75 protein-coding genes and 1 tRNA gene (1 of these 76 only partly in view) are annotated in these 85,405 nt (G+C 64.8%); 29 read left to right on the top strand and 47 right to left on the bottom strand.

The features are described from left to right. Positions 1-302 precede the first annotated feature (302 nt). The 4 genes from C41B8_RS01630 to C41B8_RS01615 form a co-directional block, all read right to left on the bottom strand. Positions 303-1,355 (bottom strand): AbrB family transcriptional regulator, encoded by a 1,053-nt coding sequence (locus C41B8_RS01630; protein WP_051882678.1) that lies wholly within the window; start codon positions 1,353-1,355, stop codon positions 303-305. Positions 1,356-1,358: 3 nt separating this feature from the next. After that, a complete protein-coding gene (locus C41B8_RS01625; protein ID WP_037333026.1) occupies positions 1,359-2,672 on the bottom strand; it encodes a TRAP transporter large permease in 1,314 nt (437 codons plus the stop codon). A 67-nt stretch (positions 2,673-2,739) separates the two neighbouring features. Next, positions 2,740-3,300, bottom strand: coding sequence for a TRAP transporter small permease (locus tag C41B8_RS01620; RefSeq protein WP_037333024.1), 561 nt, complete (start codon positions 3,298-3,300; stop codon positions 2,740-2,742). Positions 3,301-3,315: 15 nt separating this feature from the next. Next, a complete protein-coding gene (locus tag C41B8_RS01615) occupies positions 3,316-4,332 on the bottom strand; it encodes a TRAP transporter substrate-binding protein (protein ID WP_198024994.1) in 1,017 nt (338 codons plus the stop codon). Between the two features lie 475 nt (positions 4,333-4,807). On the opposite strand from C41B8_RS01615, the gene C41B8_RS01610 reads away from it, so the two are divergent. The 3 genes from C41B8_RS01610 to C41B8_RS01600 are packed head-to-tail and all read left to right on the top strand — an operon-like array spanning position 4,808 to position 8,017. Beyond that, the gene (locus C41B8_RS01610; RefSeq protein ID WP_037333020.1) at positions 4,808-5,485 is read left to right on the top strand and encodes a response regulator; all 678 of its coding nucleotides are present in this window, start codon (positions 4,808-4,810) and stop codon (positions 5,483-5,485) included. 7 nt (positions 5,486-5,492) lie between these two features. After that, entirely contained in the window at positions 5,493-6,899 is a 1,407-nt protein-coding gene (locus C41B8_RS01605; protein WP_037333018.1) for a sensor histidine kinase, read from the top strand. 53 nt (positions 6,900-6,952) lie between these two features. Then, a complete protein-coding gene (locus tag C41B8_RS01600; protein WP_037333016.1) occupies positions 6,953-8,017 on the top strand; it encodes an ABC transporter substrate-binding protein in 1,065 nt (354 codons plus the stop codon). 264 nt (positions 8,018-8,281) lie between these two features. Here the strand turns inward: C41B8_RS01600 and C41B8_RS01595 are convergent, their stop codons facing one another. From C41B8_RS01595 to C41B8_RS01570, 6 genes are all read right to left on the bottom strand, one after another. Then, the gene (locus C41B8_RS01595; protein WP_051882677.1) at positions 8,282-8,947 is read right to left on the bottom strand and encodes a GntR family transcriptional regulator; all 666 of its coding nucleotides are present in this window, start codon (positions 8,945-8,947) and stop codon (positions 8,282-8,284) included. Positions 8,948-9,009: 62 nt separating this feature from the next. Beyond that, positions 9,010-10,137: a tricarballylate utilization 4Fe-4S protein TcuB gene (gene tcuB / locus C41B8_RS01590; protein ID WP_198024993.1), complete on the bottom strand. Its 1,128-nt coding sequence runs from the start codon at positions 10,135-10,137 to the stop codon at positions 9,010-9,012. Next, complete coding sequence (gene tcuA, locus C41B8_RS01585; RefSeq protein ID WP_037333014.1) at positions 10,130-11,521, bottom strand: FAD-dependent tricarballylate dehydrogenase TcuA; 1,392 nt, start codon at positions 11,519-11,521, stop codon at positions 10,130-10,132. Before tcuA ends, tcuB begins: the two co-directional genes overlap by 8 nt. Positions 11,522-11,650: 129 nt before the next feature. Next, a complete protein-coding gene (locus tag C41B8_RS01580; protein ID WP_037333012.1) occupies positions 11,651-12,715 on the bottom strand; it encodes an NAD(P)H-dependent flavin oxidoreductase in 1,065 nt (354 codons plus the stop codon). A 116-nt stretch (positions 12,716-12,831) separates the two neighbouring features. Beyond that, positions 12,832-13,626: an undecaprenyl-diphosphate phosphatase gene (locus C41B8_RS01575; RefSeq protein ID WP_037333011.1), complete on the bottom strand. Its 795-nt coding sequence runs from the start codon at positions 13,624-13,626 to the stop codon at positions 12,832-12,834. 66 nt (positions 13,627-13,692) lie between these two features. Then, positions 13,693-14,478: a GNAT family N-acetyltransferase gene (locus tag C41B8_RS01570; RefSeq protein ID WP_051882675.1), complete on the bottom strand. Its 786-nt coding sequence runs from the start codon at positions 14,476-14,478 to the stop codon at positions 13,693-13,695. A gap of 154 nt (positions 14,479-14,632) precedes the next feature. Between C41B8_RS01570 and C41B8_RS19220 the strand changes: the two genes are divergently transcribed. Beyond that, positions 14,633-15,262 carry a class I SAM-dependent methyltransferase gene (locus C41B8_RS19220; RefSeq protein WP_156962369.1) on the top strand — a complete coding sequence of 210 codons (630 nt, stop codon included), beginning with the start codon at positions 14,633-14,635 and terminating at the stop codon, positions 15,260-15,262. Between the two features lie 24 nt (positions 15,263-15,286). Continuing rightward, positions 15,287-17,026 carry a glucans biosynthesis glucosyltransferase MdoH gene (mdoH, locus tag C41B8_RS01560; RefSeq protein WP_037333009.1) on the top strand — a complete coding sequence of 580 codons (1,740 nt, stop codon included), beginning with the start codon at positions 15,287-15,289 and terminating at the stop codon, positions 17,024-17,026. 51 nt (positions 17,027-17,077) lie between these two features. Here mdoH and C41B8_RS01555 read toward each other — a convergent pair whose 3' ends face one another. The 4 genes from C41B8_RS01555 to C41B8_RS01540 all read right to left on the bottom strand — a co-directional run bounded on the left by C41B8_RS01555 (position 17,078) and on the right by C41B8_RS01540 (position 22,032). Further along, positions 17,078-17,479 carry an ectoine synthase gene (locus C41B8_RS01555; RefSeq protein WP_051882671.1) on the bottom strand — a complete coding sequence of 134 codons (402 nt, stop codon included), beginning with the start codon at positions 17,477-17,479 and terminating at the stop codon, positions 17,078-17,080. 62 nt (positions 17,480-17,541) lie between these two features. Then, entirely contained in the window at positions 17,542-18,789 is a 1,248-nt protein-coding gene (locus C41B8_RS01550) for a phosphatidylserine decarboxylase (RefSeq protein WP_198024992.1), read from the bottom strand. After that, entirely contained in the window at positions 18,786-20,219 is a 1,434-nt protein-coding gene (locus C41B8_RS01545; RefSeq protein ID WP_037333007.1) for an amidase, read from the bottom strand. Before C41B8_RS01545 ends, C41B8_RS01550 begins: the two co-directional genes overlap by 4 nt. Positions 20,220-20,253: 34 nt before the next feature. Next, the gene (locus C41B8_RS01540; protein ID WP_037333005.1) at positions 20,254-22,032 is read right to left on the bottom strand and encodes a thiamine pyrophosphate-requiring protein; all 1,779 of its coding nucleotides are present in this window, start codon (positions 22,030-22,032) and stop codon (positions 20,254-20,256) included. 198 nt (positions 22,033-22,230) lie between these two features. Between C41B8_RS01540 and C41B8_RS01535 the strand changes: the two genes are divergently transcribed. After that, the gene (locus C41B8_RS01535; protein ID WP_084188372.1) at positions 22,231-22,878 is read left to right on the top strand and encodes a response regulator transcription factor; all 648 of its coding nucleotides are present in this window, start codon (positions 22,231-22,233) and stop codon (positions 22,876-22,878) included. A 94-nt stretch (positions 22,879-22,972) separates the two neighbouring features. Here C41B8_RS01535 and C41B8_RS01530 read toward each other — a convergent pair whose 3' ends face one another. Further along, positions 22,973-24,121, bottom strand: coding sequence for an ATP-binding protein (locus C41B8_RS01530; RefSeq protein WP_037333004.1), 1,149 nt, complete (start codon positions 24,119-24,121; stop codon positions 22,973-22,975). A 257-nt stretch (positions 24,122-24,378) separates the two neighbouring features. On the opposite strand from C41B8_RS01530, the gene katE reads away from it, so the two are divergent. Next, complete coding sequence (gene katE, locus C41B8_RS01525) at positions 24,379-26,523, top strand: catalase HPII (RefSeq protein ID WP_037333002.1); 2,145 nt, start codon at positions 24,379-24,381, stop codon at positions 26,521-26,523. A gap of 45 nt (positions 26,524-26,568) precedes the next feature. Here the strand turns inward: katE and C41B8_RS01520 are convergent, their stop codons facing one another. Further along, positions 26,569-27,600, bottom strand: coding sequence for a potassium channel family protein (locus C41B8_RS01520; protein WP_051882667.1), 1,032 nt, complete (start codon positions 27,598-27,600; stop codon positions 26,569-26,571). 203 nt (positions 27,601-27,803) lie between these two features. Between C41B8_RS01520 and C41B8_RS01515 the strand changes: the two genes are divergently transcribed. Then, positions 27,804-28,052, top strand: coding sequence for a DUF7218 family protein (locus C41B8_RS01515; protein ID WP_037333000.1), 249 nt, complete (start codon positions 27,804-27,806; stop codon positions 28,050-28,052). On the opposite strand, the gene C41B8_RS01510 is transcribed toward C41B8_RS01515, so the two are convergent. The 7 genes from C41B8_RS01510 to C41B8_RS01480 form a co-directional block, all read right to left on the bottom strand. Further along, positions 28,053-29,138 (bottom strand): AI-2E family transporter, encoded by a 1,086-nt coding sequence (locus C41B8_RS01510; RefSeq protein ID WP_232225964.1) that lies wholly within the window; start codon positions 29,136-29,138, stop codon positions 28,053-28,055. Positions 29,139-29,308: 170 nt separating this feature from the next. Then, the gene (locus C41B8_RS01505) at positions 29,309-29,860 is read right to left on the bottom strand and encodes a DUF421 domain-containing protein (protein ID WP_037332998.1); all 552 of its coding nucleotides are present in this window, start codon (positions 29,858-29,860) and stop codon (positions 29,309-29,311) included. Next, on the bottom strand, positions 29,857-30,498 hold the full coding sequence (locus C41B8_RS01500; RefSeq protein ID WP_051882702.1) for a class I SAM-dependent methyltransferase: 642 nt from the start codon (positions 30,496-30,498) through the stop codon (positions 29,857-29,859). Before C41B8_RS01500 ends, C41B8_RS01505 begins: the two co-directional genes overlap by 4 nt. After that, positions 30,498-31,157: a PIG-L deacetylase family protein gene (locus C41B8_RS01495; protein WP_037332996.1), complete on the bottom strand. Its 660-nt coding sequence runs from the start codon at positions 31,155-31,157 to the stop codon at positions 30,498-30,500. Before C41B8_RS01495 ends, C41B8_RS01500 begins: the two co-directional genes overlap by 1 nt. Next, positions 31,154-32,191: a hypothetical protein gene (locus C41B8_RS01490; RefSeq protein ID WP_051882660.1), complete on the bottom strand. Its 1,038-nt coding sequence runs from the start codon at positions 32,189-32,191 to the stop codon at positions 31,154-31,156. Before C41B8_RS01490 ends, C41B8_RS01495 begins: the two co-directional genes overlap by 4 nt. Then, positions 32,184-33,242 (bottom strand): glycosyltransferase family 2 protein, encoded by a 1,059-nt coding sequence (locus C41B8_RS01485; RefSeq protein WP_156962367.1) that lies wholly within the window; start codon positions 33,240-33,242, stop codon positions 32,184-32,186. Before C41B8_RS01485 ends, C41B8_RS01490 begins: the two co-directional genes overlap by 8 nt. A gap of 147 nt (positions 33,243-33,389) precedes the next feature. After that, positions 33,390-34,454, bottom strand: a complete 1,065-nt coding sequence (locus C41B8_RS01480) for a glycosyltransferase family 4 protein (RefSeq protein WP_037332992.1) — start codon at positions 34,452-34,454, stop codon at positions 33,390-33,392. A gap of 24 nt (positions 34,455-34,478) precedes the next feature. Between C41B8_RS01480 and C41B8_RS01475 the strand changes: the two genes are divergently transcribed. Continuing rightward, entirely contained in the window at positions 34,479-36,542 is a 2,064-nt protein-coding gene (locus C41B8_RS01475; protein WP_037332989.1) for an HAD-IIB family hydrolase, read from the top strand. After that, positions 36,539-37,414, top strand: coding sequence for a glycosyltransferase family 2 protein (locus C41B8_RS01470; RefSeq protein ID WP_084188365.1), 876 nt, complete (start codon positions 36,539-36,541; stop codon positions 37,412-37,414). The genes C41B8_RS01475 and C41B8_RS01470 overlap by 4 nt, the downstream gene beginning before the upstream one ends. On the opposite strand, the gene C41B8_RS01465 is transcribed toward C41B8_RS01470, so the two are convergent. From C41B8_RS01465 to C41B8_RS01455, 3 genes are read right to left on the bottom strand one after another with little or no spacing between them, the layout of a single operon-like run. Continuing rightward, the gene (locus C41B8_RS01465) at positions 37,411-38,589 is read right to left on the bottom strand and encodes a glycosyltransferase (protein ID WP_084188364.1); all 1,179 of its coding nucleotides are present in this window, start codon (positions 38,587-38,589) and stop codon (positions 37,411-37,413) included. The two genes, C41B8_RS01470 and C41B8_RS01465, sit on opposite strands and share 4 nt — an antisense overlap. A gap of 55 nt (positions 38,590-38,644) precedes the next feature. Further along, complete coding sequence (locus tag C41B8_RS01460; RefSeq protein WP_037332987.1) at positions 38,645-38,854, bottom strand: hypothetical protein; 210 nt, start codon at positions 38,852-38,854, stop codon at positions 38,645-38,647. 38 nt (positions 38,855-38,892) lie between these two features. Further along, a complete protein-coding gene (locus C41B8_RS01455) occupies positions 38,893-40,059 on the bottom strand; it encodes a zinc-dependent alcohol dehydrogenase (protein ID WP_037332985.1) in 1,167 nt (388 codons plus the stop codon). 253 nt (positions 40,060-40,312) lie between these two features. Between C41B8_RS01455 and C41B8_RS01450 the strand changes: the two genes are divergently transcribed. Both C41B8_RS01450 and C41B8_RS01445 read left to right on the top strand, forming a co-directional pair. Then, positions 40,313-41,584 (top strand): NAD(P)/FAD-dependent oxidoreductase, encoded by a 1,272-nt coding sequence (locus tag C41B8_RS01450; RefSeq protein ID WP_037332983.1) that lies wholly within the window; start codon positions 40,313-40,315, stop codon positions 41,582-41,584. 67 nt (positions 41,585-41,651) lie between these two features. Further along, positions 41,652-42,035, top strand: a complete 384-nt coding sequence (locus C41B8_RS01445) for a response regulator (protein WP_051882656.1) — start codon at positions 41,652-41,654, stop codon at positions 42,033-42,035. A 108-nt stretch (positions 42,036-42,143) separates the two neighbouring features. Here the strand turns inward: C41B8_RS01445 and C41B8_RS01440 are convergent, their stop codons facing one another. After that, positions 42,144-42,530 (bottom strand): DUF2267 domain-containing protein, encoded by a 387-nt coding sequence (locus tag C41B8_RS01440; protein WP_037332981.1) that lies wholly within the window; start codon positions 42,528-42,530, stop codon positions 42,144-42,146. Between the two features lie 225 nt (positions 42,531-42,755). On the opposite strand from C41B8_RS01440, the gene C41B8_RS01435 reads away from it, so the two are divergent. Next, the gene (locus tag C41B8_RS01435) at positions 42,756-43,583 is read left to right on the top strand and encodes an OBAP family protein (protein ID WP_051882655.1); all 828 of its coding nucleotides are present in this window, start codon (positions 42,756-42,758) and stop codon (positions 43,581-43,583) included. Between the two features lie 47 nt (positions 43,584-43,630). Continuing rightward, a complete protein-coding gene (locus C41B8_RS01430; RefSeq protein WP_037332979.1) occupies positions 43,631-44,485 on the top strand; it encodes an SDR family oxidoreductase in 855 nt (284 codons plus the stop codon). Positions 44,486-44,540: 55 nt separating this feature from the next. Here C41B8_RS01430 and C41B8_RS01425 read toward each other — a convergent pair whose 3' ends face one another. Continuing rightward, the gene (locus C41B8_RS01425; RefSeq protein ID WP_037332977.1) at positions 44,541-45,035 is read right to left on the bottom strand and encodes a YciE/YciF ferroxidase family protein; all 495 of its coding nucleotides are present in this window, start codon (positions 45,033-45,035) and stop codon (positions 44,541-44,543) included. Between the two features lie 252 nt (positions 45,036-45,287). Here C41B8_RS01425 and C41B8_RS01420 point away from each other — a divergent pair, with 252 nt between their 5' ends. The 4 genes from C41B8_RS01420 to glcF all read left to right on the top strand — a co-directional run bounded on the left by C41B8_RS01420 (position 45,288) and on the right by glcF (position 50,183). After that, entirely contained in the window at positions 45,288-45,959 is a 672-nt protein-coding gene (locus C41B8_RS01420; RefSeq protein ID WP_037332975.1) for a hypothetical protein, read from the top strand. Positions 45,960-46,396: 437 nt separating this feature from the next. Further along, a complete protein-coding gene (locus tag C41B8_RS01415; RefSeq protein WP_415752815.1) occupies positions 46,397-47,836 on the top strand; it encodes an FAD-linked oxidase C-terminal domain-containing protein in 1,440 nt (479 codons plus the stop codon). Between the two features lie 2 nt (positions 47,837-47,838). Continuing rightward, the gene (glcE, locus tag C41B8_RS01410) at positions 47,839-48,927 is read left to right on the top strand and encodes a glycolate oxidase subunit GlcE (RefSeq protein ID WP_037332973.1); all 1,089 of its coding nucleotides are present in this window, start codon (positions 47,839-47,841) and stop codon (positions 48,925-48,927) included. Between the two features lie 2 nt (positions 48,928-48,929). Beyond that, the gene (glcF, locus tag C41B8_RS01405) at positions 48,930-50,183 is read left to right on the top strand and encodes a glycolate oxidase subunit GlcF (protein WP_037332972.1); all 1,254 of its coding nucleotides are present in this window, start codon (positions 48,930-48,932) and stop codon (positions 50,181-50,183) included. 467 nt (positions 50,184-50,650) lie between these two features. Here the strand turns inward: glcF and C41B8_RS01400 are convergent, their stop codons facing one another. Continuing rightward, a complete protein-coding gene (locus C41B8_RS01400; protein ID WP_051882653.1) occupies positions 50,651-51,589 on the bottom strand; it encodes a LysR family transcriptional regulator in 939 nt (312 codons plus the stop codon). A gap of 111 nt (positions 51,590-51,700) precedes the next feature. Here C41B8_RS01400 and aptA point away from each other — a divergent pair, with 111 nt between their 5' ends. The 3 genes from aptA to C41B8_RS01385 all read left to right on the top strand — a co-directional run bounded on the left by aptA (position 51,701) and on the right by C41B8_RS01385 (position 55,788). Further along, on the top strand, positions 51,701-53,023 hold the full coding sequence (gene aptA, locus C41B8_RS01395) for an omega-aminotransferase AptA (protein WP_037332970.1): 1,323 nt from the start codon (positions 51,701-51,703) through the stop codon (positions 53,021-53,023). A gap of 130 nt (positions 53,024-53,153) precedes the next feature. Continuing rightward, on the top strand, positions 53,154-54,272 hold the full coding sequence (ald, locus tag C41B8_RS01390; RefSeq protein WP_037332968.1) for an alanine dehydrogenase: 1,119 nt from the start codon (positions 53,154-53,156) through the stop codon (positions 54,270-54,272). Positions 54,273-54,294: 22 nt separating this feature from the next. Beyond that, positions 54,295-55,788, top strand: coding sequence for a CoA-acylating methylmalonate-semialdehyde dehydrogenase (locus C41B8_RS01385; protein ID WP_037332966.1), 1,494 nt, complete (start codon positions 54,295-54,297; stop codon positions 55,786-55,788). 65 nt (positions 55,789-55,853) lie between these two features. On the opposite strand, the gene putA is transcribed toward C41B8_RS01385, so the two are convergent. Further along, a complete protein-coding gene (putA, locus tag C41B8_RS01380) occupies positions 55,854-59,114 on the bottom strand; it encodes a bifunctional proline dehydrogenase/L-glutamate gamma-semialdehyde dehydrogenase PutA (protein WP_051882651.1) in 3,261 nt (1,086 codons plus the stop codon). 236 nt (positions 59,115-59,350) lie between these two features. Here putA and C41B8_RS01375 point away from each other — a divergent pair, with 236 nt between their 5' ends. Beyond that, positions 59,351-60,175, top strand: coding sequence for a helix-turn-helix transcriptional regulator (locus C41B8_RS01375; protein ID WP_198024989.1), 825 nt, complete (start codon positions 59,351-59,353; stop codon positions 60,173-60,175). Here C41B8_RS01375 and C41B8_RS01370 read toward each other — a convergent pair. Beyond that, the gene (locus tag C41B8_RS01370) at positions 60,156-61,016 is read right to left on the bottom strand and encodes a MurR/RpiR family transcriptional regulator (RefSeq protein ID WP_037332962.1); all 861 of its coding nucleotides are present in this window, start codon (positions 61,014-61,016) and stop codon (positions 60,156-60,158) included. The genes C41B8_RS01375 and C41B8_RS01370 overlap by 20 nt on opposite strands. A 219-nt stretch (positions 61,017-61,235) precedes the next feature. Between C41B8_RS01370 and C41B8_RS01365 the strand changes: the two genes are divergently transcribed. Continuing rightward, positions 61,236-62,348: a DmpA family aminopeptidase gene (locus tag C41B8_RS01365; RefSeq protein ID WP_037332960.1), complete on the top strand. Its 1,113-nt coding sequence runs from the start codon at positions 61,236-61,238 to the stop codon at positions 62,346-62,348. Between the two features lie 59 nt (positions 62,349-62,407). Then, positions 62,408-63,865 (top strand): APC family permease, encoded by a 1,458-nt coding sequence (locus C41B8_RS01360; protein WP_037332959.1) that lies wholly within the window; start codon positions 62,408-62,410, stop codon positions 63,863-63,865. A gap of 119 nt (positions 63,866-63,984) precedes the next feature. Here C41B8_RS01360 and C41B8_RS20325 read toward each other — a convergent pair whose 3' ends face one another. Continuing rightward, on the bottom strand, positions 63,985-64,182 hold the full coding sequence (locus C41B8_RS20325; protein WP_156962365.1) for a hypothetical protein: 198 nt from the start codon (positions 64,180-64,182) through the stop codon (positions 63,985-63,987). A gap of 246 nt (positions 64,183-64,428) precedes the next feature. On the opposite strand from C41B8_RS20325, the gene C41B8_RS01350 reads away from it, so the two are divergent. Further along, positions 64,429-65,334, top strand: a complete 906-nt coding sequence (locus C41B8_RS01350) for an NAD(P)-dependent oxidoreductase (RefSeq protein ID WP_037332955.1) — start codon at positions 64,429-64,431, stop codon at positions 65,332-65,334. A gap of 288 nt (positions 65,335-65,622) precedes the next feature. Here C41B8_RS01350 and C41B8_RS01345 read toward each other — a convergent pair. The 5 genes from C41B8_RS01345 to rpsU form a co-directional block, all read right to left on the bottom strand. Beyond that, positions 65,623-65,698: transfer RNA gene (locus tag C41B8_RS01345), tRNA-Ile, on the bottom strand. An 83-nt stretch (positions 65,699-65,781) separates the two neighbouring features. Then, entirely contained in the window at positions 65,782-67,668 is a 1,887-nt protein-coding gene (gene rpoD / locus C41B8_RS01340; RefSeq protein WP_084188361.1) for an RNA polymerase sigma factor RpoD, read from the bottom strand. A gap of 48 nt (positions 67,669-67,716) precedes the next feature. Beyond that, on the bottom strand, positions 67,717-69,495 hold the full coding sequence (gene dnaG, locus C41B8_RS01335; protein WP_037332951.1) for a DNA primase: 1,779 nt from the start codon (positions 69,493-69,495) through the stop codon (positions 67,717-67,719). An 86-nt stretch (positions 69,496-69,581) separates the two neighbouring features. Beyond that, positions 69,582-70,025 carry a GatB/YqeY domain-containing protein gene (locus tag C41B8_RS01330; RefSeq protein WP_037332949.1) on the bottom strand — a complete coding sequence of 148 codons (444 nt, stop codon included), beginning with the start codon at positions 70,023-70,025 and terminating at the stop codon, positions 69,582-69,584. 399 nt (positions 70,026-70,424) lie between these two features. Further along, entirely contained in the window at positions 70,425-70,640 is a 216-nt protein-coding gene (gene rpsU, locus C41B8_RS01325; RefSeq protein ID WP_037332947.1) for a 30S ribosomal protein S21, read from the bottom strand. An 80-nt stretch (positions 70,641-70,720) separates the two neighbouring features. Between rpsU and tsaD the strand changes: the two genes are divergently transcribed. From tsaD to folK, 3 genes are read left to right on the top strand one after another with little or no spacing between them, the layout of a single operon-like run. Further along, positions 70,721-71,803 (top strand): tRNA (adenosine(37)-N6)-threonylcarbamoyltransferase complex transferase subunit TsaD, encoded by a 1,083-nt coding sequence (gene tsaD, locus C41B8_RS01320; RefSeq protein WP_051882650.1) that lies wholly within the window; start codon positions 70,721-70,723, stop codon positions 71,801-71,803. 45 nt (positions 71,804-71,848) lie between these two features. Then, positions 71,849-72,205, top strand: coding sequence for a dihydroneopterin aldolase (gene folB / locus C41B8_RS01315; protein WP_037332945.1), 357 nt, complete (start codon positions 71,849-71,851; stop codon positions 72,203-72,205). Then, positions 72,202-72,687 (top strand): 2-amino-4-hydroxy-6-hydroxymethyldihydropteridine diphosphokinase, encoded by a 486-nt coding sequence (folK, locus tag C41B8_RS01310; RefSeq protein WP_037332943.1) that lies wholly within the window; start codon positions 72,202-72,204, stop codon positions 72,685-72,687. The genes folB and folK overlap by 4 nt, the downstream gene beginning before the upstream one ends. On the opposite strand, the gene C41B8_RS01305 is transcribed toward folK, so the two are convergent. From C41B8_RS01305 to C41B8_RS01260, 10 genes are all read right to left on the bottom strand, one after another. Beyond that, positions 72,681-73,415, bottom strand: coding sequence for an SDR family oxidoreductase (locus C41B8_RS01305; RefSeq protein ID WP_037332941.1), 735 nt, complete (start codon positions 73,413-73,415; stop codon positions 72,681-72,683). The two genes, folK and C41B8_RS01305, sit on opposite strands and share 7 nt — an antisense overlap. Positions 73,416-73,448: 33 nt before the next feature. Beyond that, positions 73,449-74,663, bottom strand: coding sequence for a multifunctional CCA addition/repair protein (locus C41B8_RS01300; RefSeq protein WP_037332939.1), 1,215 nt, complete (start codon positions 74,661-74,663; stop codon positions 73,449-73,451). 10 nt (positions 74,664-74,673) lie between these two features. Beyond that, positions 74,674-76,602, bottom strand: coding sequence for a transglycosylase SLT domain-containing protein (locus tag C41B8_RS01295; protein WP_156962364.1), 1,929 nt, complete (start codon positions 76,600-76,602; stop codon positions 74,674-74,676). Positions 76,603-76,680: 78 nt separating this feature from the next. Beyond that, positions 76,681-77,640 carry a hydrogen peroxide-inducible genes activator gene (locus C41B8_RS01290; RefSeq protein ID WP_037333167.1) on the bottom strand — a complete coding sequence of 320 codons (960 nt, stop codon included), beginning with the start codon at positions 77,638-77,640 and terminating at the stop codon, positions 76,681-76,683. Between the two features lie 25 nt (positions 77,641-77,665). Then, positions 77,666-78,577: an oxygen-dependent coproporphyrinogen oxidase gene (gene hemF / locus C41B8_RS01285; RefSeq protein WP_037333165.1), complete on the bottom strand. Its 912-nt coding sequence runs from the start codon at positions 78,575-78,577 to the stop codon at positions 77,666-77,668. A gap of 19 nt (positions 78,578-78,596) precedes the next feature. After that, positions 78,597-79,166 (bottom strand): L-threonylcarbamoyladenylate synthase, encoded by a 570-nt coding sequence (locus C41B8_RS01280; protein ID WP_037332936.1) that lies wholly within the window; start codon positions 79,164-79,166, stop codon positions 78,597-78,599. A 392-nt stretch (positions 79,167-79,558) separates the two neighbouring features. Next, complete coding sequence (locus C41B8_RS01275; RefSeq protein ID WP_037332935.1) at positions 79,559-82,099, bottom strand: DNA topoisomerase I; 2,541 nt, start codon at positions 82,097-82,099, stop codon at positions 79,559-79,561. A gap of 348 nt (positions 82,100-82,447) precedes the next feature. Further along, complete coding sequence (locus C41B8_RS01270; RefSeq protein WP_037332933.1) at positions 82,448-82,921, bottom strand: Smg family protein; 474 nt, start codon at positions 82,919-82,921, stop codon at positions 82,448-82,450. Between the two features lie 48 nt (positions 82,922-82,969). Continuing rightward, positions 82,970-84,085 (bottom strand): DNA-processing protein DprA, encoded by a 1,116-nt coding sequence (dprA, locus tag C41B8_RS01265; protein ID WP_037332931.1) that lies wholly within the window; start codon positions 84,083-84,085, stop codon positions 82,970-82,972. Next, a complete protein-coding gene (locus C41B8_RS01260; protein WP_156962363.1) occupies positions 84,082-85,245 on the bottom strand; it encodes a LysM peptidoglycan-binding domain-containing protein in 1,164 nt (387 codons plus the stop codon). The genes dprA and C41B8_RS01260 overlap by 4 nt, the downstream gene beginning before the upstream one ends. A gap of 83 nt (positions 85,246-85,328) precedes the next feature. Between C41B8_RS01260 and def the strand changes: the two genes are divergently transcribed. After that, a protein-coding gene (def, locus tag C41B8_RS01255; RefSeq protein ID WP_037332929.1) for a peptide deformylase crosses the window boundary here: on the top strand, positions 85,329-85,405 show its 5' portion. Its footprint extends 439 nt past the window's final position; the window shows 77 of its 516 coding nt (coding positions 1-77); the start codon lies at positions 85,329-85,331; the stop codon falls past the right edge of the window.

Genomic DNA, 85,405 nt, shown 5'->3' with positions numbered 1-85,405 from the left:
CTTAAGCCATGCGGTCACCGCCGCCTTTCACGCTTATCTGCGAAGAACCTTTTTTTATGCGCGGCGGGGAAATCCGTCCGCCAATGAACGCCAAAGGCGCAAATGAAGATGACTGCTTCTGGGGGAGTCGGCATCGCCTCCGGGTATCGGGCGACCCAACTTAGGCGGTCACAGCTCGACGCGGTAATTAAAAAAGTAGTCCGCCAAGGAACGCAAGGAAACACAAACAAGAGGCAACCAGGCCGGCGTCTCTGACCCTTTAGTAATTTGCGCTTTTTGCGTCTATTTATGGCCTGACTTGATTAGGCGCGCCGTCGCCGCGCCGAGAACACGGCCGGGCCGGCGATCAGGATGATCAGCACGCGCAGCATGTTGTGCACGGTCACGAAGGCGGGCTCGATACCGAGCGCCAGCGCGATCAACGAGATGCCGGACATGCCGCCCGGCGAAAAGGCCAGAAACAGGGCTTCCAGATCGAGCCCGGTCAAGGCGCGCAGGCCGAAGGCGAAGCCGGCCGAGACCAGCAGCATCACCAGGGTCGCGCTTACCGACAGGGCCAGCCCGCGGCGGACTTCGGCCAGGCTGGCACCGGCGAACTGGGCGCCGATGGAACTGCCGAGCACGACTTCCGCCACAAGAATCGGCGCGCTGGGTACGTGTACGTTGGTCAGCCCGGTAATCTGTACCAGGCCCATGGCGAGCAGCGGCCCGATCATGATGGCGCCGGGCAGGCGTAGCACCTTCGATGCCGCGGCGCCCACCAGGCCGACCGCCACCAGCACGCCCCAGTGGCGCAGCGAGACATCGGCGAGCGTGACATAGCGGTGGGCGGAGCCCGCGCCATGGCCGACTAACAGATGGAAGCCGAGTACCAGGGCAAAAACCACCAGCACGATACGCACGGCGTGCATCAACGCGATTACGCGCTCGGCGCCGCCGTATTCGCCGCCAATGACAGTCATCGCCATGAAGCCGCCGGGTGCGGCGGAGAAATAAGCGGTGGGCGCGTCGTAGCCGCCCACGCGCCGGAAGTACAGATACTGCGCCGTGGTCACCACGCCGACATAGACCACCACGGCGGCCAGCGAGACCGGCCAGCGGACGAGATGGGTGAGAATGGCCGGCTGCAGCGTGGCGCCGATCATCAGCCCGAGCACGACCAGCACGACGTTGCGCAGCCATTTCGGGATGGTGGCGGTCACGCCGCTCATCACGGCGATAGCGGTGCCGGTGATCGCGCCCAGCAGCCATGGCATGGGCAGATGGGCGAGGGCGAACACGCCACCGCCGGCCGTGGCCGAGGCCAGGGCCGCGGCGTGCGCGCGCAGCCCGGCGAGTCGTCTGGTTTGGCTCACGCTCTAATGCGTCAGCGAGGGCAGCCAGAGCGCGATCTGGGGGAAGATGATCACCAGCGCCAGGCCGACCAGCCCCATCAGGGCGTACGGCAGCGAACCGCGCAGCACGTCGGTGATCGTGTAGTCATCGGACAGCGATTGCACCACGAACAGGTTCATGCCGACCGGCGGTGTCACGGCGCCGATTTCCATGTTGATGACCAGAATCACGCCGAACCAGATCAGGTCGATGTTCAGCGCCTGCAGTGCCGGCAACAGAATCGGCACCGTCACCAGGATCGCCGCCGAGGCATCCATGAACATGCCGAGCACGAGATACAGCACGTTGATCGCGATCAGGAACTGCCACTGGGCGAGCTGCAGGCTGTCCAGCCAGCTCGCCACGTCCTGCGGCACGCGCAGCAGCGACAGCGTATTGCCGAACACCGAGGCCCCGGCGATCAGCATGAGAATCATCGCGCTGGTTTTTACACTGTCGAGCGTGGCCAGCCCGAGCAGCCGGGCGCCCAGCGTGCGCTTGACCCCAAAGGTCAGGACCAGCGCATAGGCGACGCCGATCGCGGCGGCTTCGGTCGGCGTGGCCAGCCCGGCATAGATACTGCCGAGCACCACGACGATCATGGCGAGGCTGCCCAGCATGCCGAGAGTGAGCGGCGGGATTTCGTCGCCGGTCTCGGCGCCGCGCGCCGCCGGCGCCGTCGGACTGGCGGCCGGGGCGAACGAGCCGCCGGCGGTGCGCGCAACGGTGTAGACCGCAAACAACAGCGCCAGCATCAGGCCCGGCAGAATGCCGGCCAGGAACAGCTTGCCTACCGAGGCGCCGGTGACCAGCGAGTAGAGAATCAGAGAAATACTCGGCGGGATCAGGATGCCGAGGCTACCGGCCACGGCAACGGCGCCCGCGGCCATGCGTTTGTCGTAGCCGCGCTTGATCATCTCGGGAATGCTGATCGAGCCGATGGTGGCGGCGGTGGCGGTGGACGAGCCGGAAATAGCAGCGAAGATCGCGCTCGCCAGAATGGCGGCGATCACCAGCCCGCCGGGCAGACGTCGGGTCATGCGCTGGGCGAAATCGAACAGATCCCGCCCGGCCTCGCCCTTGAGCATGATCTGGCCCATGAAGATATACAGCGGGATCGCGATGATCACGAACGAGTTCACGTCCGAGTACGAGATCTGGGCCAGGGCGTTCATGCCCGGATCGATGCCGATCGTGAGCATGTAGCCGAGCACGCCGCTGATCAGCAGGGCGATCGCGATCGGCACGCCCAGGATCAGCAAGGCGAACAAGGCCACGAGCATCAGGATGAAATGCATAGTCGGCTACCGGAAAAACGCGGAAGTGAAAAAAAGAGAGGTTGGCTGTGCGGGACGAACCCGCCGATCAATCGGCGGGTTCGGTACTCGCGGGCGCGCTGCCGGCGAGCAGTGCCAACAGCTTGTGGATCTCGGCCGCCAGCCAAGCCGCGCCGCCGACCGGCAGGGCGAGCTTGGCCACCCAGACTGGCCACTGGGCGATATCCAGGGTCTTCTCGTTGAACATCCAGCTGCTATGGAATTGCGTCCATCCGGAATAAACGAACACCGCGAGAAAACCGGCCACGAGCACGAAGCGCAGAAGTGCCAGCACGATCGCGCCGCGGCCGAACAGATGCTCGAGCGAAATGCCCGAGGTGACGTGCGAGCCGCGATAGCCCGTATAGGCCGCGCCGACAAAGGCGAGCCAGATCAGGGCGAAATTATCCAGGTCATAGGTCCAGGAATTGTCGATCGACATCGAACGCAGAGTAATACCGAGCAGCACCGAGGCTGTCAGCGTTAGCGTGATCGCGGCCGCTATGACGCCGGCCGCAACGCCGACCCAGCCGAACACGGCGGCGGCCCCGGCCAGGGCCGGGCGCCGCGTGCTGCCGGCATGCGAGAGAGAGGAACGCTCGCTGCTCATGATTCGATCCCGGGGCTACTTCGACGACGCGTCGATGTCGTGCAGGATCTTCTTGCCCTTGGCGCCCGCGTCCTTGAGATAGTTCTTACGCGCCTGGGCCTGGGTCGCTTCCTGCCAGGTCTTGAGCTGGGCATTGGTCGGGCGATAGACCTGATTGCCGTTTTTCTTCATCAGGGCGATATCGTGCTTGAACTCTTTCTCGATCGCCGCCACGGCGTCGCCTTCGGTGCTGGCCACGGCCTTCTTGATCAGATCGCGCTGCTCCGGCTTGAGGCTCATCCACCACTGGCGGTTCACCTGGACCGGGTAGACCAGCGGCGCATAGTGAATCGCGGTGACATATTTACCGACTTCATACCACTTGCGTGAAACGATCGACGACAGGCCCGAGACACCGCCGTCCAGCGTGCCGCGCTGCATGGCGGTATAGACCTCGCTGGAATCCATCGCCACCGGCGTCGCGCCCTGAGATTTCAGGAATTGCGCCGACAGCTTGCCCTCGGAGCGCAGCTTCAGGCCCTTGAGATCGGAGGGAACCTTCACCGGGTGCTTGTTATTGATGTAGCTCAGCGCGTAGCCGTAGAAGCTCCAGCCGATGACCTGCGTGCCGAAGCGGTTCAGCTCGTGATTGACGTCCTGACCGAGCGGGCCGTGCAGTTTCTTGAGCAGGCTCGAGGCATCGTCGACCAGAAACGGAATGGTGTCCCATTGCAGGGCCGGCGCCTGATTGGACCACCAGTGCATGCCGCTGATGACCATATTGGCCGTGTTGTTGGCCACGCCCTGACCGATGTTCGACTCCTTGAGTAAGGAACCGGACGGGAAGGTCTGGACGTCGATGCTGCCGTGGCTCATCGACTTGATCTTGTCCGCGATCTCCTGGCCCTGATCGGCCACCGCGGTATTCGGCGGCATGTACCAGGCCAGGCGCACGGTCAGGTCCGCGGCGCTAGCGGTATGGCTGGTTGCAGCAAGAGCGGCGCCGCTGATCACGGCTGTGAGCACAGCCGCACTTAATTTCTTTCCCCGCACTATAGTTCTCCCTTTGTTTGGTCGATGTTGCATAAACGACGGTTTCGCCGCTTATTACTTTTATATCGCGCTTCTACTTACTGTTATTTTCCAAAGCCATTATCAATAATTGTTATTGAAATTCCGCTGTTATCTACCGAAGTGATTATTCAAATACATGGCTTTTGATTGTTGCAATACAGCTTCGATCCTCAGCTACATCCCAGGCGCTACGTCGGAGCCGTGCGCATGGTGTGGATGCTGTTCTTACTATTGCAGCCCGCCTGAACTGCGAATTGCCACGTGCATCGATAATCCGCGTCTGTATTACAACTATAGGCGACCTGCTATCTTGTAAGTTGCGCAAGTCTGCGGTTTTCGTTGTCGATCATCCTCGGTTAATACGTTTTAAAGCCTTTCTGGACTGTCTTTATGCTAGGCGTACAAGCTGTCATCAACCTGTCATCCACGCTGTCGGCGCGCAAACTTTAGTCGTATGCGCCTGCTGTTGATCGAGGATGACCGACTGATCGCACAGTCGGTGTACGCCGCACTTACCGCGATCGGCAATACCGTCGATGTAGTCGCGACATATGCGGCAGCCAGCAATGCGCTGGCCCGTGACCACTTTGATCTATGGCTGCTGGATCTGGGATTGCCCGACGGCTGCGGTCTAGATCTATTGGCTGCTCGCCGCAGCGCCGGTGAGACGACTCCTGTGCTTATTCTCACCTCGCGCGACGATATCGACGACCGGGTGCGCGGGTTGGATCTGGGCGCCGATGATTATCTGGCTAAGCCGTTCTCGCTAGCCGAATTGGAAGCTCGCGTGCGCGCGCTGCTGCGGCGCAGTCAGCAACGCCTGGATAACCGACTTAGCCTCGGCGTCATCAGCGTCGACTCTGTACACGGCACCGCCAGCGTTAACGATGAGTTACTCGAACTCCCGCGGCGCGAGCTACGGCTACTCGAAGGCCTGCTTTTGTATGCCGAGCGCACCGTGCCGCGCGAAACATTGGAACGACGCCTGTTCGGTTTTGATGAAGTCGGCCCGAATGCCCTGGAAGTCTATATTAGCCGTCTGCGCAAACGGCTGGCTGGTAGCGGTGTGGCGATTCGTACGCTGCGCGGTCTTGGCTATCGAATCGAACGCGACTCCAGCCCCATGAACTAATTCCGCGATGGTCGAGATCACTCGCAGTCTGCGATCGCGTTTAGCCGGCTGGTTGCTGTTGGGCGCCACCTTGCTTGGCACATTGTTGTTGGTCGACGCCTGGATCAACGCTCATGCCGAGGCCAATCGTGACTATGACGCGCAGCTCCGAGCCGCGGCCCTGACCATTGCCGACGGTATCCGCTGGCGTGACGACCAGCCGGTGGTGTCGATACCGGCCGCCGCACTGCGTATTCTCGCCGGCGAGCATCAGGAACGCGTGTTCTACAGTGTGTTTACTCAAGACGGCCGCCGGTTAGGGGGTAATCTCGCGCTGCCGATCAAACCCGCGTGGCAGAAAAGTGCGCGGCAGAGTTCGGTTTATCTGGATACCTCTTTCGAGAATGTCAGTTGGCGTCTGCATGGACAAAGCTTCGAGCTGGCTGGCTGGTCATCCAACGAGTCATTGCAAATATGGGTTGGCCATACCAACGCCGGTCGCCGTACATTGGCCAATCACCTATTCATGCCGGCGCTGATCCGATTTATCGTATTTCTGATGGGCGCTGCGTTGTTCGGCGGGCTCGCCATCCGCAGCGCATTGAGGCCCCTGCATCGCCTGCGCGATCAACTGCGAACTCGAGCGGCCGACGATGTGACGCCGTTGAGCGCGCGCGTACCCGGCGAGCTCAGCGAATTGGCCAAGACACTCGATGACCTGCTGACCCGCCAGCGAAATGCGCGCGCCCAACTACTGCGTTTTGTCGCGGACGCCAGTCATCAACTCAAGACACCGCTGGCGGGGCTGCAGAATGCCAGTGAATTGGCACTGAAAGAATCGCATCCGGCTGCCTGGCACCGGGCGTTACAGCAGATCCACGGCTCGGCGGATCGCACGAGCCGGCTGGCCCGGCAGTTACTTAATTTCACTCGGTTGCGCCATGTGCCATCAAGCCCCCCGGCATCGATCGACCTGGTTGCACTGGCGGCGGACTGCACGCGTGAATGGGCTGATGCGCCGTCTGCGTTCCGACACGATCTGGGCTTCGCAGCTTTTGACCGCGCCACGGGTCCGGTCAAGGGGGAAGCTTGGGCGCTACGCGAGTTGATTGGCAATCTCATCGACAACGCCCTGCGGTACACACCCGCGGGTTGCGCCATCACCGTCGGCGTCCGCCGGCGGGGGCAGAACGTCGAACTGAGTGTCGAGGACGACGGGCCCGGTGTCGACGAGGCCCTCATCGCTCGGCTCGGCCAGCCCTTCGAGCGGGCAGGTCGTACTGACGAACATGGCTCGGGGCTCGGGTTGGCCATCGTACGCTCGGTCATCGATCGACATCAGGGCCGTCTGCACATCAGCAACCGTGACGGTGGAGGGCTGCTTGTGTCGGTTTGCTTGCCGATGAGTGGTCAGCCGCCGGAGCGCACCTCATGAGGAAAACTCGATACCGGGTCTCTCGATGGGCGTTGCCCTGCGCCGTTCTGCTTATGGGGTTGGCCTGGTTATCGGCGACCGGCAGGGCGACGCCTGCATCCAGCTCTAAGTCCCGTACACCGCTGATCGTTGTCGCAGCACTCGATCGAAGTGCAATTCAGCCGGTGCTTGACGCCTTTAGTGCAACTCACCCGAGTATCTCCCTGAACTATCAGGATCTGTCGACTCGGGAAGTGAATAGGCGGATCCGCGATTCTGACAATCCGCCGGACGTAGTCATCAGCTCGGCTATGCCATCCCAGATGTCGCAGGTGAATGCCGGCTATGCACAAGCACTGTCGACCCGCGAAACACGCGCTTGGCCCGCCCGCGCAAAATGGCGCGACGAAGTCTTCGGTTTCACCTTCGAGCCCGTCGTATTTGCTTATCGTCGGGATCTGGCAAACCGAATGAGCCCACCACAGTCGCACGGCGCTCTGTATCGCGCGCTGCAGGTGCCTGATTCGCCGCTGGCGAACGGTCATATGGCGCTCTACGATCCAGCACGCAGTGACGTTGGCTACGCGCTCTACCAGGCCGATGCCGGCTATACCGCCCGTTTCTGGCAACTGGTTTCGGCGATGGGCAAGGCTCAGGCCGTGCAGGTCGGCACCACTCGGACGATGCTTGAGGGGCTATCCAGCGGGCGCTTCGTATTCGCCTACAATCTGATCGGTTCCTACGCGCTGCGCTGGGCGAAGACACATCCGGAGATCGTGGTGCGGTTCCCGCGTGACTACACGTTAGTGTTGAGCCGGATGGTATTCGTACATCGTCAAGCGCGCCATCTCCACGCCGCGGTGCAATTCGTCGATTTTCTGCTCAGCCATGCCGGCCAGAAGATTCTGGCCAATGACACGCCATTGTTCAGCCGCCGCAAGGACGTGAGTGGTCCTTACAGCGCGTGGCGATTACGCGCCGAAGTAGGCGACCATCTGTTCCCGATCCCCATCGATGCCGGGTTGATGGCGATCTCCGACCCGCAGAAACGACGCACTTTCCTGCGACGCTGGCAGCGGGAATACCAGGATCAGACACAACCCAATGCATCCAGTTCGGCGCCACCGCGCGAACACTGATGTGTAACGCGACCTCAGAAGTTTGATATCCAGTTCAATGTCGGATATCTGTCTTTTTAAAATTTTAAATAAAATCCGTGAATAGCGATTCGTTCGCTCAATCCCGAACCGCCCACGAAGGAACCGGTATGCGGTGGCTCATGATCTGACACGGCTTGCGATCCGCAGTCGTCGATATCGCCCTGGAAAACAGGGTCTCGTGGCGCGATCTACGGTGTAGCAGGGCCGGCGGAGTCACGACTCTGAAAGCGCCTTGTATCGTTTTCAGTTGTCCACTGGCTGATCAAGAAATTTCCCACGCATCAGCTTGAGGCGCGCGCGCTGGGCGTTGCGAATATGCGCCCGGGCCGCCGCCTCCGCGCTGGCTTCATCACGCGCATTAAGCGCCTCGATCATCGCCTGATGTTCGGCATGCGCCGTGTCGTAGCGCCCCTCGACCTGTAGCGAGGTGCCACCGAGCAGGGCCATCGAGTCGCGCAGACCGAGCAGCGCGCGTTCCAGGAAACGATTGTGGGCGGCACGGTATAGCGACGCATGGAATATCCGATTGAGCTCCGCCAGGCGCTCCGGTTGCTCGGCGAAAGGTGGTTCGGAGGCCACCAGCTCGGCCAGTTCCTCGATCTCGGCGGCCGAGGCATGCCGGGCCGCGAACGCCGCGGCCGATCCTTCCAGGATTTCGCGCAGATCGTACAGCTCCATGGTCTGCTGATGATCCAGCGAAGCAATCACCGCGCCCTGATGCGGCACGATCGAAATGAGCCCCTTGCTTTCCAGACGTCGGATAGCCTCACGCGCCGGCGTGCGGCTGATGCCGAAGCGCTCGGCGATCTCCACCTCGCGCACGCGCGTGCCCGGTGCCAGCGCCCCGGACTGGATCGCTTCCTTGAGCTGCAGGTAAGCCGCTTCGCCGCGAGATACGTTATTCGCCATGTCCCCTCGTGTGTCGCATTCGTGCCTGTTTTTTCGACAGCTTATAACATCGCGGGTCGCGGTCAGTGGCGGGCGGCCGCACGCTGCTCGTGGGCGTGGCGCACGAGCGCGGCCACGCGGTGCAGGCCGTGCACAAACTTGCCGTACGGGAGGCTGATGAACAGCGCCGCGACGATGCCCAGATGAATCGTCAGCGCCAGGCCCATCGCCGGCGTGGCGCGGAGCACCAGTACGGCCAGGCCCGACGCGCTGGTAGCCAGCAGCATCACGATGAACACCAGCCCGATATCGGCCGAGCGATTGCGGCTACGCGCCGAGGCTGGACGCCCGGTCAATAACCCGATCGGGCCGGCGATCAGGCCGAGGCCGCCGGCCACGCCGAGAATCACCACCGGATGCCAGATCGCATACGGGGCCTCGTAGCCGAGGTAATGACAGACCGTAGCGAGGCTGGTCGAAGCCAGGCACAACAGAAAACCATAGGCCGTGGCGTGGTGACACCATCGCCGATGGTCGCTCGGCCGGCCGGAAACGCCGGTACAGCCCGGCCCGCCGCCGTGCAGATAACGCAGCGTGGCGGTATCGTGGATCGCTTGGCCGATCGAGCCGGGCTCCAGGGCTTCGCCGGAATGCGAGGCGCGCCAGAAGCGGCGCACGCTCAGCGCCATGGCTAACACGGCATAGCCCAGCAGCGCGCCGAAGATCGCGACCAGCACGCCGTGCGGGATCAACCGGTAGAAGGCGCCGTCGCCGGTATAAGTGGCGAACATCGCACCCGCGGCATGCCAGCCGATCACGCCCGTGATGAAGGCGGCAACGAAAACGACTGCCGTGAGCCCGATCCAGAATGCGTTACGCTGAAACAACCCGGCAAACGCCGCCGGCCAGACATAACGCTGGTAGGAGTTCTCGCGCAGATCGGCCATCGCCTGCGGCACGTTCACGCCGAATTCGTGCGGTGGGGCGTACTGACAGGCGTCGTAGCAGGCGCCGCAGTTGTGGCAGAGATTCGACAGATAATCGACGTCCTCGCCGGCGAACGCCCGCCGCAGCTCCATTGCCGGAAATACGGCACACAGCCCTTCGCAGTAACGACAGGCATTGCAGATCGACATCTGCCGCGCCGCTTCGTCCTGGTTCATGCGGGCCAGGTCGGCGAGGTTGAAATCCGATGTATTCACTTCAGACATGGGTCGCGGCTCCTTCGCCGGCCAGCCGGCCGAAAACACTACCGATGGTCATGCCGATGCCGGCCAGATAACCCTGGCCGAGGACGTTGCCGGCCATGATCTCGCCGGCGGCATAGAGATTGTCGGCCGGGGCGCCGTCAGCCATCTGCATCCGCGCTGTTCGATCCACCTTCACCCCTAGATAGGTAAAGGTGATGCCGCAGCGCAGGGTATAGGCGTAGTAGGGCGGGGTATCGATCGGGCGTGCCCAATGCGACTTGGGCGGGTCGATGCCCTCGGTATGGCATTCGTCGTAGGCCGTGTGATCGAAATGCCCGACCTGGCAGGCGGCGTTGAATTCGTCGATCGAGGCGCGCACCGCTGCCGGATCGAGGCCGACCTTCTGAGCCAGTTCCTCGATCGTATCGGCTTGTTCTGGCGCGAATACCGAGGGCATGAACAGCTTGATCGATTTCGAATCGATGAAGACATGGCCGACCTGTTCGGGCTGGGCGGCAACCAGACGGCCCCAGATGGCATAGCGTTTGGGCCAGAAATCCTCGCCCTCGTCGTAAAAGCGCTGGCCGTTGGCGTTGAGCACCACGCCGAATGGCACGCAGTCCAGCCGGGTCACGATGCCGCCGTCGAACTTCGGCGCGCGGCCGTCGATCGCCACGGCATGGCCCTGGGTGGCATCGCCGACCTGGGCCACCCCCTTGTCCAGCAACAGCCGCAACAGCTCGCCGCGATTGTAGGGGGTGCCGCGAATCAGAAAATTGGCGGCCGCCGGCCCCCAGGCCTCGGTCAGCCATTCGATATTGGCCTCGAAGCCGCCGGAGGCCGCTACGAAAGCCTTGGCATGGATCGTCTCACGGGTGCCGCCATGCTCGACGGTGGCCGATTCGAAGCGCCCGTTCTCCATGGTCAGATCGACCACGGTGGTGTCGTAGCGCACGACGGCGCCCAGCCGCTCGGCGGTGCGATACAGGGCGTTGAGCAGCGTCTTGCCGCCGCCCAGAAAGAAAGCATTGGTGCGTCCGAGCGAGAGCGTGCCCCCGAGTGATGGCTGATACCGCACGCCCTGGTCGTAGAGAAAATCCCAGAGCTCGGCCGACTTTTCCAGCGTCATGCGCGCCAGTTCCCGGTCGGTGTTGCCGTTAGTGACGCGCAGCAGATCCTCCCAGAATTCATCGACCGGATAAGGCCCGGTCAGGATCTCGTTGCCAGCGCCATGGGCGACACGCATGTTGCGGGTATGGCGTGTATTCCCGCCCCGATACGACGCCGGGGCGCGTTCGACCACCAGCACCGAAGCGCCCGCGCGCGCTGCCGTAATCGCCGCACATAAGGCGGCATTGCCGCCGCCGGCAACGAGCACGTCGTACCCCGCCTTGTTGTTATCCATGATTGTCGACCCGCTCTAATCCTGTCTCCAATTCGAGTTATACAATTGTATACATATAAATACAAACCAAACGAGCACGACGAATCTCCGCCCCGGTATCCGCCGGGGTTCGTCTTCTGGGCGTGGCCCTCAGATACAGTCGGGGATTAGCGCGCGGGCCTCGGCCACGAGTGCGGCGACCAGTTCGCTGGCCGGCATGGCGCGTGCGAGCCCGGCGGCCTGGCCGGCCCACATCGACAGGAATTCGGGCCGCGATTGCCGCGCTGCGGCGGCGCGGATGTCTTTGGTCCAGGCATTCTGTTCGGGGTAGTCGGGCAGAGCGTCGTCGCTGTGCTCGAAGGTCTCGATGAAGCGGTTGCGCAAGCCTCGAGCCGGTTTGCCGGAAAAGGCCGCCGTAAGCGTGGTGGCCGTGTCGGCCGCGCCGGGGAGTGCGGCCTTATGTTCGGGTTTGGCCCCGGACTCTTCGGTCGCGAGAAAGGCCGTGCCCATTTGGACCGCGGCCGCGCCAAGGCAATGCGCGGCGGCGATGCCGCGCCCGTCCATGATGCCGCCGGACGCGATCACCGGACGCGCGATCGCATCGACGATCTGGGGCACGAGCGCCAGGGTGCCCACGGCGGAGCGCTCGAAATTATCCAGAAAACTGCCGCGGTGGCCGCCGGCCTCGAAGCCTTGGGCGACGACGGCGTCGACGCCGGTGGTCTCCAGATAGCGCGCCTCGGCGACCGTGGTCGCGGTGCCGATTACGAAACAGCCGGCATACTGGAGTCGGCTCACGCGTTCCGGGGCGAGCGCACCGAAAGTGGTGCTCACCACGGCGGGCGCCGCGTCGACCAGGACTTCAAACTGACCCTCGAAATCCGGTGCTACCGGGCCGACCTCTGACGGTGTCTCGATACCGAGTTCGCTACGAAAATCGGCCATACGCCGGTTGGCCCGGGCCACACGCCCCGGGTTGGGCGTATACGCGCCGGGCACGAATAGATTGACGCCAAAGGCGCGGCCGGTCGCGCTGCGCACCGCGCCGATGGCGGCCTCGAGCGACGCCGGACTCAGATAGCCGGCGCCGATGCAGCCGAGCCCGCCGGCATTGGATACGGCGGCCACCAGCGCCGGCGTGGTGGGGCCGCCGGCCATCGGGGCCTGAATCAGGCCATGGTCGAGATTGAGTCGAGCGGCGAGCGCGTGTTGCATGACGGGCGGTCGCGGGTGAGTGGTGCACCCGAGTGTAACGATCCAAGCGCCGGTTGCGCCCCGAGACGATCGCCGCGGCGGCCCGGCGTGTCGAACCGCCGCGAGGTCGTCGCTGGCTAACCGGCGGCCGGCAGCAGCGTCAGCAACAACACGCCGAAGATGATGCGATAGACCGCGAAGACGGTGAATCGACGGGTCTGGATATAGTGCAGCAGCCATTTCACCGAAATGAACGCCACGATGGTCGAGACCACGAAGCCGATGGCCACGGCGGTCCAGTTCACGTTGTCGATCTGGCCGTGGTGGTACTTGTCGAACAGCTCATAGCCGCTGGCGGCAAACATGGTCGGAATGCCGACGAGGAACGCGAACTCGGAGGCCGCGCTGCGGTTGTTGGTGCCGGCCAGCAGCGCGATGAAGATGGTCGCGCCGGAACGTGAGGTGCCGGGGAACAGGCCGGCCACCATCTGTGCGATGCCGACCAGAATCGCCACGGTCCAGGTGACCTTCGACGAGGCTGGGCGTCGCGCTGCAATCTGTTCGGCCGCAATCATCCAGAACCCGCCGATGATCAGCGCCCAGGCGACGCCGTTGAGCTGGGTCGGCAGCTGGAAGCCGTGCTTGACCGCGATCAGCCCGAGCACGGCGGTGATCAGGAAAGCGACGATCAGCTTGGCCAGATAATCGCGTTGTGCCGGATCGCGCCAGCTGGACAGCAGCGCGACGATGCGCTGCCGATAGATCAGACAGACCGCCAGAATGGCGCCCGCCTGAATGACGATGTTGAACAGATCCGAGCGCTGGCCGAGCCAGCGTTCGGCGATAAGCAGATGGCCGGTGCTGGAGATCGGCAGGAATTCGGTAATGCCTTCGATGATCCCGAGCAGCGTAACGTTGAGCAAATCCGTCAAAGCATCGCCCTCAAAAAGCGCCTAGCTTACCTGAGCACTCCGTTCGGGCGTGAGACATAACGGCGGTCACGCGGTCAGGCGCAGCTCTTCGTCTTCCGGTGTGCGGACCGTGCCGAGAAAATGGCGGGCATAGCGGGGCGACAAGCGGGCCACGTCGACATGCATGAATACGTCGGCCACACCAAAGTCCGGGTCGTAGCAGGGCGGGCCGCCGACGCGTGCGCCCAGGCGCAGGTAGGCCTTGATCAACGGCGGCAGACGCACGGCGCGCGCGAGGCGGTTGGAGGCGGCCGGCAGCGCTCGTTTCGGGGCCACCCGACTCGTGGCGGAGACCGGCTGGCGCGCCAGGATGTCGCGGCAGATGGCGTGAGCGCGGTCCAGACCGTCGCGCAGATCGATGCTGGCGCAGCCGATCAGGTGATCGTAATCGTCGGCGCGGATCAGATCGGCCAGGCCGTTCCAGAGCACGGCAATCGCGCCGCCGCTGCGATGCGCGGCGTCCACGCAAGTCCGTCCGATTTCCAGAAATCGGCCCGGCGTGGCCAGGATGCGATCGATATCGAACTCGGCCGCGGAATAGAAGCCGCCGGCGGCGATCGCGGCTTCGTGGGTCAGAATCCGGGTGCTGGCGATGGCACGATCGGTGGCGCGCTCGCGCACGATCAGGTGCAGACAGTATTCGTCCAGCGCATCGGTTTCGATGCCGGCGGGGCCGGGCTCGATGCGGGCGCCCATCTCCTCGACGAACACCCGATGGCGCAGGGCGAGACTGTCGAGTACGTCGTGCTCGTTCTGGGCGAAGCTGTAGTAGTAACCGCGGGGCACGCGTTCGGTACGGGGTGCGAGGGACATGCGATGGCCTCCAGAGACCGGATGAACGGCCCCGATTCTCGTCGCGCCATGTGATGACTCGATGACCTTCGTATGACCGCCTGGTGACGGATACGCGTCATCGCGCGGTCATCAAGCATTGCTATGTCTGGGCAAAACCCCGGATATCGTCATCATGTCGGACCTGACCCTTCTCTGGCGGTTATGGCTGACCAAACCGCGCCAGATCGCCACCTGGGCACCGAGCAGCGATGCCGTGGCCGCCGCTTTCGTCGACGCCATCGCCACTGCGCCCGACGAGGGCACGATCGTCGAGCTCGGGGCCGGCACAGGGCCGGTCACGGCCGCGATACTGGCGGCCGGCATCGCGCGCGAGCGCCTGTGTATCGTAGAATCGGATGCCGAACTCGCGGCCCATCTGCGTCGCCGCTTCGGGCGCGACGTGATCGCGCGGGCGGATGCGCGGGCGCTCGAGCCTTTTTTCGAAGCCCGTCGGATCGAGCGCATCGCCGCCATCGTATCGACCCTGCCGATTCTCAATTTCGGGCTGACGGCGCAACGCGCCGTGCTCGACGATTGCTTCGAACGGGCCGCCCCCGGCGCGGCCTTCACCCAGATCACCTATCTCCCGGGGTCGCCCGTGCGTCAGCGGCATCTGCGACTGTGGGGATACCGCGCCGAGCGCTATCGACGCATCGCAAACAACTGGCCGCCGGCCACGCTGTGGCAATACCGGGCCAATGAAATCAAGCCTTGCGGTGATCGCTATCGAGATATCTGCCTTGGCCGATTAAACTCGGATTGATCGTCCTCTGGAGGGCGCGGTCTCATGTCCGCATCGGTCGCTATCCGGCGTCGTCGCCGTTTTGTTGTCGCGTTGAATGCCGCAACGCTGGCCGTTGCGTTTGCCGCCATGGCCTCGCTGTTGTGCGCGGATGGACTCACGCTCGCCGAAGCGGTGATCGGGCTCGGCTTAATGCTGAGCATGCCGTATACGGTGCTCGGGTTCTGGAATGCCGTGATCGGGCTGGTGCTACGCCACGGCTGGCCGGAGACGGTCGACGCCATGCCCGGCGTGGCCGAACTGACCACGGCCGCGGCGCCGCCGGTCCCGGACGGCCATACCGTGCTGGTGGTGACGCTGCGTAACGAAACGCCGGCGCCCGTGTTCGAACGGCTGGCGCGCATGCGTGAGTCGCTGGCAGCGATCGGCGTCATCCATCGCTTTACGTTTGCCGTGTTGAGCGATTCGGACGCGCCCGATGTCATCGCCGCCGAGCAAGCGGAATTCCGGGCTTTCGCTGCCGGCGCGGCCACCGACGAAGCGGCACCGTTTTATCGCCGGCGTGAGCGCAATACCGGCTATAAGGCCGGCAACATCGCTGAATTTCTGGACGACCGCGGCGCGGCGTTCGAGTATTTTATCCCGCTGGATGCCGACAGCCTGATGTCGGGCGAGGTGATCGTGCGTCTGGTGGGCGTCATGCAGGCCCGGCCGACTATCGGGATTCTGCAGAGTCTGGTCGTCGGCATGCCGAGCGAGAGCGGTTTCGCCCGCGTCTTCCAGTTCGGCATGCGGCATGCCATGCGTGCGTTCACGACCGGAGCGGCGTGGTGGACGGCCGACTGCGGCAGCTATTGGGGCCATAACGCCGTCATCCGCGTGGCGCCTTTCCGCGCGTACTGCCGGTTGCCCGAGTTATCGGGGCGGCCGCCGCTGGGCGGCGCGATACTCAGCCACGACCAGGTCGAGGCCGCCTTCATGCGGCGTGCCGGCTACGAGGTGCGGGTGGTGCCGGTCGAAACCGATAGCTATGAGATCAACCCACCGACGCTGTTGGATTTCATCCGGCGCGAGCTGCGCTGGTGCCAGGGCAACATGCAGTATCTGCGCCTGCTGACGACCCCCGGGCTGGAGCCGGTCAGCCGGTTCCAGCTGGTGCAGGCGATCGGTATGTATCTCGCGCCGGCCGCCTGGATCGCGATGATCGCCGCCAGTTGTATCGGCGGCGTGCTGGGTGATCTCAGTCTGGGCAGCGTGACGCTGGGCCTGACGCTTTTCGTGGCTGTTTTCGGGCTGGCGATTGCGCCGAAGATCGCGGGGGTGATCGATGTGCTGCTGTCGCATCGCGGCACGGCGCGCTATGGCGGCGCGCTGTTGTTCGCGGCGTCGGTGGCCGTGGAATTGCTCTGGTCGACTCTCATCGCACCGGTGGTGGCGTTATCGATCACGCTGTTTCTGCTGGGCTTGCTGTTCGGGCGCACCGTCGCCTGGGGCGGGCAGAATCGGGATCGGCTGGATATTCCCTGGCGCGATGCGTGGCCGCCGCTGGTGCCGCATACGCTGGCGGGAATCGCCGTCGCGACGACGTTGTGGATCGCGGCCGGGGCCGGCGCGGCGCTCTGGGCCGCGCCAATCATCATCGGTCCGACCATGGCCGTGCCGTTGACGGTGTGGAGCGGACGCCGGACGGTCGGCGCTGTCATGCAGCGCCGCCGGCTGTGTCTTATCCCGGAGGAACGAGACCGGCCGGCGGTGCTGGCAGCACGGCGCGCCGACGTGGCATGACGAGCGCGCCGAGGGCGCCGGCCGGAAAGGCCGGCAACCCCAGAGGGTCGACTAGCGCCGCATCACGGTGCCGTCGTCGTCCAACAGCGGATAGCTGCCCTGTTCGTCATGCGACTCGGGGCCGACCAGTGCCGGCGAGAAGGCACAGATGACGGTCATGCCTTTTTCGCTCGACAGGATGTGCTGCTGGTTCTTGTCCAGCGCATACAGTACGCCGGGCTTGAGCTCCCATTCGCCGCCTTCGGTCAGGTCCTGTATCTTGCCCTCGCCCTCGATGCACAGGACGGTCTCCTTGTGGTTCTTGTACCACATGTGGAGTTCCTTGCCGGGCTTGATATACGTCTCGTGCATGGAATGGCCCATGCCGTCGGCACGCAGGGTGTAGCGCCGGCTGATCCATTTGTCGTCTTCGACGGCGTCGTTCTTGGCGTCTTCGTGGGTACGAATAAGCATTGTGCTCTCCTTTATTGCGGAGTAGAGAAAATGGGTCGGGATCGCCGGCCCGGATGAACGGATCAACAGGTCGCGATCCGCGAACCGTAGAGCTGGAAGCCCAGGTCGGTCAGAAAGTTCGGTGTCACATGACGCTGGAACAGCAGAATCATGTCGGAGCCGCCGAACAGGAAGTAGCCGAATTCGTCGCCCTTGGCGACGTCGCGATCGCGTGCGGCCGTGAGGTTGATCGAGCCGACATGCGACATGCCGACCGGCACCAGGCCGACCAGACCGATATCGCCAGCGTCGGACTCCCGCGTATCGAGGATCACCACGCCGCGGGTCTGGCTGAATTCGTAGCCGGTGGTGGCATCGTCGTGCGAATTGAAGCCGCCTTCGCCGAGGCTGACCTTGAGATAGGCCCGGCCGTCGACGGTGAACGCTTCGCGGACATGCCCGGCGGCGGGCAGGTGATAACGGTGATAGGCCGAGGGGGGCAGGGCGTAGTGCACGAACGTGCCGCCCGCGAACGCATCGGCATACGTGCTGCCGTCGAGCAGTTCGGCGACATCGCCGTAGGCATGCGTGCGTTTGACGCGCGTGGCGGGGATCTTCGAATCCTCATCGATGGCGAACTGGCGCTGGTAGCCGCAGTCGGCCGCCGAGGTCAGAACGTGGTTGTCCTGCGGCGCGTCGATCGGTCGCAGCCCGCTGTTGAGCTGGCGGGCGAAGAACTGGTTGAACGTCAGCCAGCCGCTCGGCTGGTTCGGCTTGCCATCGATCAGCGATTCCTCGATCCGATACTGCGGCGCGTTCTTGACGAACGATTCCAGGATCTCTTCGCTGAACGAGGCGGGTGTGTCGAGAAACGCGCCCCAGTCGCGGGCGCATTCCAGCAGCCAATCGCGAAACCAGTCGACGTTCTCGATGATCGCGCTCGAATCGTCGCCGACGTTCTGGTCGATCAGCCAGAAGAAATGACAGAGTCGATCGTAGACTTCTTGATCGTGTCGCTCGCGGTCGGAGTCCGCGTTCTGCCAGGCTTCGTGGTCCGATTGGTAGGGAATCCAGCGCAGAAAGTCGGCGACGTAAGCCGTATAGCCGTTGAAGTCGGTGGGCCAGGTCAACGCCTCGAACAGCGGTTCGCGCAGTTCTTCGGCCGCGCGCTCGCGCGCCTCTTTCAGCGATTGTTCGAGCAGAGCGACGAAGTTCTGTTCGTCGCGCTCGATATGATCGTGCAGATGCCGGATCACACGGTCGGTGTCGTGGGCTGGCATGTTCTCGGCGTCCGGGCCCGGCGATATCGCGGTACTGGCATTACGGCTCATGACAACACTCCGGCGGCAGGGGCGGCGGCATTCGGCTGATCGGGGAAAACGGCCGGGTGGGCGTCCATATAGGCCTGACAGGCGTTCATCACGCGGACGTCGTCGTAACGGCGCGCGACCAGCTGGAAACCGATCGGCAGGCCGTTGTCGGTGAAGCCGCAGGGCACAGAGGCGCCGGGTTGGCCGGTGAGATTGAACGGATAAGAGAAGTTGGCCCACTCCTGCCAGTCGTGCATATCCGAATCCGGTGGCACCTGGTGGTTCACCGCAAAGGCCTCGAGCGGTAGCGTCGGCGTGAGCAGCAGGTCGTAACCTTCGAAAAAGCGCGCCATGTGCGCGTTCAGGCGTACGCGGCCGTCGATCGCCTGGTACAGATCGACCGAGGACCACGCCTCGGCGCGGCGTGCGTTTTCGGCCAGCCCCGGGTCGAGCTGGTCGCGGCCGGCTTCGTCCAGGTTCTCCCAGATCTGGCGCGCGCCGGTGAACCAGTACTTGCGATAGATATCGATTGGTTCCTCGATGCCCGGATCGGCGTCGACGATCTCGGCGCCGAGGGCTTCGAGGCGCCGCGCCACGGTATCGATGACGCCGGCGATCTGCGGATCGACATCGGCAAAGCCGAGTGTGCGCGAATAGGCGATGCGAACACCGGCCAGCGTCGGCTCGATCTGTTCGCCCCAATCGGCCGGCTGACGGCCGCGCGAATAGGCATCGTCCGGGTGATGCCGGCCGATGATGTTGAGCATCGTGGCGGCGTCGCGCGGCGAACGCGTCAACGGGCCGATGCTCGCCAGCAGGGCGGATTTGGACGGCGGCCACTGCGGTGTCCACCCGAAGGTCGGTTTGAATCCGAACACGCCCGAAAACCCTGCCGGAATACGAATGGAACCGCCGGAATCGCTGCCCTGGTGCAGCACGCCCATGTTGAGCGCGGCGGCCGAGGCCGCGCCGCCGGACGAGCCGCCCGAAGTTTTTTCGCTATTCCAGGCATTGCCGGTGGCGCCGAACACGCGGTTGTCGGTCACCCCTTTCCAGCCGAATTCCGGCGTATTGGTCTTGCCGAGAATCACGGCGCCCGCATGGCGCATGAAATCCGCCGGCGGCGAGTCGTAATCGCAGAGCTCGTCCGACGTGGTCAACGAGCCGGCGCGGGCGGGCATGCCGGTGACTTCGGCCAGATCCTTGATCGACGAGGGCACGCCGTCGACCGGGCTGAGCGGTTCGCCGCGCGCCCATCGCTCGGCCGACTCGCGCGCCGCGCGCATCGCGCCGTCACGGTCGATATGGCAATACGCATTGACCGTCGTATTGAAGCAGTCGATACGGGCCAGGGCGGCTTCGGTGGCTTCGACCGGCGAGGCCTCGCCGCGGGCATAGAGCGCCCGCAATTCATGGGCGCCAAGCTGACCGAGATCGTTGGATTCCGACATATGTCCCTCGTTGCTGTGAAATGAAGGCGGCTCTTCAGCTACGCCACTTGGCCCACATCTGTTTGAAGGATTCGCTAATGATGTGCGCCGACTCCGGGTCGCCCTTCACCATCGACGACAGAAAGCTCTTGGCCTGATCAAAGCTGATATGCGGGGGTAGCGGTGCGACCTCCGGATCGGTATAGGCGTTGATCACCACTGGGCGATCGGCCGCCAGCGCGGCGTCCCATACCGGGCCGATATCGTCGGGCGAGGCGATGCGCAGGCCCTTCAGGCCGAGGAGCTCGGCGTATTGATCGAAGGCGAAGTCCGGCAGGTCCTGGGAGGTTTCGAATTTGGGATCGCCCTCCATGACGCGCTGCTCCCAGGTGACCTGGTTGAGGTCCTGGTTGTTGAGCACCAACACGATGGCGGTGGGGTTGGCCCACTCGCGCCAGTACTTGGCGATGGTCAGCAGCGCCTGGTTGCCGCTCATCTGCATCGCGCCGTCGCCGACCATGGCAATACCCGGTCGGTCGGGATAGGCGAACTTGGCCGCGGTGAGATAGGGCACGCCGTTACCCATCGAGGCCAACCCGCCGGAGACCGAGCCGATCATGCCGCGCCGGATCTTGAGATAGCGCGCATACCAGTTGGTGGCCGATCCCACGTCGCAAGCCAGCATGGCGTCGGTGGGCAAGCGCTCGGACAGGGCGGCGAAGACGGCTTGCGGGTTCACCGGGTCGGCGCTCACCTCGGCGCGTTCGGCCATGGTGTTCCACCAATCCCGGGTTTTCTCGATCAACTGGGTCTGCCACTTGCGATCGGTCTTGCGTGCCACGCGTTGGTTCAGCGCGGCGACCGTCGCTTTGGCATCGCCCGCCAGATTGACCTCGGTCGGATAACGCAGGCCGAGCGCTTCTGGATCGATATCGATCTGAACCGCGCGGGCCTGATCGCTCGCGGGTAGAAATTCGGCATACGGGAAACGCGTCCCGATCATCAGCAGCGTGTCGCAGCCGGCCATCATGTCGGCGCTCGGTTCGGTGCCGAGCAGTCCGATGGTACCGGTCACGTAGTCCACGTCGTCCGGGATCATCGTCTTGCCGAGGATTGCCTTGGCGATGCCGGCGCCGAGCGTATCGGCCAGTGCGATCACTTCATCGGCCGCGTCCTTGACGCCAGCCCCGGTCAGAATGGCAACACGCTCGCCGGCATCGAGAATCTTCGCCGCGGCGTCGAGATCGGCCTCGGCGGGGATCGCGACGGGATGGTTGTAACCGATGCCCGAGAACGTCGCGCCATGCGCGGCCGGCGGTTCTTGCATCGGTGCATCCTGAACGTCGGCGGGCACGATGATCGCCGTCACCGCGCGCCGGCCGATCGCAATGCGCATCGCCTGGTCGACCAGATGCCGGGCCTGGCGTGGGTCGGACACCATGTGCACATAGTCGTCGGCCACGTCCTTGTACAGCGAGATCAGATCGATCTCCTGCTGGTAATCGGTGCCGATGCTCATGCGCGACTGCTGGCCGACGATCGCGACCGCCGGTACGTGGTCCTTCTTGGCGTCGTACAGCCCGTTGAGCAAATGGATCGCGCCCGGCCCGGAGGTGGAAATACAAACGCCCGGCGTGCCGGTGAACTTGGCGTGGGCGCTGGCCATGAACGAGGCCAGTTCCTCGTGGCGCGGCTGAATCAGGCGTGGGCCGTGCTCGGCGCGGCGCAGTCCGGCCATGACGCCGTTAATGCCGTCACCGGAATAGCCGTAGCAGCGCGTCACGCCCCAATCGTGCAGGCGCGATACGATGAAATCTCCAACCGTCTGGGACATAGTAGATATCCGCATCGAATAGCGGTCCCACCGTAGGCGCAATGCGCTGCCTGCCCAATCCGTGACTATCCTTAAGGTTTTTTGCCCCACGCCGGGTCCGGAGAAGTGACGCCAACCGGCGACATGCGGGCAAATACGGGGTTCTACGGGGCGCGTCTGCTGCTAGCCTTGGCACACCACATGCAAGCGGTAGATGCGATGGAACCGCTGGTTCATATCGTCGACGACGACGATGCGGTGCGGCATTCGCTTCGTTGTTTGCTCGACTCGATCCAGATCGAGAGTGCCGAATATCCGACCGGTCGGTCGTTCGCCGAGCGCGAGCGCGACTCGCGCCCGGGCTGTGTCCTGCTGGACCTGCGAATCCCGGACATGAGTGGCCTGGATATTCAGCGTTCGTTGGCAGAAGAAGCACAGCACCTGCCGGTCATCTTCATGACCGGCTATGGCGACGTCGAGGCCTCGGTATCGGCGATGCGCGAAGGCGCGGCGAATTTTCTGACCAAACCGGTCAACGGCGAACTGCTGCTGGCCGAGGTGCGCGACTCGATCGAGCGCAGCCGCGAGATTCTCGCCGAGCATCAACATTGCGAGAGTGTCTGTGCGCGTATGTCACTGCTCACGCCGCGTGAAGCCGATGTGCTCGAGGAAGTGGTGGCCGGCTGGTCGAACAAGCATGTTGCCCGGCGCCTGGGCATCAGCCCGAAAACGGTCGAGCTGCACCGGGCCAACGTGATGAACAAGATGCGCGCCGGCTCGCTGGCCGAGCTCGTCCGGTTGCATCTCACGGCCACGGGTGAATCGCCGAGTTCATTGCGCAATCGAGGGCCGGAACGGCGGCGTTAGTTGCGCTCGTATTTTTAGGAGGGCTGCCCGACAGGCGTGACGCAAGCGAAGCGGGACGCCGCGCGAAAAGATGTGACGAGCGGACGAAGCCTGGTTACTCGGCCTCGGTCACGTCGTCGTCATTGCAGGCGGGCAGCTCGAGCACGAAGCTCGCGCCGTCGGAGATGTCCGTCTCGGCCCAGAGCTGGCCGCCGTGGCGTTCGGCCAGGGCACGGCTGATCGACAACCCCATGCCCATACCGCTCGACTTGCTGGTATCGAAGGCGTTGAAGATCGACGACAGCCGGTCCTCGGGGATGCCGCAACCGGAATCGCGCACCCGTACGCGGACCGTCTTAGCGCGGGTCGAGTCGATTTCCACCCGCATGACCCGGGGGTTGCAGTCCGTCATCGAATCCATCGCGTTGGTCATCAGGTTCACGAGGATCTGCTCGATCTGAGCGGGGTTGCCATACACCTCGGGCAGCTCGGAGGGTGTGCTGTAGCGGATGTCCACGTCGAGTTGGCGGGCGCGCCGTTCGACCAAACCCAGGGTGTCGTCGATCACCCGCCGGATATCGAAGACCCGCACGCGATCCGCCCCCTGGCCGATCATACTGCGCGCATTACCGACGATATGGTCGGCGCGCTTGGCCTGTTCGCCGATCTGGCTGACCACCGAGATCACGTCCTCGCCGGACTTACCCGCGCGCAGCATGCGCGTTAGCGCATTGGCGTAGTTGCCGATGGCCGCGAGCGGCTGGCGAACCTCGTGCGCCAAGCCGGCCGCCATCTCGCCGAGCTTGGCCATGCGCTGGAGATGAACCATGCGCTCGTCTTCTTCGTCATCGTCGCTCGTCTCACGATTGGACGGCAGGGCGCGGGTTTCCAGTTCCTCGAAAACAAGGAATACGCCCGCCGCTTGGTCCGGCGTAAGATGCGGTACGGCTTGAAGTCGCAGTCGCTCGGTGCTGCTGTCCTTGGAGGCTGTGCAGTCCAACTGGGCGCTGAGTGCCGAGCGACGCTCGATGGCGCGCTGCAGGTATTGGTCTACATCCGGCGAACAAATGCCGTCGAAGAAATCGCCCGCGACCGTACCCCGCTCGGGTTCGCCAAAACGTCGTTTGAACGCTTTATTGGTGATCTCGAAACGTCTCTGCGTATCGAGATAGGCAATGGCCGGATCGCTGATATCGGCAAGCAGCTGCAGCTGCTGACGTGCGACCTCAACGCTATCGTCGATCGCCTCGTCTGCGGATGGCATTCGCGCATGCTCCTTTCGAGCTTGATCAACTCGCTGTATCGCGGTGGCTCGACCGCAATTCACACCATGACATCATGCCTAAACGGACGGTCAGACGCGAATTGGTGTCTAGTACAGGCGACTGCCGTTATCTTAGCCCGATGCGTTTGACCCGCGAATGCGGGGTTTCCCGAGGGTAGACGCGGTGCTGTGCCGGTATGTTCGACGCGTATCGGCTGTTCAGATGGACCCACGGCCCATCGACGAATCGTCGAATCATGAGCAGTCGCAACCCGTATACCGAATCCAACCGCAGCGCGGCCACCGACAACCCCGAACTCGACGCCAACAGCAAGAACGCCGATCTGGAACGCGATCGACATTACAACGACGGCGCGGACCTGCGTACCAATCAGGGCGTACGCATCGCCGACAACCACAACCAACTCAAGGCCGGCGAACGCGGCCCGAGCCTGATGGAGGACTTCATCTTCCGCGAGAAGATGAATCACTTCGACAACGAGCGTATTCCCGAGCGCATCGTTCACGCACGCGGCGCCGGCGCGCACGGGCATTTCCAGCCCTACGACAACGCCGCGCGATACTCCAAGGCAGCGGTGTTCTCCGATCCCAGCACGCCGGTGTTCACACGCTTTTCCACCGTGCAGGGCTCGCGCGGCTCGAACGACACGGTGCGCGACGTGCGTGGCTTCGCCACCAAGTTCTATAGCTCCGAAGGCATATGGGATCTGGTCGGCAATAACATGCCGGTGTTCTTCATTCAGGACGCGATGAAATTTCCGGATTTCGTTCATGCCGTGAAGCCCGAGCCCCACAACGAAGTACCACAAGGCCAGTCGGCGCACGATACGTTCTGGGATTTCGTCTCGCTGATGCCGGAATCGGCCCATATGGTGCTCTGGACCATGTCCGACCGGGCCTTCCCGCGCCACTACCGATTCATGGAAGGCTTCGGCGTGCACACGTTCCGCCTGGTCGACGCCGAGGGCACTGCGCGCTTCGTTAAATTCCACTGGAAACCGTTGGCCGGCACCTGCTCGCTGATCTGGGACGAAGCCCAGAAACTCTGGGGGCGTGACCCGGACTTCAATCGCCGCGAGATGTGGAACGACATCGAGAACGGCGATGCGCTGGAATGGGAGCTTGGCATACAGGTGGTCGAGGAAGAAGATGAGATGAACTTCGACTTCGACCTGCTCGACCCGACCAAGCTCATTCCGGAAGAAGAAGTGCCGGTGGAGCCGATCGGCAAGCTCACCCTCGACCGTAATCCGGACAACTACTTTGCCGAGACCGAGCAGGTCGCGTTCTCGCCCGGCCACATCGTACCCGGCATCGATTTCACCAACGATCCGCTGCTGCAGGGCCGGCTGTTCTCTTATCTGGATACCCAGATGATGCGGCTCGGCGGGCCGAACTTTCACGAGTTCCCGATCAATCGCTCGGTCTGTCCGTTCGCCAACAACCAGCGCGACGGCCAACACCGGCATACGGTCAACACCGGCCAGGCCGCCTACGAGCCCAACTCGATCGACGATGGCTGGCCGGCCGAAACCGCGCCGGGCCCGAGAGCCGGCGGCTTCGAGTCGGTCAACGAGAAGATCGATGCCCGCAAGATCCGGGCGCGCAGCGATTCGTTTGGCGATCACTACTCGCAGGCGCGATTGTTCTGGAACAGCCAGACGGACGTGGAAAAAGAGCACATCGTCGCGGCTTATACCTTCGAACTGTCAAAGGTGGCGCGCCCGTATATCCGGGAACGCGTGATCCAGTCGATCCTGCCCAATATCTCGATGGATCTCGCCCGCGGCGTCGGCGAGCAGCACGGCGTATCCGTGCCGGACGTGCCGCCGGCCGAGGCCGGCGAGTACGGCGAGGGCTGTACCGAAGTGTCCGAGGCGTTGAGCCTGCTGGCGCGGCTGCCGGGCGATATCGAGCACCGCAAGGTGGCGATTCTGGCGGCCGACGGCGTCGATGCCGGCGAGGTCCAGGACATCAAGCAACGGCTGACCGAGGGTGGTGCGACACCGTTGGTCATTGCACCGACGATGGCGCCGGTCACGGCCGCCAACGGCGAGACGATCGAATCCGACGGCATGCTCAACGGTCTGCCCTCGGTGACCGTGGACGGCGTGATCGTGGCCGGTGGTCAGACCAGCGTGGATCGGCTGACCCAGTCGGGTCTGGCGATCTACTATCTGCAGGAAGCGTTCAAGCACCTCAAGCCGATTGCCATCATTTCCGAGGCCGAGGAACTGCTGGCCCGGGCCAGTTTCTTCCGCATGGCCCGCGGTGTATTCACCGGCGATACCGTGGCCGAAGTCTTCGACGACTTCGCGGCGGTCCTGGGCGAGCATCGCGTCTGGGCGCGCAACTGTGTGGCTAACGACATGCCGGCCTGAGGCGACTGACTCAACCCGGGCCGCATGGCGCCGCCCGGGTTCCAATCAGTAATCCTGTTCCGGTTGTGTGCGCGAGGACGCGGTGGGATGCCAGACATGCGACCAGGCGCGGCCGTCGTCTTCGATATAGGCCGCCAGCAGATTGAGCTTCTCGAGCCGATCGATCCGGCATGCGAGATCGTCCGGATCGGCGTCGAGAAGGCGGGCGCCGTGCTTGAGCGACGGGATCTCCGGTCCCGTGTCGATCGGGCGGATGAACGCGCCGCGCAGGGTGGCGAGGAACTGCTGGATCACATGCTGCGTACTGCGGATGCGGGCGGCGACCGAAGGCGGCAGCGGTTCATCGCGCAGACGGGCAAGCTCCAGCGCCAGGTCCAGCCGGACCAGCGCCAGCGGCAGCGCCGTGACCGAACTCGCGCTGTGGAAGTAGTGCAGGATCGGATAGGCCAGATGTTTCTGGCTCGCCCCCGCGATCATGCTCTCGAATCCGTCGAGATGGCCGGACAGACTGTCGAAATCGCCGTTGCCGATGCCGAATTCGAGGATTTCCTCCGGCGAAGCGCCCATGGCATGAATGCAAAGCGCCAGCTGGCGTTTCTCGGTGGCCGCGGACACGATCGGCAGCGCATAGGTGATCGCCAGAGTGAACAGCAGCAGCCCGTTCGCCCCGGCCACGGTCGCCAGGATTTTCCAGACCCCGCCGCCCGGCACCATGTCGCCATAACCCAGCGTGGTCAGCGTGTAGCCCACGAAATAGGCGCGATTGACCGTGTCGGCGGGTAGCCCGGTGGTGGAATGCGTGACCGCATCGGGTGCCGAACAGAACACCAGCAGCCAGCCGCTCCAGGCCAGCAGTACCCAGGTCACGATGAGCACCAGCGTCAGCGCGGGTCCACCGCCGGCCAGCAGCGCGTGGTTGCCGCGCAGGCGGTGTACGCCCAGCAGAATGCGCCACAGGCCCGATGTCAGCGTATTGGTGACGGGCCCGGAACTGGAGGCCGACAACGTGGTTCGGGTCGCGTCGTAGGCCAGAACGAGCAGCAGGGCGGCGCCGACCCAGAACAATGGGTTGGACATGATGGAGCGGATTGGAAAACGTCGCGCTCAAAAATAGAGGGTTTTTCAGTCGCCGCGATGAGGGCGACTACCTAGTTTGTTCCGGTACTGCGCCAGAGGTCGGTGTCCGCCGGTCCTGCCATGCTTGCGTTGCCTGTCGTGACGCCGGGTCGTGATGGGCTGGACGATAGGTCGACATAAACCATCCAAACCGAGGAATTTTCATGAGCCGGGATCACAGCAAATCGGTCAAGAACGACGATCAGTACGAAGCGCTGCGCGAAGAAGGCGCCAGCAAGGAAAAGGCAGCCCGTATCGCCAACGCCGACAACCCCGGCAAGAAAGGTGGCAAGTCCGACCCCTATGAAGACTGGACCTATGACGAGCTGTACGAAAAAGCCCAGGAGGTTGGCATCGAGGATCGCTCGAAGATGAACAAGGCCCAGCTCAAGCGTGCCTTGCGTTCGCATTAGTCAATTTCCGGCGTCAGGAGTGTCTTCCGGTTCCGCCGGCAATTCCTCGGCGTGGCGCTCGGAGAGAAATGCGCTGATGTGATCGAGCTCCTCGATGTGTTCGCAGATCGTACGGACGGCCACCAGCAAGGGGAGCGCCACGATCATGCCGACCGCCGACCACAGCCAGGCCCAGAACGATACGGTCAGAAACACCACGACCGTGTTCAGCCGGAGATTGCGACCGACGAAGTAGGGCGTGACCAACTGCCCCTCGATGGTCGTGAGCGCGAGATAGGTACCGGCGATGATCAACGACCAGCCGTACCAGTCGAAACTCAGCAACGCGATCACGCCGGCGGCCGCGATGCCGACCAGAGCGCCGAGGTAGGGCACGAAATTCAGCAGGAAGGCCACCACTCCGAACATGACCGGATCGGGCATGCCGTAGATCAGCATCGCGGTGCCGACGGCCACACCGAGGCCGAAGTTGATCAGGGTGATGGTGAACAGATAGCGCGACAGCTTGCGTTCGGCGTTGTAGACGATGCGCACCGCCCGGCGCTTGTCACGGAACGTCGGCATCACGTGCACGAGCTTTTCGTAGAACATGTCGCCCGAGGCCATCAGGAAGAACAACAGCACGAAGGTGAACAACAGCTGCGCCACCATACTGGGAGCGAGCATGGCGGCCTGTGTGGTCACCGATTGTCCTTTCTCGACCTGAACCTTTTGCCCGGAGTCGTCCGAACCGCTGGCGAGCGCTTCGATTTTCTTGTTGGCCCGGAACACCTCGTTAATCGATTGCGACACCCCGTTGAGCTGGACTTCGACCCGGCGTTCGATGCGCGGCGCATTCTCGATCCAGGTGCTCACGGGCATGGCGAGTGTCGCGACCGTGCCGAGAAAACCGCAGAGCAGCACGAGAACAATGAGAAATGACGCCAGCCAGCTCTGCAGACCGAGCCGTTCGAGCGCTCGACGGACCGGCGCGAACACCATCGACAACAAAAATCCCAGAACCACGGGCACCAGGAACGCCTTGGCGGCGCTGAGCGCGAACACCGAGGCATAAAGAAACAGGCCGATTCCGATCCAACGTGGCACGCGTCGGGCCGCGTCGCGCATGGTTTGAGGCGTTCTTGATGTCACGTGGCGTCGACTCATCGGTTAGGGATATGGAGGCGGCGGCGAAAAGCGGTGGGCATCGCGGCCAGGTGCGGCGCGGCGCGGCCCGAAATCGAGGGCTACGCCCGCCCTGACCGCGCCAGGCGCCTTCATCGTGACGGTACGCCGGGAATACGCTCGGCGTCTCGCACATCCTGGAACAGGCGGGGGTCGATATCCTCGCCGCGACGCATGACGGATACATCGCCGGTGCTTTCCATGACCACGGCGAGGACCTGCGCGCGATGCGTGATGCCGGCCAGGCGCAGCTTGGAATTGAGGTCGCCCTCGGTGATGCGGGCCGCACGCATGTTGTGGGCGAGGATGTCTTCGCCGGCCATCAACACGCGCGGCTCGTTGTCGACAAGGCGCTTCACCCAGGGGCTGGTTCGTCGCCCGCGTGCCACGACGTACTGAATCAGATACAGCACGGCGAGCGCGCCCACGCCGGTCAGCAGCGCCGGATTCTTCGACAGCACGGTCGAGGCCAGGATCGAGCCCAGGGCGACCGTAATCGCGAAGTCGAAGCTCGACATCTTGGAGAAACTGCGCAACCCCGAAAGACGCGTAAACAACAACAGCGCGACGTAGATACCAAGCGTGGAGACGAGCATGGACAGCACGGAACTTGCACTCGCCCCGAGCCAGCTGGTTTCGATCATGGGCGCCTCGATGTATAGCGTGGTGGCGTGCGCGAGCGATCGCGGGCCGGCAAGGCCGGGCTAACCAGCCGACCGGATTCAACGGTCCAGCGCCGGTTCTGGTGCTGAAAGCGCGGATGCCACGACCGGCCGGTATGCGCAATAAAACGTCGGTGGATGGCGCGCGAGGTCTGCGCGGTATCGTGGAAGTCCACGTGATGATGGGCGAGAACCAGGCGGCCACCGGGGGTGAGCGCACGCCCGACGTCGGCGGCCAGGCGCTGCATGGCGTACGGGCGTAGATAGTAGAGCAGCTCGGCGATCACGACCGCGTCGTAGCGTGCCCGCGGAAACCGGCCAGGCAGCACGCGGCAATAGACGGATGCCCGCGGCTGATCGGCCAAGGCAGCCGCGGTCAGCCGTACCGCGCTCGGCGCGGCATCGCAGGCATCCAGCGTCCACGCGCGTCGCGCCAGGGCGATGCTGTTGGAGCCGTTGCCGCAGCCGAGCTCAAGCACGCGACCCTGCAGGCCTGCTCCCAGCGCACAAAGAATGGCGCGGCGTTTACGCGCCTCGTCACGATGGACGAACGTCCCCCACGGATCGCTGTCGGCCGCGAAGCGGGCATCGAAGCCGGTGCGACCGATGCGCTGACTCATCATGCCCAGGTAAAGCGTTCGATCGGGCGCGTGAATGCAACCCGCTCGGCCTGACTCATGTGGAAGCCGTCCGGGTCGTCTTCGATCAAGCCGGTCTGGGTGCGATGACAGGCCAGGGCCGCGCGCTTCATGTGCCAGTGTCGATCGCCGAGCGACAGCCAGAGCCGGGTCGGTGGCGTCGGTCGGTCGGTGCGCGGCCAGACCAGGTACGCCAGACGCTGTCGACAGCGCGGCCAGAGTAGGCGGCCGGCGCGGGCCACCGTGCGATGGTCGGGGTGGTCGTCGGCCGGCGACGGCAACACCAGCAGATCGGGCGCCGGCCCGCGGGCCATATCTCGGGCCAGCCCGCGGCAAGCCGCTGAGTCGTAGTCGCCGAGGCTGCCATCGGCGCGGGCGAGAAAATGCACGTCGTGAGCGGCGACGCCCGCCCGTGCCATGCCGGCCCGGCTTTCGGCCCGGCGCGCGGCCGCCAGGCGCTTGGGCGGAAACCGGGCGCTGTGGCGATGCGAGGCCGCGCCGTCGGTGGCCACGATCACCTGCACCCGCACGCCGTGCTCGCGCAGGCGACGAATCAGGCCGAAGGCACCGATCACTTCATCGTCCGGATGCGGCGCGATCACCACCGCGCGGCGCAGGCCGGTCAAATCGAGCGCGCTCACAGCGCGGGCTCCAGCTGGCCGGCGGCCGCGGCTTCGGCCACGGCCATGCGCTGGGCATCCGGCGCCGGCTGGCGCAGGTAGACCATCAGATCGGTCAGCACACGCGACAAGGGATGGGCATGGAAATGCGCCGCCACGCCGACCGACTGTTGCGCCAGCACCAGCGCTTCCTCGGCCAGATCGTAGATCGCGCTGCGCGCATGCGCGACGTGAGCCGCCTGACGATCGGCGGGTTCGACGAACAGCGCGTCGCGGGTATCGCGGCATATCGCCGCCGCACTCTGGGCGAGGGTGAACAGGCGCGCGAGCCGTCGGCGTTGATGCGGGTCGCCGTCGCGCCCCGCGGCCGTCAGATGACCCCGAACGCCGTCGAATACGGCCGCGATGCCGCCGGCCTGAACCGCCACGAATCGCAGCGCGCCGGTGGCGAACCATGGCAGGCGTTCGTAATCACCGGGCGTGCCGATAGGCTGGACGCGATCGATGGGCAGGTCTTGCCAATACACGCGATGGGTTTCGGAATCGCGCATGCCGTTGATATCCCACCAGCCGGTTTCCACACATGGCGGTGTGGCGACGAGATCCACGAGCAACAGCTGCACGTGCTCGGCTTGGCCGGCGTGCAGCGTGACCAGCGCGTGGCTGAGCACACCAGCGCCGGAGGCGAATGATTTGCCGCCGTGCAGGCGATCGCCGTCCTGGACCAGTGGCTTATCGCGCCACGGCGCATTCCAGACGCCGAAGCTCGCGCCGGCCCGGGCATGCGCGCGCGCCTGGCGCACGCACTCGGCACTGCCATAGCGTTCGATGATCTGCAGCGCATCGACATGGCCTTCGAACAACCGCCCGAGCGCCAGATCGTGGCGGCCGGCGGCATACAGTCGGCGCAGCAGGGCCAGCATCTGGTCGGCGTTCGCCGGATCGCCGGTGGCCAGGTTCTGGCCCAGGCGCGCGATGCCCCAGCGAAGGAACGTTGCGTTATCCAGCGTGCGTCGATCGATGTCGCCAAGGTTTAACGGGCTGGGGTCAAGCATGGCTCATCGTCGGTTCGTGTTGGTCGAGCAGCCGTGTCAGCTCGATTTCGGCCGTAGCGAGATCGACGTCCCGCGGTGCAATCGGCGGCGGCACCAGGGCCAATGCAAAAGCGTCGGCGCTCGGCGCTGTGGCCGCGACCCGACGCAGGTCGGCCAGCGGATAATCGAGGTGCGCTGCCAGTTCGATCAGTTCGGCTTCGCTGGCGCCGGCCAAAAATAACGCGCGGGCGGCCGCCGAGCGGCGATAGCGGGCGCTGGCATCCGCGGGGTGTTCGACGCGCGGCAGTTCGCGCGCGGCGCGCTGTCCGCGCAAGTCGTCCGCCAGGCCCGAGCGGGCGCGCCCGAACAGCCGCGACGAGGTAGTGACGCGGACCGCGCGATCCCGGCGGAGCCGATAGCCGGCCCGTCGGGCCGCGTCCACGATGGCCAGGTCCTCTTCGAATGGGTGTTCACCGAAACCGCCTAGCGCACGATAGACGTCGGCGCGGAAGCCGAGACTGGCGCCGCCCACACCCGGATGCGACGGCGCCGGCTCGTAAGCGATGGGGTCGAGTTCGCGTTCCAGGGCATAGAGCCTTTCCAGATAAGCCTCGAGCCGATCACGAATCGGCAGTGGCGGGCGATTGTCGCGACGAACATAACCGGCCACTACATCGACTTCGGCGAGGGCCGCCCGGCTGGCCGCGATCCAGTCCGGGGCCGGAATGCTGTCGGCGTCGGTGGTCAGCAACAGGGCATCGGATCGGTCGCCCAGCATTTCGAGCCCGAGGGCCGCCGCGGCGCGCCGAGCACGGCCCGCATTCGGCGCTCGCCCGCGGGCGATGTGGCGGCAGACCAGGGCCAGACCGGCCGCTCGGGCCTTGCGGACAACGCGCTCGCGCAGCGCCGGTTCGTCGCCGTCGAATACGAGGCAGAGCTCGAATTCGCCGGCATCCATCTGGGCGGCCAGCGCGGCGACCAGCGCGGGCAGACGTCGGGCTTCGTCACGCACCGGTACACAGACGACGACCGGCGCGCTCGCCGCGCTCGGCATCGGCAAGACCCGGCTCAATCGTGGCTCGCCGGCAAGCAGACAGCGAATCGATGGGGCCCGGGGCGGCGTGCGAGCATGCGGTTCCGGCGGTTGCGATATGGCCGGGTCAGATTAAGCCGCAACGCCGGCACGGGGCATCCGGGCTAACCCGAGGTCGGTCGGGGGTTAACGGCCCGCATTCCGGATCAGCCGCTGATAGATCGTCAGATAATCGCGTGCCATGCGTTCGGCCGTGAAGCGCTGCAGGAAACGCTCGCGAATCACGTGCCGGTCGAGTTGGCCGCAGGCTGCGACCGCATCGGCGGCCTCGGCCTCGGATTGCACGATGAAGCCCGTTATTCCATGTTCGACAAGCTCCGGCACAGCGCCGTTGGGCCAGGCGATGACCGGTACGCCACGGCCCATGGCTTCGATCACGACCAGGCCGAACGGCTCGGGCCAGTCGATCGGAAACAACAGCGCCGCCGCATCATCGAACAGGCGATTCTTGGCCATCTCGTCGAGTGCGCCGAGATGGCTAATCGTCGGGCCTAGGTGTTGTTCTATAGCGCGCCGGAAATAATCCGGATTCCCGGGATCGATGCCGCCGGCTAGTTTCAGCGGTCTATGACTGAGACGCGCTATCTCGATTGCTCGATCCGGCCGCTTCTGGTCGGTCATCCGGCCAATGAATACCAGCTCGCGCCCCGGCGCGCCGGCCAACGTAAAGCGGGCCGAATCGAGCCCGTGGTGGACCACGCCCGCCAGATTGCTCGCCGGGACGTCACGCGCTTGGCGCGCCGAGATCGCGGCGACCGGCAGGTCCGGAAACTGCTGGAAGAACAGTTGTCGATCGAGCTGGTCGGCCCGCCAGTGCAGCGTGGTCAGGCTGCGCTTCCGGGCCGGGCCCAGAAGCGCGGCATGGGCGAATTCGGTATGGCAATGGATGATGTCGAACGCGTCGAGACGACCGCGCAAGTCGTCGAGCATCCCGGCCTCGAGCGCGCCGGGCACACCGGGTGGCACGTCGCCGTGTTGTGCAATCAGGGCCGACAGACTGGGATGGGCGCCGTGACGGGGCAGCGCCGCGGTACTGTCGCTGGCCGCGAACAGGGTGACCTCGTGCCCGAGCCCGGCCAGCGCGTGGCCGAGGTCGGCGACCACGCGCTCAGTGCCCCCGGCACGGGTCGGCGGCACCGGTTCGATCATGGGCGCGACCTGGGCGATGCGCAGTGGACGAGGGGCGGACATACCGTCTCCGGGCAGGTGTAGACGATGTACATCATGCACATCGCATTACAGGGCTGCCTCCGGGCAAATACCGTGGAATACGGCATCACCTCGGATACCGGCGGCCATATCCAGTACCTCATGCAACTGGTTTCGGCCTCGGCGAGCGATCCTCGGGTCGAGCGCATCGATATCGTCACGCGCGCCTTCGACGCGCCCTTCAGCGCGCACGATTACCGGCGCGCCGAGGAAACCGTCAATGCCAAGACACGACTCATACGCCTGGCCTCCGGCAAGCCGGAGTATCTGGACAAAGAAGCGCTGCACACCGAGCTGGACGATCTGACCGCCGCGCTCAATGCATACATCGCCCGCGCACCGCGTCGGCCGGATTTCATCCATGCCCACTATGCCGATGCCGCCGAAGTGGCGGCCGGGGCCAACGCGTGCCACGGGATCCCCTTCGTATTCACGGCGCATTCGCTCGGCCGGGTGAAGCAGGCCCACGGCGGCGCTTCGGACCCGGCGGCCCTTGCGCGGCGGATCGAATACGAAGAAGGCGCTCTGGCGCGGGCGGCCCTAGTGTTCGCCAGTTCGCGCGACGAAGCCGAACTGCAGTATGCGGACTACGAGAACTATGACCCGGGGCGCATCCGCATCGTGCGTCCCGGTATCGACAGCGCGGCATTTCGTGATGCCCGCCCGGCCGACGATGCCCACGCGCTGTTGGCGCGGTTTCTGACGGAACCGGACAAGCCCGTCATCCTGGCGATCGCGCGGCCGGTCGCACGCAAAAATCTGTTGGGGCTGGTGCGGGCCTACGGGCAGTCGCCGACGCTTCGTGAACGCGCCAATCTGGTGATCGTGGCCGGTACGCGCCAGCGGCTCGCCGATCTGGAACCGGAACTGGCCGAAAACATGCGTGCCTTGTTCGAAGCCATCGACGAATACGATCTGCACGGACGCATCGCGTACCCCAAGCAGCATCGGGCCGAGGATATTCCGGCGATCTACGCCTGGGCTCGGGAACGCGGCGGCGTATTCGTCAATCCGGCGCTCAACGAGCCGTTCGGCCTGACCTTGCTGGAAGCGGCCGCGGCCGGACTACCGGTCGTCGCCACCGACAGCGGTGGGCCGAACGACATCGTGTCGTACTGCGACAACGGCGAGTTGGTCTCCCCGCACGATACCGACGGCCTTGCTACGGCGATCGAGCGCGTGCTGGCCGATCGCCGACGCTGGGGGCGGTTGTCGCGCAACGGCCGCCGTGCCGCGCTCGATTACGACTGGCACGAACATGCCAATCGCTATCATGCGCTGCTCGCCGATCTCGACGCGGCGCCTGCACCCGCGCCGGTGTCGCCCCGGGCGCGCCTGTTGGTTTGCGATATCGACGGGACGCTGGTCGGTTGTCGTACCGGCGTACGGCGTTTCAATGCCTGGCAGGCGGAAAACGACGACGTGGTGCTCGCGATCGCCACCGGTCGCAGCTTCCACAGCGCGCTGGACGTGCTCGAACAGGCCGGCATACGGCGGCCACGCTGTCTGATCACTTCGGTCGGCAGCGAGATCTATCATCTGGCCGACGATGGCACGACCTATCGCCGCGATCACGGATGGGTGCATCGCCTCGCCGCGAATTGGCCGCGTGCGGATATCGCGGCCTGTGTCGCCGACGTGCCGGGCGTGCTGGCACAGAGCCCGCTGGAACAGCGTCGCTTCAAACTGAGCTATCTCACCGGCGACGATCCCGCGATCGCGACCGCCGTGCGTCGGCGCCTGCGCCGCGAGGGGCTCAAGGCGTCCGTGATCCACAGCCATGGCTGCTATCTGGATGTGTTGCCGCTGGGCGTATCCAAGGGCGCGGCAGTGGCGCGGTTGCGAGATCGCTATGGCTTGCCGCCCGAGCAGGTGATCGTGGCGGGTGACTCCGGCAACGACGCCGAAATGCTGCGGTTGTCGCAGCAGTCGATCATCGTGGCCAACGCCGAGGCGGAGCTGATCGCGTATCCCGGTCTGACCCACGCCTATCGCGCCCGTGCCGGCCACGGGCGCGGTGTGGTCGAGGGCATGCAGTATTTTCTTGGTGCCGGCGTGCGCGCGTCATGAAGGTTAGCGTGGCAACGCTGGTGCGCGGACGGCATCGGCATCTGATTAACCTCATGCACGGCTTGAATGAACAGCAGTCGCCGCCGGACGAACTGGTCATCGCCTGGATGCAGCCCGAAGCGGATGCGCGCTTGCCGGCGACCCGGTTCCCGGTACGTCATATCTATGTGCCGGGCCAGGCGCTGCCGTTGGCTGCGGCCCGCAACGCAGCGGCGGCAGTCGCCGCACATCCCGGCCTGATCTTTCTCGACGTCGACTGTATTCCGAGCCGTCCGCTCGTCGATCGTTACCGACGCGCGCTCGCGAGCGGGCCGGCGCTGTATATGGGCGAGGTCCGATATCTGCCGGCCGGGGCGGTAGTGTTCGACCCTGCGGGCCGTCTGGATGGCCCACGGCTGGATCAGCGCGCGGTGGTGCATCCGGCCCGTCCCGCCGTGCCCCGCGGCGGCATTCGCCACGAGCCGGATCATGGCCAGCTGTGGGGGCTGTCGTTCGCGCTCCACGCGACCGACTATTTCGCGGCCGGTGGCATGGACGAGGGCTATATCGGCTACGGCGGCGAAGAAACCGATTATGCCCGGCGGCTCGCGGCTACGGGTATTCCGGCCTACTGGGTCGGCAACGCCCGCGCGTGGCATCAGCATCACGCCGTGCATCGACCACCGCTGGCCCACTTCGATTCGATTGTGGCCAACGCACGCCGCTATCGGACGATCTGGGGCGAATGGTGCATGGACTACTGGCTCGACCTGTTGGCACAGGACGGGTTCATCGACTGGCAGCCGGATGCCGACGAGCTGGCCGTACGACGTCGCCCGACGACCGAAGAGATCCGCGCGGCACGGCTTGGCCCCGAAGCCTGTTTCGGCTAACTGCCGGCCCGGGATGCCGCGGCTCTTGGGCCCGCGGCGTGGAGACGGCGGACCGTATGTGAGTCTTCCGCGGTATCCGCGTCTTGCCAGAGACGATCGGTCAGCCGTTCGAGCCAGCCGGCCGCGTTAACGGCGGCGGCCGGATCGTACAGGCGCTGAAGGCGATCCACGGACAATGCCCGGGCCTGCTCGAGAAGGCTCACCCAGCCGGCGTTGTCGCCCGGCAGCCGGGGCGTATGCAAGGCCGCGTCGAGCGCGGCCAGGCGTTCGGCTTTGGCCGTCTGTTCGTCGAAATAGCGCCATTCCGGCGTGCAGATATAGGGTCGGCCGACGCGCGCGATCTCGGTAACGGTATTGTCGCCGGCCGATGCGATCACGATATCCGCCGCGGCGACATAGTCGGTGACGTTGTCGATCCAGCCGTGGTTAACGAGGTTCGCAAAATCGGTTTCGTGGCCCTCGCGATGCAACGGACCCACGGTGACGAACAGGGCGTGCGGCGCCGCCCGCGCGGCGACCGTGAGCGGGGCATACGGCGTGCCGGCGCCGCCGCCGCCGGTCATGGCCAGGACGATTTCGCGATCGAGCGGCAGGCCAAGCCGCCGCCGGGCGTCGGCGCGCTCGGGTACGGCACTGGTGTGGGTGCACAAGCCGCCGGTATAGAACGTCTTGGCGCGCGCCCAGCCGGGGTATTCGGGCTGTTCCAGGGCTTCGTCGAACGGCGCCAGCAGGCCGGTACAGGCTTGATAGGCGGCCCGATGGCCGGGGTCGTCACGGCGGCCGTGCATTCGAATCTTGACCGCCGGTACGCTCGCAATCCGGGCGAGCTGGGCGAGTTCGGCCGAGACATCGATCACGAACAGGCCGACATCGCGCTCGTCGAGATGATCGATTATCCGACGCATCGTCACGCGCATCTCGCGCACGCCCAGCGGCACGCAGTGCAAGGTATCCGGGGTGGCGTGATCATAGAGAGTGGCGGTCGGCACGGCGGCGCCGATCATGTTCGGCAGGGCGACGATCTCGATATCCCGCTCGAAGCCGTCGAACAGCCTCGGGTCCGCGGTCACGACGCTCACCGGTCGTTGTTCCGACATCGCGGCGATCGTGGCGCGCGTACGCGCCGCATGGCCACGGCCTTGATGATGCACAAAGAAACAGAGGGGTCGGGTCACGTAACGGCTCTCGAATACGGGAACGCGGGCGGCCTCGCGGCCGCCCGCCAGCGGATCATGACGCCTGGCCGGCGCAATGGTTGCAGCAATAGGTTCGGTCGCCCAGATCGACGCCGTGACCGATCACCTTGCAATGACAGCTCGGGCAGACCGGCGCCATCTGCTGTATGGCGCACTGAAAGCTGTCGAAGGTATAGGTCTTGCCGTCCTGGGTGAGCTCGAACGCCCCGTCGTACTCGTTACCGCAGCAATCGCATTCAGCCATGATGTGCTCCTTGGTGGTTCATTCTCGGATGGGGGCGATCAGTCCGGTGTCATGACGACCTTCACACAGCCGTCTTCCTTCGCGTTGAACTGGGCATAGGCATCGGCGGCCTGCGACAGGCCGTAGCGATGCGTGATGATGAACGACGGGTCGATCAGACCCTGCTCGATCGTGTTGAGCAGCGCCGGCATGTAGGCGTGCATATGCGTCTGCCCGCTTTTCACCGATAGCGACTTGTTCATCAACGCATTGAGCGCAAAGCCGTCGACCGGGCTGGTATAAACGCCGGGGAGCGACAGACGGCCGCCCTTGCGGCAGCTCTTGATCATTTCGTTGATCGCTTCCGGGTGATTGGGCTCCCCGGAGTCCGGATCGCGCCGCACCGCTTCCGGGTCGCCGGCGCCGTGCGCTTCGGCGCCCACGCCATCGATACAGCAATCCGGACCGCGGCCCCGGGTCATCTCCTGCAGGCGTTCGTAGACATCTTCTTTTTCAAAGTTGATGGTCTCGGCCCCGGCTTTCTCCTCGGCCATCGCCAGGCGCTCGGGTATGCGGTCGATCGCAATCACACGGCCGGCGCCCATCATCCACGCGCTGCGGATAGCGAACAGCGAGACCGGGCCGCAGCCCCAGATCGCGACCGTGTCGCCCGGACGCATGTCGCAATTATCGACGGCCATCCAACCGGTGGGGTAGATGTCCGACAGGAACAGCAGCTGCTCGTCCGAGTAATCGGATTCGACCTTCAGAGGCCCGACGTCGGCATAGGGCACGCGGACGTATTCGGCCTGCCCGCCGGCGATGCCGCCGAGCAAATGCGAATAGCCGAACAGCGCCGAGGGTGAATGGCCCATGGCTTCGGCCGCCTGATCGGCCTTGGGGTTGGAGTGGTCGCACAGCGAATACAGCCGCTCGTTGCAGAAGAAGCAGTCGCCGCAGGCAATGGTGAACGGCACGACCACGCGATCGCCGACGGCGAGATTGTCGATCGCCGCGCCGGTATCGACCACTTCGCCCATGAACTCGTGGCCCAGCACGTCGCCGGCGCGCATGCCGGGCATGAGGCCGTTGTACAGATGCAGATCCGAGCCGCAGATCGCCGTGGCGCTCACCTTGATGATGGCGTCCCGTGGATCCTCGATCGCGGGGTCTTCGATCTGGTCGACGCGGACGTCGTGGGTACCGTGCCAGCGCAGTGCACGCATGATGTGATTCCAGCAGAAACGAATGATGCAGCCAGCATCCGCCCGATCAGGAAAGGCTGACCATAGGGCAGGCCGACGGGGCCGCTACGGGATATCACGAGGGGGCGCGTCGTGGTGCGTGCGGCGCGGATCATCGCGGCGGCCGGAGCTGATCGGCCCGAAGGTTCTATGTGCTTTCCCGGATCAATTCGATCGCCGACCTGCGCGACCATGGCGGCAAACGCGAATCTGCGACCCGCGAGGTACAGAGATCATGAGTTCAACTTCGACCCGTGTGGTGATCGCCGGCGGCGGCGCCGGCGGCCTCGAGCTGGCCGTGCGGCTGGCCGGTCAACCCGGTATCGGGGTTTTTCTGGTCGACCAGTCGCCCACCCACATCTGGAAACCCCGGCTACACGAGATGGCGGCCGGCGCCCGACGCGGCATGGTCGACGAGATGGAATATGCCGGTCTGGCCGAGCGTTGGGGCTTCGTATTCGTGCAGGGTAGTCTGCGCGATATCGCGCCGGATGCGCGTCGCATCGAGCTCGATGCCATGGAAGACGGTGAGGGCCATCGGGTCGTGGGTGAGCGCGAGCTGGAGTACGACGTCCTCGTACTGGCCATCGGCGGTGTAACGCCGGATCTGGGCGTCGACGGGGTAACCGAGCATGCGTTCATGCTGGATCGCGCCGAAGATGCGGAGGCGTTGTTCAGCCGGCTGTCCCTCGCCGCGCTCGATGCCACGGTCGGCGAGTGCCGGGACGCCATGGATACCGTGATCGTGGGAACCGGCCTGACCGGGGTCGAGCTGGCGGCCTATCTTGCGACGGATGCGCAACCCGCTGCGTTGGCGCCGCGCGACGCCCGGCCGCGTCTACGCGTCACTCTCGTGGAAGCCGTCGATGAATTCATGCCGTCGATGGGCGAAACCGAGCGTCGCGCCGTGCGCGAACGGCTGGAGGATGTCGGGGTGACCATTCGCACCGGCTGTCAAATCAGCCGCGTCGCGGCCGATCATGTCGAAACCGACGAGGGTACGCGGCTCGACTCCCGGCTCACGGTTTGGGCGACCGGGCGCGTCGGACCGCCGATCGTCGACGAAATCGATGCGTTACAAGCCAACGACAAGCGTCAGTGGCGGGTTCGCAAGACGCTACAGAGCGTCGACCGCCGGGATATTTTCGCGCTCGGCGATTGCGCTGCGGTGGAAGGATCGGAGGCGCCACCGACGGCACAAGCCGCGAGCGAACAGGCCAACCACCTGGCGCGTGAGCTGCCGCGTTATTGCGCGGGTCAAGCGCCGCGCGCCTTCGAATATCGGCACAAGGGCACGCTGATGTCGTTGGGCGCCGCGGGCGCCGTCGGACGTCTGCGCAGCGGGTTGGGACACGATCTGCAAATCCGCGGTCGGGTGGCAGCGGCAGCCTATCGTGGACTGGAGCGCCAGCATGAGATGGTAGTGCTGGGACGGGTGCGGGGCAGCGCCCGTATGTTCAAGGAATTGTTCTCGCCCCAGCGCGGGCCGCGGGTGAAAGTGCACTAATGTGTCACGGTGCATCGAAACTCACGCCTCGCGCGTAAGTGCTATCAGTTCCCTTCGAGCCGTAGCCATGCCGGATACCGTTCGACAATACCGAATCGCGGTGATCGATGATGACGCCGGTTTTGCCATGTCAATGGCCGCGTTATTGGGTAGCGACGGTTTTGATGTGCGGCTTTTCGATTCGGCGGAATCGTTCATCGCCGCGGATGAAACGCCACGTTTTCGTTGTCTTCTGGTCGACTGGCTATTACCCGGTATGAGCGGTGCCACGCTTTGTGAGCGAGTCGCCGCCCTCGATCGTCCGCCAGCTCTCATCCTGATGAGCGGCACCCAATTCGTGGACGATCGCTTGCCACGACAGCTCGCCCCGGACGTAGAATTTGTTCAGAAACCATTTGATCCGGAATGGCTGCTGGACGAGCTGGCCACGATTTGTAATCGGCCGCAGTAGACCGGGTCTATACCGTAACCGCGCGGCGGGGCATCGCCGAGCGGCCGCAGCGGAGCGCTGAATAGGGGAGCCGGCGCGCGATGGCGTCTCGTGCGAGTTGCTGCGGCCCTAGTCGCGAAACAGCCGGTCGAGTTCCGAGGGCAGCCGATCGCGCAGTAACTGCACCCGCGATTCGTCGAGCATGTGAGCGAGCGTGATTGCGACCGCATAGGTCAGCGAATCGGCCTGCTCCGGCGGCAGTTCGGTACGCGTGCGGACCTTGTCGAGAAACACGCCGATCTTGACCGATTCGCCGGTGGTGTCGGCTCGGCGCGAACCGGAACGCAATGCGCCGGCCGCGTCGTCCGGCAGCCCCGAGGCCACCCGATCGCCGGTCTCGGTACTCAGATGCTCGCCCAGTGCATCCAGCGTAATCAGCGTGCATTGCGCCACGCGCTGGGCGTCGAGGTCGGGGCAGCTGTTGTGAACGGCTGCGGTCAGGGTTTCGGTCTGCATTACAACGGCTCGATCAAAACACGCAACATCAACAGGGGCTAGCTTCGGGCAGCCCGAAGCTGCTGAAAATTCGGGTATTTACCTATCTCGGGACGACGCCCCCGAGTGAGTGTGCCATGTCGGGGTTTACCCGGACAGACGAGGCGCCGGGAAGCCAACCACACTCGGCAGACGTATCACCGGCCGGCCGATTGATGGGCCGCGCCCGCAAACGGAGGTAGTGCCATGTCCCGGTTCGATCCGTCTCGATTCGATCTTCGGCCGCGCTCGCGCCGTTCGCTGCCCACCGGCGCCGCCGAAGGCGCATTGGGCTTTGCCGCCGGCCTGGCGGTCGCGGGCGGTTTCTGGCTCGGACGGCGCCTGAGCCGTGCGGTGCCCAGCGGACGCGGCCACCCGCCCAAGCATCAGGCGCTGGATACGGCCGCCGCCCTGGCGCAGCGCAAGATTCCGCTGGAATCGATGAACACCTATCTCAACGGTTTTCATATGTATGCCGACGATATGGGGCGCCAGGTCGAGGCCAGTCATTTCTGCATGCATCTCGCGCCGGATCTGCATCAGTGCGTGATCTTCGATTCGAACGCCGCCGACGCGCGCTTGATCGGTATCGAATACATCATCAGCGCCGAACGCTATGCCCGGCTGCCGGACGATGAAAAGCGGCTATGGCACAGCCATCACTACGAGATCAAATCCGGCCAGCTGGTCGCGCCCGGAATCCCCGAAATGGCCGAACACGCCTATTTCGAGGATCTGGTGACCACCTACGGCAAGACGTTTCATACCTGGCAGGTCGATCGCGACGATTTTCCGTATGGCGTGCCGCAGCTGATGATGGCCTTCACCGAGGACGGACAGATCGATCGCGAGAAATTGGCCGAGCGCGATCGTCGCCTGGGCGTGGATTCCGACGAGCGCCGCGCGAACCGGGCGGATATTCCCATGCCGCACGTCCATCCGCAGGCCAACTGCTGGCAAAGCGGACAGAGCGTGCAGACGGCACTGCACAGCTGTGCGTTTCATCGCACCGACGACACCAGCCAACACGATTAGGGCCTCTTGCATTCGTCGATCAATTTTCTTCTTCGAGAGCTAATGCCATGAGCGAAAAGCATTTTCCCGAACAGAGCCAGTCCGAACAGCCGGGTGACGAACACGCCATGCAGCCCGAGCCGGAGTTTATCCGCAGCGATTACCGTCCGGCCGGCAAACTCGAAGGCAAGCGAGCGGTCATCACCGGCGGGGATTCCGGCATTGGCCGGGCCGTCGCCGTGCATTTCGCTGCCGAGGGTGCACGGGTGCTGATCGTCTATCTCGACGAGCATGCCGATGCCGACGAGACCGTACGACTGGTCGAACAATACGGCGGCCGCTGCGAGAAGATGGCCGGCGATGTCGGCGATTCGAGTTTCTGCGAAGAGGTCATCGAGCGCGCCAGCGACCTATGGGACGGTCTCGATATTCTGGTTAACAACGCGGCCGAGCAGTACGACTGGCGGGACATTACCCGGATCAGCGATCAGCAGCTGCATCGCACGTTCGCAACCAATATCTTCAGCCATTTCTATATGAGTCGCGCGGCACGTCCTTACCTGGGCGAGGGCGACGTGATCATCGCCACGTCCTCGGTGAATGCGTTCAAGGGCAACGACACGCTGATCGACTACTCGGCCACCAAGGGCGCCATTCAGGGCCTGGTGCGCTCGCTTGCTCAGGATCTGGTCGACGACGGCATCCGCGTGAACGCGGTCGCACCCGGGCCGGTCTGGACGCCGCTGATTCCGGCCAGCTTCGATGCCGAAAAGACGGCGCACTTCGGCGGCCAGGTGCCGATGGACCGGGCCGCACAGCCCAGCGAGATCGCACCGGCCTATGTCTATCTCGCCTGCAACGAATCGTCGTACATGACGGGGCAGACGCTGCACCTCAACGGCGGGGTAATCCTCAATACCTAGACCCGGCGCCGTCATGAAAAGAGCCGGCCGAACGAGCAGTCGGCCGGCTCCGGCGTCAGTCGCCGCGGGCCTGCCCGTTGATGATTTCCTTGGCCAGTTCGTTGAGCTTCGAATCGGTGTGGCGCTCTTCGTCGAGTGTCTGCTGTAGCTGGTTGAAGTCCTCGCCGCGCCCGAGCATTTCGGCATAGGTGCACAGCGTGCCGTAGGCCGCGATTTCCAGATGCTCGATCTGTTGCGCGACCGCCACCATGGCGGCTTCCTTGACCTCGATCGACGCGTTGGAGCCGATCGTGTCTTCGCCTTCGGCGATCAGGCCGGCGATACCGCGGGCCTCGGCGTCGCCCAGGTCCGCGTTCACGCCGTTGAGCAAATCCTCGAGGCGTTTGACGTGGTTGGCGGTTTCATCGCGGTGATCCTGAAACGCCTGTTGCAGACCGGCGTTTTCGGTTGTTTCGATCATGCCCGGCAGGGCATCGAGAATCTCGTTCTCGCCGGTGTACATCTTCTGCAACGACGCAACATAGAGATCCTTGAGAGTGGTGGATGGCATGGGCGTTTTCTCCGGATGGCATGTTCGGATGAGCGGCCATGGTTTCAGCCCTGTGGAAGCCACGACATGCGGGCGATCCTGTAGGTGATCCGGGCCCCGTTCGTTTCGATATTCACGGGTATGAACGCGGCGTAACGACCCGCGCTGCGGCCTCAATACGGGATGTTCCCAGGCGATCTGCCGTGTTGAACCGATGGTCCCGCCATAGATCGAGCCCCATGCTCTGTCGCCCGCAAACACAGGAGCGAAATCATGTGGGAGTTTTTTACGGCCAACGCCAAGGCGCTGTCCGTAGTTGCCAGTTTCGGCACGATGGTGGTGTGGGTGTTTTATGCCCACCTGCTGTACCAGGCGTTCAAGCGGCAGCGCCAGGCCCGGATTCTGATCAATCAGGGCTGGGGCGAACAGATCAATTCGGTGGCGATCGTCAGCAACATGAGCCACGAGCCGGTTTACATCCAGTGCGTGGTGCTCAGCCTGAAGTTGGAGGACGGGCGCAAATTTCGCGATTCGGTCACCGATTTTGATGACGCTGAACCTTGGAATGCCAAAAACGATCCGCAGGAAATCACCCGCCAGGGGCCGTTGAACACCGGCTCGTACATGAATCTGGGCACGTTCCAGACGTTGTTGCGCCAGTCAGGCCAGCAGCACGACCTGATCGACGGCGACGAAAACCCAGTCAAGCGCATGGGTGTGCGCAACTTCAAGCTGACCGTGATCTGTAATTACGGGCCGTCCGGCGAAGCGATCGGCGTGCAACGTAAGTTCGTTGTCCACGGCGAGAACAGCGACCGGCTCCGGCCGGATTCGATCTACAGCCGCCGGCTGACCAATCGCCGTGCGCGTCGCAAAATGGAGCGCTGGCTGAGCGAGCAGGTTCAGAACGCCGCCCGCGGTGAGGCCGGACAGCCGAGCCGCTGACAGAGGCCGGTCTCATAGCGGGGCGTGTAAAAGCCCCGCACGTTGGTCGCGGAGAGCGCCATACCGACCTCCGTACCAATATCATCTCGAAAAGATCGGCTCGTCGCGATTTGGCGCGGGCGGCGAGCGACAACCGCGCTTTTTCGTGGTGGCGCCGGGCCGGACTAGCGGGGTGAATGCCGGCGCGGCACTGCCCCTGGCGGAGGCAAGCGAGGCTTGTACCGGCCTCCTCGCGGGCGATCCGGCCAGCGCTTGACCCGCTTCATGCCGGGCGTATAGTCGAAAAACAAAGACCCGGCGGTTATCGCCGTCCGCGGTACAAAGGCCCACCGCCGAGCGGCGGATCACGGTCAATGGAGGAGATCATGTCGGAACTGCCCGCTGCGCACGCAGCCGGGGCAGGTGCGCCCGCGCCCGAGAACGATGCCAAGGCGCGGATGCGGGCGGCGCTGACCGCCGAGCTGCCTGAAGAGATCGTGCTGCATGCCGAAGAGGATCTGCGGCCGTTCGAATGCGACGGCCTGTCGGCTTATCGGCGCCTGCCGATGCTGGCGGTGTTGCCGTCGACCATCGAGCAGGTCCAGGCCGTGCTGCGTATCTGCCATGCCCATGACACGCCGGTGGTGGCCCGCGGGGCCGGTACCGGGTTGTCGGGCGGCGCGTTGCCGCTGGAATCCGGCGTGCTGCTGTCGCTGGCGAAGTTCAATCGTATTCTCGATATCGACACCGCGAACCGGCGCGCGACGGTGCAGCCGGGCGTACGCAACCTGGCGATTTCGCAGGCGGTGGACCATCTCGGGTTGTACTACGCGCCCGACCCTTCCTCGCAGATCGCCTGCTCGATCGGCGGCAACGTGGCCGAGAACTCGGGCGGCGTGCACTGTCTGAAATACGGGCTGACCACCAACAACATCGTCCAGATCGAGATCGTGACCATCGAAGGCGAGCGGCTGACCATCGGCAGCCCCGCGCTGGATTCGCCGGGCTACGATCTGCTGGCGCTGATGACCGGCTCGGAGGGCCTGCTCGGCGTCATCGTCGAGGTGGTGGTCAAGCTGCTGCCCAAGCCGGAGCTGGCCCAGTGCGCGCTGATTGCCTTCGACGACGTCCGCAAGGCCGGTAATGCGGTCGCCGAGATCATCAAGGCCGGCATCGTGCCCGCGGGGCTGGAGATGCTCGACCATCCGGCGATCCTGGCGACCGAGGAATTCGTGCACGCCGGTTATCCGACCGATGCCGCCGCGATTCTGCTGTGCGAAATCGACGGCACGGAAGGCGAGGTGGCCGACGACATGGCCCGCGTGCGCGAGGTGGTCGAGGCTAGCGGTGCCACCGATATCCGTATCTCGCGCGACGACGTCGAACGCGCGTTGTTCTGGGCCGGTCGCAAGGCCGCGTTCCCGGCCATGGGGCGGATCTCGCCGGACTATTACTGCATGGACGGCACGATTCCGCGACGGGCGCTGGCCGACGTGCTGATCGGTATCGGCGAGCTGTCCGAGCAGTACGGCCAGCGTGTCGCCAATGTCTTTCATGCCGGCGACGGCAATCTGCATCCGTTGATTCTTTACGATGCGAACCAGCCCGGCGAACTCGAAAACACCGAGGCTTTCGGCGGGGCGATCTGCCGGCTGTGTCTGGAATACGGCGGCACCATCACCGGCGAGCACGGCGTGGGCGTGGAGAAGATCGACCAGATGTGCGTGCAGTTCCCCTCCGCTGAACTCACCCAGTTCCATGCGGTGAAGGCTGCGTTCGATGCGAAGACGCTGCTCAATCCGGACAAGGCCGTGCCGACGCTGCATCGCTGTGCCGAATTCGGCGCCATGCATGTCCATCACGGTCAGCTGCCGCACCCGGAACTGGAACGCCTGTAATCATGACTGAGACGACCGATTCCACGCTGGCCGGACTGGCGGCCCAGGTCGCGGATGCCTGCGAGGCGGGACGCGCATTGACGATCGCCGGCGGTGGTAGCAAGCCGTTTCTCGGCGAGGCGCCGCCCGACACGAACGCGGAAAAGCTCGATATCACCGCGTACCGCGGTGTCGTCAGCTACGACCCGGGCGAACTGGTGATGACGGCCCGCGCCGGCACCCTGCTGGCCGAGATCGAAGCCGCGCTGGATACCGAAGGCCAGCGGCTCGCCTTCGAACCCCCGCACTACGGCGAGACCGCCACGCTCGGCGGCACTATCGCCACCGGCATCTCCGGCCCGGGGCGGCCATATACCGGAGCGGCCCGTGATTTCGTGCTCGGTACGAAGATCATCAACGGCCGCGGCGAGGTCCTGCGTTTCGGCGGCGAGGTCATGAAGAACGTGGCCGGCTACGACTTGTCGCGGCTCATGGCCGGCGCCCACGGCACGCTGGGCGTGCTGGCCGAGATCAGCCTCAAGGTCCTGCCGGCGCCGCGTTTCAGCCGCACCCGCGTCTTCGAATTCGATGCGGCGACGGCCATCGAACGCTTTAATGCCTGGGGGCTGCGGCCGTGGCCGATCACGGCGGCCTACTGGGAAGACGGCCGCGCTTATCTGCGCCTCTCGGGCGCTGAATCCTCGGTCAGCGCGGCGATGGAGACGCTCGGCGGCGAAACGCTGGCGGACGATGCCCTATTCTGGGCCGACGTACGCGAGCATCGTCGCGACTTTTTCACGCGCGGCGACGCGCCGCTGTGGCGCCTGTCCGTGGCGCCGGCCACGCCAACGCTCGATCTTCACGGCGAAACCGCGCTCGACTGGGGCGGGGCCCAGCGCTGGCTGGTTTCGGACGAATCGCCCGAATCGATTCGCGCGGCGGTCGCGGCGCATGGCGGGCATGCGAGCGTGTATCGGGACGCGGCGGGCGAGCCGATCCGGCCGCGCCAGCACCCCATGCCGGCGGCGCTGCGCCAGCTCTCGCAACGCCTCAAACACTCGATGGATCCGGCGGGTATTCTCAACCCGGGCCGGATCGACCCGGAGTTCTAGCCATGCAGACCTCGATCATCGACGCCCTGCGTGACACCGAGGACGGCCGCGAGGCCGATCGTATCCTGCGTGCCTGTACCCATTGCGGCTTCTGTACCGCGACCTGTCCGACCTACCAACTGCTGGGCGACGAGCGAGACGGCCCGCGCGGGCGGATCTATCTGATCAAGCAGGTGCTCGAAGGCGAAACACCGACCGAGAAGACCCAGTACCATCTGGATCGCTGTCTGACCTGCCGCGCCTGCGAAACCACCTGTCCGTCGGGCGTGGAGTACGCCAAGCTGGCCGATATCGGCCGCGATCTGGTAGATCGCCAGGTCGAGCGGCCGGCGCGGGAGCGCTGGCTGCGCTGGTTGTTGCGCCACGTCGTCGCCTATCGGCGTCGGTTTGCAGTAGTCCATGCGCTGGGCCAGATCGCCCGCCCGTTTCTGGTCGGGCGGCTCGCACCGCTGCGCCAGAAACTGCCGCCGCGCCGCCCCCGCGTCGACTGGCCACAAGCGAGCGAGCGCTCGCGCCTGATGCTCGTACACGACGGCTGCGTGCAGCCGGTCGCGACGCCGAATACCAATGCTCACGCGGCGCGCATCCTGGACCAGCTGGGTATCCGACTGGTCGCGGCCAGCGGGGCGGGCTGCTGCGGCGCGTTGTCGCAGCATCTGTCGCATCGCGCCGAAGCCCATGACTTCGCACGCGCCAATATCGATGCCTGGTGGCCGTACATCGAGCAGGGGGCGGAAGCGATCGTGATCACCGCCAGCGGCTGCGGCGCGTCGATCACCGAGTACGGGTACATGCTGCGCAACGACCCGGCCTATGCCGAAAAAGCAGCGCGCGTCTCCGAACTGGCTCGCGATCTCAGCGATATTCTGGCCGACGAAGACCTGTCCGCACTCGCCGATATCGGCGGCGGCCGGCGTGTAGCCTATCACCCGCCGTGCACGCTGCAGAATGCGCCCGGCCTGCACGACAAGATCGGCGTGATTCTCGCCGGCGCCGGTTACAAGCTCACGCATGTTTCCAACGCGCATCTATGCTGCGGTTCAGCCGGCTCGTATTCGATCCTCCAGCCGGAGATCGCCAACCAGCTGCGGGCCGACAAACTCTCGTCACTGGGCGCCGACAACCCCGAGGTGATCGTTACCGCCAACGTGGGGTGCCAGTTGCATCTGGAAGCCGCGGCCGGCGTGCCGGTGCGACACTGGATCGAATTGCTGGAGCCCGAAGCGCTTAAACCGGTGCGAGCAGCGGCCGCTTGAGCTAGGCGCCTGCGATCCTTGTTTATCCGCAGATTTCGCAGATGGCGCAGATTGAAGAAGACTGGATTGTTGTCATTCTCTTCTTGTGATGCATGGACGGGCGCGGTAGCTGTGAGAGAGCCGCGAACGCGACTTTCTTGCATAGCTTGAAAAGCCGCGTCATCTGCGGATCAAACCGCTTGTGGCTTGGGATCGTGACCTAGATAAAGCCCGGCGATGTCGATGGCTGGCGCGATCGGCAACGGCTTGAGCCGGGCGGCTGCGTTCCTTGTTTATCCGCAGATTTTGCAGATGGCGCAGATTGCAGATGGAGAGCGTGTCGTTGTCTTGTCGTGACGCGTGGGCGCGGTAACGGTGCGGAAGCCGCGAATGCGGGTTTCTATCACTGCTTTAAAGAAGCTGTGTCATCTACGAAATCTGCGGGTCAAACGTCTTCGGCTTCGACGCGTAGATCGTGGACGACGCGGTCACTTCTGGCGACTCGCGTGAGTCCCCATCGGCCCGGACACGAGGCGGTCCAGAAACGTATCGAGTACGCGATTCGGGCGTCGGCCGCTGCGGGTGATCGTGTGGTAATCGATGGCATAGCTGAAGATGTCCGGCCGCAGGGCAACCAGCCGGCCGGCATCGACCCAGCGCTGGGCATAGTGTTCGGGCAACAGACCGATATAGCGCCCGGTGAGTACGAGAAACGCAATACCTTCGCGTTCGCTGGCCGTGGCCGTGTGGTTGAGACGGTCGACCACCGCCTGGGCCTCGTCGGATAGCGGGTAGGCCGGCAGTACGGCATCGGCGGCTTCAATCGCGGCCACTGTCGGTGCCTCTGTGCTGGCGAGCGGATGGCTGACCGCGGCATAGAGCAGCGTCTGCTCGGTGTACAGCGCGATGTAATCCAGGGCGGCAAGCCGCGACAGGGCCGGGGTGACGCCGACATGCAGGCGCCCGTCGAGTACCGCGGTTTCAATATGGCCCGGCGGCATCATGTGGATATTGGTATGCACCGCCGGGCCGCGATCCTTGAGCGCGGCGAGCGCGTCGGTGATCCGCATCTCCGGCAGGGTGACCAGGTTGTCGGTGATGCCGATATTAAGTTCGCCGCGGAGCTCGTGGTGCAGCGCGTTCACCTCGTTGCGAAAACTCTGCAGATGCGCGATCAAGCGCCGCGCGGCCTGGTCGACGGCCTCGCCCTCGGCGGTGAGCACGAACCCCGAGCGCCCGCGCTGGCAGAGCGTGAAACCGAGCCGTGTTTCCAGCTCGCCCATATGGATGGAAACGGCCGAACGGCTGATGCCCAAGAGGGCCGCCGCCGGGGTAAAACCGGCCGCGTCCACCACCGCCCGAAAGACACGCAGCAGCCGCAGGTCGATATCGCTGATCTGGCCAAGCCGTTCGACGCCGCGTTTCATGACGGACTCCACATGCTTTAATGGAATATAACGTGAATTAAAAAACTTCCATATTTAATCACGTATCGAATCGGCCTAGTCTCAGTCATCGTTCGTCGACCGGAGCTCGTCATGGCTGACATTGCACAAACGCTGGATTTCGATAGCTACTGGATGCCGTTTTCCGGCAACCGTCAGTTCAAGGCCAACCCGAAACTGATGGTGGCCGCCAAGGACTGTCATTACACCGACGCCGACGGTCGCCAGGTGTTCGACAGTCTGTCCGGGCTTTGGTGCGCGAGCTTCGGCCATGGCCGGCCCGAGATCGCCGAGGCGATTGCCAAGACGGCCAAAACGCTCGATTACGTGCCGCCGTTCCAGTACGCCCATCCGATGGCCTTCGAACTGGCCGAGCGGGTCAAGAACATCGTGCCGGCCGGGCTCGAACATGTGTTCTTCACCAACTCGGGCTCCGAATCGGCCGATACCGCGATCAAGATCGCCCGCGCCTACTGGGCGCACCGTGGCCGTCCGGAAAAAGCGCGGCTGATCGGTCGCGAGAAGGGTTATCACGGGGTTAACGTCGGCGGCACCGGCATGGGCGGCATCCCCGGCAACAAGGCGTTCTTCGGCGACATGCTGACCACCGAGCACCTGCCGCATACGCTGATCGAGAGCAATCGCTTCACCCGCGGCGTGCCCGAGCACGGCGCCGAGGTGGCCGATGTTCTCGAGCAGCGTATTCTCGAACACGGCGCGGATACGGTGGCGGCGGTGATGGTCGAGCCGATGAGCGGTTCGGCCGGTGTGATCGTGCCGCCGGCCGGCTATCTCAAGCGGCTGCGCGAGATCTGCGATCGTCACGATATCCTGCTGATCTTCGACGAAGTGCTCAACGGTTTCGGCCGGGTCGGCGCCAGCTTCGGTGCCGAGTTGTTCGGCGTGACGCCGGACATCATGACGCTGGCCAAGAACCTGACCAATGGCGCGGTGCCGATGGGCGCGGTCGTGACCAGCGACGCGATCTACGACACGTTCATGGATACCGAGCGGCCGCACCACGCGGTCGAGCTGGCCCACGGCTATACCTATTCGGCGCATCCGCTGGCCTGCGCGGCCGGTCTCGCGGCCATGGATATCTACGAAAACGATCGCATGGTCGAGCGCGCGGCCGAACTGGCGCCGTATTTCGAAGACCAACTGCACGCGTTGCGCGGCGCGCCGCATATCGTGGATATCCGCAATCTCGGTCTGGCCGGCGCGCTGGAGATCGAAACTGCCGGCGAGGACCCGACCTACCGGCCGTGGAAGATCGCCCAAGCGGCCTGGGATCGTGGTATGTATCTGCGCTTTGGCGGCAATACGGTCCAGCTCGGCCCGCCCTTCATCGCCGAGCGCCGCGATATCGATTTCATGTGCGAGGTGCTCGACGCCGCGATCCGCAGCGTCGACTGACACGCACGCTTAACCCGCTACGATCATCCTGACCTGCCATCGTGATCGGCGATGGCAGGGTAGGGCGTGGTCGCGTTTCATTGCCGCCGACACGGTCGTCGCGGCGGCTGCCTGCAAGGAAGAACCCAGCATGCAAGTAGGTGTACCCAAGGAAATCAAGGCCGCCGAGGCGCGGGTCGGTCTGACCCCGGCCGGCGCGCGCGAACTCGTCGCCCACGGCCATCGCGTGTTCGTGGAAACCAACGCCGGCTCGGCCGCGGGCTTCGCCGACGAGGCCTACACGGCGCAGGGCGCCGAGATTCTGGACTCGGCCGAGGCCGTATTCGACGCCGCCGAAATGATCGTCAAGGTCAAGGAACCGCAGTCGGTCGAGTACAAGCGCCTGCGTGCCGACCAGCTGTTGTTCACTTATCTGCATCTGGCGCCCGACGCCGAGCAGACCCAGGGCCTGATCGATTCCGGCTGTGTCGCCATTGCCTACGAAACGGTCACCGGCGCCAACGGCGGCCTGCCGCTGCTGTCGCCGATGAGCGAAGTCGCCGGTCGTTTGTCGGTGCAGGCGGGTGCCGCCGCGCTGGAGAACGTGACCGGCGGCGCGGGCGTGCTGCTGGGCGGCGTGCCCGGCGTGCCACCGGCCAAGGTGACGGTGATCGGCGGCGGGGTGGTCGGCACCAACGCGCTGCGCATGGCGGTCGGCCTCGGTGCCCATGTGACCGTGGTCGACAAGTCCATCGACCGGCTGCGCGAGCTCGACGAACTCTACGGCAGCCGCCTGACCACGCTGTATTCCAACACCGAGAATCTCGAAAGCGCGGTCACCGAGGCCGATCTGGTGATCGGGGCGGTGCTGTTGCCGGGCGCGGCCGCGCCCAAGCTCGTCACCCGCGAGATGATTGCCGGCATGCGCCCGGGCAGCGCCGTCGTGGACGTAGCGATCGACCAGGGCGGTTGCTTCGAGACCAGCCGGCCCACCAGCCACGCCGAGCCGACCTACACGGTCGACGGCGTCGTGCATTATTGCGTGACCAACATGCCGGGCTGTGTCGCACGGACCTCGACCTTTGCGTTGACCAACGCCACGCTGCCTTACGTGCTGCAACTGGCCGACAAAGGTTATAAGCAGGCACTGACCGACAACTCGCATCTGGCCGCCGGCCTGAACGTGCACAAGGGCCAGGTGACGCACGAAGCAGTGGCGAGCAATCTCGGCCATACCTACGTGCCGGCTGCCGACGCGCTGGCCAGTTAATCAACGGATCAAGGAGACTGCCATGAGCTACGGCCATTGGATCAACGGAACGCTCGTGACCCCGGAAGGCGGGCGCACGCTGCCCGTACACAACCCGGCCACCGGCGAAGCCCTCGGCGATCTGCCGCTGGCGGACGCAGCCCAGGTGAATGAAGCCATTGCGGCCGCCGAAGCCGCGCTGCCCGGTTGGGCGGCGACCACGCCCGTGCGCCGGGCGCGGGTACTGTTTCGCTTCAAGCAACTGCTCGACGAGCATATCGACGAGCTGGCCGCGCTGATCACCCGCGAACACGGCAAAGTATTTTCGGATGCCAAGGGCGAAGTCGTGCGCGGCATGGAAGTCGTCGAGTACGCCTGCGGCGCCCCGGAACTGCTCAAGGGCGAGCACAGCCTCAACGTCGGCACCGGCGTGGATTCCTTCTCGCTGCGCCAGCCGGTCGGCGTGGTCGCCGGCATCACGCCCTTCAACTTCCCGGCGATGGTGCCGATGTGGATGTTCCCCATCGCGCTGGCCTGCGGCAATACGTTCATCCTGAAGCCCTCGGAAAAAGATCCGGCTACGGCACTGCGTCTCGCCGAGCTGCTCACCGAGGCTGGTCTGCCCGACGGCGTGTTTAACGTGGTCAACGGTGACAAGGAAGCGGTCGATACGCTCATCGACGACGAACGCGTGACCGCGCTCAGCTTCGTCGGCTCCACGCCGATCGCCGAATCCATCTATGCCCGCGGCGCGGCCAACGGCAAGCGCGTACAGGCGCTCGGCGGGGCCAAGAACCACGTCATCGTGCTGCCGGACGCCAATATGGACGCGGTGGTCGACGGCCTGATGGGCGCGGCCTACGGCTCGGCCGGCGAGCGCTGCATGGCGGTCTCGGTGGCGGTGCCGGTCGGCGAGGAAACCGCCGATCGTCTGGTGGCCGCGATCGAAAAACGTCTGGCCTCACTGACCGTAGGTGACGGTCTGGCCGATCCGGAGCCGCAGATGGGCCCGCTGGTCAGCGCTGAACACCGCGACAAGGTCCACGGCTATGTCGACCTCGGTGTAGAAGAAGGCGCCCAACTGGTCGTGGACGGCCGCGGCTTCAAGTCGAGTGACAATCCGGACGGCTATTATCTCGGCGGCTGCCTGTTCGACCACGTCACGCCGGACATGCGGATCTATAAAGAAGAGATCTTCGGCCCGGTGCTGTCGGTGGTACGCCAGAACTCGCTGGACGAGGCCATCGAACTGGTCAACGCGCACGAGTTCGCCAACGGCGTGGCCATCTTCACCAACCACGGCGGCGCGGCGCGCAAGTTCCACGAGCGCATCCGCGTCGGCATGGTCGGCGTGAACGTGGCCATTCCCGTGCCGATGGCGTTCCATTCCTTCGGCGGCTGGAAGCGCTCGCGCTTTGGCGTGCTGCATGCCCACGGCCCGGACGGCGTGCGCTTCTACACCCAGCTCAAGACCGTGACCCAGCGCTGGCCGGATGCCCCGGACGACGCCAACGCGTTTGCGATGCCGACGCACTGACGCCGGCCCGTAAAGCGAGCCTGAATCGCGCCGCTCGGGAAACCGAGCGGCGCTTTTTCATGCTCTTATTCCGCCGCTTCGGTTTCCCGGATCGTTTCGCTCGGGCGGTTGAAGCGCTGTGGTTCGGGGGTGACGAACACATGATCGGCCGGTTCGTCTTCTTCCAGCGACATCAACGACGCGTTGCCGCCGGCGGCGGTGGTATCGCGCGACACGGCCCGCTCGGTGGCGAACCGGTGCAGGTAGTGCGGGCCGCCGGCCTTGGGACCGGTGCCGGACAGGCCTTCGCCGCCGAACGGATGCACGCCGACGACTGCGCCGATGATGTTGCGGTTGACGTAGGCATTGCCGACCTTTAGGCGTTTGAGTACTCGTTCGACCGTGGTGTCGATACGGCTGTGGATGCCGAAGGTCAGGCCATAACCGAGGCCGTTGATGTCGTCGACCACGCGGTCGATCTCGTCGGCCTTGAAGCGGATGATGTGCACGATCGGCCCGAACTGTTCGTCGCCGAGCTGCGAGATCGAGTCGAGCTCGTAGATACGCGGCGCGATGTAGGTGCCGTTGGTATGCGCCTCGCCGAGTTCGCAAGTGTAATGCGCCTTGAAGGTCTGGTCGGCGTATTCGGCATAGGCCGCCAGGTTGTCGCGCGCTTCGGCGTCGATCACCGGGGTGACATCGGTGCCGAGGTTCCACGGATCGCCGACCGAGAGTTCGGCCATGGCGCCCGAGAGCATTTCGATCAGCGTGTCGGCGATGTCGGCCTGGACATAGAGCACGCGCAGCGCCGAGCAGCGCTGGCCGGCGCTCTGGAAGCCCGACCGGATGATGTCGGCCACGACCTGTTCGATCAGTGCGGAGGAATCCACGATCATCGCGTTCTGGCCGCCGGTTTCGGCGATCAGCGGAATGATCGGGCCGTCGCGCTCGGCCAGCGTCAGGTTGATCTTCTTGGCCGTGGCCAGCGACCCGGTAAAGGCAACGCCGGCGATACGCGAATCGGCGACCAGCTTGGCGCCGATGTCGCCCGCGCCGGGCAGAAAGGCCAGCACGTCGCCCGGGAAGCCGGCTTCGTGCATCAGCTCGATCGCACGGCTGCCGACCAGACAGGTCTGCTCGGCCGGCTTGGCGATCACGGCGTTGCCGGCGGCCAGGGCGGCCGCGACCTGCCCCGAGAAGATCGCCAGCGGGAAGTTCCACGGGCAGATCGCCACGAACACGCCGCGGCCATACAGGCCATAGGTATTGCGCTCGCCGGTCGGGCCGGGCAGGACATGATCGGTGGCGAATTCATCTTCGACCTGAACCGCGTAGTAGCGACAGAAATCCACCGCCTCGCGCACTTCGGCCACGCCGTCGGCGACGTTCTTGCCGGCCTCGCGCGTGCAGATGGCGATCAACTCGCCCAGATGGGATTCGAGCAGATCGGCATAGCGCCGCAGACAGGCCGCGCGCTCGGCGGCCGGGGTCGACGCCCAGCGCGGTGCGGCGTCGTGCGTGGTGGCGAGTGCCGCTTCCACGTCGTCGTCATCGGCGAGCGCCACGTGGCCGACGATCTGGTCGTTATGGGCCGGGTTACGGACCGCCTCGGCCTGATCGCCCGCCAGCGCATCAGCCGCGCGCTTGGGCAATTGGCCGCCGATCAGCGGGCCGGCCTGCCAGCTCTGGCTCGCGGCTTCGGCCATGGTTTCGGACAGTTGCGTGAGCTGGCGCAGATCGGACAGGTCGATGCCGCGCGCGTTGGGCCGGCGCTCGCCGTAGAGGTCGTGCGGCAACGGGATACGCGGATGCCGAACCTGCTCCTGTCCACGCACGACGCGCACCGGATCGGCCACGATATCGGCGATGGGCTCGTTCTCGTCGACCAGACGGTTCACGAACGAGCTGTTGGCGCCGTTTTCCAGCAGGCGCCGGACGAGATAGGCCAGCAGATCCTCGTGCGCGCCGACCGGGGCATAGATGCGGCAGCGCGGCCGCTGGTTCTTGTCCTGCTTCTCCACGATCTCGGAATACAGATCCTCGCCCATGCCGTGCAGGCGCTGGAACTCGAAGTCATTCCGGTCGCCGACCAGATGGTGGATATAAGCCAGCGTGTGGGCGTTGTGGGTCGCGAACTGGCCATAGAACACGTCGTCGTGCGCCAGAATGCGGCGCGCACACGCCATGTAGGAGACGTCGGTGTTGGCCTTGCGCGTGAACACCGGATAGCCGGCCAGACCGGCTTCCTGGGCGCGCTTGATTTCGGTGTCCCAGTAGGCGCCTTTCACCAGCCGCACCATAATGCGGCGACGATGGCGACGGCCGAGATCGGCCAGCCATTCGATCACGTCGAGTGCGCGCTTCTGGTAGGCCTGAACGGCCAGGCCGAGGCCTTGCCAGTCGCCGAGTTCGTCGTCGGCGGAGGCCAGCTCGAACAACTCGAGCGACAGATCCAGGCGGTCGGCTTCCTCGGCGTCGATGGTCAGGTTGATGTCGTACTGCGCAGCCAGCCGCGTCAGCCGCTGCAGGCGCGGCAACAGTTCATCGATCACGCGGTCGCGATGGCCCAACTCGTAGCGCGCGTGCAGGGCCGACAGCTTCACCGACACGCCGGGCGCGTCCTCCGGTCCGCGTTCGGCGCTGACCTTGCCGCAGGCCTCGATCGCGTGGTGATAGTCGTCGAAGTAACGCTGGGCGTCGGCGTCGGTGCGCGCGGCTTCGCCCAGCATGTCGTAGGAATAAGAATAGCCGCGGCGCTCCAGGGACTTCGCGTTGCGCAGGGCTTCCTCGATGGAGCGGCCCATGACGAACTGATGACCCATTACGCGCATGGCGCGACGCACGGCCGAACGGATGAACGGTTCGCCGGAGCGGCGCACCATGCGCCGCATGGTGCTGCGGAAATTGCGCTCGGGCAGGTCTTCGCGGCGTAGCATGCGCCCGGAGATCATCAGGCCCCAGGTCGAGGCGTTGACGAACCAGGACTTGGATTCGCCCAGATGCGATTCCCAGTTCGAGCCGCCGATCTTGTCCTCGATCAGCTTGTCGACGGTTTCGGAATCGGGGATGCGCAGCAGGGCCTCGGCCAGGCACATGAGCACCACGCCCTCGGCGCTGGAGAGCTCGTATTCCTGCATGAAGGCATCGATGCCGCCGCCCTCGGTGGCTTTGGCGCGCACCACTTCGACCAGCTTGGCGGCATCGGCCTCGATCATGCTGGCGGTGCTTTCATCCAGCGCCGCAATGTCGAGCAGCCGGGAGACTTGTTCGGCCTCGTCGGCGCGATAAGTGGCGAGCACGTTCTGATAGCTCGGATCGTCATAAACTCTGGGTGCTGACCATTGCATTGCGCGACTCCCGTGGTAAAAATCCTGCCCCGTACCCATCGGTGGCGATCGTGCGGCAGCGCGAGCGGTTAAGGCCGCGACCGGCAGTTTGACGATCGTCCCAGGCCACGCCCGCTGCAGACGCACGACCGTCGAGCCTAGCGTTCTTTGCGGCGCTCGTGTTGTTCGATCTTGTGCGTCGCTTGTCCGAAATGCCGCGTATGGGGTGGCAAATACGGGGCCCGAATCCATTGCTTATGAATCAGACTCAGGCTCGATTGAACCCGATTCGACGGGGCAGCGGAGAACACAGGCATTCATTCGCGCAGCTGTTGTTCGGGCTGGGCGGCACGGTGCACTGCGAGATGGCCGCCGGCGCATTCGAGGTGTCGACCGATCATATCGGCATCGTTCCGACCGACGCCGAGCATTTCTTCGCCGGTCGTACGGACGACAGCCGGCTGTTGGTCGTTGATCTGTTTCCAGACGATGCGGCCGTACGCCAGATCCAGGAGCTCGAACCACGCGCCGGTCTGCTGCAGATGTTGCAGTCGCCGCGATCGCTCCCGATGCCGAGCGAGCTGCGCGTGTTGATCGGCTGTGCCGCGGCCCAGCTGGCCCAGGGCCCGGATGCAGACCGGCTGGTTGCGCATCAATGGGCGACCATGCTGGCGGTGCAGGTTTACCGGCTGGCCGCAGGCCACGCTGAGCCGACCCGCGACGACAAGCGCGCGCGCTTCGAGGCGCTGGTCGATGCGCGGCTGGACACGCCGCCCAGCAACGCCGAGCTTCAACGGCATCTCGGCATGAGCGGATCGGCGCTGCACGCGTGGTGCCGGGCGCGCTATGACGCTTCGCCTCAGCAGGCCGTGTTGGCACGCCGCCTGCAGTGGGCGCGCCAGCGGCTGTTGAATACGAGTGCGGCCATCGCCCGCATCGCCCATGAGACCGGGTTCGCCGATGCGCCGAGCTTCACCAAGGCCTTCGCCCGCGTGCATGGCGTCACGCCGGGCGCGCTGCGGCGCGGCGCGGGCGATCCGTTCGACGAAAACGCCGCGCCGGCTATTTCGTATACAGCCTGAGGTTCTGTACGCGCGCGCGATAGGCCTCCATGCGCTCGCGCAGATCGGTCTTGTGCTCGGACGCGACGCAGTGCAGCAGTACGTTGAGCGCGCTCGTCAGCCCGCCGGTGGATTCCAGGATCAGCCCAGTCTGGGTCTTCATGCTGACGATATAGGGCGTGTCGATATAACGGGCGATGCCGTATTCGTCGCTGAAGACGACCAGATCGGTCTCGCTGGCGAGGCAGTCGTTGGCGAAAGTGATGCCGGCTTCGGCATAGGGCGTGATATCGATCAGGACCACGCAACAGCGCTCGTCGCGGCTGTCGATCCACTGGCCGAGCACGCCGCTGTAGAGATCGATGAATTCGACGCCGGGCCGGACCAGCGCCAGCCGGTTGGCGAAATCCTCGGCCAGGCCGCGTACGGTCTGGAAACCAGAGACGAAGACGCGCTCGGCTGCGGCCACGCGTGACACGATCGTGCGCCAGTGGGCGCCGCCGAGCTGCTCGGCGAAATCCTTGAGCGCGTTGATCTCGGCGTTGAGATGGCCCATCAGGTCCGCGGGCTGGTGCTCCACGCGTTCGACCAGCGTCGCGTTAAGCAACGAGCGCGTACGCAGGTCGTCGCGCAGCGCGTCCTTGAGGCCGTTCAAGCCCTTGTAGCCGAGTCGCCGCAGAAAGCGGCTCACCGTATTCGGGCTCACGCCGCTCTTCTGCGCGAGGCTCGCCCCGGTCTCGAACGCCAGATTTTCCAGGTTCGCCTGCAATGTCGCGTAGAGCGTGCGCTCGGACGGCGACAGGCCGCCTTCGAGCTGCTCGACGCGCTCAGTCAGGAGCGAGGATTCCTCAGCCTTTGACATTCGTATGGCATCCGAATTGCTTATGGTATTTGCATGTCATGCGCGTCTAGATTGACAGCCGGATCACTCGTCGTCTCGCCGATCAATGCGACGGGTGAAAGATGTGGCCCCTACGGGGCCGTGATCCGCGAGGAGGCGGCGCGTCATGACGATTCGATATCTCGATGGGCAAATGACAATGCCGGCCATTCTCGCACTGTTCGAACGGAGCTTTCGCGAATGACTCGAAACCGCGCACGTGATCTCGGCCTGCCGCTGGCCGGCGCCACGGGCCCGAACAACGCCATAACCGATGTTGATGGGGTTCTGGTGGGCTATGAAACCCTCGACGGCACGGCCGCCAACGGCCGGCCAATCAAGACCGGCGTGACGGCGATCCTGCCGCACGGTCGGTCGGGTACGCCGATGCCGGTCTGGGCCGGCTTTCATGCGCTCAATGGCAACGGCGAAGTTACGGGCACGCACTGGATCGAGCACGGCGGCTACTTCGTCGGCCCGGTCTGTCTGACCAATTCGCATAGCGTGGGCATCGTGCACCACGCGGCCACGCGCTGGATGCTCGATCACTATGCATCGCATTACGAAGCGCACCATCTGTGGGCGATGCCGGTGGTGGCCGAGACCTACGACGGCGTGCTTAACGATGTCAACGGCCAGCATGTCGACGTGCACCACGCCCGTGCCGCCCTTGATGCCGCAGCCGGCGGCGCGATCGCCGAGGGCAACGTCGGCGGCGGCAACGGCATGATCTGCTACGGCTTCAAGGGCGGGACCGGGACCGCCTCGCGCCGGGTGCGTGTGGGCGATGAGCAGTACACCGTTGGCGTGTTGGTCCAGGCCAATCACGGCAAGCGCGACTGGCTGCAGATTTGCGGCGTGCCGGTTGGCGAGGCGCTGGTCGATGACAACGAACCGGCCGAACTCAATCGCGAGCGCGGTTCGATCATCGCGATCGTGGCCACCGATGCGCCCATGCTGCCGCACCAGTTGAAGCGTCTTGCCCAGCGCGCCGGGCTCGGCATCGGCCGGGCCGGCAGCCCGGGCGGCAACGATTCCGGCGATATGTTTCTGGCGTTCAGCACGGCCAATCAGGGGCCGTTGCCGCAGCTCGCCCCCGCGCATCAGCAGCTGCGCTGCGTGAACAACGAATATTTCGATCCCTTCTATATGGCGGCGGTGCAGGCGACCGACGAAGCCGTGCTCAACGCCCTATTCATGGCCGAGGGGGCTGCCATGCACAAACCGGCCGGCTGGTGTCCGGCACTGGATGTCGATCGTCTGGCGCCCTTGCTGCGCCGGGCGGGCATCGCGATGAACGTCGACGGGCTTTGATTCTGTGCCCGGCGGGCCGGGCTGTTTCGTGAGGGCAAACCAGGAGAACTCGGATCATCATGACAACTGCCAATGCATCAACCACATCGCCGGGCGATAAGAATCGCCTGTCCGGTCAGCTCGGCACCGCCGGGGTGGTCTTCATGGTCGTGGCCGCCGCCGCGCCGCTCACCGTGGTCAGCGGCAACACGCCGCTGGCGATCGGGCTCGGCAACGGGGCTGCCGCGCCGCTGGGCTTCATCTTCGCATCCATCGTTTTGCTGATTTTCTCGGTCGGCTTCGTCGCGATGACGCCGTATGTGAAAGAGGCGGGCGCCTTCTTCACGTATGTCGGCACGGGACTCGGGGCGCGTGCCGGGCAGGGCACGGCCTTTGTCGCGCTGATCACCTATACCGCGATCCAGCTCGGCATCTACGGCTTCTTTGGCTGGGCGGCCAACGACACCGTCGTGGCCATGGGCGGGCCGGCATTGCCGTGGTGGCTGTATGCAGCCGCCTCGCTGATCGCCGTGGCCGCGCTGGGTTATCGCCATATCGAGCTGAGCTCGAAAGTGCTCGGTGTCGCACTGATACTCGAGATCAGCGTGGTTCTGATCATGAACGTCGCGATCGTGGCCGAGCCTTCCGGCAGCGCCATGAGCAGCCTGGCGCATGCGCCTACGGCACCGGCCGGCGCCGGGCCGTTCGGCATCGCCGTGCTGTTCGGCGTGACCGGGTTCATCGGCTTCGAGGCCACCGCCGTGTTTCGTGACGAGGCACGCGACCCCAATCGGACGATCCCGCGCGCGACCTATCTGGCGGTGCTGATCATCGGCGCCTTCTACACCGTGTCGTGTTGGTGCCTGGTGCATGCCTGGGGCCCCGCGACGGTGCGCCAGGTCGCCAACCAATATCTGGGCAACGGCGGCAACATGGTGCTCGATACCGCGCGCTTCTACACCGGCCACGCGTTGGCCGATCTCATGCAATTGCTGCTGCTGACCAGCTTGATGGCCTGCATCCTGTCGTTCCACAACATCGTGGCGCGCTATCAGTTCGTGCTGGCCAACTTCGGCATCCTGCCGCGCGCGTTCGCCGCCAGCCACTCGCGGCACGGCTCGCCGCATATCTCCTCGCTGGTGCAGACCGTCACGGCCATCGTGCTGGTCGCCCTGTGTGCCATTAGTGGTGCGAGTCCGCTGGTCGGCGTATTCGGCTCCATGGCCGGCATCGCCACCGTCGGCATCGTCATGCTCATGCTGCTGACATCGATCGCGGCGGCGGCCTTCTTCTTCAAAGCGCCGCATCTGGCGCCGGGCCGGGCGCTCACCACCCGCTGGATGCCGGTCGCCGCAACGGCGCTGCTGGCTTTCATCCTCTATCTGGTGCTGGCGAACTTCACCACCGTGACGGGTCTGGGCGTCGGGATCAGCACCTTACTGGCGATCATCCCCATGGCCGCGTTCGCGATCGGCATGGTCGCAATCAAGAAGTCATCGCTGGCGAGTCTCGCGACTCTGTCGCATGCGGCGGGTTGATCGCATCGAAAGATGAGCAGCGCTTCAAGTCTATGAGACGGCGCGCGCCGTTCGCTTGCCGGCCGGGAAAGCGGGCATGCCGGGCGGCGCGCCCAAGCTGTGTCAAGCGACACGCTTAGCTACGCGCCGAGCGTCAGCGACTGTGTGATTGTTGAATCGATCGACCGTCGCGCGATCCGGTTGTCGGGCGCCTCGACCCGGCACAGCATAGCGTCGGCCAGGCCGGCCATCCGCGGCTCAAGATCCGGTTCGACGGCTATCCCATACGAACCGAGCATAGCGATGTCGTCACGCAGCTCGGACAATGCGTTGACCATGTCGGGCGGATCCAGAAGGCCGACGTCCCCGACCGCAACGAACCCGGAATGCTGGATTAGGCGACGGCACTGGCTGCACCCCGTGATGGGGGGTATACCGGTATGTTCGGCTGTGAATACCGGCTGGCCGCAATAATGGATTTCGGATCGCACTGGCGCGGTCACTGCGCGGATGAACACACCCCAGCAGGGGCGGTCGCGCGCGCGGCGTATGTTCGCGAACACATAATAAAACGGAGATGAATATTGAATACCAAGGCAACGAAAAAAGAGACGATCGGGTTCGTCGGCGTCGGTCTCATGGGCCATGGCATTGCGGCGAACCTGCTGGCCGAGGGATACCCGCTGACGGCCATTGCGCATCGTAATCGCGCGCCGGTCGACGATCTGGTGGGCCAGGGCGCCCAGGAGGCCACATCGGTTGTGGGGCTGGCCGCGGCCTCGACGGTGGTGTTTCTCTGTCTCACGGATTCGGTCGCCGTCGAATCGGTAGTGAGCGAGATGGAATCGGCACTCAAGCCAGGCACCGTCATTGTCGATTGTTCGACATCCGATCCGGTCGTCACGATGCGACTGGTGGCTCGCCTGGCCGAACGCGACGTGGCTTATTGCGACGCGCCGCTGGGCGGCACGCCCGATCAGGCCGAAGCCGGCGAGTTGCAGGCGATCGTCGGCGCGGCACCCGATGTCTTCGAAAGACTTGAGCCAGTATTCGCGTGCTGGACCGCGCGCACGATCCATATCGGCGGCGTCGGCGACGGCCATCGCATGAAACTCATCAATAATTTCATTTCGCTAGGCTATGGCGCGCTCTATGCCGAGGCGCTGTCGGTGGCGCGCAAGGCCGGGCTTTCGATCGAGCAGTTCGATAGCGTAATCCGCGGCAGCCGTATGGATTGCGGGTTCTATCGGACTTTCATGGGTTACTCGCTCGAAGGCAATCGCGAAGCCCATAAATTCACGCTGACCAACGCCTATAAAGACATGCGTTATCTGGAAGCGATGGCCAATAACGGCGGCTGCACGACGCCGGTTTCCAGCGCGGTCAAGAACTCATTTGCAGCCGCCGTCGCGGGCGGCGGTGATGGGCCGGAAGATTACGTGCCGCATCTGACGGATTACGTGGCTCGAGCCAACGGCATAGCCGAATAGAGCGCGATCGCCGCGCCATTCCTCTTCTTGGGTCTTGCGGAAGGCGCGGTATTAACGACGCCGAGGCGGGGCCAAGCGAAGTTTGACGCCGTCGCCGGCTGGTCAAAGGAGGTTTGAGCGCCACGACGGTCACCGAAAAACAGTTGTGGCTCTGCCGAGCAGACGCCGCAACTTGCCGGAATGACCGGGAGCAATAGATATGCCGCCCGGCCTACGACCGAGCAATGTACCGGCGCTGTACTCGCGGAAATGCACCGGGGCCGGGATATCTGCTAATAGCCGATTTAATGGTGGGCCCGGTCAGATTCGAACTGACGACCAAGGGATTATGAGTCCCCTGCTCTAACCGCTGAGCTACAGGCCCCCAAATGAAAGCGCCGGGCGCGTTGCACGCCCGGCGCGGCACTATAGCGTGACGGCCGTGTAGCCGCCAAGCGTTCGGCGGGCCTACTCGTCGAGGAAGCTCTTGAGGAAGGTTGCGCGCGAGGGGTGGCGCAACTTACGCAGGGCTTTGGCCTCGATCTGGCGGATACGCTCACGCGTGACATCGAACTGCTTACCGACTTCCTCGAGGGTGTGATCGGTGTTCATGTCGATGCCGAAACGCATACGCAGAACCTTGGCCTCGCGCGGGGTGAGGCTGGCCAGGGTGTTGTGCGTGGCTTCGCGCAGCGATTCGCCCGAGGCGGAATCGTCCGGGGCGACCGCGTTGACGTCTTCGATGAAGTCGCCCAGATGCGAATCCTCGTCGTCGCCGATCGGCGTCTCCATGGAGATCGGTTCCTTGGCGATCTTGAGGACCTTGCGGACCTTCTCTTCCGGCATTTCCATCCGCTCGGCCAGTTCCTCGGGCGTGGGCTCGCGGCCCATTTCCTGGAGCATCTGGCGACTGATGCGGTTGAGCTTGTTGATGGTCTCGATCATGTGCACCGGAATACGGATGGTGCGCGCCTGGTCGGCGATCGAGCGGGTGATGGCCTGTCGGATCCACCACGTGGCGTAGGTCGAGAACTTGTAGCCGCGACGGTACTCGAACTTGTCGACCGCCTTCATCAGGCCGATGTTGCCTTCCTGGATCAGGTCCAGGAACTGCAGGCCACGGTTGGTGTATTTCTTCGCGATCGAGATCACGAGACGCAGGTTGGCCTCGACCATTTCCTTCTTGGCGCGGCGGGCCTTGGCCTCGCCAATCGACATCTTGCGGTTGATTTCCTTGATGTGATTGACGTCCAGCGCCGATTCCTGCTCGATCTCGCGCACGCGGTTCATGTGGCGCACGAGTTCCTCGCGCCGGCTGGCGATGGTGGAGGAATAACGACGCTTGGCGCGGATCAGTTTTTCCAGCCAGTCTTCATTGGTGATGTTGTCCGGCAGCTGGCGCACGAAATCGCGCCGCGGCATGCCGGCTTCGGTCACGCAGATGCGCAGCATGTCGCGCTCGGCGCTGCGGATGTCGATCATGGCGGTGCGCAGCTGCAACGTCAGGTCGTCGGCCGTCTTCGGCACGAGCTTGAAGCGCATGAAGTGCGTGGCCAGCGCCGACAGGGCGGCTTCGGTTTCCGCGTGCTCGCGGCCGTTAGCTTCCAGCGAGGCCACGGCGGCGTCGTGCAGGCGGCGCAGTTCGGCGAACTGGGCCTTGGCTTCTTCCGGGTCCGGGCCGTCGTTGGCGGGCGCCGAGCTTTCCTCGTCTTCGTCGTCCTCGCTGTCCGAATCGGCGGCTTCGGCGGTTTCTTCAGCGCCGCTGTCGACAGGGTCGCCCGTATCCGGGTCGACGAAGCCGACGAGCACGTCGGTTAGACGCTTGTCTTCGGCGAGCACCTGATCCCATAGCTCGATCAGACGTCCGGTGGTGGCCGGGAAATAGGCCAGCGCGAACATCATCTCCGACAGGCCTTCCTCGATCCGCTTGGCGATGCGAATCTCGCCTTCGCGGTCGAGCAATTCGACCGAGCCCATCTCGCGCATGTACATGCGCACCGGATCGGTCGTCCGGCCGAACTGGGGATCGAGCGCGGCGAGCGTGGCCGCGGCTTCCTCGGCGTCGTCGTCATCATCGTCGTTGACGGTGTTGCCGGCGATGACCAGATCGTCCTCATCCGGCGCCTGCTCGTGCACCGTGATGCCCATGTCACTGATCATGTTGACGATATCTTCGATCTGTTCGGGATCGACAATATCGTCCGGCAAGGTATCGTTGACCTCGGCGTAGGTCAGATACCCTTTCTGCTTGCCATGGGCGATCAGTAGCCGAAGCTGGGATTTCTTGTCTTTGCTCATGTGACTCGCTGCGTGTTGGGCTCGTGGGGCAAGGCGCACTCGGCGATAACCGACCATTATAGCATCGCGAGCGGGCCGAATCGATTCGATGCGGCTCGTGCGGCGTCAGGTCGGGGGCGGAGATCGACCTTGCAGTTGGCTCAAGACTTCCTTCAACTCCTTTGCGGCCGCTGCATCGAGCGGGCCACGTTCCTGTTGTGCGACCAGCGCGTTGTAGCGTTGGCGCAGCGTCGCGCGGGAGCGGCTGTGCTTCTGCAGCCGCGCGACCACGTCTGCGAATTCGCCCGCGCGATGTTCTGCGTCGCCGGGCGGGTCGGCCGCGGCCAATCGTTGCAGACGGTCGAAAAACCGGTATTCGCGATGATGTTCAAGCCATTGCGCAACGGATACGTTTGGGTTTCTTGCGAAAAAGTCAATCGCTTCGGCCAAAATTTGTGCGCCGGGGTTGTCATTGTCGCGCAGCCCGTCGGTACCGGCGATATGGCCGGCCAGGCTGGGATCGGCCAGCAACAGCATGAGGCCGCGGGTCACCGGCGGTAGTTCCGCGCTGTAGGTGCTTTTGTTCGATTCAGCGTCATTCTGGGCCGTGGCCGGCCGCGGCGCCGGTTGGTTCGCCGCATAGAGTTCGCGGATATCGTCCGGCGGCAGCCCCGACAGGCGGCTGATCTCGGCCACCATCTCAGCGCGAAAGGCATCCGGCGGCAGTGTATTGACCGGGGCGCGAGCACGTTCCACCAGCTGGGCGCGATCGTCGGGCGTCGCCAGATCGAGACCTTCAGTGAGCTCGCCGAGCAGGACTTCCGAGGCCGGGCGCGCGGACTCGATCGCTGCCGCCATCGCGTCGCGGCCGCCGTCGCCACGCACGAGGCTGTCCGGATCCTCGCCGTCGGGCAGGAATAGAAAACGCACGCGCCGGGCGCCGCGCATCACGCCGAGACTGTGTTCCATCGCTTTTCTTGCCGCCCGAACGCCGGCGGCATCTCCGTCGAAACAGAAAACCACTTCCTGGGTATGGCGAAACAGCGTGGTCAGATGCGATGCGGTGGTGGCCGTTCCCAGTGTGGCAACCGCATTGGGGAAGCCGTGCTGCGCCAGGGCGATGACGTCCATATAGCCCTCGACCACGAGCAGACGGTCGAGCTGGCGCATGGCCTGGCGTGCCTCGAACAGGCCGTACATGTGATCGGACTTGTGGAACAGCGGTGTCTCGGGCGAGTTCAGATACTTGGCGCTGTCGTCGCCGAGCGTGCGCCCGCCGAAGGCGATGGTGCGCCCGCGCGTATCGCGGATCGGAAACATGAGCCGGTTGCGGAAACGGTCGAAATAGCCGCCGGAATCGCGTTCGATCAGCAGGCCGGCCTGGGCGGCCGCCGCCTTGTTCGGCAGGCGGCGCGTGAGATCGTCCCAGGCATCGCGCGCGAAACCCAGGCCGTACAGCTTGGCCATTTCGCCGGATACACCACGATTCTTCAGATAGTCGATCACGCCCGGATCGCGCCGCAGGGCGGCCTGGTAGTGGCGGTCGGCCTGGCGCATCGCGTCGAGCAATGGCTCACGCGGCGGGCCGCTCGAACTCTGGGACGTCGCTTCTTCCGGAATGTCCAGACCGGCCGCATCGGCGAGGACGTCGACCGCGTCGCGGAATTCCAGGCGGTCGTATTCCATCAGGAAGCTGATCGCCGTGCCGTGGGCGCCGCAGCCGAAGCAGTGATAGAACTGCTTGGTGGGCGAGACCGTGAACGACGGTGTCTTCTCGTCGTGAAACGGGCAGCAGGCGGTGTATTCGCGACCGGCCTTCTTCAGCGACACTCGTTCATCGATCAGGGAGACGATGTCCGTGCGTTCGAGCAGCTGATCGATGAAGTGCTGGGGAATGCGCGCCATGGGGCCATTCTAAACGACGGGCGGAAGGCACGGCCCGCTGAGCGGGTTGAAAATCCGGGCCGGGCTGCAGGGCCCGGCCGGTTCTACTACTGCAGCTTGGCCTTGAGCCGCTGACTGACCACGGCCATGTCGGCCTGACCGGCCAACTCGCTTTTGAGCTGGCCCATCACCTTGCCCATGTCGCGCATGGATTCGGCGCCGGTATCCGCAATCGCGCGTGTCACGGCCGCATCGATTTCGGCTTCGGAGAGTTGAGCGGGCAGATAGTGCTCGAGTACCGAGATCTCGGCGGCCTCGGCATCGGCGAGCTCGTCGCGGCCGGCATCGCGATACTGCGACTCGGCGTCACGCCGCTGCTTGACCATCTTCTCGATCACGGCGAGTACGGCGGGATCGTCGAGCGTGCTGCCGTCGTCCAACTCGCGCTGCTTGATCGCCGCATTGACCATGCGGATGACCGCCAGACGCTCCTTGTCGCGGGCGCGCATGGCCGACTTCATGTCTTCGGACAGCTGATCCTTGATATTCACGTTCGCACTCTCCCATAGGTGTGTTGACGTTTCTTCGAGGCTGCCCGCGCCTGATCCGCGGCCGTTCCCCGGCGCGGATCGAGCCGGCGTGGACGGGCCGGGCCATGCCCATGTCTGCAGGGGCCGAGTCTACGGCCGGCTGGATCCCCGCTGGCTTCGACGAGCCCCGTACGCGCAAGTCGCGTCGGGTTTTCGGTCGGCCCGCCGGTAGCGTGCATCAATGCGCCGCGCGTGAGGCCGGACGACAGACTCGATCCGCAGACGAAACGTCGACACGCCTCGAATTCATAATGAAATACATACAAGAGGCCGACACAAAAACAGCGGCCCAGGGGCCGCTGCAATCATCGATTCAATCGATGGCCGCAATCGATTCGGGAATCGACGCGACGGCCAGAATCAATACTGGCGCGTAAAGCGCTGCTGCTCACGCTGCAAACGCTTGGCGTGGCGCTTGACGGCAGCCGCGCGCTTGCGCTTGCGAGTCTGGCAGGGCTTTTCGAAAAACTCGCGACGGCGTACTTCGGTCACGACGCCGGCTTTTTCGCAACTGCGCTTGAAACGACGCAGTGCGACTTCAAACGGCTCGTTCTCTTTGACGCGTACGCTAGGCATTGAGCATCACTCTCCGGGAAATCTGATGTACATCTTTTAAGCCGGTGACCCAAGCTGGAACGACCGGCTAGAATAGGGCGATGAATAATACGCCCGAGAGCGCCGCTTTGCAACGCCCTTCCATAATCCTCGGCATCGAGAGTTCCTGCGACGAATCCGCGGCTGCCATCTATGGTGAATCCGGCCTGATGGCGCATGCCCTGCACAGCCAAGTGGCGCTGCATGCGGACTACGGCGGCGTGGTGCCGGAGCTGGCCTCGCGTGATCATATCCGCAAGCTGCTGCCGTTGATCGAGCGCGTGCGCGCCGAAGCAGGCAACCCGGAGCTCACCGGCATCGCCTATACCCGTGGCCCGGGCTTGATGGGGGCACTGCTGGTCGGCGCATCGGTCGCGGCCGGGTTTGGCATGAGTCTGGATGTGCCGGTGCTGGGCGTGCATCACATGGAAGGTCATCTGCTGTCGCCGCTGCTGGAAGACGAGCCGCCGGCGTTTCCCTACGTGGCGCTGCTGGTCTCCGGCGGGCATACGCTGCTGGTGGCCGTCGAGGGCCTGGGACGTTACCGACTGCTCGGGCGCAGCGTCGACGATGCGGTCGGCGAGGCGTTCGACAAGACCGCCAAGATCCTGGATCTCGGCTATCCCGGCGGCCCGGCGCTCGCCGCGCTCGCAACTAGCGGTGACCCGGCCGCGCACGATTTCCCGCGGCCGATGCTGGCGCGCCCCGGGCTGGATTTTTCCTTCTCCGGGCTCAAGACCGCGGTGATGCTGGCGGTGAAGAACGGCGAGCGCTCGCCGCAGGCGGACGCGGACATCGCGGCGAGCTTTCAGCAGGCCGTCGTCGATACGCTGGTGGCCAAATGTGCGCGTGCGATCGAAGCCACCGGCATGCAGCGACTGGTCGTGGCCGGCGGCGTGGGTGCGAACCAGGCCCTGCGTGCGGCGCTGATCGAGCGCGGGGCGCGCGATGGTTTCTCGGTGTCCTTCCCGCGCCAGGCGTTTTGTACCGACAACGCGGCCATGATTGCGCTGACCGGCTATCTGCGCCGCAGCGAGTTCCGCCGCGGCATTGCGGGCGCCGAGGCCGTGGCGCGCTGGCCGCTCGACGAGCTGGCGCCGCCCATGGCCGAGGCGCCGACAGCGGATCGAACCGGGACCGCCTGACGCTTTTGATAAGCTGCGCGGCGCCGCACTGGGCTGGGAGCATTCGTGGACACTATTTTCATCGATCAACTGGCCATCGATACGGTCATCGGGCTGTACGACTGGGAGCGCCGCATCCGGCAACGGGTGATTCTCGATCTCGAGATGACTTTCGACATCCGCGAAGCGGCTGCCACCGACGACGTCGCCAAGACGCTCGACTACAAAGCCGTTGCCAAACGCGTGATCGCCTTCGTCGAGGCGAGCGAGTTCGATCTCGTCGAGACGCTCTCGGAAGGCATCGCCGCGCTGATTCTCGACGAGTTCCCGGTCGACCGCGTCACGCTTCGCCTCGACAAGCCGCATGCGCTGCGGGGCGCCAAGGGCGTGGGTATCCGCATCACGCGGGAGCGCAGTCAATGACCGAAGTCGTGATCGGCATGGGCTCCAATATCGATCCCGAGCGTAACGTCCGCGCCGCGCTCGATCGGCTGGCCCAGCGTTTCGGCACGCTCGACGTATCGCCGATCTATACCTGTCCCGCCGTGGGTTTCTCCGGCGCCGACTTCGTCAATCTGGTGGTGGCCTTCAACAGCGACGAACCGATTGAGTCCGTGCAGAACGGCCTGCGCGAGATCGAGGCCGCTGGCGGGCGAAATCGCGCAGCGCGCGACGGGTCGCGCACCCTGGATCTCGACATGCTGCTGTTTGGCGATGCGGTATTCGACAATGGCGATATTCGCGTGCCGCGCGCCGATATCCTCGACTATGCCTTCGTTTTGCGGCCACTGGCCGACATGTGGCCCGATGCGCGCCATCCGACCGACGGCCGGACCTATCGTGAGCTCTGGCACGCGTTCGATCGGCCCGGCCAGCCGCTGACCGAGATCTCGCTGGACTACTGACGGCCGAGCCGCCGTCCGCCGTCGACCGCGACCACCGCGCCGGTCTGATAGTCGTTGTCGAGCAGGGCGCGCACCGCGCAATAGATATTGTCCGGCGAGCCGGTGCGGCCGAGCGGCGTGGCGTCGAGCATCTGCTGTTGCTGCTGCGCGTCGACCCACTCTTCGAACGTGATCGGGCCCGGCTGGATGACGTTGACCTTCACATCGGGCGCGAGCCGCCGGGCGAAGGCGCTCGACAGATTCTGCAGGCCCGCCTTGGTCGCGCAATAGATGTCGTACTGCGGCGCCGGATTATCCGCGTAGATGTCGGTGATGTGCACGATGTCGCCCGGTCCGTGCGCCGCACGAACCCGCTCGCCCAGCCGGGTGTTGAGCAGATACGGCGCCCGCATGTGCACTTCGAAGAAGGTCTGGAATTGTTCGGCCGCATCGCGCGCATCGTCGTCGGTGGGCGAGAAGGCCGAGGCATTGTGGATCAATGCGCGAATGCGCGGCGCGTGCCGGGCGATGGCGTCGGCCACAGCGAGAATACTGTCGGTATCGGCGAAATCGCCTTGAACCAGCGCCGCGCCGCGTGCCGCGAGATCGTCGATCGCCTCGGTCGGCGTGCGGTACTGAGCGATCACCGCAAAGCCGTCGTCGAGAAAACGATGCGCCATATGGGCGCCGACGTTGCGGTTGGCGCCGGTGACGACGACGGGCGCGTCGTCCGGGGTTGGGTGGGTCATGAGATACGCGGCCGTGGATGAGCGTTCTGAAGTTTATAGGGCTTTGGCGATGGCCCGGATGCGCTCCTGCCGCAGGGCGCGCCCGATGGCCGGGCCTTCGAGGCCGCGCGTGGCCAGAGCCGCACCGTCGATCGCGGCCGCGGCGGCGCGCGCGGCCCGGATGCGTTCGGCCTGGGGATAGGCGCGATCCTCGTAGCCCAGCCGGCCGCGGACATCGGCCGCGCAGACCGCAATCAGATCCTCGAGCCGTTCGGGACGACGAAACGCGTCCATGGCTTCCAGAAGCTTGAGCACCGTGCCGGGCCGGAGTTCGTCGATACGATGCAGATGCGTATGCCAGCGGGTGATCAGCCGGGCGGTGTCGCGCAGACGCTTCGGCACGCCAAGGCGCGCGCTGGCGGCATCCGTGGGGGCCACGCCGCGTTCTTCGTGGCCGCGATGCCCGGGCAAAAATTGCTCGGGCGTGGTGGCCTTGCCGAAATCGTGGCAGATCGCCGCGTAACGGGCGGCCAGCCCGGCGTCGGCGCGGGCGGTCTGGGCGAGCACGAGCAGCGTATGCACGCCGCAGTCGATCTCCGGGTGGTAGTGCACCGGCTGCGGGACGCCGAACAGCGCATCCAGTTCCGGCAGTACGATAGCCAGTGCGCCGGTGGCTTGCAGCAGATAGAAAAACAGATGGGGCTCCGCGCTCAACAGGGCGCGCTCCATCTCGGCCCAGACCCGTTCGGGCACGAGATGATCGATCTCGCCGGCGGCGACCATGTTGCGCGCCAGCGCCAGGGTCTCATCCGCAACGGTGAAGCCCAGCGGGGCGAAGCGGGCGTAATAGCGCGCCAGCCGGAGCAGCCGGACCGGGTCTTCCACGAAGGCATCGGACACATGACGCAGTACGCGCGCTTCGAGATCGGCCCGGCCGCCGTAAGGGTCGACCAGCGTGCCGTCGTCGGCGCGCGCGATGGCGTTGATGGTCAGGTCACGCCGGGCGAGATCGGCCTCGAGCGTGACGTCGGCGCCGGTATGAAAAATGAAGCCGTGATAACCGCGTCCGGATTTGCGTTCGGTGCGCGCCAGCGCGTATTCCTCGCGGGTTTCCGGATGCAGAAAAACCGGGAAATCACGCCCGACCGGCGTATAGCCGGCGGCGGTCATGTCTTCCGGTGTGGCGCCGACCACGACCCAGTCGCGATCGGAGATCGCCAGCCCCAGCAGTTCATCGCGCAGTGCGCCGCCGACCAGATAACGTTGCATGGCCGGCAGGTCAGAACGTCGTCTGCGTATCGTCCGGATAGCTCGATTTCACGTCGTCGATGCGCTTGTCGAGCGGGACGACGGATTCGGACAGACGATGCTCGAAGACGGTCATGTGGGACATGGCGCGTTGCACGTAATGCCGGGTCTCCGTGTACGGGATGTTGGCGATCCAGATATCGGCCGGCATCTTGGCGTCGGGCAGCCACTGAACGATCTTGCGTGGCCCGGCGTTGTAGCTGGCCGTAGCCAGGGCGATGTTGCCCGACCAGTCGGCCATCATGTCGTGCAGATAACGCGCGCCGAAGCTGATGTTGGTGGCGGGATCGTTGAGGTCGTGCACCGAGGGCGCCGGCTGGCCCATGGCCCGGGCCAGATGGTCGGCCGTGCCCGGCATCAGCTGCATTAGCCCATGGGCGCCCACCGGCGAACGAACCGTCGGCTGGAACAGCGACTCGGTGCGCATGATGGCAAATACATAGGCCGGATCCAGGCCGTTGCGACTGGCGGCCTGGCGCACATCCGCCGCGAACGGCGTGGGATAGCGGATATCCAGATCGTCCCAGTAGTCGGCCTTGGCCAGCGTGGTGATCGCGCGCGCATACCACTGCCATTGGTAAGCCAGTTTGGCGGCCTGTGCCAGTTCGGCCGAATTCAGGTGCGCGATCAGGTTTTTCCACTCGAGATAGGCATAGCTGTTCATGCCGAGCTCGTGCAGCTCGTGCGCGCGCGCCAGAGCCGGATGTGCCTCGACCCGGGCCAGGGCGGCCGGGTTATTCGGTACCGGTTGTTCGTTGAAGCTGTAGCTCTGGCCGATCGCATCGGCCGCCAGATAGCCATGATACGAACGATGCGCGGCCAGCTGTGCGTAAATCGTCTGCGCCTGCGGCTTGTGCCCGGTCTGCGCCAGCGCGCGCGCTTTCCAGTACTGCCATTCTTCATCGCTGGCGGTTTTCGGCGGCAGGCTGTTAATGGCATCCAGCACCAGCGGCCAGCGCTGCTGATAGACGGCCGCTCGGATCTCCCAGCCGAGCGCGTGCTCGTCGCCCGCCATGCGCGAATGATCAATACGGGCGAACCACAGCAGCGCTTCCGGGCGATGATCCTCGGCATACAGCAGGGCGACATAGCGGCGCATCTGATAGCGCTCGTCGGCATCGAGCCCGAGCCGCGAAACCAGCGGTTTGATCAGGCCGGCGGCGGTATCGACGTCGCGTAGCGCCAGCCGCTTGAAGGCATAGACCGCGATGGCCGGATCGAGTCCGGCGGGTGCGTTGGCCAGATGCGACGGGGTCTCGGCCACGTCGAGCCAGCGATCGATGGTCGCGGTATCGGCGGTCGGCATCTGCCGGGCTAGATAACGGGCGAGGCCATACTGATCGTTGAGGATGGCAGCGTGTGCGCGCTTGCGGATGACGGGCGCGGTGAGCCGGCCGGTATTCTCCAGCCAGGCAAAGACCGTATCGCAGGCCGAGGGCTGGCTCTTGCCCACGGTATACAGGTCGATCGCGCGATTGACCGGTGTGCGGCCGAGCTCGATGGCGGCATGCACGGCCCGGCACTGGGCGGCCGTGCCGTCCGAATCGCGGGTTTGGTCGATCACTTGCTGCCACTCCCCGCGATCGGCCAGATTGGCGATCCAGGCATGACGCAGCCGCTGGGCGGGCGGCAGCTCGGGGTGCGCGGCGATGAAATTCGAAATACGCGTATCCAGCGCGCTGCCGGCGTTGGTCCGCAACTCGGCGCGCAGCTGGGCCGCTTCGAGATAGCTGTAGAGTGGATAGTTGCGCAGGTCGGCGACTTCGGCCGACTTGCTGGCCAGATTGCCATGGCGCGCGGCGGACAGCGCATCCAGGAATTCGCTGCGCGTGGCGTCGCTGGTGGCGGCGTGGGCGAGCCCGGCAAAAGCCAGGGCGGCGGCGATCGAGAGCGCGCGCATGACGGATCGGCTACGACGGATGACCGGGCGAGTGTACCGCATCAGAGCGCTGCCGCCGCCGGCCGTGCCGGCGACGATTCAGGAGGCGTCGAGGACGTTGTCGTCGGCGTGGCTGGCGACCGCGTCAGGTAGTAGCGTCACCCCGGCCGGGTCGCATTGCAGCACGGCTTCGCGCAGCGCGGTAATGGCCTTCGGTCGCGGGAAGCTGCGACGCCACGCGATGGCGATCTGGCGTGTTGGCGGCTCGCCAGCGAACGGGCGCGTTTCCAGCAGACGGGATTCGGCCGATAGGTTCGGAATGGAGGAGCGCGGCAAAACGGTCACACCGAGGCCGCTGGCCACCATGTGCCGGATTGTTTCGAGGCTGGAGCCGGAACGCGTGCGACTGGCCTCCTCGGATTCGCGACACTCCGAGCACAGCGCGAGAACCTGATCGCGAAAGCAATGGCCCGGGCCCAGTAGCAAAAGATTGTCGCGCGCCAGCTCGTCGGGCTCGATCGCATCCCGTTCGGCCCAGGGATGGTTCTGCGGCATGACGACCACGAACGATTCATCGTAAACCGGCCAGGTCGCCACGCCGGACACTTCATAGGGCATGGCGACAATGACGGCGTCGAGCTCGTTGTTGCGCAGCTGCTGGGTCAGGTTGCCGGTGAGGTTTTCCTCGATGATCAACGGCATCTCGGGCGTGGTTTCGCGCAGCCGCGGAATCAGATGCGGGAGCAGGTATGGGCCGACCGTATAGATCACGCCTAGACGCAACGGCCCCTTGAGCTCGTCGCGCCCCTGCTCGGCGACCGCTTCCAGCGCACTGACTTCGCCCAGCACGCGGTAGGCCTGCTCGATGATGCGTCGACCGATCGGCGTCACCCGGGCTTCGCCCCGGTTGCGCTCGAACACGGTGACGCCCAGTTCGCCCTCCAGCTTCTTGACCGCGACCGACAGCGTCGGCTGGCTGACGAACGCACGCTTGGCCGCGCGGCCGAAGTGGCGCTCCTTGTCGAGCGCGATCAGATACCGCAGTTCGGTGAGAGTTATATGCATCGCCTATCGAGCTTATAGTCTATTCCGCCGCCAGCCAATTACGCGGCGTCAGAAAGCGATCGGTCAGATCGGCTTCGGCCGAGTCAGGCTCGGGGTTGAAGCCGTATTGCCAGGCGGCCAGCGGCGGCATCGACATCAGGATCGACTCGGTGCGACCGCGCGATTGCAGGCCGAACAGCGTGCCGCGATCGTAAAGCAGGTTGAACTCGACGTAGCGGCCGCGTCGATAGAGCTGGAACGTGCGCTCGCGTTCGCCCCAGGCGTGATGCCGTCGTTTTTCCACGATCGGGGCGTAGGCGTCGACGAAGCCGTCGCCCACCGACTGCACGAACGCCAGCGAATCGGCGAAGCCCAGCTCGTCGAAATCGTCAAAGAACAGCCCGCCCACGCCGCGGGTCTCGCCGCGATGGGGCAGATAGAAATATTCGTCGCACCACTGTTTGAAGCGCGGATACAAATCGTTGCCGAACGGCGCGCAGGCGGCGTGCGCCGCTTCGTGCCAGGCGACGGCGTCGTCCTCGAAGGGGTAGTACGGCGTCAGGTCGAATCCGCCACCGAACCACCAGACCGGATCCTCGCCTTCTTTTTCCGCAACGAACAGGCGCACGTTGGCATGCGACGTGGGTACGTACGGATTACGAGGGTGGATCACCAGCGACACGCCGGAGGCGATGAACGATCGTCCAGCCAATTCCGGCCGACGCGCGGAAGCCGAGGCCGGCAGTTCGCTGCCGAGCACGCGGGAGAAATTCACCCCGGCGCGTTCGAACACCTCGCCATCGGCCAGCACGCGCGTGTCACCGCCGCCGCCTTCCTCCCGCGCCCAGGTATCGGCGTGGAAGCGCGCCTCGGGTTCGAAGGCCTCCAGGCGCTCGACGATGCGATTCTGTAGATCGCGGAAATAGGCGATGGCGGCATCGGGATCGGCGATGTCGCGCGTAGCGGATGATTCAGCCACGGATAACCTCGTTGGTGCAGGCGTCACGGATGGTGCTGGCACGCCCAGGCGTATCGAGCCGGCCGCCGAGAACCATATCGACACGGTCGCCGAAGCGGGCCCGCGCGCGCCAGGTCGAAGTAACCGGCGGACACCCGGTGACGTTGGCGCTGGTGGAGACGATCGGGCCACCGAATGCGTGACAAAGCGCGCGCGTCAGCCCGTGGGCGGTTTCGCGCAAGGCGATGGTCGGTTGGCCGCCGGTCAGCCACCGGGGCGCATCGGCGCGTGCCGGCAGCAGCCAGGTGACGGCACCGGGCCAGGCTTCGACGGCCCGCCGCCAGGCTGTATCGGCGGCCGGGTCGACCAGGGGTGCGAGCTGAGCCGCATCGGCCGCTACCACGATCAGCCCGCGCGACACATCGCGTTGTTTGGCCGCGAGTACCCGCCAGACGGCGTCTGCGTCGTAGGCATCGGCCGCCAACCCCCATACGCCTTCGGTGGCGTGCGCGACGATACCGCCGTCGGCGAGCGTACGAGCAGCGTGTCGTAGTCGGTGCGGCGAGACATGAATATCGAGCATGACCGAATCCCTGAAAAGAAAGCGTCCCCGGTGGGCCCCAGCCCGCGGTTCCAGAAACGTGCTGCAACATCGAGCGAGTCCGCGCTGGTTGGCCGCCGATGCCTAATGCATGACGGCGACCGGCAGCGTTACGAGTCCGGATCGTGCCACATCACGACACAGCGACTCGTCTCTACCGGACTCGCGCGCGGCGCTCGGGCGAAATCTCAACACGCCCAGTAAAAACGGCTACGAATTGTACGCCGGTTGACAGATTTCGGGGTGCGGATTCGAACGGGATAGTCACGCTGATCGTCGTGGCGGGCGTCAGCGGTCAACGCCGACGGGGCTGCCTCGCCATGGGACGGGCGCTGCAGCTTGCCCAGCGCCCGTCATGTCCGCGCCGGGTCGCGTTACGTCGAGGCCTGGCCGCCGGAGGATGAGTCGCCGCTGGTCTTGCTCTTCGCGGTGCTCTTCTTGCTCGACGCGCTCTTGGTCTTGGGCGAGGCGGATTTCTTGGTAGCGGTCTTGCCGTTGGCCGTCTTGCTCTTGGACGTCTTGGCTTTGGAGGTTTTCGCCTTGGACGCCGACGATTTGCTCGTCTTGGCGCTGCTCGAAGCCTTCTTGCTCGCGCTCGTCTTGGCGTTCTTGCGGCCGCGCTTCTTCTTTTCCGGCGCCTTGGCAATGATCTCCTGGCACTGTTCCAGAGTCAGCGACTCGGGCTCCATGTCCTTCGGCACGCTGGCGTTCTTCTTGCCGTCGGTGATGTACGGACCAAACGGGCCGTGCTGGACCTTGATGCCCTCGGCCTCGAAGTGCTTGATCAGCTTCTTCGCGTCGGCTTCCTTCTTTTCGGCGATGACTTCCAGCGCGCGCTCTTTCGAGATCGTGTACGGGTCGTCCTCCTTGAGCGAGGCGAATTTCTTGCCGTAGCGGACGTAAGGCCCGAAGCGGCCGATGTTGACCTGGATCTCCTCGCCCTCGGGCGTTTCACCCAGATCGCGCGGCAGGTTGAACAGATACAGCGCTTCGTCGAGCGTGATCTTGTCCATGTCCTGGCCCTTGCGCAGGCCGGCGAACTTGGGTTTTTCCTCGTCGTCCTTGGAGCCGATCTGCACGAACGGGCCATAGCGGCCAATGCGCACGATCACCGGCTTGCCGGTCTTGGGATCGGTGCCGAGTTCACGCGCCTGAGCCACTTCCTCGCGCGAGAGATCCTGCTTGGACTCGATCTGGTCGGAAAAACGCTCCCAGAATTCGGCCAGCAGCGGGCGCCAGTCCTGTTCGCCGCGGGAGACAGCATCCAGCCGGTCTTCCAGATTGGCGGTGAACTCGTAGTCGACGTAGCGGGTGAAGTGATCGGTCAGGAACTTGTTGACGATCTTGCCCAGCGGCGTCGGCATGAAGGCCTTGCCGTCCATCTCGACGTATTCGCGATCCTGCAGCGTGGAGATGATCGCCGCATAGGTCGACGGCCGGCCGATGTCGTATTCCTCGAGCGTCTTCACCAGCGCGGCCTCGGTAAAGCGCGGCGGCGGCTCGGTGAAGTGCTGGGTCGGCACGATTTCGGCCAGGTCGATGGTTTCGCCTTCTTCCAGCGCGGGCAAGCGTTTATCGTTGTCGTCCTCGGCCTTGTCGCCGTCGTCGCGGCCTTCCTTGTAGACCGACAGGAAGCCGGGCTCGCGCAGGGTGCGGCCGCTGGCGCGGAACAGATGCCGGTTGTCCTCGCCCGCGGCCAGATCGGCCGAGACCGTATCGAACAGCGCGTGCACCATCTGGCTGGCGACAGTGCGCTGCCAGACCAGCTCGTACAGCCGGAACTGGTCCGAGGTCAGATATTGCTTGATCTCGCTCGGGATACGCGCGCTCGCGGTCGGACGGATGGCCTCATGGGCCTCTTGGGCGTTCTTCGACTTGGTCTTGAACGTGCGCGGGCTGTCCGGGAGATTTTTGTCGCCGTAGCGATCGCCGATCATCTGGCGAATCTCGGTCAGCGCATCGTTGGCCAGATTCACCGAGTCGGTTCGCATGTAAGTGATCAGACCAGTTTCTTCACCGTCGCCGAGCTTCACGCCTTCGTACAGGCCCTGCGCGGTGCGCATGGTTCGCCGGGCGTTGAAGCCGAGCTTGCGCGCGGCTTCCTGCTGCAGCGTGGAGGTCGTGAACGGCGGCGACGGATTGCGCCGGCGCTGTTTCTTCTCGACCGTGGCCACGCGCAGCTTGCCCTGAGCGGCCGCCACGAGTTTTTCATAAGCGGCGTCGGCGCCGCCCTGGTCGTTGATGGTGAATTGTTCGATCTTCTCGCCGTCGAGCTGGGACAGGCGCGCGGAGAACGGGATGTCGTCCTTCTCGGCCTTGGCTTCGATGCGCCAGTATTCCTCGGGCACGAAGGCCTCGATCTCGGCATCGCGCTCGCAGATCAGGCGCAGCGCCGGGCTTTGCACGCGCCCGGCCGACAAGCCGCGCTGGACTTTCTTCCACAGCAGCGGCGAGAGATTGAACCCCACCAGATAATCCAGCGCGCGTCGGGCCTGCTGGGCGTTGACCAGATCGTCGGAAATCGTGCGTGGATGCTCAACGGCATGAGCCACGGCGCGCTTGGTGATCTCGTGAAAGACCACGCGAGCGACATGCTTGTTCTCGAGCAAGCCGCGGTCCTTGAGCAGCTCCAGCAGATGCCAGGCAATCGCTTCGCCTTCGCGGTCCGGGTCAGTCGCGAGCAGCAGCGTATCCGACTGCTTCAGCGACTTCGCGATCTTGTCGACCTGCTTGGCGTTGCGGTCGATGATGTCGTAGTGCATCGCGAAGTCGTTTTTCGTGTCGACCGCGCCTTCCTTCGGGATCAGATCGCGCACGTGGCCGTACGAAGCCAGGACCTGATAGTCCTTGCCCAGATACTTCTCGATGGTCCGGGCCTTGGCCGGGGACTCCACGATGACGAGATTTCGGCTCATCGACTCACACTTTGAAGGAATGAATATCGGGCCGGGCCCGCTGCGTGGCGAACCCTAGCACAGCCTTTGAAGCACGCGCGATGCGCCAGCGTCAAGATGGCCTGCCCGGGCGATGCGGCCCAGACAGGCGCTTTTCAAGAGCGCGGGATACAAGCCATGGCCTGCCAGAGAAGGCCTGGCAGCGATTCGACAGGGTGGGCAAGGTCAGCCCGCCCAGGAAAAATTCATTCAGGGGCGCGCTGCGCTTCGGCGATTGCGGGTCGTGGCACGTCGCCGCGCGGTCCCGTGTTTTTCACGCCCGGGTTTGTGGGCGCCAACGCGGCGCTCGCACAAAAACCTCAACAGACCCTAGTGGCTTGCGCCGGGCGCCTCCGCATGCAGCATCGCTTCCATGCGGGCTTGCGCGGTGTCGTGGCCGTCGGCGGAGGACAGCACCATCATTACGACCCATTTCACCTGTTCCAGCTCCGCGCCGTCGTATTCGTCGTCGACCAGCGCCATCAGGCGATCGATGACCAACTCGCGATTGGCGGCCGAGAGCACGCCGGCGCGTTCGAGCCGGGCGATATAGCCGCGGCATTCGGCGTCGAGCACATACAGCTCGGGGCCGGCATAAATGCGGATGCTGTCGTTCGAGGGCGGGGTGATCGGCGCGCGCCCTTCCGGCTGAGCCGCGCGCAGCCAGTCGAAGGCATCGTCGATCTCGTCGGGGAAGAATCCGGCATCGCCCAGATCCTGGCGGACGTCGCCGGTGGCGCCTACGTCCGTCAACGAAAAGTTCTCGAACAGATACAGCAGGACGTCCAGGACATTCTCGTTCATGGCACAGACTCTACCATGATGACCCCGAGCAGCGCGCGCGGCGCCGGGTCAGGCAGAGCGGATGTAGGCGCCGCCGGCCACGGCCTGCACGCGGCCTTCCAACTCCAGGATGAGCAACGTCGACGACACGGCATCGGCCTTCCAGCCAGTGCGCGCGACCAGGTCGTCGATACGTACCGGATCGTGGCCGATCGCGGTCAGCAATTCGTCGCTGTCGTCCTGGCCGGTCGACTCGGCGGCTGTCGACGTTTTCATGCCCGCTTCGATTCCAGTTGTCGGGCGACGACGATAGCCGCCGATCGAGCCCGCGATCTCCTCGAGGATATGGTCGGTGGTCTCGACCAGCTTGGCGCCTTCGCGGATAAGCTGGTGGCAGCCGCGCGCCAGCGGGTTGTGGATCGAGCCGGGCAGGGCAAAGACCTCGCGATTGGCGGCGCTGGCCATGCGCGCGGTGATCAGCGAACCAGAGGCCCGCGCGGCCTCGACCACCAGCGTAGCGGTGCACAGCCCCGCGATGACGCGGTTGCGACGGGGGAAATTGCCGCGTGCCGGGTGCGTACCCAGGCCGAACTCCGACAATAGTAGGCCGCGCTCGGCGATACGCTCGGCCAGTGCCTTGTTCGCGGCGGGGTAGACGCGATCGAGCCCGGTGCCGGTGACGGCGATGGTGAAGCCGTCGGCATCCAGCGCGCCTTCGTGAGCCGCGGCATCGATGCCGCGTGCCAGGCCGGAGACGACCACCAGCCCGGCCGCCGCGAGGGCGCGGCCGAACTCATGCGCGGCCTCGCGCCCGGCGTGCGTGGGATTGCGACTGCCGACGATGGCGATGGCCGGATAATCGAGCAGGTCGAGATCGCCGAGCGCATACAGCCAGGGCGGCGGCGGGTCGAGTTCAGCCAGCGCGGCCGGATACGACGCATCGTCAACGGTCAAAAAATGATGCCCGTCCTCGGCCAGCCAGGCCTCGGTCGCGGTCAGGCCGTCGCCGGGCGGTTCGGCCAGCGCACGCCGCGTCGGCGCGGACAGTCCGACCTCACGCCAGGCCGTATCGCTTCCAGCCAGGGCGGCCTCGACGCTGCCGAAACGCTCGATCAGGCGCGCGGCCAGCGTGGCCCCGATACCGGGGGTGGTTGCCAGTCGCAGCCAGGCCGCGCGATCGGTCATGTGGCGTCCGGCGAATGCACGACATCGTCGACGTGAATAGCGCGGGTTGCGTGCATCACCAGCGCAAAGCTGACTTTCTTGTCGACCTTGAACACCATCAGGTAGCCCGCCTCGACTTCCGGAAGTTTCACTTCTCCGCCGGCCACCGGGTCCGGCACGGTGCGGCCGGCTTTGTAGATATCGAGCACGTCGCCCCGACGCAGGCCGATGTTCCGGCCGCGATCGAGCGTGACCACATCGTATTGGCCGATCTCGCTGACACCGCCGTAAACCGAAATGATGTGGGCACTGAGCGGCTTGTCCGGGGCGTGGGGATAGAAGTCGTGCAGCAGGTCCGCGTCGGCTACCGGCAGCAGTCGGTCGCCGGGTCGGGCCTCGCGATATGACTTGTCGATGGTGGCGGTCGCGACATGTTTGCCGAACGACTGAACCGTCACGCGGCCGACGGGCACCGCCTTGCGGCCGAGTACCTCGTTGGTTCTGGCGTCGCGATACGGCCCTTCCGGATGCACCAGCTCGTAGCGATCGGGGCCGGACGGTTTCGCGCCACGAACATAGACCGTGGCCCCGTTGCCGGCGACCAGATGCTGGTCGTCGAACGAGACCACGTAGGGCGCGTTCTCGAGCGTATCTTCATCGACCAGGCGCGGGCTTTCCAGAAAATCGCGGATCGCCGAATACGGAATGACCGGGATGGCCTCCGACAGCGGCTCTTCGCGCACCTTGGGTTCCAGACGTACGGTCTCGTCGCGGGCGACGCGGGGTTGCCCATCCATGCCGCGTGTCAGCACGAGCACTTCGCCGGGGTAGATCCGGTGCGGGTTGGCGATGTCGGGGTTGGCATCCCAGAGTTGTGGCCAATACCACGGATCATCGAGGTACTTGCCGGCGATAGCCCATAGCGTATCGCCGCGCTTGACCACGTAGCGCAGCGGCGCATCGGCGCGCATATGGTTGGCCAGATCCGAGGTGTGCAAGTTCTGCGGCGCGGGGGCGGGCGTCGAGGGCAGGGGCGTGGTGGCGCGCGGGCCCGATGCGTCGGTGGCCGTCGTGTCGTGCGATGTCGGCGGCTGTCGGCCGGGTGTATGGGCACAGCCGGCCATCAGCACTGCCAGGCCGAGCCCGACGAGTCGTCTTCCCCCAATCCGCGTATGCCTCAAACCGTTATACTCCCCGGATTTCGATCGCCGGCCGCAGCTTTTCCGCCGCCGTCTGAACAATCGACGTCAACTGCCGACAGAATATGGCTATTCTCGAGATTTTGCATTTCCCGGACCCGCGGCTGCGTGAGGTCACCGAACCGATTACCGTGTTCGACGA

The organism is Salinisphaera hydrothermalis C41B8, assembly GCF_000732535.1.
Taxonomy (GTDB): Bacteria; Pseudomonadota; Gammaproteobacteria; order Nevskiales; family Salinisphaeraceae; genus Salinisphaera; species Salinisphaera hydrothermalis.
Note: the sequence above shows the minus strand (reverse complement) of the source record. Positions and strands in the feature narration are given on the sequence as shown.

Excerpts from the sequence above, each read along its gene's own strand:
- C41B8_RS01625 (WP_037333026.1), bottom strand. The coding sequence starts at position 2,672 with ATGCATTTCATCCTGATGCTCGTGGCCTTGTTCGCCTTGCTGATCCTG.
- C41B8_RS01620 (WP_037333024.1), bottom strand. The coding sequence starts at position 3,300 with ATGAGCAGCGAGCGTTCCTCTCTCTCGCATGCCGGCAGCACGCGGCGC.
- C41B8_RS01610 (WP_037333020.1), top strand. The coding sequence starts at position 4,808 with ATGCGCCTGCTGTTGATCGAGGATGACCGACTGATCGCACAGTCGGTG.
- C41B8_RS01605 (WP_037333018.1), top strand. The coding sequence starts at position 5,493 with ATGGTCGAGATCACTCGCAGTCTGCGATCGCGTTTAGCCGGCTGGTTG.
- C41B8_RS01600 (WP_037333016.1), top strand. The coding sequence starts at position 6,953 with ATGGGGTTGGCCTGGTTATCGGCGACCGGCAGGGCGACGCCTGCATCC.
- C41B8_RS01595 (WP_051882677.1), bottom strand. The coding sequence starts at position 8,947 with ATGGCGAATAACGTATCTCGCGGCGAAGCGGCTTACCTGCAGCTCAAG.
- tcuB (WP_198024993.1), bottom strand. The coding sequence starts at position 10,137 with ATGTCTGAAGTGAATACATCGGATTTCAACCTCGCCGACCTGGCCCGC.
- tcuA (WP_037333014.1), bottom strand. The coding sequence starts at position 11,521 with ATGGATAACAACAAGGCGGGGTACGACGTGCTCGTTGCCGGCGGCGGC.
- C41B8_RS01580 (WP_037333012.1), bottom strand. The coding sequence starts at position 12,715 with ATGCAACACGCGCTCGCCGCTCGACTCAATCTCGACCATGGCCTGATT.
- C41B8_RS01570 (WP_051882675.1), bottom strand. The coding sequence starts at position 14,478 with ATGTCCCTCGCACCCCGTACCGAACGCGTGCCCCGCGGTTACTACTAC.
- C41B8_RS19220 (WP_156962369.1), top strand. The coding sequence starts at position 14,633 with ATGTCGGACCTGACCCTTCTCTGGCGGTTATGGCTGACCAAACCGCGC.
- mdoH (WP_037333009.1), top strand. The coding sequence starts at position 15,287 with ATGTCCGCATCGGTCGCTATCCGGCGTCGTCGCCGTTTTGTTGTCGCG.
- C41B8_RS01555 (WP_051882671.1), bottom strand. The coding sequence starts at position 17,479 with ATGCTTATTCGTACCCACGAAGACGCCAAGAACGACGCCGTCGAAGAC.
- C41B8_RS01550 (WP_198024992.1), bottom strand. The coding sequence starts at position 18,789 with ATGAGCCGTAATGCCAGTACCGCGATATCGCCGGGCCCGGACGCCGAG.
- C41B8_RS01545 (WP_037333007.1), bottom strand. The coding sequence starts at position 20,219 with ATGTCGGAATCCAACGATCTCGGTCAGCTTGGCGCCCATGAATTGCGG.
- C41B8_RS01540 (WP_037333005.1), bottom strand. The coding sequence starts at position 22,032 with ATGTCCCAGACGGTTGGAGATTTCATCGTATCGCGCCTGCACGATTGG.
- C41B8_RS01535 (WP_084188372.1), top strand. The coding sequence starts at position 22,231 with ATGGAACCGCTGGTTCATATCGTCGACGACGACGATGCGGTGCGGCAT.
- C41B8_RS01530 (WP_037333004.1), bottom strand. The coding sequence starts at position 24,121 with ATGCCATCCGCAGACGAGGCGATCGACGATAGCGTTGAGGTCGCACGT.
- katE (WP_037333002.1), top strand. The coding sequence starts at position 24,379 with ATGAGCAGTCGCAACCCGTATACCGAATCCAACCGCAGCGCGGCCACC.
- C41B8_RS01520 (WP_051882667.1), bottom strand. The coding sequence starts at position 27,600 with ATGTCCAACCCATTGTTCTGGGTCGGCGCCGCCCTGCTGCTCGTTCTG.
- C41B8_RS01515 (WP_037333000.1), top strand. The coding sequence starts at position 27,804 with ATGAGCCGGGATCACAGCAAATCGGTCAAGAACGACGATCAGTACGAA.
- C41B8_RS01505 (WP_037332998.1), bottom strand. The coding sequence starts at position 29,860 with ATGATCGAAACCAGCTGGCTCGGGGCGAGTGCAAGTTCCGTGCTGTCC.
- C41B8_RS01500 (WP_051882702.1), bottom strand. The coding sequence starts at position 30,498 with ATGAGTCAGCGCATCGGTCGCACCGGCTTCGATGCCCGCTTCGCGGCC.
- C41B8_RS01490 (WP_051882660.1), bottom strand. The coding sequence starts at position 32,191 with ATGCTTGACCCCAGCCCGTTAAACCTTGGCGACATCGATCGACGCACG.
- C41B8_RS01480 (WP_037332992.1), bottom strand. The coding sequence starts at position 34,454 with ATGTCCGCCCCTCGTCCACTGCGCATCGCCCAGGTCGCGCCCATGATC.
- C41B8_RS01475 (WP_037332989.1), top strand. The coding sequence starts at position 34,479 with ATGTACATCATGCACATCGCATTACAGGGCTGCCTCCGGGCAAATACC.
- C41B8_RS01470 (WP_084188365.1), top strand. The coding sequence starts at position 36,539 with ATGAAGGTTAGCGTGGCAACGCTGGTGCGCGGACGGCATCGGCATCTG.
- C41B8_RS01460 (WP_037332987.1), bottom strand. The coding sequence starts at position 38,854 with ATGGCTGAATGCGATTGCTGCGGTAACGAGTACGACGGGGCGTTCGAG.
- C41B8_RS01455 (WP_037332985.1), bottom strand. The coding sequence starts at position 40,059 with ATGCGTGCACTGCGCTGGCACGGTACCCACGACGTCCGCGTCGACCAG.
- C41B8_RS01450 (WP_037332983.1), top strand. The coding sequence starts at position 40,313 with ATGAGTTCAACTTCGACCCGTGTGGTGATCGCCGGCGGCGGCGCCGGC.
- C41B8_RS01445 (WP_051882656.1), top strand. The coding sequence starts at position 41,652 with ATGCCGGATACCGTTCGACAATACCGAATCGCGGTGATCGATGATGAC.
- C41B8_RS01440 (WP_037332981.1), bottom strand. The coding sequence starts at position 42,530 with ATGCAGACCGAAACCCTGACCGCAGCCGTTCACAACAGCTGCCCCGAC.
- C41B8_RS01435 (WP_051882655.1), top strand. The coding sequence starts at position 42,756 with ATGTCCCGGTTCGATCCGTCTCGATTCGATCTTCGGCCGCGCTCGCGC.
- C41B8_RS01430 (WP_037332979.1), top strand. The coding sequence starts at position 43,631 with ATGAGCGAAAAGCATTTTCCCGAACAGAGCCAGTCCGAACAGCCGGGT.
- C41B8_RS01425 (WP_037332977.1), bottom strand. The coding sequence starts at position 45,035 with ATGCCATCCACCACTCTCAAGGATCTCTATGTTGCGTCGTTGCAGAAG.
- C41B8_RS01420 (WP_037332975.1), top strand. The coding sequence starts at position 45,288 with ATGTGGGAGTTTTTTACGGCCAACGCCAAGGCGCTGTCCGTAGTTGCC.
- C41B8_RS01415 (WP_415752815.1), top strand. The coding sequence starts at position 46,397 with ATGCGGGCGGCGCTGACCGCCGAGCTGCCTGAAGAGATCGTGCTGCAT.
- glcE (WP_037332973.1), top strand. The coding sequence starts at position 47,839 with ATGACTGAGACGACCGATTCCACGCTGGCCGGACTGGCGGCCCAGGTC.
- glcF (WP_037332972.1), top strand. The coding sequence starts at position 48,930 with ATGCAGACCTCGATCATCGACGCCCTGCGTGACACCGAGGACGGCCGC.
- C41B8_RS01400 (WP_051882653.1), bottom strand. The coding sequence starts at position 51,589 with ATGAAACGCGGCGTCGAACGGCTTGGCCAGATCAGCGATATCGACCTG.
- aptA (WP_037332970.1), top strand. The coding sequence starts at position 51,701 with ATGGCTGACATTGCACAAACGCTGGATTTCGATAGCTACTGGATGCCG.
- ald (WP_037332968.1), top strand. The coding sequence starts at position 53,154 with ATGCAAGTAGGTGTACCCAAGGAAATCAAGGCCGCCGAGGCGCGGGTC.
- C41B8_RS01385 (WP_037332966.1), top strand. The coding sequence starts at position 54,295 with ATGAGCTACGGCCATTGGATCAACGGAACGCTCGTGACCCCGGAAGGC.
- putA (WP_051882651.1), bottom strand. The coding sequence starts at position 59,114 with ATGCAATGGTCAGCACCCAGAGTTTATGACGATCCGAGCTATCAGAAC.
- C41B8_RS01375 (WP_198024989.1), top strand. The coding sequence starts at position 59,351 with ATGAATCAGACTCAGGCTCGATTGAACCCGATTCGACGGGGCAGCGGA.
- C41B8_RS01370 (WP_037332962.1), bottom strand. The coding sequence starts at position 61,016 with ATGTCAAAGGCTGAGGAATCCTCGCTCCTGACTGAGCGCGTCGAGCAG.
- C41B8_RS01365 (WP_037332960.1), top strand. The coding sequence starts at position 61,236 with ATGACTCGAAACCGCGCACGTGATCTCGGCCTGCCGCTGGCCGGCGCC.
- C41B8_RS01360 (WP_037332959.1), top strand. The coding sequence starts at position 62,408 with ATGACAACTGCCAATGCATCAACCACATCGCCGGGCGATAAGAATCGC.
- C41B8_RS20325 (WP_156962365.1), bottom strand. The coding sequence starts at position 64,182 with ATGGTCAACGCATTGTCCGAGCTGCGTGACGACATCGCTATGCTCGGT.
- rpoD (WP_084188361.1), bottom strand. The coding sequence starts at position 67,668 with ATGGTCGGTTATCGCCGAGTGCGCCTTGCCCCACGAGCCCAACACGCA.
- dnaG (WP_037332951.1), bottom strand. The coding sequence starts at position 69,495 with ATGGCGCGCATTCCCCAGCACTTCATCGATCAGCTGCTCGAACGCACG.
- rpsU (WP_037332947.1), bottom strand. The coding sequence starts at position 70,640 with ATGCCTAGCGTACGCGTCAAAGAGAACGAGCCGTTTGAAGTCGCACTG.
- tsaD (WP_051882650.1), top strand. The coding sequence starts at position 70,721 with ATGAATAATACGCCCGAGAGCGCCGCTTTGCAACGCCCTTCCATAATC.
- folK (WP_037332943.1), top strand. The coding sequence starts at position 72,202 with ATGACCGAAGTCGTGATCGGCATGGGCTCCAATATCGATCCCGAGCGT.
- C41B8_RS01305 (WP_037332941.1), bottom strand. The coding sequence starts at position 73,415 with ATGACCCACCCAACCCCGGACGACGCGCCCGTCGTCGTCACCGGCGCC.
- C41B8_RS01300 (WP_037332939.1), bottom strand. The coding sequence starts at position 74,663 with ATGCAACGTTATCTGGTCGGCGGCGCACTGCGCGATGAACTGCTGGGG.
- C41B8_RS01295 (WP_156962364.1), bottom strand. The coding sequence starts at position 76,602 with ATGCGCGCGCTCTCGATCGCCGCCGCCCTGGCTTTTGCCGGGCTCGCC.
- C41B8_RS01280 (WP_037332936.1), bottom strand. The coding sequence starts at position 79,166 with ATGCTCGATATTCATGTCTCGCCGCACCGACTACGACACGCTGCTCGT.
- C41B8_RS01275 (WP_037332935.1), bottom strand. The coding sequence starts at position 82,099 with ATGAGCCGAAATCTCGTCATCGTGGAGTCCCCGGCCAAGGCCCGGACC.
- C41B8_RS01270 (WP_037332933.1), bottom strand. The coding sequence starts at position 82,921 with ATGAACGAGAATGTCCTGGACGTCCTGCTGTATCTGTTCGAGAACTTT.
- dprA (WP_037332931.1), bottom strand. The coding sequence starts at position 84,085 with ATGACCGATCGCGCGGCCTGGCTGCGACTGGCAACCACCCCCGGTATC.